Origin of the sequence: Yersinia sp. KBS0713, assembly GCF_005937895.2 — a bacterium.
GTDB classification, from domain to species: Bacteria; Pseudomonadota; Gammaproteobacteria; order Enterobacterales; family Enterobacteriaceae; genus Yersinia; species Yersinia bercovieri.
Window position 1 is genome coordinate 3276910 of the sequence record NZ_CP042173.1, and the last position, 112298, is coordinate 3389207.

The window sequence follows — 112298 nt, forward strand, 5'->3', positions numbered from 1 at the left end:
CAGTTGTGCATTTAGCATCACCTGCTCGGTCAATAACTCTTGCTGTTGGCTTGGGCGCAGAATGTCTTGATTTGGCGATAATCCATTGAGTTGATTGCGAATTTGCATTAAACGCATCGACGCGTTATACATCGCACTCTGCACCCGTTCCGGCTGTGTTTGCAGAGAGATAAGTTGGCTGTTATAGGCCGAGAGGTCTTCCTGCGCGGTTTGCAGATCATCCAAGGTTTCATTCAGGCGCGACTCTAACTGGCGCAATGAGTAGTTAGCCAGTGACTCACGGGTCAAGGTATCTGCTGAGCTATCTTTCAGCGAATCCAGTGCTTCAGTTGCCTGGCGTAGCTTCGTCGGCGCCTGCGCCAATTGCTGCTTAAGCTGATTAGCTTCCTGCTTGGTACGCTCAATCGTATCAAGGTATTCCAATGTTTTAGTCAGGTCTTGCTGTGCGAGTTTTTCCGCAGGTGACAATATTTTTTGTTTTGATAAGGCATCTAGCTGGCTCATCACCTCACTGCGGGTTGGTACATCAATGTTGATACTTGATGCCAGAGTGAGTGGCGATAACAGCAATGAAATTATAAGCAGAATAATCATTGTCTGGAGGCGCAAGAGAAATACAGCTGATGCCATCATGGGTAACGAGAGTGGTATGGAATATTGCTTGCGAAATCTGCTGTTCATATTTGAACTTCATTCAACAGAGAGGCTGAAATCCTATCACGTTCAGTCTCGGGTCATAATAAGAAAAGTCTTTCAGCCCGTGAATAGCTGCAATTATGCGGGCAGTTACGCATTTGTTATTGATTAGGATGTAACCGCCAGCAATGTACATTGATGAGCAGGACGTAATCCTCCTGTCATTTAGAATGTCAGCACTTTCTCGGCAGCCAAAGTCCACTGCGCCAGCTCTATCAAGGTACCAATTTCCACACCATCGACCAGTGTTAATCCACTGACACCACGGGCATCTGCGCAGGTTTTGCATAATTTAACCGGGACATTTTGTGCCGTGAGAATTTCCAGCATCTGCTGCAAATTATAACCTTCACGAGGCTGTTGCCCGTGAATACCGACAATAACTGCATCCGACATCAAGAATAGGCGTAAATCGAGATCGGTTTGTTGCTCTTTCAACGTGATGGATAAGCGCAGTGCATTAAATAATGACTCATGGCCATAAGCGGCACCATTGGCAATCACAACCAGTGAACTCATAACGCACTCCTCATATAAGCCGCTCCAGATAATCCTATACCTTGCTATTAGTCTCTTTACGCAATGAAAGGCTGTGGGCTAGCATATCTAAATAGGCATCGATTAATATCGGCGCCTCTTGTTTTATATCAAAACTTTCTGGCATAAAGAGCCAGTTTTCCATCAAACCTGTAATATAAGCTCTCATGATAATCGCAGCGCGACAAGTATCTAGATTGGCGGGCAATTGATGCGCATCAATACAACCTTGCAAAACGGCCTCAATTCGCTCATAACTAGCTAAATCAAGAACTTTACGTGCATCATGGAGTGAGGACATCTCACCGACAAACTCACATTTATGGAAGACAATTTCCATCAATGCGCGGCGTCGACAATCCTCACGAGTGGAAACAAGAACATAGATAAGTATTTCTCGTAAGATTCGGAGTGGATTATCAGGATATTTTATCTGATACTCTGATTCGAGCTGATCAATTTTAGACTCTGATAACTCCCAAATTTCGTTAAACAGGTCTACCTTATTCTTGAAGTGCCAGTAAATTGCGCCACGGGTGACACCTGCGGCGGCAGCAATATCTGTAAGCGAGGTGCCGGAAACGCCATGCGCAGAAAACTCCCGCACTGCGGCATCTAGAATTTGTTGCCGGGTCTCTTCGGCTTGCTGTTTGGTTTTTCGTGCCATAGCGTTGTTTTTTCGAGGGGGTGCGATTTACATACATTCACGAATGTATGTACCATAGCACGCACATATAATTTACGCAGCAATGGGTTTTAAAGCTTGTGATCCATTGAATTAAATTAAAAATCGGACACTTGAGGTTTATCTATGAGCAAAAACAGAGGGGTAATGCCTCTGGCTGCAATTCTGGTTCTTTCAGGCAGCTTAGTACTTATAGGATGTAATGATAAAGATGCGGCGCAAGCCCATGCTCAGCAGGCACCTGAAGTCGGCATTGTGACATTGAAAGCGGCACCACTGAATATCACAACCGAACTACCGGGCCGCACGTCCGCATTCCGTGTTGCAGAAGTTCGCCCGCAAGTTAGCGGGATTATTCTAAAACGTAACTATGTTGAAGGCAGTGACGTCACCGCCGGAACATCACTTTATCAAATTGACCCAGCCACTTATCAGGCCGCGTATGACAGCGCAAAAGGTGATTTAGCCAAAGCACAAGCTGCCGCTGAAATTGCACGCCTGACGGTGAATCGTTACAAACCATTACTGGGTACTAACTACATCAGTAAGCAAGAGTATGACCAGGCGGTATCTAGCGCTATGCAAGCTAATGCGACGGTTCTTGCCGCAAAAGCCGCGGTAGAAACTGCGCGTATTAATCTGGCATATACTCAAGTGACCTCGCCAATCAGTGGTCGTACCGGTAAATCTTCAGTGACTGAAGGTGCGCTAGTGACTAGTGGTCAGGCAACAGCACTGACCACGGTTCAGCAGCTTGATCCTATGTATGTCGATGTAACCCAATCAAGCGATGAGTTTTTGCGTCTGAAAAAAGAGCTGGCTGATGGCACGCTCAAGCAGGAAGATGGTAAAGCCAAGGTTCGTTTGTTACTGGAAAACGGTAGTGAGTACGCTGAAACCGGTACGCTGGAGTTCTCCGGTGTCACCGTGGATGAGACCACAGGTTCGATTACAATTCGTGCCATCTTCCCGAACCCGAATGAAGCCTTGCTGCCGGGGATGTTTGTCCGCGCCCGTTTGGATGAAGGTGTTAGACCTGATGCACTGTTAGTGCCTCAACAGGGTGTGACACGTAATCCGCGTGGCGAAGCAACAGCGATGGTCGTCGGTGCTGATGACAAAGTTGAATTGCGTACACTGGTTGCTAACCAGGCCATTGGTGATAAGTGGTTGGTTACTGAAGGGTTGAAAGCAGGTGATCGTCTTATTGTTTCCGGCTTGCAGAAAATCAGACCGGGCGTACAGGTAAAAGTGCAGGAAGTCACCACTCCAGCACCAAAAGCAGCCCCAGCTGATACAGCGAAGAAGTCTTAAAAGGAGCCGGTAATTCATGGCTAAGTTCTTTATAGATCGCCCTATTTTCGCCTGGGTTATCGCCATCATTCTGATGTTGGCCGGTGCACTTGCGATAATGAAATTACCTGTTGCGCAATATCCGACCATTGCGCCTCCGGCAATTACAATCTCCGCCAACTATCCTGGCGCCGATGCGACTACTGTTCAGAATACAGTGACGCAGGTTATCGAACAGAACATGAACGGTATCGACAACCTGCTATATATGTCTTCCAGCAGTGACTCCTCCGGTAACGTTCAGTTGACGTTGACCTTTAACTCAGGCACTGACCCGGATATCGCTCAGGTTCAGGTCCAGAACAAACTGCAATTAGCCATGCCATTACTGCCGCAAGAAGTGCAGCAGCAAGGTGTGAGCGTTGAAAAGTCCAGTAGTAGCTTCCTGATGGTTGCCGGCTTTATTTCTGAAGACGGCACCATGCAACAGGAAGATATTGCTGACTATGTGGGTTCTAACGTTAAAGATCCAATCAGCCGTACCGCCGGTGTGGGTGATGTTCAGCTATTTGGTTCCCAATACGCGATGCGTATCTGGATGGACCCGCACAAACTGAATAACTATAACCTGACACCGGTTGATGTTATCAACGCGATCAAAGTACAAAACAATCAGGTTGCAGCCGGCCAGTTGGGTGGGACTCCTCCCGTACCTGGTCAAGAACTGAACTCATCAATCATTGCGCAGACTCGTTTGACCAATGCTGAAGAGTTCAGCCAGATCTTGCTGAAAGTGAATACCGATGGTTCGCAGGTGCGCTTAAAAGATGTGGCTATCGTCCAACTCGGCGCTGAAAGCTATAACATCATTGCCCGTTATAACGGCAAACCAGCGGCGGGTATCGGTATCAAGCTGGCGACAGGGGCTAACGCCCTAGATACTTCTGCTGCGGTAAAAGCTGAGCTGGCAAAATTGCAGCCGTTCTTCCCGGCCGGATTGAAAGTCGTTTATCCGTATGACACCACCCCGTTTGTTAAAATCTCTATTAACGAAGTGGTTAAAACACTGGTAGAAGCCATTATTCTGGTGTTCCTGGTTATGTATCTGTTCCTGCAAAACTTCCGTGCAACGTTGATCCCAACGATTGCAGTACCGGTGGTATTGCTGGGTACATTTGCCATTCTCTCCGCCTTTGGCTATTCGATAAACACCCTAACGATGTTCGGGATGGTGTTGGCGATAGGGCTATTGGTGGATGACGCCATCGTGGTCGTCGAGAACGTCGAACGAGTGATGCAAGAGGAGGGGCTACCGCCGAAAGAGGCCACCAAAAAATCCATGGAGCAAATCCAGGGTGCATTGGTGGGGATCGCGATGGTTCTGTCGGCGGTATTTATCCCGATGGCCTTCTTCGGCGGGGCAACGGGTGCAATCTATCGTCAGTTCTCCATCACTATCGTTTCAGCAATGGTGCTCTCGGTGTTGGTGGCATTGATTCTGACGCCAGCATTGTGCGCAACGATGCTAAAACCTATCGCCAAAGGCGAGCATGGGCCAAAAACCGGTTTCTTCGGTTGGTTTAACCGCATGTTCGAGAAAAGCACCCACCACTATACCGACAGCGTTGCCAATATCTTACGCAGCACTGGCCGTTATCTGGTGATCTATCTGGTGATTGTGATTGGGATGGGCGTGCTGTTCCTGCGCTTACCTACATCATTCTTGCCAGAAGAGGATCAGGGCGTGTTCCTGACCATGGTGCAGATGCCTGCCGGTGCGACGCAAGAACGTACTCAGAAAGTGTTAAATCAGGTCACTGACTACTACCTGGACAAAGAAAAAGACGTCGTTAACTCAGTATTTACCGTTAACGGCTTCGGTTTCAGTGGTCAGGGTCAGAACACCGGTTTGGCATTCGTTAGTCTGAAAAACTGGGATGAGCGCCCGGGCGAGCAAAATAAAGTGCCAGCAATTGTGGCCCGTGCATCTGCCGCTTTCTCACAAATTAAAGACGGTTTGGTATTCGCCTTTAACTTGCCAGCGATTGTGGAGCTGGGTACAGCAACCGGCTTCGACTTCCAGTTGATTGACCAGGGTAACGTGGGGCATCAGAAATTAACTGAAGCCCGTAACGAACTGCTCGGCATGGCGGCGCAACATCCGGATATGCTGGTCGGTATGCGCCCTAACGGCCTGGAAGATACACCTCAGTTCAAAGTGGAAGTTGATCAGGAAAAAGCACAGGCCCTTGGCGTAGCGATTTCTGATATCAATACCACCCTTGGCTCCGCTATGGGCGGCAGCTATGTAAACGACTTTATCGACCGTGGTCGCGTGAAGAAAGTTTACGTACAGGCTGACGCACCATTCCGTATGTTACCGGGTGATATTGATAAGTGGTATGTCCGCAACAGCGCCGGTCAAATGGTCTCATTTGCCACCTTCTCTAGCGCGAAATGGGAATATGGCTCACCACGGCTTGAACGTTACAACGGCTTACCCTCTATGGAAATTTTGGGTCAGGCAGCTCCGGGTAAGAGTACCGGTGAAGCGATGGACCTGATGCAGGAACTGGCGGGTAAATTACCCAGCGGCATTGGTTATGACTGGACGGGGATGTCCTATCAGGAACGTTTGTCGGGTAACCAAGCTCCAGCACTGTACGCCATCTCACTGATTGTGGTCTTCTTGTGTCTGGCGGCGTTGTATGAAAGCTGGTCAATTCCATTCTCAGTAATGTTGGTGGTGCCACTGGGTGTGGTTGGTGCGTTACTGGCAGCCTCACTGCGCGGCCTGAATAACGACGTTTACTTCCAGGTCGGCTTGTTGACCACCATTGGGCTATCGGCCAAGAACGCCATCTTGATTGTTGAGTTCGCCAAGGACTTGATGGACAAAGAGGGTAAAGGCTTGGTGGAGTCAACGTTGGAAGCCGTGCGTATGCGTCTGCGCCCAATTTTGATGACCTCGCTGGCCTTTATCCTTGGGGTTCTGCCACTGGTTATCAGTAGTGGTGCCGGTTCTGGTGCACAGAATGCGGTAGGTACGGGTGTTATGGGTGGGATGATCACCGCCACCGTACTGGCTATCTTCTTCGTTCCGGTATTCTTCGTGGTGGTGCGCCGCCGCTTTAGCCGGAAAAGTGAAGATATAGAGCACGCACATGCCGTTGAGCATAAGGCGAAGTAAACCTTATAGCAGCAGATGATGTGATATTTAAAGGCCGTACTCAGCGGCCTTTTTCTTTGTCGCCCGCCCGCCCCCTCTCTTAGAGAGCCAGCAGAAAACAGCGCTTTATTACCAAGGTAAAGCCATCGATTCGGCCAATATGATTATATTGTGATCAATATACCAAATAGCCCACTGCGCATTTGCAGCGCAACAATAAGTTACTATTATATAAATATTCATAAAAATGAAGATAAGTAAAAAATCGGATAGTGATAAATGGAAACGAGATTAAAAATTCTTTATGACGCACAGGTTATTGATTCATCGGTTTATATTGGGATGATCAAGGTTCTAGAACGTCTGGAGCAACATTGGAAATTATCTCTACGTCACCCTCAGGGAGAGATGCTAATCACTCACATGGCAAATGCCTTGATGCGGGCGAGTCAGGGAGAAGTGATCCCGGCTATCGCCGATGAAATATTAAAAGAAGTTGAAGCAACTGCTGTTTCTGCCGATATTAGGATAATTAACAACGATTTACTTTCTCTGTTTGCTTTCGAGGTCCCTGATCACGAAATAGGCTATTTATTAGCGAACCTATATGGTCTGTATCTTGCTCAACAAACGGAATATTGATCGCATTTATATAAGTTAAATATTCAAAAAAATGAAAATTATGTAGTGATTTAAGGATCTAAAATGCTACTAAAAGCGTTACAAAAACAGAATCCAGCATTGATGGAAGCCGCTCTTTTACTGTGGCAGCAAGGGGCGATAAGACCTGACAGCTACGTTATTGATGTTGATCAGGTCAGAAAAAATGCAGGTTTATTACTGGAAACTGCCGCTCGCCATGGCATGACACTTTATCTCATGAGCAAACAGTTTGGTCGCAACCCGATGCTATGCAAGTTGCTGCTAGAGTGCGGCTATCAAGGCATTGTGGCGGTGGATTTCAAAGAAGCGCGCCAGCTCTATCAGCATAATCTACCGGTCGCCCACGTGGGTCATCTGGTGCAAATCCCCAGTGGGATGGTGGAAGAGGTGGTCTCTCACCGACCAGAGGTCATCACGGTTTACAGCATCGCCAAGGCCCGCGAAATTGCCAAAGCCGCCGTGCGTCAGGGCACAGAACAGGCATTGCTGCTGAAGGTTTGGCACCCCAATGATCTTATCTACCCAGGGCAAGAAGCCGGATTCGCACTGGATGAACTGCCCGCAGTGATCAATGAAATAAAAACCTTGGGCGGTGTCCGTTTAGTGGGCGTGACACACTTCCCTTGCATGCTTTTTGATAGTGAGAAAGGAGAGACACTGCCTAGCCCGAACCTGAAAACGTTGATTGAAGCAAAGGGCATCCTTGAGCGAGAAGGCATTCACGTGGAGCAGATCAATGGCCCTTCCGCAACCTGTGTTGAAAGCATCCCGCTACTGGCTCGCTATGGCGTAACCCATGCAGAACCGGGGCACTCATTGACCGGCACTATGCCATCCAATCAACAGGGTGAGCAACCTGAACATGTCGCCATGCTCTATCTGACTGAGATCTCCCATAACCATCAAGGCAGAAGCTATTGCTACGGTGGCGGATACTATCGGCGCGGCCATTTGAGTCACGCGCTAGTGCATGATCAGCAGTGGCATTTGAGCAAGGTTCTGAACCCAGCAGCTGACAGCATCGACTACACCCTCAGTCTCACTGAACCCTTCGCCGTCGGCTGTCCGGTGGTGATGTGTTTTCGTACTCAAATTTTCGTCACCCGCAGTGATGTGGCGCTGGTCGCCGGGATTCATTCAGGCCAACCTAGATTGCTCGGAATTTATGATAGTCAGGGTAGTACCATTCCAAGGTCCACCGGACAGGAGGGGTTATGAGTAAGTTTATCGTACTGGTCATCGATAGCTTTGGCGTCGGTGCTATGCCTGATGTTGCTGAGGTTCGCCCACAGGATATCGCCGCTAATACCTGCGCCCATATTTTGCAAACCTACCCAGATATGCGTTTGCCACATCTGGAGAAGTTGGGATTGATTAATGCGCTGCATATCGGCTCGCCGGATTTCAACGAGAGCATAATGCAAGAGCGCGCGCAGGCCAGTTTTGGCGTCGCCCTATTACAGCATGAAGGCGGCGACACATTTATGGGCCATCAGGAGATCATGGGCACCCTGCCCCGCTCGCCATTATCCATGCCTTTTTCCACCGTAAAATCGCGTGTAGCTGATGCATTGCGCCAACAGGGCTATCAGGTTGAACAGCGCAGTGCGCCTGAGGATAGCGGCCACCTGCAACTCCTCTGGGTCAATAACGCGGTGGCCATTGGTGATAATCTTGAAGCAGACTTAGGCCAAGTCTTTAATATTTGTGCTAATTTAAGTGCCGTCGATTTTGAGTTGGTTGAGAAAATTGGCCGGATAGTTCGCAGTTGTGTCGCCGTGAACCGCGTGATTGCTTATGGCGGGCAATTAGTGGATAGCCATAAAATCATCAGCGCGGCTGAAGTCAAGCAACAGCAATACATTGGGATTAATAGCCCAAAATCAGGCGTTTACGACAGTGGTTTCCAGGTTATTCATCTGGGCTATGGTGTCGATGCAGCAGTGCAGGTTCCTCACCAGCTTGAGCAAGTTAATGTCCCAACAGTATTAGTCGGCAAAGTCGCCGATATCGTGGCTAACCCCACAGGGCGAAACTATCAGCAATTAGTTGATTCTCAAACCATTTTGGATATCACACTGGCAGAAGTACAACGCGCAGGCAGTGCTTTTATCTGCACCAATATTCAGGAAACTGACCTCGCGGGCCACGGGCAAGATGTAGAACGCTATGCTGAACGCCTGGAATTGGTCGATAACATGTTAGGCAAAATTATGGCGGCCATGGCAACAGGTGATTGCCTGGTCATCATGGCTGACCACGGTAATGATCCGACGATCGGCCACAGTAAACACACGCGGGAACAGGTGCCCCTGCTGGTTTACCACGCAGGGATGACAGATACGCAGCCGCAAGCCGTCCATCTTGGTATCCGCGAAACGATGTCTGATGTCGGCGCTACGGTTTGTGAATTCTTTGCTGCCCCTGCACCACAAAACGGCCACTCCTTCTGGCAGCAACTCATCAATGCCAGTAAATAATGGAATATATTCTGGCCATGCAAAAACATTAAAAATGGAAAAACAGAGATTGCTTAAAATAGCGATTGGCAGGTTTTTTTCATTCGGATCTTGAAACAGGAAAATGAAAAGCGCATAATTATTGTTATAGTATAACATAACAATTGGAGCTTCTATGAAACCTGCCATTCATCCCAACTATCGGACCGTGGTTTTCCACGATACCAGTGCAGATACCTATTTTACTGTAGGTTCAACCATTGCCACCGCACGCACAATTGAACGTGATGGTCAGACCTACCCTTATGTCACGTTGGATATCTCTTCAGCTTCACATCCGTACTACACCGGTAAACAGAAAGAGTTCTCCAAAGAGGGGAGCACCGCCCGTTTCCAACAGCGCTTTGGCCGTTTCTTGACCAAAAAAGCCAGCTAATTCTGAGAGTTAATCATGCAAGTATTGAGTTCATTACGTTCAGCGAAAAATCGTCATCCGGATTGCAAAATCGTCCGGCGCCGTGGTCGGGTATATGTGATTTGTAAAAGTAATCCGCGTTTTAAAGCGGTTCAAGGTGGAACCCATAAGAAGCGCTAAGGATGAGAGTTCGGCGTCACCTGTAGTAAAAGCCCTGTTGCTGCCCAACGGGGCTTTTTTTTTGCTGACGATCAACCTGTCATAAAGGGATTACTGGCTCAACCCCCGCTAACAATCGGAGGTTGAGCGCTTTTTACGACACCTATTTCATACTGCCCACCAGGGTATCAACATTGTGTTTGAAAGCTTCAGCATAGGTCGCGGCCGGGCCGCCAGCGGGAGACAATGCTTCAGGGTAGAGCTCTCCCCCCGCTTTAGCACCACTGGCTGCGGCAATCTGTTTGACCAAACGCGGGTCCGTCTGATTCTCAATAAAATAGGTTTTTATTTTCTCTTGCTTGATTTGATTAATCAACGCCGCCACACCGCTGGCACTGGCTTCAGACTCGGTTGAAAAACCCACTGGCGACAAGAAGTTAACCCCATACTCCTGGCTAAAATAGCCGAAAGCATCATGACTGGTCAGAACTTTGCGCTGATCTGCGGGGATCGCGGCAAACTGCGCTTTTGCATCGGCATCCAGTTTTTCCAATTGCTGGATATACTCCCCGCCGCGCTTGCGGAAATAATCTGCATCTTCCGGGTCTGCGACAATCAATGCATTCATTACGTTATTAGCATATTTAATGCCATTCGCCATACTGTTCCATGCATGGGGATCAGTCACCCTCTTACCCTCGTCATCCATTTTACGGCTATCAACTCCGGTAGAGGCAATGACCACCTGCCCTTTATAACCAGAGGCGCTAATTAGCCGCTCCAACCACCCTTCCAGCCCTAATCCACTGACAAACACCACATCCGCCTTGGACAACTGTTTGCTATTTTTCGGCGTGGGTTCGAAACCATGGGGATCACCATTCGGCCCAACTAAGGTAATCACATTGACATGCTCACCGCCCACCTGCTGAACGATGTCACCTAAAATAGAAAAACTGGCAACAGCTTCAATAGTTTTTGCCATTGCTAATGGGCTTGACAGTAGGGCAGCCACCGCCAAACTAATCGATAAACGCTTCATATAACTCTCCTTTATTAACAGTTACTGCTTAACGGCGCACGGTAACCAAAACCCCACCGCGCGTTCCAAATAAGATAGATAAAAAGAAAATCAGGCTGGCGCTAAGTACAATTGCCGGGCCGGCAGGTAACGAGGCGTAATAGGACCACAGCAAGCCAACGAGGCTGGCAACCATACCGATCACCATGGCGATACCCAGGGTATGGGGTAAGTTTTTGGCCCAAAAACGGGCACTGGCGGCTGGTAACATCATCAGTCCGACCGACATCAGTGTGCCGAGGATCTGAAAACCCGCCACCAGATTGAGCACCACTAACGACAAAAATAGCGCGTGAACCACCATCAACCAGCGGCCCATGCTGACCCGCAGAAAGAGAGGATCGAAAGACTCAACCACTAGTGCGCGGTAAATAGCCGCTAACGCCAACATCGAGCATGTGGTGATAACACCCACCATGGTCATGGCGTTGGTATCAACTGCCAAAATAGAGCCGAATAACACATGGAGCAGGTCCATACTAGAACCTCGCAGTGAGACTAATGTCACCCCTAGCGCCAGCGAGCCTAGATAGAAACCGGCAAAACTGGCATCCTCTTTTAATAGTGTTCGACGGCTGACCCAGCCCGACATCACAGCAACGGCCAATCCGGCAATAAAACCCCCCACCCCCATCGCAACCAGTGACATCCCCGAAATCAAATAGCCTATCGCCGCCCCCGGCAATACCGCGTGAGACAGTGCATCACCCACTAAACTCATTCGCCGTAATAATAAAAAAACGCCTAAAGGGGCTGAACTGAGCGAGAGCGCCAGACAAGCCACCAGTGCACGCCGCATAAAGCCAAAATCGACAAAAGGATCAATCAGTAAATGGATCAAGGTCATAGGTTGATCATCCTCAGCAGTTCGGGCTGTTGCGGCGCGCAGGAGAGTGCGCAAGAAGCACTGTGTGAGCGATGCAATTCGGCTAAAACCTGCTCCGAATGCTGCCAGCAATACCCTTGGGAGGTTAACCACAATGCATCGGGGAAGTGCTCAGCCACCATCGACATATCGTGCAAAACCGCAATAATGGTTCGGCCCTGATGATGTAACTGATGGAGAACATCGAGGAGCAACTGCACTGTTTGGTTGTCGATGCCGGTAAAAGGCTCATCAAGCAAAATCAGCGGTGCTTGCTGCACCCAAAGGCGAGCAAACAATACTCTTTGTAACTGACCACCGGAAAGCTCCCCCACCGGCTGGTGCGCCATACCCTGCATACCGACTATATTAAGTGCCTGTTTTATTCGTTGGCGTGATTGATTATTCATCCCACCAAGTAACCCACTTTGCGGCCAGCATCCCATCGCGACCACATCCTGAACCGCGATCGGAAACTGTTTATCTAACTCGGTTTGTTGGGGAAGATAGGCCATTTGCGGCGCTCGCCCACCGACGAAGGTTAATTGCCCAGTAACAACCGGCTGCAAACCCGCCAGTGTTTTAAGCAACGTGGATTTTCCTGCCCCATTTGCGCCAATAATGGCAGTGAGGGAGCCGGCGGAAAAACAGCCGTCAATGGGCGGTGTCAGTGGATTTCGGTCATATCCGATTTCAATTTTTCTCAAATTTATCATGGCAGTACATTCGCCCAATAAATCGCGCACCACAACAATAGGCAGAGTAAGGCGACGGCGCCGATGCGCTGTAATGAGGAGAGTGAGAACAGCGACCAGACGGGAAAAGGATTCAGCCGGGCAAGGAAAGAGTGTTTATTCATATCAGAGAAAGACAGATGATTTTATGTTATATTATAACATCACATATCATCAGTGAATTCAAGAAAACATCGCTGGCTTATCAGTATCAAAAGTAACAACTGTTAACCCCATGATCCAAATAGCATAGGCCAGCCGACGGAATTGGCCCTCTACTGATAGAAAAACAGGCGGTATCTGCATCATTAGTTACAGTAAATTAAACTTTCCTTACTGATACCTGACTGGTGAACGTGGGCTGGGATTTGGTACTCTGGTAGCAGAATAGGTCGTTAGCACTCTCAACACGATAAATAACACAATAGAACAAAAGTAATGTAGCGACCCTCCTCTTGATCAAACCCGTAGAACACTCTAGATTAATAGAGTGTTGCTAACTTAATCGTGCTTAATAAGCCTAAATATGAGAAATCCTCGTCAGGGTGGTTATTTTATTGCAAAATTGCGTTATTGAAACTTTATGGCCTAAATAACCTCACGAGGTGTTAACTAACCCTATTGGTTGAAAAATCGCATTAGATGCGAATTTTTTCATTCAAATCATGGAAATAGTTGCAGAAATACAGTACATCGCATTTTTTGCGACAATGATCATACAATAATGAATTAATGTTACCACCATAAGCGGACAATTAATGAACAATGAAATAGCTGGCGACTTCACTTCAGGCTGTTACCCGATTTCATTGCTGAAGCGGGTTATCAACAATAATATTCGTGAAATTGAAGGAAGTTTAGTTTCCGGCTTAATGTATTATTCGGAAAATGCCAGATACACAGCTGGTTCATTAGAAATTCTTGATATTTCTCATTTGCAAGACAACCATTATTCAATGAGTTACTGCTACCAGTGGCATATTTTTAACCCTTGTTTGGACATCCATACTGAAGAGTCCCTAACAAATGCTGTAACATTTATTGTACATCCGGAAAAAATCATTTTTGATATCATTAACAATGATCGGCCGTCCACCGCTGACGAATTGTAAGATTAAGTAATAAAGTTGCGCGGTGAACGAAGAAATGATTTATATTCATAGCAAGGCAAGCTTATTTAGGTTAACGATAAGCGTCTGCGCTTATATGATTATCAATCTACTCACATTGTGTTATCAACACCGAATTAAGACTTTACGGAGGGGATGATATGGATGAGTACTCGCCTAAGCGGCATGATATTGCCCAGTTGAAGTTTCTCTGTGAGAGTTTGTATGATGAAGGCATTGCTACGCTTGGTGATAGCCACCATGGGTGGGTCAATGACCCCACAGCAGCTGTAAATCTACAACTTAATGATTTGATCGAGCATATAGCTTCATTTGTGATGAGTTTTAAAATAAAATACCCGGATGACGGCGACCTGTCAGAGTTAGTGGAAGAATATTTAGACGATACATATACTCTGTTTAGTAGTTACGGGATCAATGATCCTGAATTGCGTCGCTGGCAAAAAACCAAAGAGCGGTTATTCAGACTTTTCTCAGGAGAATACATCTGTACCCTGATGAAAACTTAAGGGATAGTTTCCCTATATTAATTTGTATATCGAGAAGAAAAATCACCATGACAAAAACTGACTACCTGATGCGTTTAAGAAAGTGTACGACTATTGATACGCTAGAACGTGTAATTGAAAAGAATAAGTACGAACTTTCCGACGATGAGTTGGAATTATTTTACTCAGCGGCTGATCATCGTCTGGCGGAACTCACAATGAATAAGCTTTATGATAAAATTCCACCTACAGTTTGGCAGCATGTGAAATAGTCCGCTTAACGCTGGTTAAGACACAACAACGTTGAGCCGATAAACACTATCGGCTTCAATGGGCTAGGCGATTTTTACGTTTGTTAATTTGAGATAAATTTCTTAGATAAAACGACGGTATTGAAGGTTAACTTTAATCCCGCGCTATTGCGTACCCGCGCTTAGGTGAAATCCTGTGACTTATCAGGATGCTGTAAAAATATTTAAGTAAAAATGATTCAGCGCTCTATTTATTAAAATTTTGTCTGACCGCTAATAGTTTCAAGACATTATTAATCATATGTCATATTGAATGCATAAATAGAAAGTTCAAACCAATGGGGAATGAGAAGAATCTTATTCTTCTGTTCAATACTCAGCCTGTTCTGCAATGTCTGACGAATAGGATGGGAAGATTTAAAGTAGATAGCTATCAGGGGGGAAGAGACTTCAGATAAGCAGACAAACTCAACAAGATAAAACATCTATACATCAGAAGTGGTGGAGGCCCTGCCAGCTACATCCCGGCACACACCTCGCCTGCTACGGCTGCTTCCTTCCGGATCTGACCGAGTTCACAAGTTAGTGTTGCGGGAGAACCAACAGGACCTCCATTGACGTTAACGGCCCCTTGTACTCTGGAGCGGTGGGCATTATCGACCATGCCCAGCCAAATAGCAAGGTAACACCAGCTAACCGGTGGTTTATTGCGCACTCACACTCAGGTAAGTGCTTAATCTATTCTCTTCAAGCAAAAAAATAGTCGACGATATTATTTATATCGTGCGACGCTATCCTCTATCCAAATAATAGAGCCGCAAGAGGATGCAGTGACATCATCAGAAACCTCCCCCAAAAATCAGGATAAATCTACGACGGCGGAATATCAGGATGAGCATGATAGCCCACCGATAATGGACAGTTTTCGTCAGCGGGTATTCCAGGTTGTGGCCGCCATCCCCTACGGGCAGGTCACCACTTATGGTGATATTGCGCGGTTAATTGGTTCCCCACGGGCGGCACGGCAAGTTGGTGGTGTTCTAAAGCGTTTACCGCAGGGGTCTGCATTGCCTTGGCATCGGGTTATTAATCGCCACGGTGAAATATCATTAATTGGTGATAATTATCTGAGGCAGAAAAAGGCATTATTGGCCGAGGGCATTCAAATTGATATCACGGGCAGAATTGATTTACAGCAATATCGTTGGCAGTACCGTTAATCTCAGCGCCACAGCATAGTGGTTATACTGCGGCGCTTCGATGGCTACGGTGTGGTCGTAGCGCCTGATATTGTTGCAGCGCCTGAGGTTGTCGCCGGTGCAGTTTCTATGGCAACGGAGGTTACAGGTACTAGCAGCAAATTAGCCTGAGTCCCGGCTCCACGGTTTATCACCTCCTGAATGGTATCAGTGATAAACATTAACTGACCATTATGGGTGATCGCCGCACTCACAATGATGCGCGCGTTTGGCTGGATATCTGATGGGTTAAACGGCAGGGTAAAGGTAAATGGTGCCTGTTTGCCCTCAGTGCGAACCGCTTTCTGAGCAATGACTCGTGATGGTGCATCAGCCAGTGAGGCATCCGACAGCGTTACCGTAACCACGGAATCGGGTGGTAATGCAATGCGCTCGCGGATGTTAACTGTCCCTTGTACCGCAGGCTGCGCAATAGGTGCTGCTGCGGTTGTCACCCCTGCAGGGGCAGGAACTGGCACATCAGCGCCTTGGTGAGCACACCCAGCCAGACTGACCACTAACGCTGCCCCACCCGCTACCCGCCAAAATTTCATTGATTGCCAAGGTTTCATAGGTCGCACTCCTTCTTATTATTAAGATGCTGACTATTCATAGAATAGGCACGTGTTTAATAAGTGGCTTCAACCACCTAGCACGCTAATTATAGCACAATCTGCTGAGCCTTTCCGTTTGCCCTAAGATTCAGCCATTTATCAGACTATTCCTTAAAAGATGATCATTAGCACAACCGGGATCACAGCAATATATTGACGCCCCCCCAACAGATTCAGCACACTGTAACTGAACTCAACCATCAAGGGCCACAACATGAGCCAGCCATTAGCAAAACTGCTCGATCTACTCCATCTGGAAAAAATTGAAGAAGGGATCTTTCGTGGCCAAAGTGAAGATCTGGGCTTGCGCCAGGTGTTTGGCGGGCAGGTCGTCGGTCAGGCTATCTATGCTGCAAAACAAACCGTCCCCATGGATCGGATTGTCCACTCATTCCACAGCTATTTTTTGCGCCCGGGGGATAGCAGTAAGCCGATTATCTATGATGTCGAAACACTACGTGATGGCACCAGTTTCAGTGCCCGCCGGATCAGTGCTATTCAGAATGGTAAACCTATCTTCTACATGACGGCGTCGTTTCAGAGTCAGGAGGAGGGGTTTGAGCACCAAAACAGCATGCCGGAGGTCCCCTCGCCGGATGGTTTGATGTCAGAGAGTGACATTGCCCGTCAGTTTGCACATTTGATCCCCGAAAAAGTGCGGGAAAAGTTTATTGGCAACCAGCCAATTGAGATGCGCCCGGTGAAATTCCACAACCCGCTGCAAGGTTCGGTCGAAGAGCCAAATCGTTATGTCTGGTTCCGCGCCAATGGCGAAATGCCGGATGACTTGCGGGTTCACCAATATTTGCTGGGTTATGCTTCTGACTTCAATTTCCTGCCAACCGCCTTGCAGCCGCACGGAATTGGCTTCCTTGAGCCGGGAGTGCAGATTGCCACAATAGACCATTCAATGTGGTTCCACCGGCCATTCCGTCTGGATGACTGGTTGCTGTATGCCGTAGAAAGCACCTCAGCTTCCGGAGCGCGGGGTTTTGTTCGCGGGCAGATCTACAACCAACAGGGCGTGCTGGTTGCCTCTACCGTGCAGGAAGGTGTGATCCGTTTGCATCGCTGATACCGCCGCAAAGCGACTTCGATACCCAAAATAAAACAGGGGCGATAGTGAAATCGCCCCTGCTGCTTATCATCATTATTATTAGTTTTCTAACATCTCAGCCTATTTTGAGCCACTGAACTTCTTGCTAAGCTAACTTATTGGTTGTAAGCATTTTCGCCGTGACTGTTAACATCCAGACCTTCGCGTTCTTGCTCTTCTGGTACCCGCAGACCGACAACCAGGTCAGCAATTTTGAAGGCAACGAAGGCAACAACACCAGACCAGACCAAACACACACCGACACTAAACAGCTGTACGCCAACCTGATGGCCCATGGTGACGCCAGCCGCGTAACCGGTGCCCCCCAGTGAAGCAGAGGTGAAGACGCCCGTCAGGATACAACCGATAATCCCGCACACACCGTGAACGCCGAACACGTCGCAAGTATCATCCACTCGCAGCCATTTCTTCAGCAGTACCACCCCCCACAGACCAGCAACGCCGCCCACCAGACCGATAATCAATGCGCCCCCCACCCCTACAGTACCTGCCGCTGGTGTGATCGCAACCAGACCGGCGATACAACCGGAGCATGCACCCAGTAAGGAGGGTTTGCCGCGTAAAATCCACTCAGCAAAGACCCAAGAGAGAATGGCACCTGCTGTTGCGACGACGGTGTTCAAGAAGGCAAGTGCGGCAATTTCGTTAGCGGCACTGGCTGAACCCGCGTTGAAACCAAACCAGCCGATATAGAGAATTGCAGTACCGGTAAACACCATCGGTAAGTTGTGTGGTTTGAAAGCTTCTTTGCCAAAGCCAGCACGTTTACCCAGTAAGTAAGCACCTACTAAGCCGGCGATAGCGGCGTTAATGTGCACCACTGTACCACCGGCAAAGTCCAGCGCACCGTCCATTGCCAGGAAGCCGCCGCCCCATACCATATGTGCCATTGGCAGGTAGGAGAAGGTGAACCACAGCACAGCGAAGATTAATACCGCAGAGAAACGAATACGTTCGGCGAATGAACCCACCACCAGTGCGACCGTGATACAGGCGAATGAAGCCTGGAACACCACATGGATGTATTGGTAGAAGGTGCCGCTCAAGCTGGTCAGGCCGATACCTTTCAGCATCGCCATATCGAAGCTGCCGAAGAAGGCATTGCCGGTACTGAAAGCCAGGCTATAACCGTAGAGGATCCAGAGTACGCAGATCAGCGCGAAGGTCACGGTGACCTGGGTCATCATTGATAATACGTTTTTGGAACGCAGCAGGCCGCCGTAGAACAGGGCAATACCGGGCACAGTCATAAACAGCACCAAGGCGGTGCAAATCATCATAAAAGCATTATCAGCTTTGTCAGCTACAGCTGGTACAGCAGCCATTGCCAAAGAGGGCAGCATCGCTACCGAACTTAGGCCCAACACGGATAAAAGTTTTTTCATCATCAACCCATCCCTATTCACTAAATTTGAGCCTGCAAATTACAGTGCTGCTTCGTCGGTTTCGCCGGTACGGATGCGAATAACACGTTGCAATTCAGCAACGAAAATTTTGCCATCACCAATTTTGCCGGTATAGGCGGCCTTACTGATCACATCAATCACTTCATCTAATTGATCATCGGCAATCGCGATATCAATTTTCACTTTAGGTAAGAAATTGACGCTATATTCAGCTCCACGATAGAGTTCGGCGTGTCCTTTCTGGCGACCAAATCCTTTTACTTCGGTTACGGTCAGCCCCTGAATACCCACAGAGGACAAGGCTTCACGCACATCCTCCAGCTTAAATGGTTTGATCACCACGGTAACCAGCTTCATATTTGCCCCTTCTCGAACTAAGTCGAATTTAAGTCTCCACGAGACACCTGTCTGCCACAAAAGAAACAAAGCAAAGGCTATGCCATAAATAAAGATAGCTGAAAATTAGTGTGAAAATGACCAACAGAGGGTCGTTGAGAGAATCAAGCCCCTGCTGACAGGGCTACACCGCGAGTATTGAGTATTTTTTGTGCACCAAATTAGTGCGATGCGCGTCACAAAAGTGCACCATCGCATTGATGGGCTATTGCGTTGCAAGATTATGGTGCGGGATGTCCGCTCTCTTGCAAACTGTCGCGGTACTGAGGGGGTATATTTGGTGGGTGATGGGGCTAGGAAGCGGCACAGGGCGTGATGCGAGGCCGCCAGGCCCCGCAGATTATCCCTTAATTAACCGCAGTTTCTACCTGGTCAATAGCCGCTAAATCTTCGCTGACCAGTTGCAACTGGTACATTTGATAATAGCGCCCATGGGCCGCAAGCAGCTCTTGATGCTTACCTTGTTCAACTGCCACACCACGGTGCAGCACCAAAATGGTATCAGCATCGACAATGGTTGAGAGGCGGTGAGCAATCACGACCAAAGTGGTATTTTTGCGGATAAGCTGCAATGCCCGCTGAATCGACTGCTCAGTGCCAGAGTCAATATTGGCGGTCGCTTCATCCAAAATCAGAATTTGCGGCGCTTGTACCAATACCCGCGCCATCGCCAGCAGCTGTTTCTGCCCGACTGACAAGGTATTGCCCTGCTCCCCGAGCATACTGTGCAGCCCATCAGGCAGCCCATGGACTAATGGCGCAAGTTGCACCGTCTCCAGCGCTTGCCAAACTTGCTGCTCACTAATATCACGGCCTAAGGTCACATTGGCGAAGAAAGAGTCGGCCAACACCACCGGATCTTGTTGCACCATGGCAACCCCCTGGCGCAAGGTCTGGTGAGATAACCCAGAGAGTGGTCGGCCATCAAGCAGAATCTCCCCTTGCTGCACCGGGTAGTAACCCATCAACAGATTAGCCAGCGTACTCTTGCCACTGCCGGTATGCCCGACCAAAGCAATAAATCCACGCGACGGCACATCAAGAGAGATATTTTGCAGTACCATTTTATCGTGACGATAAGCAAAGCTGACATTCCTCACCTGAATATGGCCACTGGTCAGCGGACGGTCATCGGTGCCATAGCCCTGCTGAGCGCGATCCATCAGATCGAAAATACGCTCCCCAGCCACCACCGCTTGTTGCAGGATAGATTGCTGAGATGTCAGCTCAATCAACGGCTCATTTAAGCGCCCCAGATAGTTAATAAATGCATACAGCACCCCCACCCCGACGGAACCTTCTGGGCTGAAACCGAACAGCAACAACAAACCGCATAGCACCATGGCAGAGAACAGACTCAGCAGCGGGCGTAAAAGAAACCCCTCCAGGCGCAAAGTTTGCATCCGCGCCATATAATGCGCGCGACTGGCTGACTCCATCCGCTCGCCGAAGCGCGCTTGCTGGCGAAACTGCTGAATAACACCCATGCCATTAATCACTTCATTAAAGCCGTCGTTGATGTCAGCCAGATAGGCCCGAACCCGCCGCACCACGGGGGTGCTATAGCGCTGATAAATCGCCATCACTACCAATACCGCAGGGAAAATGCAGATTGAAATCAGCGCCATGCGCCAATCCAGACTGAACATCGCCACCAGCATTGCGCCGATTAACGCGGCACTTTTTAGCACTGTAGAGACCACCATCACATATAAATCTTTGATAACTTCAGTGTCATTAGTTACGCGGGAAATCAATTGCCCCACCGGCTGGGTATCAAAAGCACTGAGCGGTTGGCGCAAAGCCGCATCCATCACTTCAATGCGCAACCGCTGAACCACGCCGACTGCAGCACGATTAAACAGCAGCGCCTGAAAATAGTGCAAGGTCGCAGCCAGCAGTTGCAGCAACAGATATGCCAATGCCAGCCCACTCACCAAACCGAGCGGCAAGGTGCCTTTCGCCACCACGTGGTCAATAAAATAGCTGATCAACAGTGGGCCACTGACTTCAGCGGCAGCGGCAACCCAGAGCATCAAGACCGCCAGCCCTAATGGTTTTCGATACGGCGAACCATAGGAGAGCAGCCGTTTTAGTGTTGGCCAAAGTTGCTGAGGTTTACTCATCGGTTTTGGCCTCCGGCTCACCATCATCTAATGCCGCTTCCAGTTGTTGATAGCGGTACATCTCGCGATACCAACCCGATTGATTGACCAATAAATTATGTGTACCACGCTGCATCACACCGCCATGTTGCATCACCAGAATTTCACTGGCCTCCGTCAAAGCGGAGAGCCGATGGGCGCTAATAATCACGGTGCGATGTTCGCCCCAAAGGCGCAGATTTTTTAAGATTTCATGTTCGGTCTGACCATCAACCGCAGAGAGTGCATCATCAAGAATCAGAATTTCAGTCTCCAGAAGCAGCGCTCGGGCAATGGAAATGCGCTGTTTCTGCCCGCCTGATAACATCACGCCGCGCTCGCCCACTTCAGTGTCATACCCTTGAGGAAGGCGCAAAATATCCTCATGGACACTGGCTAAACGCGCGGCCCGCTCAATTTGTTCTTGAGTGGCATCAGGTTTACCTAACGCAATATTGCCCGCCACGGTGTCAGAGAAGAGGAATGGCGTCTGACTGACTACGGATAAGCGCCCGCGCCAGTCATGCAAACGAATATCCGACAGCGCATGTCCCTGATAACTAATAGCGCCATCATCAATATCAAATTGCCGCTGAATTAATGCCAGCAAGGTGCTTTTACCGGACCCCGTCGGCCCACATAGCCCCAACATCTGCCCCGGAGCCAACTTCAGCGCGACATCATGTAATGCGGGCTGTTCAGCCCCCGGATAATAGAAATGCCGAATGTTTACCGCTAATGTGCCACGCCCGTTAGATAATTCGATCTCACCATCTTTTACCACCGGCGCCTCTTCCAACAAACTACGGATACGGCTATAGGCCGCGCTGCCGCGTTCGACAATATTGAACATCCACGCCAACGCCAACATCGGCCAGATCATTAACCCCAGATACATCACAAAACTGGTCAACTGCCCTAAGGTAATGCTGTGGTTAACCACCATCCAGCTACCACCGCCGATGGCTAATAAATTAGCGATGCCGATAGCAATATAAATGGTCGGATCAAAACGGGCATCAATGCGCGCAACATACATGTTCTTCGCGCCCGCTTCGGCGGCAACCTGCGCAAATTGCTGTGATTGATTATCTTCCAGACCAAAAGCTTTAATCATGCGGATGCTGGTCAAACTCTCTTGCGCCTGATTATTGAGGCTAGAAAATGCGCCCTGCGCCGATTTAAAGCGCTGGTGCAGTTGGTCGCCATAATATTTGATCACTATCGCCATCACCGGCATGGGTAGCAGCGACAACAATGTCAATTGCCAGCTGATTTGGGTGCTCATCACAATCAATACCACACAGCCCATCACCAGCGAATCCACCAGCGTCAACACCCCCTCACCGGCGGCAAAAACCACGCGATCGACATCATTCGTGGCGCGTGCCATTAAGTCGCCGGTGCGGTGACGTAAATAGAAGCCGGGGGCCTGGCGGCTGAGTTGGCGATAGAAGTTCGATCGTAACTCCACCGCCAATTGGTAGGATGCGCCGAAGAGTAGCACGCGCCAGACATAGCGCAGTAGATAGACCACGATTGCCGTCACCAGCATCACCCCGATCCACATCAGTAGCCTGTCGGTCGACATCTGTTTGGTACTGATGCCATCCACAATTACCCCAACCAGCTTTGGTGGCAACAATTGCAAGATAGCAATAATGATCAGCAGCAACACCGCGCCTACATAGCGACGCCACTCTCGGCGGAAATACCAGCCTAATTGTGCAAACAATCTCACGCAGTCTTATTCCATGGTCTGACACCGAATAGCATCGGTATTCTTCTTGCTATACGCAATCAATGAGGGAGTAGGATACCATCGTTAAAATGACTTTTTATTCAAAAATTTTTTACTCAGGGATCGGCAACATAGTGGTGTATTTGATCTTTTCCATCGCAAAACTCGATGTCACATCAATCAGTCCCGGCACGCCATTCACCATGCGTTTGTAAAAATTGTCGTAACTTTTCATATCGGCAACCTCTACTTGCATCAGATAGTCATATTCACCCGCCATCCGATAGAACGCCAGCACCTCAGGCATTTTCTGGATGAACTCGACGAATGCCTGATACCAATCGCTATTATGCTGCTGCGTCTTAATCAGCACAAATGCCGTCAGCCCTAAGCCCAACTTTTCACTGTCCAGCAACGCCACTCGCCCACGGATAAAACCCTCATCCTCGAGGCGCTTTAGGCGTTTCCAACATGGCGTGGAGGTCAAATTGACGGCCTCAGCCAAGACTTGCAGTGATTGAGTGCAATCTTTTTGCAACATACAGAGCAGCTTGCGGTCTGTTTTATCTAGCATAGCCATTATCCATGGAATAGTTTTCTATCATTTGGCGATAAAGAAGGAAAAATGGCAACGTTTTTTTCTTTGATAACCGATAATATAACAATCATTAAATTGCTATTTATATCGCAGGCTGCCAAATGACCAACACTTGGGTAAAAAATGCTATCAGTGAAATAGAAGCTGATTTTCAACGCTCCGCTGATACTCACCTGATCCGCCTAAATCTACCTGCTTTTCCCGGCATTTATCTCTATTTGAAAGATGAGAGCACCCATCCTACCGGTAGCTTAAAGCACCGCCTGGCCCGCTCATTGTTCCTCTATGGCCTATGTAATGGCTGGATCACCGAAGGCACCACGATAATTGAGGCCTCTTCCGGCAGCACGGCGGTATCTGAAGCCTATTTTGCTCGCCTGATTGGCTTGCCATTTATTGCCGTCATGCCAAGTTGCACCGCTCGACGAAAAGTTGAGCAAATTGCCTTCTACGGTGGTCGCTGTCATTTTGTCGACCACGCAGGGCAAATCTATGCTGCATCGGAGCAGTTGGCCCGTGAGTTGAATGGCCACTATATGGATCAGTTCACTTTTGCGGAGCGAGCAACCGACTGGCGCGGCAATAATAACATTGCCGACAGTATCTTCCGCCAGATGGCCCGCGAACCCTTCCCTGTCCCGGACTACATTGTGATGAGCGCCGGCACCGGCGGCACTTCCGCCACGTTAGGCCGCTATATCCGCTATCAAGGGCATGATACCCAACTAATGGTTGTCGATCCGGAAAACTCGGTATTTTATGACTGCTTCTGCAACCGTGATCGCACAGTCACCGGCAGTTGTGGTAGCCGCATTGAAGGGATAGGCCGCCCACGGGCTGAACCTTCATTTATTCCTGAGGTAATTGACAGCATGTTGCGTGTACCGGATGCCGCCAGTGTGGCAACCATCCATTGGCTGGAGGGCATTCTGGGGCGCAAAGTGGGGGCATCAACGGGGACTAACGTCTGGGGAGCATTACAATTAGCCAAACAGATGCGCGAGCAGGGAAAAACCGGCGCGATTGTGACGTTACTCTGTGACAGCGGTGAGCGCTATCTTGATACCTACTACGACACCCAGTGGGTGAGCACTAACATTGGTGATTTAACCCCATTTCGCAATGAGCTAAATAATCTGTAGTTTGCCGATCAAGGGGGCTTGCAACAGCCCCCTTTGAGAAGAAAAAAACCGGATGGTTATCCGGCTGGCTAATAGCCATACCCAAAGTCATTGATGTTGTAGCATCAGAACTCGGGGTATAAACCTCAGAATTCGGGGGAATAGGTGAGGTGTGGTGAACTTAGCCAATGGTGCAAATAGTGCGCGACGCCTTGCTGCTCGCAGCGACCAATAATCTGTAAATGGGGTAATTCTTGCTTCAATTGCGGTAGTGCATTTCCCATCACCAAGCCGCGCCCCACCCGTGACAGCATCTCTTTATCATTCATTGCATCACCAAATGCCATACAATCTGCCAGGGTCAAATCAAGATGATGGCTTAATCGTTCCAACGCCGCCCCTTTATTACAGCCACGAGGGAGCACTTCAAGACATTCGGCGGCGGAGAAACAGAAGTCAGCTTTGCCGCCCATCTGTTGTTCTAGCTGAGTTTTAAGCTCGGTTAACTCTTGGTGTGAGGCAATAAAACAGATCTTGTGATTACCGGTCAGCGGCAATGCATCCAACGCCGTGAGTTGGAACTGGAATCCACTGGTTTTATGGGCGGTTAATAGCGCGGCGTCATTGCAATCGGTAAACCAACCCTCATCGCGGAATAAGTGGATACTGGCATTTGTCTGCCAAGGGGTGCGCAGCACAAACTCCACCAGCTCAGCAGGTAAATCCATGCCATATAACGGGGCTCCATCCAGATCCGCTACCCGCGTACCATTACCGGTAATCAAGTAACCGTTAATTCCTGAATGAGAAAGAATCCCTTTCATATCAATATAGTGTCGCCCGGTAGCGAAGGTCAGAATCACCCCACTCTCGACTAACTGATGCAAGGCATTCAATGTCGCACCACCAATATTATGGTCGCGCATCAGTAAGGTTCCATCCATATCAAAAGCGGCTAAACGGTACATTCAAAACCTCACTGAGAATAAAACTGGTGGTATGGATAAAATTATGGCGTATTATTTACTGAACTAATAGTGAACAAATAATTTAAACTATTCCGGATTTAATTGTGCGCATAATTCACCGGCTCACCCAATATCAACGGTTGTATCAAAAATTTGGCGATCAAGCCGCTGCCACTACAGTTGGTGAACTGGCAGGCTTGCTATTTTGCAGCGAACGACATGCCCGCACTCTGATCCAGCAGCTACAGTCGAATGAGTGGCTCAGTTGGCATTCACAGGTTGGCCGAGGAAAACGTGCGCAGCTGCAATGTCTGAAAAGCCCCGATGCACTGCGGGCAACCTACCTGAAAATGTTCCTTGAGCAAGGTGATCATCAGGCCGCCCTTGCCTTGGCCCAGCTTGAACCGGAACGTCTACAAACTTTACTAAACCCTCATATGGGGGGGCAGTGGCAAGCAGATAGCCCAATCCTGCGTATTCCTTATTACCGTGAGCTTGAACCCCTAAATCCGATGATCGTCACTGGTCGGGCAGAGCAACATCTGGTTTATACTTTGCACGCAGGACTGACCCGCTTTAACACTGGTGACCCGCAGCCAAAACCGGATCTGGCCCATCACTGGCAAGTCAGTGATGACGGCTTAACCTGGCAATTTTTCTTACGCAGCCAATTGCGTTGGCATAATGGCGAGCACATTCGCGGAGAACAATTATTGCAAACACTGGCGCTGCTGCGGAACAATCGACGTAGCCAAGCCAGTTTTACCAATATTTCAGCGATCACCCTCCCCCATGCTTTATGCTTAAAATTCACCCTTTCCAAACCTGATTATTGGCTGGCACATCGGTTAGCAGATTTACCCTGCCGACTGTTTCATCCAGACGATCCATTGTTGGGGGCTGGCCCATTTAAGTTGGCGACTTTCGACCAGCATCTGGTGCGGCTGGAGCAACATGAGTTTTATCATTTGCAACACCCTTATCTGGAGATCATCGAATACTGGATAACGCCAAGTCTGGTGGGGCAATCGACTGAAGGTGGTTGCCAGCATCCAGTACGTATCACCATCGGTCAGGAAGAGGATTTTCCGTTGGCCCGCCCAGTCCAGCGCAGCATGAGTCTCGGTTTTTGTTATCTGGCGATCAACCGACACCTCAGTAACATAACACCGCAGCAAACAGCCAAATTACTGATGCTCGTGCAAACTTCCGGTATTTTAGAAGAGCTGTCAGTGCGTCGCGGAGTGATAACCCCCAGCCATGAAATGCTGCCAGGTTGGCCGATTCCGCAGTTTACGTCTGATGATAATCCACCACTACCCACACATCTGATACTGACTTACCAACCACCGATGGAACTTAAGAGTGTCGCCGAACAGTTAAAAACAGTATTGGCGGCACAGGGTTGCACATTAGAGATCCGAGCCAGCCACGATAAGCGGTGGCAAGGCACTCACCAAATTGAAAGCGCAGATCTATTATTAGCTGATCATCTGGTTGGTGAATCTCCCGAAGCCACAATGGAGAGCTGGCTCAGACTTGATCCACTGTGGCGCGGTATTCTCTCTCCTGAGCAATTAATTCAGCAGCAAGAAACACTGACAGATATTCAGCAAATTGAACTAGCACCAGAACGCTTTCGCCAATTACAGGCATATTACAATGATCTGATGCTGTCCGGACTGATTCTGCCGTTATTCAACTACCAATATCAGGTCAATGCCCCACCACGAATTAATGGTGTGACATTGACTGCTTATGGCTGGTTCGACTTCAGCCAGGCATGGTTGCCCCCTGCGACAAATTGATCACTAACTACAATCTGGTCACTAACTACAATCTGATCACTAATTACAATCAGATCACCAACTACAGTCTATAGCGCCAACTATAGACTGACCACCAAACACGGGTTGCTACCTTTTAGTGCGCGAACTGAGTACCATACGGCCAGTTCTTAATTCTTGCTGTGGGTTTGCTCTTTCAAAACCACAGCCGTACGAGGTCAGAGTATGAGACGTGCCGTAGTTGTTTTTAGTGGTGGACAAGACTCCACGACCTGCTTAATTCAAGCATTACAGCAATATGATGAAGTCCACTGTATTACGTTCGATTATGGGCAACGCCACCGCGCAGAGATAGAGGTTGCTCACGAGCTTGCCACGCAACTTGGTGCTAAGGCACATAAAGTATTGGATGTTGGTATGCTCAACGAATTAGCCGTCAGCAGCCTGACCCGAGACAGCATCCCTGTGCCGACTTATAATGAAGAAGATACTGATGCAGTTCCCAGCACCTTTGTTCCTGGCCGTAATATTCTCTTCCTAACACTGGCCGCTATCTATGCTTATCAAGTGCAAGCACAGGCGGTGATCACCGGTGTCTGCGAGACCGACTTCTCCGGCTACCCTGATTGTCGTGATGAGTTCGTTAAGGCACTTAATCACGCTATCGATTTAGGTATTGGCCGAGATATCGCTTTCATCACCCCGCTGATGTGGCTGGATAAAGCCGAAACATGGGCATTGGCGGATTATTATCAGCAACTCGATCGTGTCCGTAACGATACCCTCACCTGTTATAACGGAATTCAGGGCGATGGCTGCGGCGAGTGTGCCGCCTGCCACTTGCGCGCTAAAGGACTGGCGTTCTATCTAGCCAATAAGCCCAATGTGTTATTGAGCCTGAAACAAAAAACCGGGCTGGTTTGACTATCTCATCGTCCTGCAACTACTTGCACTGATCACTACCGCGCCCTAAGTTATAGCCTCGCTCTATGGGAGCGAGGAGTCTATCTCTATCAGCAGTAGTTCAATCTCCCACTCATAGACCTCGGTTGACAAATTCTTGCAACTTTTCACGCAATTCCCCCTCAATCGGCAACGCCTTCTGGCTACGCAGGTCAATACAGACAAAGGTCAATTCAGCATCCGCGACAGGAATAGAGTCTGGCTCCAGCGAAACCACCTGTTTCATCACACCGCTTTTACCGTTTAGTCTTAACAGTTGGCTATCAATCCGCAACAGATCACCCAATACTGCTGGCCGACGGTAGCTGATATTGATATTAACCACGATAAAAGCAATTTGGTGCTCTGCCATCCATTGAGCTGCCGGCTCTCCATCCAGCCATTCCCAGCGCGCTTCTTCGAGAAACTCTAAATAGCGGGCATTATTAACGTGTTGAAAAACATCAATATGGAAACCCCTGACTTTAATATGTGTATGCATGACGGCGAGCTTCTCCAAACAGTGATAAAAGTTATAGGGTAACTAACACAACTGGTATGACCTCAATGCAAGATTAGCAGAGGAAAATAAACTTATAGCGTGCTTACAATATAATCTGGACCAACATCACAGTTTTCCCTGACAGCTGCGGCTTACATTATGAGAAGTTGGCAGCTATTTGTGCAGCGAAAGGGTCAGGCAAATACTCACCAGCACTTACCCGCCCCCTGAGTCTACTCGCTACAAACTCAGTTATTCGCTACAACTTCGTTTACTCGCGACAAGCCAAGTCTACATTTTAAGTTTGCGGCTGTTGCGCTCCAAGAACGAGGGGCCAATACCGGGAACTTCAAGCAGTTGCTCCGTATCAGTGAAAGGACCAAACTGCTCACGATAAGCAATAATGGCTTCCGCCTTCTTCTTACCAATTCCGCTTAGCTGCTGTGCCAGTTGCTCCGCATTAGCACTATTAATATTGACCTGGCCCGGTAGGTTATCCGATGGATTGCCCGCAGATACTGTGGTACTAGCCTGCCCGCTCCTCTTCTCAGCCGCTTTGGTCAGCGTATTGTTCGCTTTTACCGGACTATGCTTCGCGGCATCACCAGACTGATTGAGCGCCTTATCCTGAGGGGCGCTGGTGGAGCTAGCCGGTGCGGCGTAAGCTATCTGTGGGATATTAATACCGACCAACAATGCCGCTATAACGAACAATTTTCCTATAAATTTCATGCTGTATCCTCCTTGTGTTTGACAGCATGGCTACCTTGCCGCAACCGCTTGTTAATCGCAAAGGGCAGATTTCAGATATGCGAAAGGTCGCCAAAGCGACCTTTCGTTGTTACATCGAGTTGCAAATGAATGCGAGAACTATTGCAGTTATTACTGCGGCTGCTGTTGCTCCGCAGGCCCCATCTTGATGGTGGCCTGTTTGTGTAGGTTCGCCATCAATGCATCAAAGGTCACACCGCTAGACCCTTCCTGCATTTTAGCAATGAAGGTTTTCATTTCGCCTTCCGGTAATTTACCCGCAGTCACCGACAACAGTTCAATCAGTACGATATTGTCCTGACGATCCTGAGACAAGCCATAGACTGGCTGATCTTTTTGCGGATGAGGCAATGTAAAGATCGTCTGCACTAATTGGTCATCATCTGGCGCTCGTGACAAGGTTTTCTTCTCGCCAAAGCTGATACCAGCGGCTTTCATGGCCTCTTCGCCTTTGCCTTGTTTCAGCGCAGTGAGGATCTTCTCACCATCAACACGTGCCAGCTGTTCTGCTTTCTGACGTTTCACTAGTTCAGCGACCTGATCACGAACTTGCTCGAATGGTTCAATGCCTTCAGGTTTATGGCCATCGATACGGATAACGAAAGCACGGTCACCATCAACAGTGATGACATCTGAGTTACTACCCGGTGCGCCATTCTCACCTATCAAGCCACCGTCAAAGATAGCCTGCGCCACTGGTTTGAAATTCACTTCGGCAGGTATTGAATCACGGGTAAACCAATCTGTGTGCTTAGCTTTAGCGCCAGCGGCCTCTTCAGCTGAAGCCAGAGATTCGTTATCGCTGGTTGCTGCTTCACTCACTTTTTGCTGCAACGCGTAATAGGCATCAACAGCTTTTTCCTGCTTAACCTGTTTCGCCAGCGCGTCATGCACTTCTGACAGCGGCTTAACCTGTTCTGGCTTAATGTCGTTTAAGCGAACAATCAGATAACCAACAGAGGATTTAACCACGTCAGATAACTGACCTTTTTCGCTCAACTTCGCTTGTTTCAGCTCATCAGCCGTTGTCTCTGGTTCCAACCATCCCAGATCTCCCCCATTTTTGCGGGAGATGATATCGGTAGATTTCTCTTTTGCCATCGCGGCAAAATCAGCACCTTTTTTCAACTCCTCCAGTGCTGCTTTGGCTTCAGCTTCATTCTTAAATTGAATAACACTGTAGTTACGGCGTTCTGGTTGGGTATAGCTGCTTTTATGCTGATCGTAATACGCGGCGATATCTTCTTCAGTGACAGTAATTTTGTCCTGCATCGCTGCGGCATCCATCGCAATGAAACTGATTTTCATCTGTTCCGGTGCAATGAAGCTATTTTTGTTCTGGTCGTAATAGGCTTTCAGCTCTTCATCAGTGACTTTCTGCTGCGCCTGAAGTGCTTTGAGATCAATCGTTGCCAGACGAACTTCACGTTGCTGCAAAATCAGCTCTGACATTGCCTGTGCTTCGATAGGCAGTACAAAGCCAGTATCCCCAAAGGCTTGTAGCAACTGTTGATTGATGAGTTGCTGACGCTGTAATTGCGCGAATTGATCGGGGGTGTAGCCCATCCGGTTAACCAGTTCGAGATATTTATTATTATCGAACTTATTATCGGTCTGGAAATAAGGTGCCTGACGAATGGCATCTTTGACTTGTTCATCGCTGGCAGTCAGGCCCAGTTTTTGGGCGTATTGGTCAAGTAACATGTTGTTGACCAACTGACCGAGAACCTGCTGGCGCAGTTGCTGCATGTAGCCTTCGTTCGCGGCCAGCGCGGAGAACTGTTCACCTAGTTGCTGCTGCAAGCGGCCACGCTCACTCTGTACAGCCTGTTCTAACTGAGCACGACTAATCTCTTGGCCATTAACTTTGGCTGCAAAGTCGTTGGAACCACCAATCAGATAGCTGCCAACCCCGGTCAGGATAAAGGACAACATGATCAGGGCCAGAAGGATTTTGAGCACGACGTTATTAGCAGCCGCGCGTAAATTGTCCATCATAATGTGACAATACTCCGCTGTAATATGGATTAAAACTGTTGCGCAGGTCTAAATAAACCCAGCATTCCTTGCGACAGCCATTCGTGCTGCTGCGCGTTAAAACTGCTACCTAAACGAAAAAAAGCGCATCAGTAACGATGCGCCTTGTATCTTACCTTACCATCTCAACTGCGTCAGGTTATTGTTTAACACAAACAATATACACCCGTCATATTTGCAGCAGCAGAGATGCTAGCAGCCACTCCAAATGCTTTGGGTAAATACACAGGTGAGAGTTGACGCGGCAATTAGTTTACAGCGTCTTTCAGACCTTTACCGGCGCGGAAGCCTGGTACTTTAGCCGCTGGAATACTGATTTCTTTGCCTGTCTGAGGGTTACGGCCAGTACGTGCAGAACGCTCACGGACTGCAAAAGTACCAAAACCAACCAGAGCTACGTCATCACCTTCTTTCAAAGATTCAGTAACAGAAGCAATAATTGCATCTAATGCGCGCCCAGCGGCCGCTTTAGAAATATCAGCACCAGCGGCAATTTTGTCGATCAGTTGTGACTTATTCACTCTTTCATCCCCTTTAGAATTCTATCGTCGCGCCGAAAATCCCTACGGACAACACGACAGCGCAGCTGTTATATCAATCCTGCCCGACCTTAGCAAGCAACCCAAAGGCTCAAACTTTTACCGGACAGCCGAACTAACTTAGCGGCACAAAAAATAGCTGGCAAGTAGCATTTCACTTACCAGCATCAGTTTTATCAATACTTCTTGCGATACGTCACTATTTTGACGCTACCGGCTGTGCCCCGAAGGCAGGATTTTGCAAAGCAATGGCTAAAACATCATCAATTCGTTTAACCGGATGAATTTCCAGATCAGCAATTACGTTGTCAGGAATCTCTTCCAAATCACGTTTGTTCTCTTCTGGAATTAGCACCACTTTGATCCCACCACGGTGAGCGGCCAGTAATTTCTCTTTCAAACCACCGATTGGCAAGACTAAGCCACGTAAAGTGATTTCACCGGTCATTGCCACATCGGCACGTACCGGGTTGCCGGTCAGGCAAGAGACCAGTGCGGTACACATTGCAATACCTGCGCTCGGACCATCTTTCGGCGTCGCGCCTTCAGGCACATGTACGTGGATATCACGTTTTTCGTAGAAATCAGGATTGATACCTAATTTATCCGCACGTGCGCGCACCACAGTCAATGCCGCCTGAATCGACTCTTGCATCACTTCACCCAGAGAACCGGTGTAAGTCAGCTTACCTTTACCTGGAACGCATGCGGTTTCAATGGTTAGCAAATCGCCGCCAACTTCAGTCCACGCGAGGCCAGTCACTTGGCCAACACGGTTTTCAGTATCAGCACGACCATAATCGACTTTCTGCACACCAAGGAAATCTTTCAGATTGTCGCCAGTGATCTCAATATGCTTAACCGTTTTATCCATAAGCAGATTTTTTACTGCTTTGCGGCACAGTTTGGAGATTTCGCGCTCCAGACTACGTACCCCAGCTTCGCGGGTGTAATAACGGATAATGCTCATGATGGCGCTGTCATCGATGGTCAACTCGCCCTTCTTAATGGCGTTGCGCTCAAATTGTTTCGGCAACAGATGCTGCTTGGCAATATTGAGTTTCTCATCTTCGGTATAACCGGACAGGCGAATCACCTCCATACGATCCAGCAAAGGTGCTGGGATATTCATGGAGTTAGAGGTCGCAACAAACATGACATCTGACAGATCGTAATCCACTTCCAGGTAGTGATCGTTAAATGCCACGTTCTGTTCTGGATCTAACACTTCCAGCAGTGCGGAGGCCGGATCGCCGCGCATATCGGAGGCCATCTTATCGATCTCATCCAACAGGAAGAGTGGGTTTTTCACTCCAACTTTTGCCATCTTCTGGATCAATTTACCCGGCATAGAGCCAATATAGGTACGGCGGTGACCACGGATTTCAGCTTCATCACGTACCCCACCCAATGCCATACGCACATACTGACGACCTGTCGCACGGGCAATAGATTGCCCCAGAGAGGTTTTACCCACCCCAGGAGGCCCTACCAGACAGAGGATTGGCCCCTTAATTTTGCTGACTCGGCTCTGTACTGCGAGGTATTCCAAAATACGATCTTTAACTCGTTCCAGGCCGTAGTGATCGGTATCCAGAACTTCCTGCGCTTTGACCAAATCTTTTTTAACTTTGCTGCGGCTGTTCCACGGAACCTGCAACATCCAATCGATGTAACCACGAACCACAGTAGCTTCCGCCGACATCGGCGACATCATTTTCAGTTTTTGCAGCTCGGCTTCGGTTTTTTCGCGCGCATCTTTCGGCATTTTGGCCGCTTCAATTTTACGCTTTAGCGCTTCATGCTCGTCAGGCGTATCGTCCATCTCGCCCAGCTCTTTCTGAATGGCTTTCATTTGCTCGTTCAGATAGTACTCGCGCTGGCTCTTTTCCATCTGCCGTTTGACGCGGTTACGAATCCGCTTTTCGACCTGTAACAGATCGATTTCTGATTCCATCATCGCCATCAGATATTCCAGACGTTCGGTCACATCGAACATTTCCAGAACCGCTTGCTTATCATTTAATTTCAACGGCATATGTGCCGCGATAGTATCAGCAAGACGTGCCGCATCATCAATACTGTGCAACGAGGCCAGTACTTCCGGTGGGATTTTTTTGTTCAGTTTGATATAGCCTTCAAACTGATTAATGGCTGTGCGAACTAATACTTCTTGTTCACGATCATCCATCACAGGTGATTCAAGGTATTCCGCCTGGGCAGCAAAATGCTCACCACTATCTGAAAGCGTTGTGATACGCGCACGCTGTAACCCTTCGACCAGCACTTTAACCGTGCCATCAGGCAATTTCAGCATTTGCAAAATCGAAGCTACGGTGCCGACTGAAAACAGATCATTGATACCAGGCTCATCCGTCGAGGCTTCTTTCTGCGCAACCAGCATGATTTTCTTATCATGGTCCATTGCAGCTTCCAGGCACCGAATCGACTTTTCCCGGCCAACAAACAGTGGGATCACCATATGCGGATAAACCACCACATCGCGCAGAGGCAATACAGGGATTTCTATGCGTTCGGAACGCTCAGGGTTCATAGAGCTCTCTCTTAGTTTAGCTTCCGCCAGATTACTGGAAATCTCGTGAAACACGAACCATCACGAGTTTCATTAAATAGGTAATTGAGTATATGGGGACGAATGTCTTACATTCAACGATAACAATGCGAGGAAAAAGAAATGGGGGATAAAATCCCCCATTGTCATACTAACCATCTGGATTATTTGGCTAATTATTCGCCAGAAGCTTGTGCTTCCGGTTGACCGTAAATCAGCATTGGAGCAGATTGGCCAGCGATAACTGACTCATCTACCACCACTTTCTCCACACTGTCCATTGACGGTAAATCGTACATCGTATCCAGCAAAGCGCCTTCTACGATAGAACGCAGGCCACGAGCACCTGTTTTACGTGCCATCGCTTTCTTGGCAATCGCAGTTAACGCCTCATCACGGAACTCAAGCTCCACACCTTCCAGATTGAACAACGCCTGATACTGTTTAGTCAGCGCGTTTTTAGGTTCTTTCAAGATTTGAATCAGTGCGTCTTCGCTCAATTCGCTCAGGGTAGCAACCACTGGCAGACGGCCGATAAATTCAGGGATTAAACCGAATTTAATCAAGTCTTCTGGCTCAGCCTGGCTTAATAACTCACCTTCTGTTGCCTTCTCTGACTTGCCTTTTACCGTCGCGCCGAAACCAATGCCAGTTCCTGTGTTAATACGCTGCCCAATCACTTTGTCCAAACCGGCAAAAGCACCGCCACAGATAAACAGAATTTTAGAGGTATCAACCTGCAAAAACTCCTGTTGTGGGTGCTTGCGACCACCTTGTGGCGGCACGGCTGCAATTGTCCCTTCAATCAATTTCAACAGGGCCTGTTGCACACCTTCGCCCGAAACATCACGGGTGATCGACGGGTTATCAGACTTACGTGAAATTTTATCAATTTCATCGATATAGACGATCCCACGTTGCGCTTTTTGAACGTCGTAATCACATTTCTGCAATAGCTTCTGAATGATGTTTTCTACATCTTCGCCCACATAACCCGCTTCAGTCAGCGTGGTCGCATCGGCCATGGTAAATGGCACATCCAGGAAGCGAGCCAATGTCTCCGCCAGCAGGGTCTTACCGCTACCCGTCGGGCCGATCAGCAAAATATTACTTTTACCCAGCTCGATGCCATTACTGGTATCGCCGTTGCGTAAACGCTTGTAGTGGTTATACACCGCAACAGCCAGCACTTTTTTCGCCGGTTCCTGCCCGATGACATAATCATCAAGGTGACGACGAATCTCGTGAGGAGTGGGCAGCGAACTGCGCTCCCGGTGCGGGGCAACTTCTTTGATCTCTTCGCGAATAATGTCGTTACACAAATCGACACATTCATCGCAGATATACACTGACGGCCCGGCTATTAGCTTACGCACTTCATGCTGGCTTTTGCCGCAGAAAGAGCAATACAGCAACTTTCCAGAACCGTCTTTGCGCTTATCTGTCATCAGTAAACCTCTTTTTCAGTATCTGCCACCCCCTAAATCACGGTGGCAGGGAGACTATTCTCGCTATTTCTGGACACCACGTTAGCCTGCAACGGGTAGCCGATATAATGGGTAGTGTACAAACAATACGCAACTGAACGGGTTCGACGCCACAATTGGCTCTATTGCATACACTACTTGTTCTATTTACATACAATTATAGTATATCGGCTCACAGAAATAAGTCGTTAGTCACGACGGGTGAACACGGAATCAACTAATCCATATCCTACAGCCTCTTCAGCTGACAAGAAACGGTCGCGCTCAGTGTCTCTCTCTATTTCTTCAAGAGATTTTCCCGTGTGAAGCGCCATCAGTTCATTCATGCGCGATTTCACTTTTAAAATCTCTCTTGCATGAATTTCAATATCTGTGGCCTGGCCCTGGAAACCGCCCAACGGTTGGTGAATCATTACCCGTGAATTCGGCAAGCAGAAACGTTTACCTTTAGCGCCCGCCGTCAACAGGAATGCACCCATTGAACACGCCTGGCCCATACAGATAGTGCTGACATCAGGCTTAATGAATTGCATGGTGTCATAAATTGACATCCCGGCCGTAATGACCCCACCTGGTGAGTTGATGTACAGGAAGATGTCTTTTTCTGGATTCTCTGCTTCCAGAAACAGCATCTGTGCCGTAATCAGGTTGGCCATATGGTCTTCAACCTGGCCGGTCAGGAAAATAATGCGCTCTTTTAGCAGACGGGAGAAGATATCGTAAGAACGCTCTCCACGTGAAGTCTGCTCAACCACCATTGGCACCAGAGCCATGTTAGGTGCAAATTGATCTCGTTCGCCACTGTATGACATTACCGTCTCCTAATAGAATTTACTTTGGCGCCATTCATAACCGATTCTACTTGAGATAAGTAATGATGACTATGTTCATGCATCAAGGTGCGTGCAAACAGTCTGGTTATCCAGACACATTCGACAGCGGTAATCAGCCAGTGTTTCATCAACATCTTATGAACGTTTGCTAAGTAAATTGGGGGACTAATCTTCTTTTTCAAGCCCCCTCTCACATTTTTTAGCCTAACAACCGCTCGCTATCCCTGCCAAAATCCCGGCGCCTAATTGATTTTAAGTACATATTTCACTTTTCAAATATAGCGCAGATTACAGAGAAAGATGCCAGATTAATCATACTATTGAGTGATTGTTGTTACCAAAAGAAAAAGCCCGTGGCCATGGGCTACGGGCTTTTTCAATCAAAATACTGGATATGCCCTTTCCAATCTCTTGGAAAATGGGTTATATCCAGTTTGATGCGCTAAAAAACATTACGCAGTCGTGGTCTGATTCATCAGTTCACTAAAGGTAGTTGGTTTTTCAGTTACTTTGGCTTTAGCCAGCAGAGTTTCTACCGCTTGTTCTTCCAGAGCAACGCTACGCATATTGTTCATCAGCTCTTTATTTTTGCTGTAGAACTCAATAACTTCTTGTGGATCTTCGTACGCAGAAGCCATCTCTTCGATCAATTCTTTAACGCGGCTTTCATCAGCTTTCAGCTCGTGCTGGCTGATAACTTCGCCCAGCAGCAAACCAACAACGACGCGACGCTTAGCTTGCTCTTCGAACAGTTCACGTGGCAATTCAGCAGCTTGCTTCTCGTTGCCACCGAAACGCTGTGCCGCCTGACGGCGCAGAACATCAATTTCGCCTTCAACCAGTGCAGCAGGAACGTCGATTTCGTTAGCGCTAACCAGACCGTCGATGGCCTGCGTTTTAACACGGTTACGTACTGCGCCTTTCAGCTCACGTTCCATGTTTTTACGCACTTCAGCACGCAGACCGGCAACTGAACCATCAGCAACGCCGAAACGTTTGATGAACTCTTCAGTCAATTCTGGCAGCTCACGCACTTCAACTTTCTTCAACACGATGTCAAATTTAGCTGATTTACCTTTCAGGTTTTCTGCGTGGTAATCTTCTGGGAAGTTTACGTCGATGGTGAACTCTTCACCGGCTTTATGGCCGATAACACCCTCTTCGAAGCCTGGGATCATGCGGCCCTGCCCCATTGCCAGTACGAAATCAGACGCTTTTCCGCCTTCAAACTCTTCACCGTCGATAGAACCGGTGAAATCCAGAGTTGCGCGATCTTCAGCAGTTGCTGCAGCGTCAGTTTCTTTCCAGGTTGCTTGTTGCTTACGCAGAGTTTCCAGCATGGTATCAACGTCAGCGTCGTTTACTTCAACAACTGGCTTTTCTACTTCAATGCTTTCCAGATCTTTCAGCTCAACTTCTGGGTACACTTCAAACTCAACAGAATAAGTAAAATCTTCACCCTGCTTGTATTCACCCGGCACATAGTTTGGTGCGCCAGCTGGGTTGATTTTTTCTTTAATGATCGCGTCAACGAAATTGCGTTGCATCAGGTCGCCCAGAACATCCTGGCGAACAGATGCGCCGTAGCGTTGTTCAACGATGTTCATCGGCACATGGCCTTTACGGAAACCGTCGATACGAACACTTTTAGCGGCTTTCACTAATTCACTTTTTACTGCTTTCTCAATGCTGTCAGCAGCAACAGTAATTGTTACACGGCGGCCAAGGCCTTGAGTGGTTTCAACAGAAACTTGCATCTTGTTACCTCAAAAAAATCACAGTGCTCGGTCAACTCCAGAAGCTGCAAACGAAGCAGCACCATTTACCCTTTCAGGAATGATGCGAACTCTGAAAACACCCTCTAAGAACCGGGACGGCCGCATTAAACAGAACCGAGTATCCCAGATGTCAGAAGCGTCCCGAAACCATTCCGGAAAAATAAGACGCGACATTATAGCGGCGCACAGGGTATGAGTCGAGGAAAGCAAGCGAATGTTGTCGCGGTAAAATTCACGCGTGAATCGTTCCCTCGGCTAAAACTCCTGCGGCGCACTAGTAAAACGATGGTGTCGCCTATACAGAAAAACAAGCGGCCCAGAGGCCGCTTGCGAAATTCTCATCTACTAATACCCTAAATCAGGCCAGAATTACTACTGTTATCCAGCCTGTTTTTGATTAGAGCCGCAGTTTACGCTAATGTCCCAGCTCCGCGACAAGATGGTGAATCCGGTACAGTGTCTTGTAATCCAGCCCACTCTTTTAATGTATAAGTGTGCAAAGCCAGCGCATGAACGCTGCCCGCCAGCTCATCAGCCAACGCACCATAAATCGCACGATGGCGGCTCAGAAAGCGCTGATCTTGAAATTTATTGCTGACGATCACAATTTTAAAGTGACTTTCAGAACCGGCTGGAACATTGTGGCGGTAACTTTCATTTATTACCTCCAGATGATCCGGTTCGAATGCCATTTTTAGTTTTTCTTCAATTTGTTCTCGAATCAAAATCATCATATTCTCCTTACTGCAAGGGCAGAAAACTGCCGACTCTCTTATGCAATCTTAGTTGATTTTCGCTGTTTTATAACATTTCAGATACAAAATAGCCCGCAGATCTCCCTTTAATTGGCTCAAGGTATGGGGCGAATCTGATAGTCCGGTAACAAGGTGACTTGTAAGGTCTTTATGTAAACTTGCGGGTCATTTGGGGAAAAATCGTCTTTTTTGATGAAAATCTCTACATCGGGATCTTCCACCCGTCAATCCCGGTGCTATGATGTCGCGACTGCAAACTCGCAAAATAACATGGCTGCTACCCCGCTCTGATTATTAAAGAATTCCATAACTATTGAGATAAAGTGAACATGCTAAAGAAAATTCTTTTCCCGCTGTTGGCTATTTTTATCCTGGCAGGTTGTGCTGCCAGCAACAACACCTTGAATGTCACGCCAAAAGTGGTATTGCCACCACAAGATCCTACCCTGATGGGGATTACTATCAGCATTAATGGTGCTGATCAGCGCCAAGATGCGGCACTGGCTAAAGTCAATCGCGATGGCCAATTGGTCGTGTTGACCCCATCCCGTGACCTGCGTTTCTTGTTACAAGAAGTGCTGGAAAAACAGATGACAGCTCGCGGTTATATGATTGGTACTGGTGCCCCAGTGGACTTACAAATCGTTGTAAACCAACTATTTGCTGATGTTCAGGAGGGTAATCTGCGCTATAACATCACCACCAAAGCGGATATTTCTATCACTGCAACCGCGAAAAATGGCAATAAGCAGGTTAAAAACTACCGTGCCAGTTACAACGTTCAGGGCGCATTTACTGCGACTAACGAAAAAATCACTGATGCCGTTAATACCGTGTTAAGCGATGTGATTGCAGATATGGCGCAAGACACCAGTGTCAGTAGCTTTATCAAACAAAATGCTCGCTAATCTTCCGTTTGCTTAACATCATTATTACTGCTTAACAGAATGCTCCGCCCTGAACATCGGGGGGAGCATGTAGGTCTCACATGTCCAATCGCTATTCAAACCTTTTTACCCAACGTAATTCGCTTATTCTTCTGTTGTTGGGGTTTGCTTCGGGCCTCCCTTTAGCCCTTACTGGTGGTACTCTGCAAGCATGGATGACGGTTGAAAACGTCGATCTGAAAACCATTGGTATTTTCTCCCTGGTTGGCCAGGCTTACGTCTTTAAGTTCCTCTGGTCCCCATTAATGGACCGCTATACCCCTTCATTTCTTGGCCGCCGACGTGGCTGGTTGTTAATTAGCCAACTATTACTCATCGTTGCTATTATCGCCATGGGCTTTATGGAGCCGGCTAAGCATTTATGGTGGCTGGCGGCTATCGCGGTATTGGTCGCATTCTGTTCTGCATCGCAAGATATTGTTTTTGATGCTTATAAGACCGACTTACTCACAGCCGAAGAGCGCGGTACCGGGGCGGCAGTCTCAGTGCTGGGCTACCGTCTGGCGATGTTGGTCTCTGGCGGGCTGGCACTGTGGATAGCCGATCGCTACCTTGGCTGGCAATCCACTTATTGGTTAATGGCTGGATTGATGTTAATTGGGGTATTCGCCACCCTATTTGCCCCAGAGCCTGACATCCGCATTGCACCACCGAAAACATTGGAAGAGGCGATTGTTGCCCCATTACGTGATTTTTTTGGCCGCAACAATGCGTGGCTGATTCTGTTACTGATCGTGTTATACAAAATGGGTGATGCTTTTGCCGCTAGCCTGAGCACCACCTTCTTAATCCGTGGCGTCGGGTTCGACGCTGGTGAAGTGGGGCTGGTCAATAAAACATTAGGATTGATTGCCACCATTATTGGTGCGCTCTATGGCGGCATTTTGATGCAGCGGTTGAGTTTATTCCGGGCATTGATGATTTTCGGTATTTTACAAGCGATTTCCAATGTGGGTTACTGGCTGTTATCCATTACTGACAAGAATATATTCTCCATGGGCAGCGCTATATTTCTGGAGAATCTCTGCGGGGGTATGGGTACTGCGGCGTTTGTCGCACTGTTAATGACCCTCTGTAACAAGTCTTTCTCCGCCACGCAATTTGCCTTGTTATCTGCACTATCCGCAGTCGGTCGCGTTTATGTCGGCCCGATTGCGGGTTGGTTTGTCGAAACACACGGTTGGCCGTTGTTCTACCTATTTTCCATTGCTGCAGCCATTCCCGGCTTATTACTGCTTTATATCTGCCGTCACACGCTGGAACATACCCAGAAAACCGATGAATTTATGCCCCGAACCGCATTTAAAACCGCTTACCGTTGGGCATTACGCTTCTTAACTATTGGCTGTGTTTTGTTAGCCGCATGGCTGATCTTGCTGATAAGCAACTCACTAAACTGGACCGCAGCACCACAAATAGCCGATACCTTGCTACTGCGCGGCATCCAACTCAGCGTGGTCGGTATGGTTCTGGGGGGGTTATTGGATTATCTGGCACTCAGGCGGGAAAAACTAGCGTAATCATCTGAGTTAACACTCAAAGGCCGGCACTAATGCCGGCCTTTTTGTATTTATTAGCTAAAGAAATTATTCCGCCCCATAAACAATTTTGAAACCACCCCGCAAAATTAGTGAATCAAGTCACATATATCAGTAACAGTTGCAAAATATTTTTCCAAAAGCGAGATCTACATCACCCTGCGGGCTTTATCCTTTTGTGCGGTAAGACTATGATGTGCGCACTTTTTGTTAAGGACTGTGTCCTTTTGTTTCTCCTGACATCTTTCAACTACACAGAGGCATTTATGCGTAAAACTCTTATCGGCGCTATCGCGCTGGCCACGGTCACTTTGGCTCCCGCCGCACAAGCTGAATACCAGTGGGGCTTCGGTAACATCAGCATGAACTATCTTGACTGGACCCGAAGTACTACGCATAAATCAGGTAACTCCTCGCATAAAGACGACTTTGCTTATATCGAGTTGGAAGGTGGTGCAGGTTATAGCTGGGGCGAGATCTACGGCTTCTTCGATTTAGAAAATCCGTTCAATTCCAAAACGGCGCAACCGGGTGACAACCAACGTTACACTTTCAAAACCACCGGTCGCTACTATCTGGGTGACACCGGCTTCAATCTGTATGGTCACATTTATGGCACCTACTCGCTGCCAAGCGCTGAAGGCAACGATTACAGTAACTTCCACGAAGTGAACACGCTGTATGGTATCGGCTATAACGCAACAGTGGCTGGCGTGTGGATGAAACCTTTCGTGGCACTGCACTATGTTGACCAGACCTATTACTCAGGTAATAACGGTTATGTTGTGGGCTGGGTTGCAGGTTATGACTTTACCGCGTTTGATGAGAAATTTAGCATCACCAACTGGAACGAACTGGAATTCAACCGTGCAGAGCGCTATGCCGCAGGCAACGGTGGCCGTAATGGGGTTAACGGTGCCATCGCACTTTGGTGGACACCGATTAAACAATTTACCACCGGTATTCAGTACCGTTACGCGTATAACAAGTTGGGTGAAGACTTTTTACAAGACGGTATTATTTACTCAATTAAATATAATTTCTAACTAAATGATTCCGGGGTGCCTATTTATGTCACCTCGGAATATAATTTAATTTACTTTTACATCACATATTTTTCACACAAAATAAGCTTACATACGAATTAAAAATCAGTACTTCCCTTGAATAAAGCCCTAATTACCGTTGTTTTTCCTTAACATCCTGGCCTTGCTACTAAGCCATCTCGCCAACATATTGTTGCCATTAGTAAATTGTCACGCCAGTCAACATCTGTGACCCCCTTAACATAAAGTGTCAACAAGCCGCTGACACAATCTTAAGCATGTTTACAGTCCTGCAACCTTCCCGTAAAATGCCCGCACACATGAAACGACAATAGAGCCCTTTTGTAATTGAGGTCGTTAGATGAGACTTAAGAAATACATTAAAAATATGGGTATGTTGTCTTTATTTGCAGCCACGGTAATGCTTAGTGGTTGCGATATGGTATTGATGAATCCCAAAGGCGCAATCGGAGTCGAACAAAAAACACTGATACTTACTGCTATCGGTTTAATGTTGATCGTCGTGGTTCCGGTTATTTTTATGGCGTTCGCTTTTGCATGGAAGTATCGCGCATCCAACAAAAGTGCGACCTACACCCCAAACTGGTCCCATTCCAACAAAATTGAGCTTGTTGTATGGGCTGTTCCAATCATTATCATCGCTATTTTGGCGACGATAACCTGGAAAACCTCTCACGAACTTGACCCGTTCAAACCGCTTGAAGTGGCAGGCAAAGAGCCTATTACCATTGAAGTGGTTTCCCTTGACTGGAAATGGCTGTTTATCTATCCAGAACAAGGTATTGCTACAGTAAATGAACTAGCTTTCCCTACTGATGTTCCGGTGAACTTTAAAATCACCTCTAACTCAGTAATGAACTCGTTCTTTATCCCTCAGTTAGGCGGGCAGATCTATGCGATGGCCGGGATGCAAACCAAGCTGCATCTGATTGCCAACGAAGCCGGTAAATACAATGGTATTTCCAGCAGCTTCAGCGGTAAGGGCTTCTCTGGTATGAAATTCACTGCGATTGCAACACCAACGCAGGAAGAGTTCAACCAGTGGGTCGCACAGGTGAAAAAATCGCCGAACACCCTAAATACCACTGACGATTTCAATAAACTGGCTGAACCGAGTGAAAATAATCCGGTTGAGTATTTCTCCAGTGTTAAACCGGAGCTGTTTAAAGGGATTATTGGCAAATTTATGGGCGATATGAACATGCACCAGAAAGGCGATGATACCCATAAAGGTATGGATATGAGCCAGGGCATGGATATGGGCGAACACGCCGCTCACGCCGGAGCCGAGGAATAAAACGATGTTGGGAAAATTAACACTTGATGCGGTTCCGCTACACGAACCAATCATTATGGTTACCGTTGCTGCAATCGTTCTAGGCGGACTGGCACTTGTCGCCCTCCTGACCTATTTCGGCAAATGGAAGTGGTTATGGAGCGAATGGCTGACCTCTGTTGACCATAAAAAAATCGGTATCATGTACATTTTGGTCGCCATGGTCATGCTTTTGCGTGGTTTTGCCGACGCCATCATGATGCGTAGCCAGCAAGCACTCGCTTCTGCTGGCGAGGCTGGGTTCCTACCGCCTCACCACTATGATCAAATCTTCACCGCTCATGGCGTCATCATGATTTTCTTCATGGCGATGCCTTTTGTGGTGGGCTTAATGAACGTGGTTGTACCGCTACAAATCGGTGCTCGTGACGTTGCCTTCCCGTTCCTGAACTCACTGAGCTTCTGGTTCTTCGTCGTCGGGGTGGTGTTAATCAACATCTCTCTGGGGGTCGGTGAATTCGCGCAAACTGGCTGGCTGGCCTATCCGCCGCTGTCCGGTAAAGAGTACAACCCAGGTGTCGGGGTCGATTACTGGATCTGGAGTCTACAGATTTCCGGTTTGGGCACCTTGCTGACCGGTGTTAACTTCTTCGCCACTATCTTGAAGATGCGCGCACCTGGCATGTCAATGATGAAGATGCCGGTCTTCACATGGGCGGCACTTTGTACCAACATTTTAATTATCGTCTCTTTCCCGATTCTGACAGTCACCGTCGCGTTACTGACCCTGGATCGTTACCTTGGCACCCATTTCTTTACCAATGATATGGGTGGCAACATGATGATGTACATCAACCTGATCTGGGCCTGGGGCCATCCGGAAGTGTACATTCTGGTCCTGCCAGTATTCGGCGTGTTCTCCGAAGTGACTGCGACCTTCTCAAGAAAACGGCTGTTTGGTTACACCTCACTCGTTTGGGCAACCATCGCGATTACCGTCCTGTCGTTTATCGTTTGGCTACACCACTTCTTTACCATGGGGTCCGGTGCCAACGTTAACGCCTTCTTCGGTATTGCCACGATGATCATTTCCATCCCGACAGGGGTGAAGATATTCAACTGGTTGTTCACCATGTACCAAGGCCGAATTCAGCTTAACTCCGCAATGCTGTGGACTGTTGGTTTCATTATCACCTTCTCTATCGGTGGCATGACCGGTGTTCTGCTGGCCGTTCCGGGGGCAAACTTTGTTCTGCATAACAGCCTGTTCCTGATTGCACACTTCCACAACGTGATTATTGGTGGTGTGGTATTCGGTTGCTTCGCTGGCCTGACCTACTGGTGGCCTAAGTCCTTCGGCTTTACGCTGAATGAGAAATGGGGCATCCGTGCATTCTGGTTCTGGATCATCGGCTTCTTCGTTGCCTTTATGCCGCTGTACGTACTGGGCTTTATGGGTATGACCCGCCGTTTGAGCCAAGATATCAATCCAGAATTCCACCCGATGTTAATGGTGGCCGCTGGCGGTGCAGCACTGATTGCATGCGGTATCTTGTGTCAGGTTATTCAGGTCTTCGTCAGTATCCGTGATCGCGAACAGAATCGTGATCTGACTGGTGACCCATGGGGTGGCCGTACGCTGGAGTGGTCTACCTCCTCTCCACCGCCGTTCTATAACTTCGCTGTTGTGCCTGTCGTGACTGATCGTGACGAATTCTGGGACATGAAAGAGAAAGGTGAAGCTTATAAACGCCCGGCGAAATACGAAGAGATCCACATGCCGAGAAACACCGGTGCAGGTGTGATTATTGCTGGCTTCAGCTTGATCTTCGGCTTTGCCATGATCTGGTATATCTGGTGGCTGGCCATTGTTGGCTTCGTCGGCATGATTGTGACCTGGATTGTGAAAAGCTTCGACGAGGATGTTGATTACTATGTGCCGGTTGCAGAAGTTGAGCGCATTGAAGATCTTCATCATGAACAAATCAGCAAAGCAGGCGTGAATCATGTCAACTGAAACTCTGACTAACCATAACGTCGCCCATGTAGAGCATGGGCATCACGATGCAGGAGCCACCAAAGTATTCGGCTTCTGGATCTACCTGATGAGCGACTGTATTTTGTTTGCGACTCTGTTCGCAACCTATGCAGTGTTGGTAAACGGGACCGCTGGCGGTCCTTCAGGCAAGGATATCTTCGACTTGAACTTTGTTCTGGTCGAAACCTTCCTGTTGCTGTTCAGTAGCATTACTTACGGCGTCGCTATGCTGGGCATGAATAAAGGCAATAAAAACCAGGTGAATACCTGGTTGGGTCTGACATTCCTGTTCGGTCTGGGCTTTGTGGCAATGGAAATCTATGAATTCCATCACCTGATTGCTGAAGGCTACGGCCCGGATCGCAGTGCGTTCCTGTCCAGCTTCTTCGCGCTGGTTGCCACCCACGGTATTCACGTTACCGCTGGCTTGGTTTGGATCATCATTATGATGATTCAAGTAGCAAAACGCGGCCTGAATGAAATGAACCGAACCCGCCTGATGTGTCTGAGCTTGTTCTGGCACTTCCTGGATGTGGTTTGGATCTGCGTATTCACCGTTGTCTATCTGTTAGGAGCCATGTAATGAGTCATCCAACATCGAGTCACCCAACAACGACTCACGGTGGAGCCAGCCACGGTAGCTTGAAGTCATACCTTATTGGCTTCATTCTGTCGGTCATTCTGACAGTGATTCCATTTGCGATGGTGATGAGCGGTACTGCCTCTCATACCACTATTCTGGCCACAGTGGTCGGTTTAGCCGTTGTGCAGATTATCGTACATTTAGTGTACTTCCTGCACATGAATGGATCGTCCGAAGAGCGTTGGAATCTGGTGGCGTTCCTGTTCACCGCTATGATTATTGCAATCGTTGTTGTGGGCTCACTCTGGATTATGTACAACCTCAACATCAATATGATGGTTGACTGAAGAGCTGCATGTGATGATTAAGCAATACCTGCAAGTAACTAAACCAGGAATTATCTTCGGCAATTTAATTTCTGTCGTTGGGGGATTTCTCCTCGCTTCCAAAGGCGTGATTGATTACCCCCTTTTTCTCGCCACCTTGTTCGGTGTCTCGCTAGTTGTTGCCTCCGGGTGCGTGTTTAACAACTATATCGACCGTGATATCGACCGTATCATGGAGAGAACGAAGAATCGTGTCCTGGTAAAAGGGCTTATCGATCCGAAAGTGAGCCTGATTTATGCTTCAGTGCTGGGTATTGCTGGCATGCTGTTGCTCTATGTCGCCGCCAATCTATTGGCGATGCTGCTGGCAGTCATTGGTTTCGTTATCTATGTGGGGGTTTATAGCCTCTACATGAAGCGCAAATCAGTCTACGGCACCTTGATTGGCAGTTTGTCAGGTGCTGCACCACCGGTGATTGGTTACTGTGCCGTGACTGGGCAGTTCGATATGGGGGCATTAATACTGCTGCTGATCTTCAGCTTGTGGCAAATGCCTCACTCTTATGCCATCGCGATTTTCCGCTTTAAGGATTATCAGGCTGCCAACATTCCAGTACTGCCGGTCATAAAAGGAATATCGGTCACCAAAAACCATATTACCCTTTATATTCTGGCATTTATGGTAGCGACCCTGATGCTGACACTGAGTGGTTACGCCGGTTATAAATACCTGGTTGTCGCTGCGGCGGTGAGTGTCTGGTGGTTGGGCATGGCCTTGCGCGGTTACAAAGCGACCAATGACATCGTATGGGCGAGAAAACTATTTGTCTTCTCCATCATTGCCATTACGTCATTGAGCGTCATGATGTCGGTTGATTTCAATGTTCCCTCCTCGGCAGGGTTACTGACTTACGTCGGGTAACATCAAGCCGATGCTGATATAGAGAGTGGCTGGCGGGCAAATACCCGTCGGCCACTTTTTTCTGCCCTGCCCTGCTTTCCTTCACTTCACTTTTGGTCTCACGCGCGCTTATAACAGTTAGAGCTATTTATTTCATAGACTGTTCTTATTCGAGTCATTCAGCCGCGAGTTTTGCCTAAAATATAGCCTGTAATACATTCTAAGCATCAATAGATTTACCCACCGGCCCTAACATCATTACAATGGCGCAGAATATTTTTTTGAGGTGGTAATGAACGATAATAAAATGACCCCACTAGAGCTGCGGGCTACCTGGGGGTTGGGGACAGTATTCTCACTGCGCATGCTAGGCATGTTTATGGTTTTGCCGGTACTCACCACCTACGGCATGGCACTTTCTGGTGCCAGTGAAGCACTAATTGGCATTGCGATTGGTATTTACGGTTTGGCTCAAGCCATTTTTCAGATCCCGTTCGGGCTGGTTTCCGATCGTATTGGTCGTAAACCACTCATCGTCGGTGGCTTGCTAATATTTGCCTTAGGCAGTGTCATTGCCGCACTAAGTGATTCTATTTGGGGCATTATTCTTGGTCGCGCATTACAGGGTTCCGGGGCAATTGCGGCGGCAGTGATGGCATTGCTATCAGATCTGACCCGTGAGCAAAATCGCACAAAAGCCATGGCGTTTATCGGTGTCAGTTTTGGTGTCACCTTTGCTATCGCGATGGTACTCGGCCCCATCGTCACCCACGCTTTTGGCCTGCAAGCCCTGTTCTGGGCAATTGCCATACTGGCGCTGTTAGGCATTGTCATTACCTTAGCCGTAGTACCGGACCCCGATAGCCATGTGCTTAATCGTGAATCCAGCATCGTAAAAGGCAGCGTGAGCAAAGTGCTCAACAATAGTCGGCTGCTTAAACTTAATTTTGGCATCATGTGCCTGCATATTTTGTTGATGTCGAGCTTTGTGGCATTACCGCAGATTATGGCTAGTGCAGGATTAGCGCCAGCTCAGCACTGGATTGTCTATCTGGTCACCATGTTGGTTTCATTCGCCGCCGTGGTTCCGTTCATTATTTATGCTGAAGTCAAACGCCGGATGAAGCAGGTCTTTATGGGCTGTGTGGCAGTGTTGTTTGCCGCAGAAGTAGTGCTGTGGTCAGCTGGGCAACAGTTGTGGATGATCATTGCTGGCGTGCAGTTATTTTTCATTGCTTTCAATGTGATGGAGGCAATACTGCCATCATTAATCAGCAAAGAGTCTCCCGCCGGTTATAAAGGTACAGCAATGGGGATTTACTCCACCAGCCAATTTATTGGCGTCGCCATCGGCGGTAGTTTGGGTGGTGTGATATTTGGTATGGGAGGGGCAAGTATGGTGTTTGCCGCGGGTGCAGTTATCGCACTACTATGGTTTGCGGTCAGCGCCACCATGCAAGAACCACCTTATGTCAGTAGCCTGCGAATCACATTGTCAGAGTTGGCGGTGAAAGAGTCGGCATTGGAAGAGCGCATCAAGGCTCAGCCCGGCGTAACCGAAGCTGTAGTGGTGACAGCGGAGCGCAGCGCCTACGTCAAAGTGGATACCAAAAAAACCAATCGCAGTCAGCTTGAGCAGTTAGTCAACGCAATATAAGCCTAAATCAGGTACAAAACTTTTGTACCTGATTTGATTAATAACAGATCCCGCGAGATATCAGTCGCGGAAGTTATTGAACTGAAATGGTTGGCCCAGATCAGCGCCGCGAATCAGTGCCATTACACCCTGTAAATCATCACGCGCTTTGCCGGTTACCCGAACTTGCTCGCCCTGAATCTGTGCCTGAACCTTCAGCTTGCTATCTTTAATCAGCTTAACCAGCTTCTTGGCCTGCACACTTTCAATCCCTTGTTTCAGCTTGGCTTCCACACTGTAGGTTTTACCACTGCGATCCATCTCTTCCGGGATCTCCAGTGCCGCACCTTCAATCCCACGCTTGGTCAGTTGAGCACGTAAAATATCCAGCAGTTGTTCAACCTGAAAATCAGATTCGCTGACCACTTTGATGCTTTCGTTCTTCTCATTTAACTCAAAACTCGCCGGAACATTACGAAAATCCCAACGGTTTGCCAGATCACGGGTGGCGTTTTCAACGGCGTTACGCACTTCCTGCATATCGATTTCAGATACAATGTCGAAAGATGGCATATCCCCTCCTCCTGATAGATGAATGGTGAGCATAATAACCGCTTTATCCCCCACAGACAAAGCCAAGCCGCTGACAATTGCTCAACTAACCCGCAGTTATCGCCAACCCTGCGTTTAATGGCTAAAAAGTCTATAATCAAAGCATAACATGCAGAAAGAAGAAGTAAGTTTTCCGCTCAGACCAAGGAGGCCTCAATGAAAATTACTGTGCTTGGTTGCGGAGCTTTAGGGCAATTATGGCTATCAGCGCTCTACCAGCAAGGCCATGATGTACAAGGCTGGCTTCGTGTGCCGCAGCCCTTTTGTTCGGTCAATGTCATCATGCTAAACGGCGAGGCATTCAACCAAAACCTGCCGACTAACGATCCCGAGCATTTGTCGAAAAGTGAACTGCTGCTAGTCTGCTTAAAGGCGTGGCAGGTCTCCAGTGCAGTGACCGCGTTGCTATCTAAGCTTAACCCTAAATGCCATATTTTACTGTTACATAACGGCATGGGAACACAGGAGGAGCTACCTCGGGATGAGCATATTTTCCTGCACGGTGTGACCACCCATGCTGCGCGTCGGGACGGCAACACGATTGTCCATGTCGCCAGCGGCATTACCCATATCGGCCCGCTGTCGCCAGTGACGATGGAGATAACTCATCTGGCCGATCTCCTGCATCAGGCACTGCCGGATGTCGCCTGGCATAACGATATTTCATCTGCCTGTTGGCAAAAACTGGCGGTAAATTGCGTGATTAATCCGCTGACCGGCCTATATAACTGCCGCAATGGTGATTTGCAGCGCTACCCTGAGCTTATCGAACGTTTGTGCGCCGAGGTTGCCAGCGTGATGGAGATGGAGGGCTATCATACTTCAACAGATAGCCTGCTCAGTTATGTTAACAATGTCATCCAAAGCACGGCTGATAACACCTCTTCGCTGTTGCAGGATTTACGCTGCCAGCGACACACCGAGATAGATTACATCACCGGCTATTTACTGCGCCGTGCGCGTAGTCATGGCATGACACTGCCAGAAAATACCCGGCTATATGACTTAATTAAACGTAAGGAAAATGAGTATGAGCGTATCGGCTCTGGTTTGCCTGGCTCCTGGTAGCGAAGAGACCGAGGCAGTCACCACGATTGATGTTCTGGTGCGCGCAGGTATTGAGGTCACGACAGCGAGTGTTGCCAGTGATGGCGCATTAGAGATAGTCTGTTCGCGCGGCGTGCGGTTACTGGCCGATACGCGCTTAGTGGATGTGGCCGATCAGAAGTTTGATGTAGTGGTGCTCCCCGGTGGTATCAAAGGTGCCGAGTGCTTTCGCGATAGTCCGCTGCTAGTCGCCACTGTGCGCCAAACCCACAATGAGGGCCGCCTGGTCGCGGCAATTTGCGCCGCCCCCGCACTGGTTCTTGAGCATCATAATTTGTTTCCCGTCGGCAATATGACCGGATACCCGGCGCTGAAAGATAAAATCAGTGCCACCAAATGGATGGATCAGCGCGTGGTCTATGATCGGCGAGTGAACTTAGTTACCAGCCAAGGGCCAGGAACCGCCATCGATTTCGCGTTGAAAATTGTATTCCTACTACTAGGGCGAGAAAAAGCCGCAGAGATTGCCTGGCAGTTGATTCTACCGCCGGGGATTTATAATTATCGGGAATAGCATTAGATGGGTAAGTTGGAGAGTGAAGGGTTGACGGCGGCTACTGCGCAAGCCCAGAGTGGCAAAGCGCAGTAGCCATTAAAAATAATAATCTAAGGACGGTACACTTTCACATTGGTATACCCCTGCTCACACAGATAAAGTGCCTGCAAACGGCTCATCACTCCGCGATCACAATACAGCAGGTAAGTCTTGCTCTGATCCAGATCGGCGAACTGCGAGCTTAACTTATAGAATGGCAGCGATTTTACCGTCACCTGATCCAGTTTAAGCGGCTTCTCTTCCTGCTCATCCGGCGCGCGGATATCCAGCAGCACATCACTCTCCGCCAGCTCGGCAACGGTTTCAACTTCCACCAGTTGCTCACGGCTCTGCTCTGCAATTTCACGGATATCGACGTTTTTAGCTTCACTAACCACCCGATCCAGGATGGAGAAATCAAAGTGAGACTCCTCCTCCTCAATCTTCGCCTTAACCGCTTTCACCGTCGGGCTTTTTGAGATCACACCACAATATTCCGGCATGGTTTTAGCGAAATCTTCAGTGCCGATTTTCCGCGCCAGATTGATGATGTGCTCTTTATCATGAGAGATCAGTGGGCGCAAAATCAGGGTATCCGAGGCATTATCAATTAAGCGCAAGTTGGTGAGTGTCTGGCTGGAGACCTGCCCCAGCGCTTCACCGGTAACCAGGGCCTGAACGCCATAACGTTCTGCAACCTGCGACGCCGCTCGCACCATCATGCGTTTTAGCACCACGCCCATCTGACCATCTTCAACTTTTTCGAGAATTTCGCCCACGACCGGTTCAAAATCAATGGCGACAAAACGTACCCGATGGGAGCTACCGAAACGGTTCCACAGGTAATGCGCCACTTGCTTAACCCCAATTTCGTGGGCTGAACCGCCGAGATTAAAGAAGCAGTAGTGCACGCGGCAACCACGGCGCATCAGCATGTAGCTGGAGACACCTGAGTCAAAACCGCCTGAAATTAAAGATAAAACATCTTCCTGCGTGCCAATCGGGAAACCACCCAGACCTTCGTGACGCGCCTTGATCAACGTCAGTTTGTCCTGATCAACTTCCAGATGCACGGTGACCTGTGGGTTCGTCAGTTTGACTTTGGCACTGTCAATATGCTGATTTAGGCCACCACCAACATATCGCTCAACATCGCCAGAGGTAAATTCATGCTTACCACGACGTTTTACCCGCACACAGAATGTTTTTCCGACCAGCGTCTCACGATAAGCCGCCAGCGTCTGCTCGAAAATATTGTGCATATCGGTGTAGCTGCGATCTTCTACTTCGAGGATATGGTGAATCCCCGGTACGCGAGTCAGCGCATCACAAATCTGCGGGCCAAGGTTGTCATCTTTGGTGCGGATTTCAATATGATCCCAATGACGGACAACCGCAAGGCTGTCATCCTCAAGGTTTTTCAGTACGTTGCGGATGTTAGTGGTGAGAATTTTGATGAAGCGCAATCGCACCGATTGACTCTTGATGGTGATTTCTGGGAATAATTTAATGATAAACTTCATGGCGGTTTTTAGTTGTCTGGTTATGGAGTGATGGCGTTGCTATTGGCAGCAACAGTCAATAGACGTTAGCAAAAACATGCAAGCCGTGGAGTATATCACTATATGATGGCCCGCTGCGTACTAAAAACCAGACTTAAACGCCACGATTTCCCCCGCATTATCCGCTAGAATAGCCGGTAATAAGTTTTTCACCTGAAAGTGGTTCTCAGCAAGCAGGAAACGTGACGGGCCATCAAGGTTACGTTTCATAAAAATAGTGAGTCGAATAACAACTATGCCGAAAAAAGCCGCATCACCCGAAACCAAAGCAGCCAGTTTTGAAACATCGCTCAGCGAACTGGAACAGATTGTGACTCGCCTGGAGTCCGGTGAACTCCCGCTAGAAGAGGCGCTAAATGAGTTTGAGCGGGGCGTGCAGTTGGCGCGTCTTGGGCAGCAGACCTTATTACAAGCCGAGCAGCGCGTGCAGGTTCTTCTGAGCGACGATGTTGATGCGCCATTAGTCCCTTTCACGCCAGATGCTGAGTAAGTCTAATGTCTAACGCCCACTCATCCACCGATTTTAGCCAGCAACTTGCCGCACACCAGCAACGAGTGAATCAGGCGCTACTGGACTTTATCGCCCCTCTGCCCTTTGGTAAGAGCGATTTGGTCGAAGCTATGCGTTATGGTGCCGTGTTAGGCGGCAAGCGGCTGCGCCCCTATTTGGTGTATGCCACAGGTCAAATGTTTGGCCTGTCGCTGACCGCTTTAGATGCCCCTGCGGCAGCAATTGAATGTATCCATGCTTATTCATTGATTCACGATGATTTACCGGCGATGGATAACGATGATTTACGCCGTGGGCAGCCCACTTGCCATATTAAATTCGGTGAAGCTAACGCCATTCTGGCAGGTGATGCGCTGCAAACGCTGGCCTTCGCCATTTTGGCCGAAGCAGAGATGCCTGATGTGGCAGATAAAGATCGTCTGGCAATGGTGGCTGAATTAGCCCATGCCAGCGGTGTTGCAGGGATGTGTGGTGGTCAGGCGCTGGATCTGGAAGCCGAAGCCCGCCAGATCTCACTGGCCGAGCTGGAACAGATTCATCGTCATAAAACCGGGGCATTGATCCGCGCGGCAGTGCGCCTCGGAGCATTGGCAGCCGGTGCTCGTGGGCGTGCAGCATTGCCGTTACTTGATCGTTACGCCGAGGCGATCGGCCTGGCCTTCCAGGTGCAGGACGATATTTTAGACGTTATTGGTGATACAGCTACAATTGGTAAACGTCAGGGATCAGATCAGCAACTTGGGAAAAGCACCTATCCCGCACTTCTGGGGTTAGATTGCGCTAAAGCTAAAGCTATGGATCTGTATCAGGAAGCGCTCAGCGCCCTGAATGCCCTTTCAGCACAATCCTATAACATAGCGCCCTTGCAAGCATTAGCCTGCTTTATTATTGAGCGCGATAACTAGAATTATATTGGTCGTTAATAGACGCCTGATATGCCCAAAGCAGTTAGAGTTGCAGGTAGATAGCCAGCAAATAACCCTGCAACTTCAAGGGCCAAGGGTATATAACCACTTTTGATATGAGCATCGAATGAGCCTTGATATAGCCAAATACCCGACATTGGCACTTGCGGAGAATCCTGAAGAGCTGCGCATGTTGCCAAAAGATAGCCTGCCGAAGTTATGTGATGAGCTACGGCAGTATTTGCTCGCGTCTGTTAGCCGCTCCAGTGGGCATTTTGCTTCTGGATTGGGCGTGGTTGAGCTAACTGTCGCGTTACATTACGTCTACAACACACCTTTTGATCACCTGGTGTGGGACGTCGGCCATCAGGCTTATCCACATAAAATATTGACCGGCCGCCGTGAACAAATTGGTACTATTCGCCAGAAAGATGGTTTACATCCATTCCCTTGGCGCGGCGAGAGTGAATATGATGTACTTTCTGTCGGCCACTCCTCCACCTCAATCAGCGCGGGTTTGGGGATGGCAGTTGCCGCTGAGCGGGAAGGTAAAGGGCGTCGCACCGTGTGTGTCATTGGTGATGGGGCGATTACTGCCGGTATGGCTTTCGAAGCCATGAACCATGCTGGTGATATTCACTCAGATATGCTGGTTATCCTTAACGATAATGAAATGTCTATCTCCGAAAATGTGGGTGGACTAAATAATCATTTAGCTCAGCTATTATCGGGGAAACTCTATGCCAGCCTGCGCGAAGGCGGCAAAAAGGCGTTTTCTGGTTTACCGCCAATTAAAGATCTGCTGAAACGTACCGAAGAGCACCTGAAGGGCATGGTGGTACCGAGTACCCTATTTGAAGAGTTAGGTTTTAATTATATTGGCCCAGTCGATGGTCACGATGTGCAGGCACTGACGCAGACGCTAAAAAATATGCGCGATCTGAAAGGCCCGCAACTCCTTCATATCATGACCAAAAAAGGCAAAGGCTACGCACCGGCGGAGAAAGACCCTATCGGCTGGCACGCGGTGCCAAAATTTGATCCCGCCTCAGGTACTTTACCGAAGAGTCAGGGCGTACTACCGACCTATTCCAAAATATTTGGTGAGTGGTTATGTGAAACCGCCGCCAAAGATAGCCAACTGATGGCGGTGACCCCGGCAATGCGCGAAGGCTCAGGGATGGTGCGCTTCTCCCGCGAATATCCGCAGCAATATTTTGATGTGGCCATAGCCGAGCAACACGCTGTTACCTTTGCAGCAGGTCTGGCAATTGGTGGCTATAAACCGATCGTTGCCATCTATTCGACTTTCCTGCAACGGGCCTATGATCAATTAATTCATGATGTTGCCATCCAGAATCTGCCGGTTCTGTTTGCGATTGACCGTGGCGGCCTGGTGGGTGCAGATGGTCAAACCCATCAAGGTGCGTTTGATCTCTCATTCATGCGTTGCATTCCAAATATGGTCATCATGACCCCAAGTGATGAGAACCAGTGCCGTCAAATGCTGCACACCGGCTATCACCATAATGGGCCTGCGGCAGTGCGCTACCCACGAGGTAATGGGACAGGTGCACTACTCGAGCCATTAGAGATCATGCCTATTGGTAAAGGGATAGTGCGCCGCGAAGGTGAAAAAGTTGCCATTCTGTGCTTCGGCACTTTACTGGCACAGGCGCAACAAGTGGCCGATAAGCTGAATGCCACACTGGTTGACATGCGTTTCGTGAAGCCATTGGATGAAGAATTGGTACGAGAGATGGCAGCCAGCCATGAGTTCTTGGTCACCGTGGAAGAGAACGCCATCATGGGTGGAGCTGGTAGTGGCGTTAATGAACTGTTGATGGCGAAACGGCAGTTAGTACCGGTGCTGAATATCGGCTTACCCGATTATTTCGTTCCACAAGGTGAGCAAGATGAGATGCGGGCTGAATTTGGTTTAGATGCCGCAGGTATACAGCGCCAGATTGAAGCCTGGCTGGCGTAATAATATATCAGGCATAACCACTCGGTTATGCCTGAACACTAATAGCGATTTAATAGAATAGATCTATTGGCCAGTAATGGCCGATGACAAAGATAATCGCGGCGGCAATCACCCCAGCAATAATGTCATCAATCATTATCCCCATCCCGCCGTGAACATTACGATCAAACCAGCGAATAGGCCAGGGCTTCCAAATATCAAAAATGCGGAAAACGACAAAACCGGCGACGACCCATTGCCAATCATTTACTGGCAACGCCATCAAGGTAATCCACATTCCGACAAACTCATCCCAGACAATGCTGCCGTGGTCATGAACTTTCATATCTTTCGCGGTGCGATGGCAAATATAAACGCCAATGCAGATACTGAACATCACCACCAAGGAGTAAAGCTGCCAGGGTAGCTGAATCAATAACAGCCAGAATGGGATAGCCGCAATAGAACCCATGGTGCCCGGTGCCCACGGCGATAAGCCACTACCAAAACCGGTGGCCAATAAGTGCCAGGGATTAGCTAACCGCAAGCGCCCTTTGGCTTCATCCATGGGATTTACCCGTTGAGAAGTGATCAAAACCATGGAAATCCAGATCAACCACTTTTCCTTCGCGGAAGAATTTAACCCCCTCCGTCTGTGGCCCAATCTGACCAATGCAAGTATAGCTTGCGCCGGTATTACTGAGGGCAACATCCAATGCACCACGGTTTATTTCTGGCACCGTAAAGCACAGCTCATAATCCTCGCCACCACTCAATGCCCAGCGCAGCGCCTGCTCGGCATCAACTTGATTTTTCAGCGCATCAGAATATGGCAAGTGATCCAATTCAATGCGCGCACCGCAATGACTGGCTTTTAGGATATGTTGCAGATCAGAGATCAATCCATCAGAAATATCGATAGCGGAGCTGGCAAGTGAGCGCAGCGCCTGGCCCTGCAACACGCGAGGTTGTGGCCGTAAATGGCGGTGGATTAATGCCGCTCGGTCAGCTTCATCATCAACACGCAGCTCATTTTGTAAAATAGCCAAACCCGCAGCACTGTCACCCAAAGTGCCGGTAACATAAATCCAGTCGCCGATCCGCGCGCCAGCACGGGTCAATGCCCGCCCTTCTGGTATCAGACCTTGGATAGTTAGCGTCAGACTCAATGGCCCACGGGTGGTATCACCACCAATCAATTGCATACCGTAATAATTAAGCTGATCAAATAAGCTGTCACTGAAGGATTGCAACCAATCTTCATTGACATTAGGTAGGGTCAAAGCAAGAGATAGCCAAGCAGGATCGGCCCCCATAGCCGCTAAATCGCTCAGGTTTACCGCTAAAGATTTGTAACCCAGATCGGCGGGATCGATATCCGCCAGGAAGTGAACGCCAGACACCAGTGTATCTGTACTGATGGCTAACAGCTGTTTCTCTGCCACTGTAAGAAGTGCGCAGTCGTCTCCAATACCCAGCTCTACATCCCGGCGATTACTTCTGAACCGGTCAAAGTAGCGGGCAATGAGGTCAAATTCGCCACATGCCATAATACAATTCCAGAAATGTTAACCGATATATGATTAAGGCCAGTAGCCGGCCTTAATCACACCGGTAGATTATTTTTTCTTACGTACTGTCGGAGCTAGCTTATCCAGCACTCCGTTGACAAACTTATGGCTATCTTCCGCGCCGAAAGTTTTGGCGAGTTCAATAGCTTCATTGATCGCTACTTTATAAGGGACATCTTCACGTTTGCTCAATTCAAACAGCGCAATACGCAGAACCGCTCTTTCAACCTGACCTAATTCTTCGAGCTGGCGAGAAAGCACGGGTGCCATTAACGCATCCAGAGATGCGGCGTTAACAGCAACCCCGGAGAGCAATTCACGAAAATAGGCGATGTCGACATCTTTGACATCCTGCTCCGACAGGAACTGTAATTCAACATCAGCGATGTCGTTTTTAGACAACTGCCAAGAGTAAAGCGCTTGAACAGCGCACTCACGAGCGCGGCGACGAGCAGCAGGTTTCACGGAATTCCCCTTAACTTAACTAAATTCAGCCTTTAATAGCTTTGATTACATTAATCATTTCAAGCGCGGTCAGGGCAGCTTCTGCACCTTTATTACCTGCTTTAGTACCCGCACGCTCAATGGCTTGCTCAATACTCTCTGTGGTCAGCACACCGAAAGCCACTGGAATATCACTGTTCATGGCGACATTCGCTAAGCCAGAACTCGCTTCACCAGCAACATACTCAAAGTGCGCCGTGCCCCCACGGATCACGGTACCCAGTCCAATTACCGCATCGTAACGATTGGTTTTTGCTAGTACATTAGCGACCAACGGCAGCTCATAAGCCCCTGGCACCCAAACAACAGTAATATTGTCATCGGATACCTGACCAACCCGCTTCAGGGCATCGATTGCACCTTCCAGCAAGCTGTTGTTGATAAAGTTGTTAAAACGCGCAATTGCAATCGCCACGCGGGCATTAGGAGTAGCAACAACACCTTCGATAACGTTCATAGCTTTCCTCAATATGGGTTCATACCCCGCAGGGGGGCGGATTCTATCATATTCTTTCACGCCCCGCCCCTGCGCATTTGCAAAACGCGGGCAAGTCGGTGATTAGCAGAGGGAATCACTGCCAGATAAATTAATTAATACTTCGGTTTCAAGCGCAAGCGGAGATCTGGCCCCACCGGTCGTACATCACTGAATACAAACTCGGGCGCTTGCAACAAACTTGTTAATCCAGCCAGTTCGCATAATCCACGGGCATCACTGCCTAATAGTTTTGGCGCGATATACAAAATTAACTCATCAACTACGCCGGCCTGTAGCAGTGCGCCTGCCAGCTGTGGCCCCGCCTCAACCCAAACTGAGTTAATCTGCCGCTTGCCCAGTTGCATCATCAACAACACTAAATCCACACCATTGCCATGACGAGGTAGCAAGAGTTGCTCTACATTCGCCGGCCACAGCTGCTCATCAGCCTCAACACGGGCCAACCAGCATGGGCCATCTTGCTGTATCACTTTATGTTGTGGCGTCACGCGGTTATGGCTATCAAGTATAATTCGGATCGGCTGGCGCAACCTGGCTTGCGGATACCAGCCCTGAGTTTCGCTATCTAACTCATCCCAGCGCACAGTGAGTGAAGGATCATCCGCCAAGACAGTGGCACTGGTACTTAGAATCGCCGCACTTTCAGCCCGAAAACGCTGCACATCTTGCCGCGCCTGCGGCGAGGTAATCCACTGACTTTCCCCCGACGCCATCGCGGTTCGCCCATCCAGGGATGCGGCCATTTTTAATTGCAGATAGGGGAACCCCGTGCGCATTCGTTTTAGGAAACCAAGATTAACCGCCTCAGCCTCCGCCAACATTAAGCCATGATCGACGGCGATACCCGCTTGCTTCAATTTATATAACCCGCGCCCAGCAACCTGCGGATTGGGGTCTTGCATGGCCGCGACAACTCGAATGACCCCCGCAGCAATCAAGGCATCAGCACAGGGCGGTGTACGTCCATGGTGGCTACATGGCTCGAGGGTGACATAGGCGGTGGCACCGCGCGCTTTCTCACCGGCCATGCGCAAAGCATGCACTTCAGCATGTGGCTCTCCGGCTCGCAAGTGATAGCCCTCACCGACAATCTCACCATCGCGAACCAGCACACAGCCGACATTAGGGTTAGGTGGCGTGGTAAAGCGCCCCATTCGCGCCAATTCGAAGGCGCGCGCCATATATAATTCATCGGGCTGCATGGCTTTCCTTATTGTTGATGTAGGGCAGCTTTAGCTTACTGTGAATACGCTGCAATGAAAGAGAGGGGTAACGCGCTGATTAATCCTGCAAACGGGCAATTTCTTCGCCGAACTCGCGGATATCTTCAAAGCTGCGATAGACCGAGGCAAAGCGGATATAAGCCACTTTATCCAGGCGTTTCAGCGCCTCCATCACCAGATTACCGACCATTTTGGTGGGTACTTCACGTTCACCCGTGGCGCGTAACTGGGATTTGATATGACTTATCGCGGTTTCAACGTCATCAGAGCTAACCGGCCGCTTTTCTAATGCTTTCAGCATACCACGGCGCAATTTATCTTCATTAAAGGGTTCACGTACATCATCACTTTTAATCACGCGCGGCAGTACCAACTCCGCGACTTCAAACGTGGTAAAACGCTCATTACAATCTAAACACTGGCGGCGACGGCGCACTTGCGAACCATCGCTCACCAGACGGGAGTCAATGACTTTAGTATCCACAGCGGCACAAAACGGGCAATGCATAGCGCTTCCTGATAAGTGAACTTAAACTTAGCAGCAGTTTACCGCGAACTGCCGCGACAACAAAGGCCAGAAGCGGCAGTTTATCTTGATCAACTATGACGAAAGCTTCGGTTCATCGGATTTAGACTCAAAGGGCTTCAACCATTCTTTTTGCAGTTCTAACCAAACTTTACGATCTGGAGATAACACATTGAGAGGGTCAAAAGGATATTGGGCTGGAGTGCCCTTAATTAATATCTGAGTAACTAATCCGTAGAGCCACTTTGCTGTCATCAGATCTTCATAGCCTGGTTTATGACTTAAATCAGTTATTAGCTCCTTCAAATTTATTATGCTTCCCACGAATTGCATTTTTTCACTTTCTCTTTTTTTAAATAAGTCAGGAAATAGAAAAGAAGCAATAACATTAACAACCCGAGTCCAGATATTGTTTTCTTTATAGGATAAGTTTTCTAGCATAGCGCTTATCATTTTCGCTGCATCACGAACACCCTCGCTTTTAATAGATTCTAAATCATTATGGAATTTTGGCAGTTCTTCCATATTCAAATACATATCTTTGATATAACGTTCCTTCAGTTTTTTCAACTGTACAACATGCTCATTAAGCTCAGTTAAACAACTCGAGTTTATATCTTTATTCTTCAAAAAATCATGTTCCATTTTTATTTTATCTGAACCTGAGAATATTTTACGTTCAAATACTACACTACTAACTTCGACTAAACCGCGGGATATACTATATCGATGTTCTAACTCTCTTAAATTGTTATTGATACATTCTATTTCTTCTTTTACTTCTTTCTTTTCTTGTAACTCTTTATTTATCTTTCCATCATGATCCTTTCTATCATTCTGTTTTTTTATTTGACTATCTTTGCATCTAACTTCTTCATTAACTTTATATAAAGGTGTAATTTCCACGACATCTTTTTGGTCAACGAATTGATACCGTCCCTTGTCATTATTTTCCAATATATAATTTTTATTAAGTTGCGAATCTTGTTCTTTTTTTATATTTGAAATGAACATATTACATCTGTTTGTACCTTTACTTTTCTCTAGATACTCATTTAAATTATTTATAACATCTTTCAGTGCCGTTGCATTTGTATTTATTTTTATTAGATTACTTATTTTTGAATTTGCATCATATTTTATCCCAGCGAAAGCTGTCACTATGTCTAGCTTTATTTTTTCCAGCGTAATGTCATAGCTATCAACATTATCATTTTGTTCACCATTAACAATTACAACTTGAGTATTACTCATAAGATTTGAAATAGATACCATTACTACCCCCTTAAACTTCAATGTAAATATTAATATATAAAACACTCATATTACCCCCTAAACAATCGGTTAAAATTGAGTGATTAGATATTAAATAAAGGGATATTCTCATAAAAAAAACAACTTAATAACTTACTATCCTTATTACTTTCATATGGTAAATTAAAATAAAAAATACATTCACACAGAAAATAATTAAAAAATCTATTTTAATAAAAATAATAAAAGGAAATTATGTAAGATAATGGATAATCATTTTTACTGCGGGGAAATGACAGAAAAATCGCTAATACACAAAAAAAAACCTGACACCGATGTTACCAGTATCAGGGTTTTAGTCTTGTATTCTACCGCTTACAAGCTATTACGGCAGGATTGAAGGCTGATCAGCACCCTCTTTCTCAACTTTTTGCTGCAACATATGCTCACGTTTCATACCTAGTTTCAACGCCAGCGCGGACGCAACGTAGATGGATGAAACTGTACCGATGGACACACCGATCAGCATCGTCAGTGAGAAGCCTTGCAGCATCGCACCACCGAAGATAAACAGCATCAATACCACCATCAGCGTAGTCCCAGAAGTCATAAGGGTACGGCTTAGGGTTTGGGTCAAAGACACGTTCATGATTTCGTAAGGTGTGCCGCGACGAATTTTGCGGAAGTTTTCACGAATACGGTCAGAGACCACAATGCTGTCGTTAAGTGAGTAACCAATAACTGACATCAATGAAGCGACGATAGTTAGGTCAATCTCGATATGGAATAACGACAAGATCCCCATGGTAATAATCACGTCATGGGCCAGAGCGATAACCGCCCCTAGCGCCAAACGCCATTCAAAACGGAAACCGACATAAACCAGAATACACAGCAACGCCACTAATAACGCCATACCACCGGCCTGGGCTAAATCACTCCCCACACTTGGGCCGACGAATTCGATACGTTTTACCGATGCATTCTTATCAACTGACTCATTGATAACGGATATGACTTTGTTACCCAGCTCCTGCCCGGCAGTCCCGGTTGCAGGTGGCATACGTACCATCACATCACGAGTGCTACCAAAGTTTTGCAGAATTGGCGACTCAAAACCCGCCTTTTCTAGTGTGTCGCGCAGTTGGTCCAGATCAGCAGGTTTTTCCAGGTTAATTTCAATCACCGTACCACCAGTGAAATCAAGACCCCAGTTGAACCCTTTGGTGGACATCACCGCAATCGATGCAACCAACAGCAGCAACGAGATGCCGAAAGCAACGTTATCCCAGCGCATAAAGTCATAGACTCTACGGCCATAGTTCAGTTGTTCAACAGTATAATCCTGTGCCACAACGTACTCCTCAAATAGACAGCTTGTTAATGCGCTTGCCGCCGTAAAGCAGGTTGACGATGGCACGAGTACCGACTATTGCGGTGAACATTGACGTGATAACACCAATGGCCGTTGTAATAGCAAAGCCTTTAATCGAACCAGTACCTACAGCGTAAAGAATAATTGCTGTGATAAGCGTCGTTACGTTCGCATCAACGATACTTGAGAAGGCACCTTTGTACCCTTCATGAATCGCTTGCTGGATCGTCCGCCCGTTTCGGTACTCTTCTTTTATTCGCTCGTTAATCAGTACGTTAGCATCAACTGCTACCGCCAGCGTCAATACGATCCCGGCAATACCCGGCATGGTTAATGTCGCCCCCGGCAGCAGGGACATCACACCCACGATCAACACCAAGTTAGCCAACAGTGCCGTACTGGCAATCACACCAAATTTACGGTAGTAGATCACCATAAATAGAATAGAGACCGCCAAGCCCCACAAGCAGGCTTCCAGACCTTGGGTGATGTTTTGTGAACCCAACGTTGGCCCGATAGTCCGCTCTTCCACGATTTGGATTGGGGCAATCAACGCACCCGCACGCAGTAATAGGGAGAGCTGACGAGCTTCAGCCGGATTATCAATGCCAGTAATGCGGAAACTGTTACCTAGGCGCGATTGAATGGTCGCAACGTTGATAACTTCTTCCTGCTTAACCAGAATCGCGCGGCCATTAGCATCTTTTTTACCGCTGTCTTTATATTCTACGAATAAAGTCGCCATCGGCTTGCCGATATTGTCTTTGGTAAAATTAGACATCAAAGAACCACCGGCACTGTCGAGCGAAATATTAACCTGAGCCTGGTTATATTCGTCGGTGCTGGAGGTTGAATCGGTAATATGGTCACCGGTCAGGATCACGCGTTTGTACAAGACAACCGGGCGGCCTTCACGGGTATTTTTGACCTCTGAATCGCCCGGCACACGGCCGGTGGCGGCCACAGAGGCATCAACATTGCTGTTTACCAGACGGAATTCCAGCGTTGCCGTCGCACCAAGAATCTCTTTGGCACGTGCAGTGTCTTGGATACCCGGTAACTCAACCACAATACGATCTGAACCCTGGCGCTGAACCAACGGCTCGGCTACACCTAGTTGGTTAACCCGGTTACGCAGGATCGTAATGTTTTGCTGAACCGCATATTCGCGCGCTTCTCGCAGACGGTCATCGGTCATCACAGCTTTTAACGTATTGCTGCCATTAGAACCAATCACCAGATCTCGGTGGCGAGAAGAGAGGTAGCTGATAGCGTCATCGCGGGTTTTATCGTCGCGAAAACGCACTTCAACACCATAGTTATCGAGTTTACGCACTGTCGCATACGGGATATTTTTCTCACGCAGATCAGTGCGCAGGGTATCCATCGTTTGCTCTTGCAGTTTGCCAAGCGCAGTGTCCATGTCCACTTCCATCAGGAAGTGCACACCACCACGCAGGTCAAGACCCAGCTTCATCGGCTCAGCACCCAGCCTGGCAAGCCAGGAAGGCGTTGCCGGCGCCAGGTTTAGCGCGATAACGTATTTATCCCCCATCGCAGCAACAAGCGCCTCACGGGCACGCAGCTGGACGTCAGGATCTTTAAAGCGAGCCAGGATTGTACCATTTTCCAGTGCAATAGACTTGCTCGCTATGTTCTCTTTTTCTAAAACGTCACGGACTTGGACCAGCGTTGTTTCACTGGCGGCGATTCCTCGCGCACCAGTGATTTGAACAGCCGGATCCTCACCATAAAGGTTGGGAAGTGCATATAGCAGACCGACGAAGATCACGACGATCAGCATCAGATACTTCCACAAAGGATAACGGTTTAACACGGCAATTCCCTTCGGGAAAATCAAAAATTACAGAGCCTTCATTGTACCTTTCGGTAAAACGGCAGCAACGAAGTCACGTTTGATCATCACTTCAGTGGTGTCGTTCAGTGCGATGACAATATAACCTGTTTCCGCAACCTTAGTCACACGACCGAGTAAACCACCAGTGGTCAATACTTCATCACCCTTGCCGATAGAATCCATCAGTTTTTTGTGTTCTTTGGCACGTTTTTGCTGTGGACGCAGGATCATGAAGTAAAAAATCAGACCAAATACCACCAGCATAATCACCAGGGAGTACGGGCTGCTCTGAGCCGGAGCCCCAGCGGATGCGACAGCATCGGAAATGAAAAGACTCATTAAAATTCCCTCATTGTTATCAATATCAGTAGTGTGAAATCAGTGCGATAAAATCAGTAACGGTTAATCGTAACTGTTCAATCTATAAAATACCCGCCATCTTTCAAACCGCAGATGTTTTAGCTACTTTCGTTTGCTACCTTCCTGCGCTCGAACTCTTTTGGGTATGTAAAGATGGTAATTTTAGAATCAAACGTTTAATGGTGGAACAGGTTTCCCTATCCGACCATAGAAATCTTCGACGAAGCTCTCTAATTTACCCTCTTCAATAGCCTGACGTAAACCCGCCATTAAGCGCTGGTAATAACGTAGGTTATGAATCGTGTTCAGGCGCGCACCCAGTATTTCGTTGCAACGGTCAAGATGATGCAAGTAGGCGCGGCTATAATTGCGACAAGTGTAGCAATCACAGTGTTCATCTAGCGTTGCAGTATCACTCTTATGCTTGGCGTTACGGATTTTTACCACACCGTCAGTCACGAACAGATGACCATTACGCGCATTACGCGTTGGCATCACACAGTCAAACATGTCGATACCGCGACGTACGCCTTCAACCAGATCCTCTGGTTTCCCCACGCCCATCAGGTAACGTGGTTTATCCGCAGGGATCTGCGGGCAGACATGCTCTAAAATGCGATGCATATCCTCTTTTGGCTCACCTACCGCCAAGCCGCCCACAGCGTAACCATCAAAACCGATATCTACCAGCCCTTTTACCGACACATCACGTAAATCTTCGTAAACACCCCCCTGAATAATACCAAACAGTGCATTTTTATTGTTCAGTTCATCAAAGCGTTGGCGACTACGAGCAGCCCAACGTAAGGACATCTCCATTGAGCGCTTGGCATAATCCCAGTCCGCGGGATAGGGAGTACACTCGTCGAAAATCATCACGATATCGGAGCCGAGATCGTTCTGAATTTCCATCGATTTTTCTGGGCTGAGGAACACTTTATCGCCGTTGATTGGGTTTTGGAACGTCACCCCTTCTTCTTTGATTTTGCGCATCGCGCCAAGGCTGAACACCTGAAAACCACCTGAGTCGGTTAGAATCGGGCCGTGCCACTGCATGAAATCATGTAAATCGCCATGCAGTTTCATGATTTCCTGACCCGGGCGCAGCCAGAGGTGGAAAGTGTTACCCAGTAAGATCTGCGCACCACTCTCTTTGACCTCTTCCGGTGTCATCCCTTTTACTGTGCCATAGGTGCCAACTGGCATAAATGCAGGAGTCTCTACTACACCGCGTTCAAATATTAGGCGACCACGACGTGCGCGACCGTCAGTTTTCTGTAATTCGTACTTCACATAACCTCCAGCATCAGAGATACAGTCTGATGCGTGATTAAAAGGAGCGCATCATAACAACTGTCTAGCCCGCTACACAAGCCAGCCAGCTTAAGTAGCACTTATCGTTATATGCGTTATTTTGCAATTTTGTGTCATGTCTTTGGCACAAATCTGACACACCCACTTCCACATCCCATCTCTATCCAGCAATTATATACTTCTATCTCACCAAAGATGATCAACTGCCGCTCAGGTGCTAAACTCCACACCATTAAAAATTACGGATCTTTATGAATTCTATGGGAACGCCACTCTGCATTGATCTTGATGGCACATTAGTTAGAACTGATACGCTCGTTGAGTCATTCTTTCTACTGATTAAGAAAAATCCATTCTATGCATTCCTGTGCGTGTTGTGGCTGCTTCGTGGCAAAGCTTCGCTTAAAAACGAGATAGCTAAGCGTGTAACAATGAATGCATCATCACTGCCTTATAACGAAAGTTTACTCGCTATGCTTCATAATGAGCATAGAAATGGCAGGGAAATATGGCTGTGTACTGCTGCAAATGAGAAGATTGCGCAATCAGTATCAGACCATCTTGGTATCTTCTCGAAAGTAATTGCGAGTAATGACACTAAAAATGTCTCATCTTCAGTTAAAGCAGATGAAATTTTATCTCATACCGATTCGTTTGATTATGCTGGTAACTCATCTGACGATATTAAGGTGTGGGATAAGTCAATTGGCGCTATTGTTGTTGACCTGCCAAAGAAATTAATGAATAAAGTATCAGTTCCAATTTTGTATCAATTTGATAGTGATAAAAAAACTATAAAAGCATGGCTAAAGGAAATAAGAATTCATCAGTGGGCAAAAAACATACTGATTTTTATTCCAATATTGGCTGCGCATGAGATAAGTAAAACATCACTACTATTAGATGCAATGCTTGCTTTCATTGCATTTGGGTTCTGTGCATCAAGCGTTTATCTACTTAATGACCTCGTAGACTTAGAAGCAGATAGAGAGCATAAAACAAAGAGAAACAGACCACTGGCGTCAGGGGCAATACCATTAATACATGGAATTATTGCTGCTGTTATATTGTTCATATTAGCCATAATAATCACATTATATCTCCCAATCCAGTTCGCCTTTGCATTGGCTTCATATTACGTTATCACTCTGGCATACTCTTTTTCCCTTAAAAGCAAGGTTGTCATTGATGTCGCAACATTGGCAATTTTGTACTCAATGCGCCTTGTCGCAGGGGCGGCAGCAACGGGAATTATGTTGTCAAACTGGCTTATTTCTTTTTCAATGTTTATTTTCTTCAGCTTGGCTATCGTGAAAAGAGTTGTCGAACTTAAATCATCTGAGTCTAATGCTAAGATAAAAGGTCGTGGATATTATCCAGCCGACATGCCTCTATTATTAGCGTCGGGGATATCTTCAGGGTACATCTCAATCCTTGTCTTTGTTCTATATATAGATAGCTCAGCAGGCTTGCAGAACTACAACAACCCTGATGTTTTATATTTCATAGCGCCAATTCTTTTCGTTTGGCTTACCCGCGTGTGGTTGCTTACGTGGCGCGGTGACATGCATGATGATCCTGTAGCATTTGCAATAAAAGACAGGACTAGTCAATTAATGGGGTTCGTAATGGCAGTATTAATGATTTTAGCTGCGGGGGTTTAATGATTCAGTTTGGATATGTTTGCCTATTCTTCAGTGCGTTGTGTAGCGCCATCGCCAGCATTCTGCTGAAGTATCCAGATAGGCTTGGGATATTGGCTATTTCTACAAACCCCATACTGATAAAACTACCCGCCATAATTTTTTATGGCGCTGGATTTGTTCTTTACAGTCTTGGATTGAAAGATATCGATGTTTCAAAGGCATATCCTGTGATGGTTTCATTTGCCATTTTACAGGTATTAGCGTTTGGTTTGTTTTTCGGTGAATCAATAACGATAAAAATGATTATTGGCACCGCATTTGTGATTGTTGGAATACTATTAATAAGTGCTAAATAGGATGGCGTACATGATTAGGTCAATTGGTTTGAAAATATTATTCTTTGTTGCATCATTTTTCGCTTTATATCACGTTGCAACAGATCCAACTCCACCAATTCGGGGTGATGGCAGAGAATATATTTTGATGAGCCAGTCACTACTAAATCACGGCACATCAAACCTAGAGCAGCAAGATGCTAGAGATGTTGTAGATTCATTCAAGTCAAAATCACAGTCATTTAATGACCCGGTATTGAACTGTGATGCGCACAATGATTGTGGTGTTTCTATCTTTATCGAACGCGCCTACTTTCCAAATAATAACGGTAAATTATTTTCATACCACTTCTCATTCTATCCTCTAGTAAATGTCCCAGCGCTAATTATTACTAAGTTAATTTCAGAATCACCAACAACTGCGTTTTATTTAACAAACACTTTATTCTTTATAATAGCCATTTATTTTGTACTCTTTTTCATTAAAGAGAGGTTGCTATATAAAACTATTATAATCTTCCTTTTTGCATCTCAGACAACAATATCTTATCTAAAATGGCCGCATCCAGAAGCAATAACCATTTCAATGATTGTGATTGCATTGTGTGTGTTTAAGAGGAAAATGTTTTATGCGTCTTCTCTTATCTTTGCATTTGCCTCGCTTCAATATCAGCCGCTTGGGATAATAGCTGCATTACTATTTTTGTATGCCTTTATATCAGGACTCAAACAGCTAGATATTCGCTCAATTAAAGGGCTTATAGAAAACAAAAAATTCGCAGTTAAAACTGTAATTTATGCCTTAATTTCTGGATTTGTCGTTTTAACTCCATCTCTATTCTATTTGTATAATTTCTCATCGCCAAACCTCATAGCATCTATCGGTGGAGCGAGATCTGAACTAGTGTCATTTTCAAGATTTATTTCAATGTATTATGATTTAAATCAGGGGGCCATACTTCTCTATCCTATAGTATTAATTTTTTCACCAATCATCCTTATAATATCAATAATAAAAATAAAAGAAGAACATTCAAGAAATATCATTATTTTTACGCTTATTTCAGTAATTTCTGCAATACCTTGTTTGACAACAGTAAATTGGAATTCAGGCGCTGAAAACGTGATGAGGTATGCGTTTTGGGTTTCATCCCCTCTGATATTTTCTTTCACAGAATTTGTCTTCAACATAAAAAGTAAGATCACAAAATCTGTAGTATTGATAATTACGTTCGCGAGTCAGATTACGTTCATTACGATGCAAAATAACGGTAAGTTTTTTTCCATAAATCACGTCTCTCCGTCCTATGTTGGTCTTGCATTCTATAATCATTATCCTTCACTGTATAACCCAGAAGCTGAGATATACGTTGAAAGATCGCTGAATACAGAGCTTTCACTTGTTGGTGTGCTGAATGGTAATAGCTATCCGGGATATGTAAAAAGAGGCAATCTGAGAAAATTAATAGCGCCAGCGAATATGGATCTGGCTCTATTAAATCCATGCCCCTCCGTGACACCTTCAATTACTGACACATCTGATGGCTATGTTTACTATAACTACCCATTAGGATGCAAAGTGGCAGATGAGACAAAGACTGCCGTAGTAATGTTCTCACCTAAATAATTAAACAGGAGCCATAACAGGAGATAGTTGACGCCATGTCACACCGCCTAAAGCGCCTTCACACATAAGGGTGATTGAACTTGAACCCGGCATGGATAGGCTGGCTGCCGTTAATCTCAGATTACCGCTATTAGATAGTGTTATTGCCACATTGGTAGTTAACGTCACCCTGTGTCCATGGTATGTTCCATTAATATTAGATATGGTTGCTGTACCAGTGATAAAGAATGCTTCTTGGCTGGGGCTAATTGTTATTGTGGGAGCTGCGGCTACAGAGAAACGTGGATTTGTCTCCGCAACGTTAACCGAGCAGGCGTTGAAAGAGTTCTTACCTATAACATGTAAAGAGCCATTAGCTTGTATGCCATTTAATACATTAGTAATAGTGCAGTCATCAATAATAACTTGACCTGAGGTAGCTACAGTACGGATACCATTGATAGTAACGGTTGGCCCTCTACCTGTAACGGTGGTTGATATAACAGTGCCACTCCCTACTACAAACGCTACGCCGTTAAGAGTGCAGTCTCGAGCACCAAAGTTAACTAGATGCACTTTATCGTTGTTATTAGCTAAGTTGATATAACATCCGTGCTCGAAGTGAACCGCATGATTTGAATCCATCAGTATGTCATTACAGGATTGAATATCATAACCAGTAGTGCCTAATACATAAGGTGCATCTGCTTGGCTCAACCCCTCTATACTGTTACCTACGACTGTTGCTGTAGGAACCAATTCCAGTCGCATACCGCCAGAAAAGCCAAAACTAAAGTTATTAGTTAACTTAGGCCATGAACTATTCTTAATGAGATATGCAGCACCGGCCCTATAATTCTGATTGGTGGCATCAAACGCTGTTACAGGATTTAACGAGTTAATTGTACCAAAGGGCCAACCATGGCAATTACTAATACGTGAAATGTCAAAACTATTAACTATCTCAATACCTGCAATACCATCAAACTTGACATTATCAATGGTATGCCGGCCCACGCCGAAGCTAGTAAGAATCTTGGCAAATCCTACAATCAACATGTCCTTAACTGTAATATCATCACGAAGAACTGTGATGGCTGTCCCGGCATACGAAGCAGCGTTAGGCTCTGGCCCTACCATAGTAGAACGGTGGATGATTAGGTTTTGTAATAAGCTGCCACCCTCCATTTTGATTGTAGCTGCAGGTGAAAGCTTAATGCGACTACCGCTAGTAATGAAATTACTCACCACTGTTCCTACTACAGGAGGAGCACCGTTAATCTGTCCAACCAGCCCTACGCCTGCCGGTAGAGTTACATCACCTGCAATCAATAGCGCCGAATTACTAGGGATAAGAAGATTGCCGCCTTTAGTGATGGGAGATCTAGCAGCTAAGGAATTAAGAGCCGCCTGTAAACCTGCTGTGTCATCTGTAACTCCATCACCAACACAGAAATCTAATACGCTAATAACTTCTTGATTCTTATTATGCTGGGTTCTTGAGATAGACCCCGTTAAAGGCTGTTTAACGCCGACAAGCTCATCACCCTTCCCATCCTCATAACTACCCAACATATCTACCGTCACAGCCCCACCCTGAGAGTCAAGGTATTGTCGGAACTGATCTGGGTCGTACTTCAAAACATTAGGGAAATAGAATTGCTGAACATTAAGCGCGTCGTAAACGGCCAGTGAATGGCCCTGAACAGTCACAAACTTAGCTATTTGACCATTGTATACAGGGAAGCCACCGGCGTTTATAAGAAGGGGTTGTTCTACAGGAACAAGGCTTCCGTCTTCATTTTCAAGATAAACTTGAATCTGGTTTGATGGGATAGTTGGATCGGTGTCGATAAGCCCGATATAAATTCGACCGCCAAATACTGCGGCAAATTTGCGCGGCATGGTGAACAACTGAGATGGCATTGAGACGACAACATTAGGTATGATGTCAGGCATTTGGTTTACTCCAGGCGTGCGTAATCCCCACAGTGGTTAAACTGCGTGGCTCGGATTTCAGGTAATAAAAAACCCGCCGAAGCGGGTGTGTCTATTCGTTTATACCGCTAAGAGTTGCCACAATTCCAGCCCTTAACATTCTCTCAAATTCAGTATTTCCAACAGCTTCTTTTATTGCTTTAACGGCTACCTTATTGCTTAAAAAACGCTTTTCGGCTGCTTGTAATGCCGCTTGCGAACCGCCCTGCTTTACCGCTATTGCAGCTTGTTGTATTGCTTTTTCAATCGCAAACCTTCCGCTTCGTGACGTCGCCAGTTTTTCTATTGCCCCCTTAGCCACTGAACCAGCAATGGCACCCACTGCGCCGCCCACAAAGCCACCTCCAGTTGCACCAACAATGGCCCCTGACGTTGAGTTACCTATTGAATTAAGTACGACCTGTGCCGCTTTTGGTAGGCCACGGTCAAGTTGTTCAAGAACGTTTTTAGTTCTCCCGGTATGCTCTACAAATGCTTGTGGTGCTGATGCCGCCTTTGCTAGGTCACCATACGCTTTGGCAATTCTGGAAAGGTCAGGCGAGTATCGACCAATTGCTTTCAAGTTTTGGCCTGATAGCAGGTTGGCAATGTTCTTCATCCCTGCGGCATCTGATTTTCCACCTCTAACCCCGTGAGAAATAGCATCGTCGAGTATCGATGCTACGGCGTTTACTCTCTCGCTAGACGGCAGAGAACCAATCATCTTATGGAAGTCACCAACCCCTGCTTTGCTGGAGTTTTGAAGCGATACGCTCGCCTTCTGGATTAGTGAGTCGCTGGCTAAATCACGCCCGAATACACCCTCAGCCTCTTTCTGTGCGGTGATCCTGGCTTTTGATAGGTCATTAGCTTTAGTCCAGTCGTCAAGAAAGCCACCTTTCTGCGACATAGCTTTCATATCGTCAGTGATTGCGCTCCTTATTTGCCCGGCAACCCTTGCGGCGTTGGCTTCACCACCCCTTATTGCTTTCTGCTCAATATCAGCAAATTTACCTCTCCATGATTTCATCCCATCAAAGGTAACTCCTCGGCCTGAATCTATACCGATAAGCTTCTTCATGTCTGATGTTATATTTGCGCCGCCAGCGCGAATCTCAGATTGAATTGTTGCCCTTGCGTTCGCCATTCGTCCGAATGTATCCGGCATAGTTGAACGAACCTCATCCCAAGCGCTCCTTTCTGCGACCCGCATATCTTCAAGGTTATCTATGATGCGCCGCTTAATTGATGAGCTTTTTTCTGATGCGGTTCCAGCCTCCGCGCCGAAATCAGCCATGCTTTTATTGAAGCGGTCTTTTATCGTGTCGAAAGCTTTCTGGTGGGCAATCTGTACATCACCCGGCGTTGAGGCAAGAGAACCTTCTGCCTGGGTGATCCCTTGGCTTCCTGACCGCATACCGGGAGTCAGGGCATTAATATCAACTCCAGTTACTTTGGCGGCATCTGCTACATCACCAGTGATATTGGATGCCTGCCGCGCTATTTCATCTCTTCCCAATTTGCTTTTGGCTAGCTGTGACACCTCTTCGCTGTTGGTTATCGGCTTTAATATTGCATCTTTAACGGTACCCGCGCCGCCGTTGATTAACTTACCTGCACTAGATAAAACACCATGTAACCCCAAGTTTAACGCTGCATTTTTAGCTGCGTTCTCTGCAAAGTCACCTTTCTGGTTTGCGGTTTCTGCCAGAGAGCCAATTGCCATATTGCCAGCAACTCCAGCGCCGGGAACCAAATAACCTCCGATAGTCTCGCCTATCTGTGCATACTCATCAGTTGGCCTATCAACCGGCCTGTAAACTGGGTCGAGAACATCACCAATCCCGATCGCGCTAGCCCCTGCGTTAATCAGGTTGGCACCGCCTTGTAGGATATCGAATGGAATATTTGCAAGGCCGCGCCCAGCTTGCTCCACGTTATCCATGAATGACGGTGACTGCTGCTGTGCTGATTGTTGCTGAGGCTGGGCGATGTTTCTAGGATATGCAGTATAGAACGCTTGCTTTACCTGCTCCGCTTGTTCTCCCGCTTGAGGGGCGACAACCTCGTTAAAGTATTGCTCCTGCGCGGCGGCCTGCTGATCTGGCGGTAGCTGCTGGTATTGCGGAGATGCGATTACATCTTTCCATGGTTTTGCCATTACTCACCCCATAAAGTGGAGAAGCCACCACCTTGTTGCTCAGGGGTGGGTACGGATTGAGCTTGCTGCATTGGAACGCCAAACGTTTTCTGAGCGTTAGCCAGTTTCCCGCGTAATTGGCCCTCAATTCTATCCAGAGATTTGCTGAACTCTTTTTCACTCATCTTCGGATCAAGTGCACCGACCGCATCAGTCAGCTTTTTCCCTTCAGCATCGGATAAAGCTCCCATGCCTTTCATTGACTGAACCATTGGCAAGAATGTTTGCGCTTTGAAGGTATCCAGTTTTGCCTCAAAGTTTGCGGCGTCACCGCCTGGTCGTGTTGGTAGCATTGATGACATACCAACGGCGCTTTTAAGTCCGGGAGCCTCTTTCAGCTCTTTGATGGTATCCAGTGCTGTATTAAAGGTGTCGTAGGTTTGCTGAGCGGTTTGTTGCTTAGCTAGCTTCGCATCCTCTACTTTTTGTTGATTCGCCACTTGCTGCTGTCGTAAGCCATCAAGTTTCACCTGATTAGTTTCCCGCGAAATCTGGCGATCGAGCGCTTTATCTTGAAGCTCTGCGTGCTTTATGTCTCGGTCGAGAGATGAGTTTTGCGCACTAATATTCTGCCCGCGCAATGTGATGTCCTGCCCACGAGACTGTAACCCCTCGCTAGCCTGATTACTGCGAACTGTTTCCGTCAGCTTATCTCTGTCAATCTGCCGCCCGGCAGCCTTGTCTTGAAGGTCGAAATACTTTTCTGGCCCAAGAGCTGATAGGCCAAGGTGATCGGCGAATTCACCAAACCCTTGCGGATTCTGCTGATACATAGTTGCAACATCGCCTGGATTAATTCCCACACGCGCTAAATCACCTGCGCTAGACTTCAACCACTCGCCCATAGCTTCGGGGCTTTGTGCGGCTAGTCTGGCAGTAGATGCAAGATTTCCTATCGTGTTGCGCTGGTCCTCGTCGATAAAACCCATACCATTACGCACAGCTTCAAATTGATCAGGATATTGAGCTGCTATATTCCTCATTGCCCCTCTGTCACCAGAAGCGTAAGCGCCCGCATAAGCCTGCTGGAATTCTTTCTGACGCTCCTGCTGTTGGCCTTGTTGGTACTGCTGCTTTAAACTAGCTAGACCTTGTAACGACTGGAGTCCAATATTGTTCCCTCCAGAGCGAGTAAATTCGTTATTATCGCGAATCAAAGAAAGCGCGGCGTTAACGTCACTACCTTGGGGGGCATTAGAATTATTTGTACCGATACCAGCAAGCAACCCACCAGAATTACCCTGGTCCCATGTAGCCATTAGAATAACCCCCCAAGTAAACCTAATCCCCCGCCAATTGCTGCCCCCCACGGGCCGCCAATAGCCATGCCTGCCGAAGCACCACCAAGAGCGCCTGTTAACCCAGTCTGCATACTTGACGGCTTGTTAGCATTTGCAGCGGATAGCGATGCCTGTTGCTGATAAATGGAACCCATGTTATTAGCATAGGATTGCCCAGCATTAGCCTGACCCTGCAAAGCTCCAAGCCCAATATTTGCTAAGTTCTGGGCATTATTCATCTGACCACCAAGCCAGTTTTGCCCCAGTTGCGGAGCGATAGTCGCTAGACCATTACTTGTTGCAGTAGACCCAAGTCCACCAGTCGCTTCAGCACCTGCTAGCTGTTGATATCGTGCTTGATCTGCCAGTCCTTTGTATTGGCCTGAGTTGTAATAGCCTTGCAGCGCTGAGTTCTGACCTTCAAGTGTTGAAAGCCCCTGAAGCTGATTAACGTATTGCTGTGCCATTGGCGTAAATGGGGCAAGGTTATTCATCACAGTTTGCCATTGCTGGCGCTGTAAATCAGTTTGCCTATTTATAGCATCAGCCTGTGCTCCAGCTCCGTTATCGCCACCACCACCTTTGCAGTAAACGGCGCGGTCACGAACCTTGCTCATTAGTTGAAAAATTAACATTGAAGAAAATCCTCATATTGGGTTCGCTTAAGCTGGTATAGCGTCACGCCAACCGGCTTGCCGTTACTAATGTATGCATCGTCCAGATGACCGATACGCTCAGCCCCGAGCAGTCTGATAAGCGCTCGTCCATATTTCGTTGAGTCGGGAACCATCGTTACTGAGTTTGTGAAGGGGGAGTTTTCAAGTAACCAGCGGCAAAATAACCTGTGGCCATCAAGGGCGTATTTCCCCCGAAATCCGGGGTCATATATTGCGTGGCACTCAACGACGCTATGCCAGAAAGTTCTAACCTCATGCACGCCTACCAGAAGAAGCCCCTCATATATTCCGAGATACAAAGCATCTGGCTTAATGAGGTATTCACTGCCGTGATCGACAATGTTTCCTGTGATATCTGGGTTATTTAGGAATGCACGAAGCCGCCCCAAGTCGGGGATTGTTCGTAATTCCATGAGGGGTTCTCTAAATTAGTTGATTTGACCGTGAGTGCGCATCGCATCTTCAAGCGCTTTAATGCGCTGTCTAGCGGCAATTAATCCATTAGCCAGCGCTGTAATTTCAGCTTGTGAGTATGTAGTGCCAGTGGGGAATGCAAGGTTGGCGTTGAATGCAGATTTAAGAGCGGTACCGGTAGATGCCATCCATCCGGTTTCACGCGGCCCAATAACTTTAAGCCCCGCCACTTTGTAGGAAACCAATGCATTCACTGAATCGGACGATTGTATTTTGTCAGTCGTTGGAGTGGCTATCGTTCCAACAATTAGCGAACCACCACCGGACTGAATTACTTGATTAACTGCTGCTGACTTAGATAGATAATCACCCTCGATCGTAGTAACTCTTGCATCCAGAGCTGTTACCGCTCCCTCCACAGTCGTTACGCGGGTAGTTAAAGTAGCGACATTCACTTGGATTGACGTTATTGCCGCCTCAGCATCAATCACCCTTACCGTCAGACCGAAAATAGCTAGCGCATTAGCGGTGATCCTTGTTTCGTGGTTTTCCAGTGTGACATTCTGCTGGTCATTCTGCTGCTGTGCATCATAAGCCCCCTGACTTGCCTCATTCGCTTTTCCAGCCACATTACTTAAGTCAGTATTCTGCTGTATGACGTAGAGGAAATATGCCTGAGAAAAGTTTGAAGGAAGGATAGAGGCATCAATGCGGGTGTTAGATATGGTGACCGGGGTGTTTAAGTCTGAGTCTGCCATTATTCTATCCTTACACTACAGTCTGATAGCGTCACTGGAGAGCTTGTTATCACTCTTATCTTGAAACCAATGTTCTTGCGAATTCTACCTACTCGCCGCCACAGGACGCGCTTATCATATTTAAATGGAGCGTTAGCAGATATCAATTGCTCTCGCCCGTAGTTTGACCCGTCTGTTGTTGCTGAGATAAACAACCGCTCTGCAAACTGAGATACACCTGTAGCCGACTCAAGCTCAAAATCGAACACTCTGGCGTTGTCGGCTTTGAACATTGGAGTGTAGAGAAGGTGTTCTGACTGCGCGTTATATTGGCTGGATAGATCAAACTTCAACGACCCTGTAACTGGTTCCAACTTATCACCGACAGTTATCTGATTACCTTCAAATATGAAATCAATACCTCGGTAAACATCATCAGAAAACCCTGTTTTCAGGATGCACCACTGAGGGCCATTCTTGCTTGCTGATGCGTCGTAACACAATACATGGCGCGGAAGATGAACTATTAATAACTCATGAGCATCAAAACGGAGCGCCTCCATAACACCAGTCGATAATTCATCAGCGGTATATTCGCGAAGTATTTTCTCAACCGATGCCGAGGCAATGGCAACCGCCTGACCTGAACTCACCATATAGATTGATGGGGCACCAGTTGCCTGATGACTAACAAATGCTAGGGTATCTGCAAATATTGCTTTGCAATACGTTCCGGCAATCCCCTTTTGAACCATTAGTGACGGTTGAGCAACGTAGATAGCAGACGATGAATCAGTTGATCCGGTAAGTGAAAAATATTCAATCGTTGACGTGCCAAGCATCACTACAAAATCACGCCATACCGCACAGCCTTGGATGCCGTCAGGCTGGGACTCAGCAGCATAGAAAGGACGGAATCGGTCAGGATGTGATTCATCTTCTAAATCTGTGACACCAAAAGTTCCAGTACCATCTTTTACCCAAATATACCGACCTCTCAACCGGCAAATATCACGAACACTCCCAATGTCATATTGGGCAAAGTCCCCGTCAGGCCAGTTGCTGAGTGTTTTGACTGTCTCATCATAACGATAGAGCGTCATCGCACCGTTGGCGGCTACCGCCTGACTTGTTGCACTGAATGCCATACTGACCCGCCCAGAACCAGAGACATTCCCAATTGAAGTATTGCCGCGGTAAATATTATCGCCTAAAACGCGATAGGCGGCGTTTTGTGATGCATTAAATTGAGCATTACGCGATACACCAGCAACATCAGAACGTTTGTCTATGCCGGGGAATGAGCGCAGATAACCAGCAGCATTCAATACTTCTTTTGACGTCGCCAGCATGTTCACCGGCAGTAAGTCAACGTAGTCAGCATTGCGGAAGTCTTTGCCCAGCCCTTTAGCTAGAGGGAGTTGTGTCGTCGGCATTATCTTCTTCCTTGTTATGGAAAAAATGGACGCCTATCCAGTTTGGGTACCGGTTGCCAGAACCAATAGGAACGCGGTTTCGATAGCGTAGTTTTGATGTGCGTTGCTTGAACATCGATTTGATTAATGTTTCCTTGCCAAAGCGCGCCTTTGTTACAAGAGATGGTGAGCCTTCGATCGCGTAGTCAGGAAGGATACGCAGAGCAAGATTTAGGATGACTGCATTCAGCGCGTAGGCAGGCAACCCATGAGGATCTTCCGGTGCAACTTCCACCCCGTCATCACTGAAGATATACCCAACATCGATACCTAGATCAGTAGTGATTAACCACTCTGCCATCATCATCTCTAAGTCAAGCAACCCATCAGCTACGGATTGTGGCTCCACATCAGTTAGCGTTGCATCAGAAGCAATCGTTCCTTTTCGCAACGCGTTATTTACCAGATCACCTTTAGTCGTTAGGTTCATCAGTTGCCGCCTTTTTGCGGGTTTTCTTTGGGGTATCAGGCTCAGGCTCAGGCTCAGGCTCAGGCTCAGCAGATGATTTTAACAACTCATCCGGGTGTGCAACCCATCCAGCATCTAGATACTCACCAACTTCATCAGCGCTGATGATCTCAAAGTCATAACCAATGCCTTTCCATTTTTTAGTGTCGCCATGGCGAAATACCATCTGTGTCATGTTCTACTCCAAATAAAAAAGGGGCCGAAGCCCCTATTTGTTATGCCTGATTAGCCAGGCCAACGCCGATTGCTTCAGGTCGTACAGCACATGCTGCATACCACAGAGCAATACGACACTTACCGGTTAACGTGCTGATATCACCCTGGTAAGCAACAACCCCATTCAAGCCAACGCTCGGGACACTGAAGCTCTGGGTTTTCATGCCGGAGAACAACTCATGGTTGATTGGAATAGGCTGGGATACTAGGCGGATAGAGTCATCGGCCCAGAACACGTTAGTCGCCGTGGTGGTGGTGTTCAGAATGTTCACCGTCATTGCGTTGGCAAGCGTGGTGTTCACGTTTGCATAAGCTTTCTGCTCTGGGGTCAGAGTCACATCACTCAATGCGATAGGCTTAGGTGAAATGGTCACGTTCGCACCATTCACAGCAACAACGGTAAACGTTGCATCGTGAGTCAGTACGTTTTTTGCCATCTGCGCCAAGAACTTAACGCCAGTGAATGAAATCTTATCGCCACGTTTCAGACCAGTGCCAGCGCTTAGCACAACAACAGCAGTACGGTTATCCACGTTCTCACGGTTACCGTCTGCGTCAGCTGTCCATGCCAGCGGTTTGAATGACTGAGCACCGGAAACTGTCAGGCCGGTAGCTGTGGAAGCGGTTAGGGTTGGCAGCTTTGGTGAACGAAGAACATCATTGAAGCCAGCGACCTGTTTCTGAATAGTGCCTGATTTATAGGCATCTTCAGGGATGCGACCAAAGAAGTCTTTGCTCGCCAGATCATGGCCTGCACCTTTGTAATCTTTCGGGTTGAAGAAGTAGCTCAGTCCAGCGCTACGGTTCAGCTCTCGAGAGAATACCAATTCTTCAGCATCTGCAACAAAGTCCCAGCCAGTGGTGCCGGTGCCAATTGCGTCAGAACTGGTAACAACCAGAGAACCCATATCAACAGCTTGCTGGGCAATTGCTGTCTCTACGTTATTCGCTAATTTCTTACCTGATGCCTGAATACGACGGCGCAGGGATCGCTCATCACGCAGATCATCAGCACGAAGCGAGAAGAAGTCGTTATCTGGCACGCCAAGGTTACACTTAACAGACAGTTCCAGAATACCTGTCGCCTGCCCTGTCAAATCCCAACCGGTCTGAGTGGGTGCTTCTTGTTCCAGCGGCATCCATACAGTGTTTTGAGAGCGCTGCATGTCATTGCCTGGTGGTTGATATTTCTCAACGCGCTGAGCCATCGGCGTGAGGTTTTCCACGGTTTCGATAATTTCATCAACCATGTACGTGATTACTTGACCTTCATTAAGAGCCATTATTTGATTCCTTTAAGCTGTGATTTTAGCTTGCGGTAAAGTTCCGTATTGCCCGCTGATGCGGCCTTATCGATTTGCTTTTGCAATGCATCGACGTTAGCCGCCGTGACTGATCCTTTTATTCCGGTATCAGCCTCTGGAGCGTCGGAGCGTTGTTTACCGCGTGGCTTGAGAGTTAAACGTTCTGATAGTCGAGTGAGCTCAATCAGCGCTTGCTGCCCGTTCATTGCCAAAAGTTGGCGCACTTTCTCTGGGTTAGCACCCAGGTGATAAGCCATGGCAGCGGATTTCTCAGGGAATAGCACCATGATGTCAGCCGCCACTTGAGGTGGGACCAAGCTCATGAACGCGTCTTCTTTATCCTGATAATCAGGAAGGTTTAGTTTCTCCGCTGTGTCGTAGTGCTTACGGGCAGCCTCGGCGTATTGCGCTGATTGCTGGGTGTACTCCTGAATCTTGCGGCCTTGCTCAGCTACGCCATTACTGCGAGCATCCATAGCCTTAACTTGCCAATCACTATTGGCGGCGCTGAATGCTGCAAGTGCGCGAGACTGGTCATAGTCGTACTTCGCCAGCGCTTCATCTGACAGGAAGTCATTAACGTCTGGCTGTTTTGGTAGATCAGGAGTAACCCGCAGGTTCTCCGGCACCTCGCCGCGCTTAACGGCTTCCATCTGCTGCTCAAGCTCGCGTTGACGCTTGCGCTCTAGGCGTTTAGCTGCAAATTGCGCGTTAGTTGCCGGGTCTTGTTTTGGTTTCTCATCGTCTTTCAGGACAATCTCGAAGCCATCTTCTTGCCCTTCGCCATCGATGGCATTATCGATTGGCAAGCCTTCAGCGGATGCCGCCGCTTTAACGCCGGGCAGGAGTTGTTCTTCAGAAGCCTGAATTTCGTTGGTATCGTACATGTTTAGCTCTCTCTTATTGAGGAATCTCGGCTGCTCTGCCGGAAGGTTGATTTGCTTGCTGCATGATCTTGGTTAAATCCATGCGGCGGGTGTGTGTTTGGCTTGCTCCCTTAAGAAGCAACTCAACATCAGCTCTGGCGTTATCAGTCTGCTTCTGTTGGAATTGGCCTAATAGCTCCAGCATTGATCTAACCTCCTTCTGCTTATCGAGATCTACCGATGCAAGTATCTCGGCAATCTTGGCATTGGAGAGTTGAATGTCTGCTTGCGCTTTCATTGCATCAACTTGAATGCGTTGCTCGTCATTCATAGCTTTCTGCAGGTCTGCTTGGCCAGTTAACAATGCGCCCTGGGCGAGCTTATCTTCCGGACTTGGTTCTTTCGGTTGCTGCTGAGCCTCTGCAACCATCTGCTCCTCTTCAGGGGTTTCAGGTTTCTTGAGTCCCATCATTACGAGTTTCTTGTTAGCGTACTCGCGCATCATCTCAACACCTTTGCCATCCAGCAGAGTGAAGTATTGAAGCAGCAACATTTGATACTCTGGAGTACCTGGCTGAACCTTGCCCATCAGGTCAAGAATTTCTGCCCGGTTCTGACTCTTCATGCTTTGGAATGACGGGCCAGTGTCGGTGTAAGTTTCGTAGCGCCCACGAACATCATTAAGCGTCACCACTTGCCCTGTTTGATAATCGACAACCTGATTGAGGACTTCGACATCCTTCTCGGTGCCATCTGGCATGGTCATCATAACCTGGCGTGGAACGTCATAGATGTCGTTGACCATTGAGGCGTAAATCTCACCGTCACGTCTCATCGCTGTTGATAAGTTGTCAAGGAAGACATAAGTCTCCATGTCTGAGCGTGCGTTGAGTTGATTGATTGTGTCGAATGCCACTTGGCTACCAGCGGCCTCGGTATCCACACCAAGACTGGCCACCTCTTTGACTGCTGCGGTAGCGGCCTCAAGCATGTAGGCGTTAGCCTGTGGTACTTCTGGGTTATCTATGTAGCCAATTGGTTGAACTGGCAAATCCCCGCTACTCTCATCAGTGCGGTTCATCAGGTAATACGGATACTCATCTTCTGAGTTGTACATGTGCTCATAGCCAGCGATCTGCTCAGCCCAGAATATTGGTTTCTTGCGTGGGGATCGGGCAACTATGTCAGCGTTGAAGCTCATAATCATGTTGCGTAAGCGTTGACCATCTTTAGCTAGGCGCACAACACCCTCATAAACTTCTTTATCACCGACAAATGACCATTCGCCGAATACCGGAACAACAGGAAGGTGCTGACCGGCGATATCAATCGGGCCTTTCAGCATTGCTGAGTTAGTAACCAGATACTTATACACTCGGCGACGCGTTATCTTCTTCTCGCCAACCTTGATGTAACCAGCTTCTGCTAGGTCATCAATAACGTCTTTGATGTCGCGCTTGTAATAGCTGACCATCTGCCCGGTAACAGGCTGCTCATAGATGAACACCCGTTCTTTCTCTTCCTTTACTTCGTAGTGCTCACCGACATAAACGACATCTTTGTTTGTCCAGGTGAACACCCAATCAGTGTCGGGGTTTTGAAAGTCTGGGTAGTTTTCCGGGTCAATCCCTTCCTCTTCAGCGAATGCCTCCCACCCCTCAATGCTCATTGCGTTAATTAGCGTAACGTGGTGGGCGTCGGACTTGTCCATCATCTTGCTGTTGCAGTCCCATATCACATGGGTACATGCCTCATGAATCGGAACGCGGCGGATCACCTGGTTATTACTGGTCGGGTCTTGATCTTCGTAGTCGGTAACCAGCCGCCACGCTGCGACACCACACTCAAGCTGCTCACGTACTGCTACGTTAACGGCAATCTTTGCTGAGTTGTGACGCATGTCAGTACGATACATGCCCATGAGAATGTCAGCGGCATCAGGGTCGGCTCCATCCTTTGGCTTATACATCACTTCAATTGGGTTCTGGCGCATCTCTGCAACCAGCTTACGAACCACCGGGCGAACAATGTCGAACTGTCCGCGATACTGTAGGGTTGTGTAATTAGATAACCAGTCATCCCATTGCGATACACGACTAAAGAATAAATCGTTAGCCGCTTCAGTCCGCGCCTCATCGCTTGCCGTCCAATCCCGATCAAATGAGGTCAGGATCGCCAGCAATTTATTATCATCGGCCATCATCTGCCTCTTCGTTGAATTGGTTTAATCGGTGCGGGGAGTTTTTTCTCTTTAGGTTTTTTAATGTCGCGCATCATCTTGGCGAAACGGCGCATCATGTATCCGTAGCGGACAGCAGAAAGAATGTCGTCATTCAGCTTAACTATCTTCCCGTTATCGTCTCGGTGATAAAGTCGGAACTCTTCGAAGAATGGCTCACATGTATTGAACACTTTGAATCTTCCTTCAAGCATCATGTCCCTTATTTCAACTATGCCTGGCTCAACAGCATTGCCGCCATCGGGCCATGTCGCATGGTCTTTCAGCATCATGAATCCAGCGTCGGCATACTGTTCTTTTAACTGTTCGCCGCCGCCCTTCTCATGTTGATTGCCGTCATGAGGCCATGCTGTGGGGATCTTCTGGTTCCATGCTTTAACTGCGCTCCATGCTTCAGTCGCCGTCTTCTCTTTCTGCTTCCAAGTTCTGGAAACGTAAATGACATCCTCGTCTTTATCCCACCACAGTTGCACCTGTGCTTGTGGGTGATCCCACCCAAAGTCACAGGCATTGATAACATAGAAGTGGTCAGGGCATTCGAACGGCTGGCACTTGATAGTTTCTTCAGGTATCTGGAAGATGCGCCCACTACCCATTGTTGGGATACCGCGAGATCGAGCGTCGCGCTCATGCTCTGGGTAAGAGGCAATGATTTGCTCTTTCTGACTATCAGTGTAGTGGTCGGCATCGTAGATTGTCATTGTGACAACCTTTTGTGCCTTGCTTGGGTTTTTAAGAAACTTGGTTACAACGTCAGACATACCCATTAAAGGGGTGAACGTCAGTAGTGAGAACTGCCCATATTTATTGGTACGAGTTAACCCTTCACTATAAATACTGTACGGAGGTTCCTCATCGAACCAGACGCCATGAATGGTATCACCCTGCCAACGAGCACGGCCTTGCGAGTATGGTTTGAAGTAGCAGATAGAAACGCCATCAACCACGCCATCAGCTGTGTGATGCTGAATCAGAAGGTGATCAACAAGGTTCGGAAAGAATGGTGATTTCTTCCAGCTAATGATGTCTTCTTTAGGGATTGACCCGTAACCTGGCTCGTCGTTTTCTTCAATACGGCCACAAAGAATACGCTGTGTAGTTTTGGTTACGGTTTCGTTAGTCTCACCACCAACCCAGAACACAACTGGCTCGTTGAATCGCTTACCTTCCCACTTGCCACCATAAGCACCATCATCAGGGTATCCAGTTGTGCCTGGATAACGCCCAGTTAGATGGAATGCCACCTCAGCGCCGCCAGTGTATGACTTGCCAAGCTGGTTACCTGCCATGAAGCAGCGCTCTGGATACTCGCCGCCAGAATCAATGAATTCGCGTTGTTTTCCATATGGTTTGAAGTCGTAAAGTTGATGGGTATTGCGGTAGTGGTTCTCTTCCTCAAGAAGCTCAAGCAATTCTATTTGCTCGTCTTCTGTCAACTCATCAAGAATCGTATCCATTTCCACGGTTGAATAACTCCTTGATGCGAGAGCGGCGCTTATCGCGATCTCCCTTATCAGGTGTCACGTCTTCAACTTGCGACTGCTCTTTGAGGCCCAAGTCACGGGCGATGATGTTTGCGTTAAGAAGGTCGGCTGCTGCCCCGGAGAACTTCTGGTCGTAGATGACTTTCTCGGCTCGCGTAGTGATCACCGATAAATCTTCACGAACCCGGAATGTCTGCCATGTGCTATCGGCGATATCGAGGAACAAGCAAAGCCCCGTTAAGGTCATGGCTCGCATTTTTGCAATCGGCTCTTGCGTTACTGCTCCCTGATAGGCGAATGCTTTCATCTCCCATAATGGGTTAGCTTCCACCCATTCGAAATATTCACAACAGGCCGCCCAGAGAGCATCAGCCGATTCAAACTTCGGGTTGCGCCCATGACTACTGCGGGCCTCCCAGAATCGGTTACCCTTTGGTGCTGCCATCTCTCTATCCTCGTTAACTCATTATCCAGCCCACTCAGTGAATAGGCTGTGTAATTGGTTATGCAGTAACACCGGAAGCCTTCACAGCAGCCAGCAATGCGTTGTACTTAGCCGATAACGTGGCGAAGTCGTTCTTGATGGCAGTGATAGCTGCGTTAGTAGATGTCAGTGATGCGGCCGTGGCGTCAGTTGTTGCCGCGGTAGCGGCCGGAACTGCTGCTACAGTGTTACCGCCTGATGTGCCACCAGATGAGTCAGTGATGGCAACAATAGCTGTTTGCTGCAGTACGCCACCGCGATCGGTTGATGTCGGTACCTTGTTACCGGCCATTGCTGTAGTTACGGTTGTGCCAATCACTGGTGCAAACGTAGAAGGCTTTCCGGTGATGTCTGCCCAGGCCGCCCCGGTGCCATTTTTGGTGTACACTGCTTCAAACGCTGACTTGCTCATGTAGAACATCGGGCCACCGGTACGACTCACTAGGTAACCTGTAGCCACCGGCCGGTATTGCTGCATGAAATCGTCGGTAACAGTCACTACCGGGAAGCTGTTCGTTGGTTTGATTTCACCGTAACCGGTATCCAACTGCTTAACCGAGGTGATATCAATGGCATTAACAATCTCATTGTTGCCCGTATAAGCTGGCCAGTTGTTATTCATGATTACCTCAATTGAATTTAGTCGAATAGTGATAGCGCCTCTTGGCACTCTTTGATTGCTTTCTCTGTTCTGGATACAAGACCAGATTCATTCGCAGCGAGTGCGTATTGGTCTTTAAATAACTCTTGTTTAAGCGGATCATCTTTAATGAAGTCGATAGCTTTCTGGGCCGCCGCGGTGTCTTTCATTACCAGCCGGAGAATTTCTAATCGACTGGCTTGTATTGGTGTAAGTCCGGTTATTTGTTCAGACATAATTGTCTCCGTTGGTTGGCATTATCACAGGCACTCGTAAATGCCTGCTGTAATGTCAGCGACAGCTAGATCTTGGTATGAACGTGTGTTGATGAATGCTACTTAAACCTCTCACCAGCGCTGATTTGTAATGCCAAGTGCTAACCGTTGCTCCGCATTCATTCATTACATAAGCCGTGTCATGGCTATCTGATGTTTCGCCTTCATTCAAAGTGAGTTTGTCGCTCTCACCTTTCTGGTCAGTGAAATAGATTGTGTTCTCGTTGCGCTTGAACTCTGGATCTGCAATCTCTTTCAGAATTTCATTGCCGGTATGACTCACTATTTTCAATGTCAGCATTCTTCTATTCCTTCTTCTGGTTTAGTTTTTGTTCGCAGCTTTGCCACGTCTTCACAGAGTTGCTACACCACTTACGGCTTACCCGTCAGCAAGATAGGCCCAGTGAAACAGGCGATCACCTCCATCGAGAGAAGCTATCTATTCCTTGTCGGGGGAATTCTACTTAGCCAGGCACACGTTATTGATATACGCCTGCAAGCCGTTTATTTGGCTGGTTGCAATTCCGATGCGCTCTCTGAGACTGATATAATCCCGCTCAGCGGACTCAGTAAGTCTGGCGCTGGCATCATCAGGGACGCTGGCGGGGCCGGTGGTTTTGGACACTGGCTTTGTGCAAATGGCGTTGAGCTGCAACCGCTTAGTGCCAGAAGCGATATCAGCACGAAGGCGCTCGTTTTCAGATTTGGCATCTGCTAGTTCCTTGGTGTATTTGATATCAATAGCGGCTACTGCTTGTCGCTGGGCTTCGATTAGCTGAATGTCTTTTTTCTGCTGATTGGCTACTGCGGTTATTTCTGCCACATCACGCTGAAGGACGGTTACTTTCCCCTGGTAATAGGTCACACCGAATAGCAGTGCCACAACCACAGCAATGAGTATTGCCGTTACCCGATTCATGCCGGATAGTCTTTAGATGGCAGTTGGAAGTGAGGCCCGTCTTTCAGTGTCTTCCAGTTACCGCCCCACTCGATAGGAACGCCAACCTCTTTCGCAGCCTGTTTGAATGCCCCTGCTATCTGCTCGTAGTATTTCCACTCCCACGATCCACTCGCTGTTGGGTATGCAAACACGTCGATAGCGTGACCGGTAATATGGCGGCTATTCATGGTCTGGCTGGCACCCTTGGCTACCAGCTCTTTTTGTCGCTCTACAGTTCGAAGCCCCTCAGTTACGCCGAAATCAACAGGCGATAACTCCAGCGCACGGCGAACGACTTTCACCAATGCCGGGTTAACGCCTTTTAAGTTATTTTCACTGCGCTGGCTAAATTTATTGGTTTGCATTGCCTGCCCCTGTCTTGTTGCCAACGATGCGCTTAAGCACCGAACCGATATAGTCAGTGCCGAGGTAACCGATAAATACGCTCGATACCATTGCCCAACCTTGGTCGATACTGAGCAGCACAAAGATGTCTTTTAGGAACCAAGCAATGATTGAGCACATCGCAGCATCAAGCATTCGTTGTGTCCGCCCGCCGCCCGCATACCAGCCGCGCAGCAAAGCCATAATCGCAGCAACCAAGGCACTCAGTAATTCACCTCTGTGCTCTGCTACCCACGTCACTATCAGCGTCCATACATCTGGGGAGTTGTGCATTTTCATATCCTGCCTCCCCATTGGGGAAATTAATCCCGGCGTATGTCGGGTTCGTATGCTGTTGTGTAGGGAATAGCCCTGCCGCCGTGATCCATTCAGACACGGAGTTTGCTTGAGGGTGATTGGCGCTGACGGCGGGCTAAATAAAAAAGGCCACCAAATTGGCAGCCTTAAAAGTTGGTATGTGGAACTGAGGGTATTAGCCTCGTACGTTTCGTCCTGTAACTTTTCAGAGTTCCACATTCGGCTGGATGCTGCCCAGAGGCACCTCCGTTTAAATTGCACGCGTCTAACGTGACACGACAGCACCCATGCGAATGTAGAAAGCAAAAAGCCCCGGCGATTAACCGAGGCTTCTTTGTTTTGGTGACTTAACTACATCACCGCTCTTCGCCTTTGACGTCCGAGCTTAACCGAAATACTACACGTTGATTGCCCATCCACCTTAGCAATTAGTGCTATTTTTCTATTTAATGGCAATTAATTAGAAATTCATTCTCCATTTCACGTTTAAATGCATAAAACATTTCTACTTCCAGTATTTCTTCGCACCACTCAACGCGGTTTCTGGCCTCCTTGTCACTGCACCCAGTAAGGCGAACTAACTCACGCTTCAATATTTGCGGGTACTTGCGATCACAATATCGTTTAATAGCGTATGCCCTCATTGGACTGGCTTTATTCAGTGCTTTACACATGACCTTTTCAACAAAAGCGGCATCATCTGATTCTTTGGCGAGAGCGATGATGTTGCTTGCTGAGGTTTCAGGTAGTGCTAATTCCCGCGAACGACGATAAAGCTCATCACCTCGTAAGCCATCTTCATGCAGCATTTTCACAATCCTGATTATTTGATCTGACCTATCAGCGCTCCATGCGGTTCTAACCATTAGCCGTCCAATTACGTTTTGACCGCCATCCAGTTCGTGTGAGTCATCCCCACCTAAATGTCGCCCCCAAAGCATCAAAAGGTATTTTGTCCAAACTTGCTGCCCTGGCGTGATAACTCTTCTGGATATCTTCCATGTTCTGAGTAATTGGGTTTTGTCTTTGTACTGAGGGAGCGTGTGGAATGGGTCTGTGTATTTCATGCTTTACTCCAGTTCAGTAATGGATATTGATAAACGTCCACCCTTTTCAATCGGCTGCCGCCTAACTCTGAAATCATCTATCTGCTCGTCGTCCCGCATAAATTCCGCATGCACCAGCGAATCAAAGACGGCCTTTTGCCGGTTGTCTAAGTCACGGCGGCGGCGGTCTGGTACGTGTGCTGATATTGATATTTTGAGTCGTGCGGAGGTGTTGATGTCGAGGTTGAGCTGTTTGATGGTATCGATTACTGCTTGCCGGTATTTGGTGCCTTTCTCGCTGATGTAGTGCCTTCCCCTTGAGTGTCGCCAGTAGGTGTTAACACTGGGCGGCCAGGGTAGGTCTATGTGATATTCGGTCATATCTTCACCTTATTCTCCGACAGTAGAATTGCCTGTGTTCTTACCATTCCCTCCAGGTGAGCCAGGTGCGCACTCTCTATGTCCATGATGTGCGTACGCCGGTCTATTTCGTCATGGCACGCAGAACAGCACCATGCGCCGAAAAGGTCAGGCGGTTTGATTCCGGTACCGCATATCCCCGACAGCCGGTAGTGGGCCAGCACTACGGTTTCGTTATTCCCGTTACAGATGCCCGGCAACCTAACTTGGCACTCGCGGCCTCTAGCCTCTTTGCGTAAATTAGCCACGGATAATCCTCCACCAGATGTATGAGAGTAGGCCTGCCGGAATAAGGGAAACCCCCAGCGCAGTAACTGCAATAATTTCAATCACCATCATCTTCCTCCAGCATTTCTATTGAAGCGTTTTCCTGATCACACTTATCACACGAATAAACTTCATCGGGCTTTAGCGTTGCGCGGCAGAACGCGCAGACGGATCGCTGTAGTTCAAGCATTCTTTCTACTCCTGAGTCTTAGCCAGCGTTTAGCTAATAACGGATAGATGGCGTCATATGTGGGTATTTCGCTGGCAGGGATTTGTTTGGTTGGCTTGGTTCGGTGGGATACTTTGAATTTGAGATTATCTAGTGCGATTTGCGTGCTGCTTCTTTGCGCCATTAGACTTCTCCACATGGAGTGAGCTTGCGGCCTGACTATCCATTGGCCTCCACAGATACATTCCGCACCTTGGGCAGAGATAGTGAATTCCATTATGCCGATGGCTTACGTGCTGGAAGTTATGCCCAGTAAAAATGCAGCGAATAGTTGTGAGAATTGAAAATTGGTTTCTCATGCTGCCACCCTCCCCTTGTCACCGAACTCAATGACCAGCATCTCAGTGATATTCGCCGCTAACTCATCAAATCCCACGGCGCTGACCGGTTCTTTTGTGATTCCACCGTTAGCCAGTAGTTCTATCGTTCTCTCAAACATTGGCTTTGTTTCACTTTTTGGCAAAGAGAAGTAAAACGATTGTCCGGGGCGAACTTTCTCTGCAACTAAGTGACCTTCAGAAGCTAACTTCCTGATGCGAAGCATTGACTGGGAGCTACCCAACCCCAATTTAAGAACGTTTTCTCGATAAGCGGTGCATATTTGCGTCGCATAACGCTGCGACCACTCATCTGTACTACCCAGCCCACGCCGATTCCCGAAATAGTTATTTGTCGCGAAGTATGGAAGTTTCTTTGCTGTCTCATGGAATATGCTTGTTAGGATTTCTTGGTCTGTAATTTTCATGTCCGACCTTAGAAGTAGCTATAAAGTTGGTTGATAATGTTCTGGTCAGTCGTGCGCCCGAACAGGTGTTTTATTGCGGCGTTAACCATTGCGTTGTAACAGCGTTCGAACTCGTCAGGCTCCATGTTCGCGTAAGCCAAGCTCTTTGCCCTCACCTTCGTTTCGCCTTTGATGGTTGTCACGACGTCAAAAAATCCAGCCAGAATAGTCAGGTTATTCCTGAATTCTTTTTTCTGGGTATATTCGTCTGTGAATTCATAACCGGCGCTCTCTGCTGCCCAGTGAGCAAAGCAGAAGTTGAAGAAGGCGAACATCTTTCGATGGAATGCGGGGTTTCGAGTTAGCTTAATGTCGGCGGTGTACATCTCGCCGTTTTTGAACTTGGTTAACCTGGGTAAGTCATGATCGAACGCTGGAACAAAAACGCCACCGGCATTCTTGACCATATCGATTTGCATTGGTCACTTCCGAAACATCATGATGGTTAAACCGTTTTTGGTTGCTACCTTCATCGTGTCATTCTCAGTTAATTCACCCAGATTGAAGGCGTCGTACAGCTCGTTAATGGCCTTCTGCTTTCGCTCTTCTTTCTTGCGCTTATCCCATTGCTTCCAGATGATTCTTGCTAGCCACTCGCCTGTTTTAAACATGATGAACAGGTAACCCGCAAAGGCTAAACCAACATTTAGGTAATCGGTCATAATGGCTTCTCCGTCGAGAGCAGGTTAATCCTCTTTGAAATCCTCATCATGTCGCTCATCACTCGGTGATTATCTCGGCAAGAATAAACGTTGTTTCTGTAGCAAGCGGACAGAATATCCTCTGTCGCACCATATTTTTTGATTGCGGAAGTGAATGTCCACCTCCCCCTCAAGTACCACCAGATTGTGCTCATAGTGGCTGCTCCGGTGCGGCGGGTAGTGGCATCCAGTGGGTAGCATATTCGTCTTGGAATCTTCCATCATGGAATATTGTGACGTCCACGCCAGCGTTAGAATGAGTTAGATAATATTCATCATCTTGTCTAGGAATCTGGTCACTGCACTTAATCCAACCTTCCGGTATCTCCGGAGAGTTCAACTGTGGGGTGGAAGATAGTGCCTTTCGCAAATCTTTTACCGGGACTGAATTACGATTAATAGGAACCAATTGTTCGGGGTAATTGTCGAGAACAGATAAAAACTCATTCACCGCATCAGCTAATTCATTAGGCTCAGCCCTCTTTGCAGCTAACGCGATTCGGGCTAGCTCCATTTGCTCGCTTCGAGTTAGTCCGTTCTCTAGTGGCTGACGAATAAATTCTTCAAGTCTCTCTACAGTGAAACTATTTAATTCTTTCATTGTTTATCTCCCAGCGCGCGCTCTATCGCTGCGACCCATTCATCGTCAGTAATACAAGAATTTCCCATCCATTTAGTTATTCCCCCATGGAAATACGGAGAACCACGAAGAATTAATTGCTTATGATTACTGTAACTTCTCAGCCCTTCGATTCTGACCATGCAATCACTACCTCTTCTCGGCCCTCTAATTCTTATTGCACAATCAGAATTTCTGGAGTCGACCAGAATCACATGACCGTGAGGGGCAGGAATAATCCAGGAGTCGGAACCGAAAACTACAAAGTGCTTTGTCTTACGCCGACCTTTAAATATTCGCTGAGGGATGATGCTGCCTTTTTTAAAGAACTCCGCGCGCGCTTTAAGATCTGAAATTGTCAAGTTACTCATTCACTCTCTCCCTTGATTCGAATACCGGCAGTGCGGAGGACAGCGGAACAGTCATCAATTGCGGCGTTATATCCGGCATTTTGATAATAATCTTCTGCTTGATATTCCGGCAGTTCTAACAAAATACTCTCACGACTGGCTTGCCAAGCTAGCCAAAATACTGTGTGATAATCATCAACATAGTTTTCACCGCATCGTTCTAAGCGACCAGTAATAGATATGGATGGAAGTCTATTTGCCCACGTCTCAAAATCTTCCCGCGATTTAGTTATGTCCATCATGATTTCCTTCCATCAGCATCAGATAAATAATCATCGCAGCACGAAGAGGTTTTCTATCAGTGATGCTCATGCCATTTTCGTGGTACGCCATCCATTGGGTTTTTCCATGAGGGATGATTGCGATTCGGTATTTGTTAATTAAGCGGAAAGAGTCTTCTGGGCGCTGAACTGGCATGTGACATGAATAGTTATAAGGCATATTTTTGAATTCAATGGCTGCCGCCGTTTCGTTTCTAGGGTGAGGAATAACTGTCTCTTTCGGGAGAGCGTAAGCTGTCACCAAAAGATTTAATTCCATGTCGCTGAGTTTTTTTGTAATCCATCATGATTTCCTCGAATTGATTTACAGCAGCACTTCTGCGTCACTGTCACGCTCATGTGATGCTAAATAGATATCCCACTCGCTGTAGTAAATTCCGTTGTATGTCACACCACACGAAAACTCATCTTGAATAAAATCGTCATAGATGGCTTGGAAGGTGTTTTCAGGTAACTTGCTTAGGAATTTAATGCGGAGGGCTTGCTCGTGGCGCTCTTGCTGCTCTATCTGATGTTTTATGAATTGACCTAAGGCGTTCATGCAGCCCTCTTCGATTCGTATGTGGCATACCACCAACCGTCATTTCCGTTTGTTAATGGCATGACTTTTTTTCCGCCAATCCCATCTAAAATTTCCTGATAGGCCGCCTTTGGGATTGAGAAGCTAGTCCCATCTCTCAGCTTTTTAGATAACCCTTCACCAACCCTTAACCTAAACGTTTTTGACTCGAAGCATATTTCAGCCTCAACAGAATCAAATTCACCTGCGACAGCACGGTTTACTTGGCACATACCTGTATCACGGACGGTCAGTTTAGGCTCGGCTAGCGGCCTTGATATTTCAGCCATAGATACAAAAGCCATTATGCAGCCCCTTTCAGTTCAAGCAGCGGCACGCCGCGACGTATCAGCTTGCATTGTTCAATATTGCCAATCAGAAACGGCTTTGGCTTTTTCTGGAATCCAGCCACCATGTTTTGAGCGTCATCCATCCCGATAAGCACCGGTAGATATTCGCTGGGGCCAATAAGCAATGCTGACCGGTACCGCTTTTCAAACTCTTTGGCACGGAACGGCGCTTCGTCTTCAAGCATCCCAGCAAAATCTATCCATCCGCCCATTTCGGTAATCACCGAGTGAATAAGCGGATCATCGAACACAACGCTGTCTCTGCGCCCATAACTGCAAACAGCTTTGTAGGCTTTCGACCACGCCAGTAGCGCCCTTCCGTCTTTACTGCCCTCGATATGCCGGATCAGGTCCGCTGGTTTCGGGAAGAATTGCCCGTTATCAGTGTCCCGTGTATGCCCCTGAAATGCCTTTTGAACTTCTGCATTTTCATAAATCTTCAGAGCATTCCAGTAAATCCCAACCATCACTTCGGAAATCTCACGCCCGTAAATCTCGCCAATCGCCGCCATGGACTGCGCAAACTTAGGCTTTTCTGTATCGTTCATCAGAATGGTGCTCCTGCGTCCTCGCTGCTTCCCACCCAGTTCTGTAGGTTCTGGATGTTTCTGGCAGTGACTGCTGAGTATTTGCCATCGGCGATAGCCTTGGCGTGTTCATTGCCTGACAAGTCACGAAGTCTCTCCACCTGAGCAGCGTCACGCAGGATAGTTTCGATTCCGTCATATCGTTTGTTTCCGGGGTTCTTGCCCATCAACCAAGAGTCATTCAGAGCGCCAGATATGGCTAAGAGCAAATCATCAACTGGGTAGCCTTCTGCCAGTCGAGCGCCAATCCGCTTTCTGCGTTTGTCATCCAGCTTGGAGGTTGGGTGGTTGTGGGTTTCTTTCCAGAACTCAAAAACGGTTTTAACACTATCGTCCCCCTTGGGGGATTTAGGGGGTTTAAGATCTTTATGTTTATTTGTCTTTGGAAGAATGTCTTTGGTGTTCCCTGTTTTCGGGGATACCTCTCCCTGAATTTGGGGATGGTTATCCCTGTTTTCAGGGATGGTTTGAATGGCCTTTTTGCTATCCCCGTTTTCAGGGATGGTTACCGTGATTGTTACTGCTTCAACCTCTCCACTCGGTTCGAATGCCAAAATGCATTTAGGACAATTTGGCTTCGTGTAAGCCCACTGGTTGAGATTGGTGTTAATACCCATGTAACGGGTCTGACCTATACGTCTAAGGCTTATGATGCGTCGGTTAGCGATTGATAGAACCGCCTCGGATACATGCTTTACTGTCAGATTAGTTTTGTCCGCTATCAGGCTGTTAGTTATCCGATCCTCTTTTTTCGACCATCCGTATGTAAGCCGGATGATTGCATTAAGAACGCGGAACTCACGACCAGATAACTCGACCTGACAAACAGCATCCTGTATCTGATTAGCCAAGCGCAGATAACCATTTTCGAGGTCTGCCACATGACCTCCCGATTGATCTGTTTGGATTTGCTTGCGTTGGAAGTCAACGCGCCTAACGACATTACTCATTTGGCCTCCATGCGCTCAAACTCAATTACCCATACCCATGGGTTAGCCTGCCAGCTCTCACCCTCTTTCTGTCCGTAGATTGAGTCCCAAAGTTCTGCAAATGCTTCACCCGCACTTTCATAGCCTTCATCGTCACCGCCAACAAAGAAAAATCTGTCTGCAGTGATTTCTACGTGACCACCACCCTCGTAACGGGTTTCAATAATTACTTCTTTGGCGGTGATTCCTTCAGCCATAGCATCCTGCTCACTGATATCCTGCAACCGCTCAACACGAACGCCAGTGATCATGAGGTTGATACGTGATGCCCAGCGCGGCATGTGGATGGATGGCGTCCATTTGATGGTTTCGCCCCAACCCTCTTCCAAGTCTTCCGTCTTGTGAGTTGCTCGGTAAGCTAACGTTGATTCAGTGCATAGCCCGGCAGCGAATGTCTCGCGCACCCATAACCGATCGCCGGGCTTACCGAGTGGGCATGAAACATCTATAAATCCAGCCTGAAATGCTGCGTTAACCTGCTGGCTAAGGTTAAATCCATCTTGCCAAGCACCAAGCTCTCGCAATCTCCGCTCGGTAACTTGAGGCTGAACCTTCATAATCCGGCGCGTCTGTGTCTTGCGACCACTGAGAATGGCGTTGACCATTTCGGAATTGAAAAGTATTGGCTTCTCGTTCATAATTACTCCTGTGAATTGATCCAGTTAAAAGTTCATAGTGAATTGCTCTGAAGCCTCTGTTCGCGCAGGGGCTTTTTGCTTTTGCGGGTTAATCAATAACCGCATCATTCGAAGTGTCGTTGCTATCTCCCTTGCTTCATTCCCTGCTATTGCCAGGATGTTTTCAGGCTTCTCAATCTCAGCAAACTCCAGCAGCCGGCAGAACTTGCTTAACATGCTGTCCTTGCCTGATATCCAGCGGCTTATCTGGCACCGGTCAACACCTACGTGCTTAGCGGCTTCCAGTTGGCCCTTGCTGCTGATGCCATTCATAACCTGTACTTCCAATTCAATTGCGTTAGTGCGTTTCTGTGCACGTTCCATTGCGTACTCTTCCCTTGTTAGATGTTGTTACGTGACAAAGCTGTGAGCTTGTCACTTTGGTAGTGTTATTTTTGCGCACCATTGACAGTCAACCTTGACCACGCCGGGCACCCGACCGTATACCGGGTCGTTCGGTTACTCAGTTGTTTGTTAAGCTGCCTTGGTTGCAGCTTGCATGTATCTTTGCGGGTAAAGAATTTGCATCTCAGTAATCATTCCGTCGTAAAAACGAGATAATTTTTCAGCCATCTCCAGAGAGGTAACTTGGGTGCCACGCTCAATTCGACTGAGATTTCCAACATCACACTGAACAGCCAGGGCTACTTCTGCGATTGTCAGTTTTTTCTCTACACGCATTTTCCTAAGAGGTGTATGCATATTACGCTCCTTTTAATTGCGCTATACGCATATTACTACGCAAATTTGATTTGCGCAATGCGCTTTGCGTGACGCGCTAATTGGTGAAAGAATTAGGTTATGGAAAACGATAAAAAACCCAAAGTCGACCCTACGGTTGGTCGTAACATTCGACACTTGCGGCTTAAAGCAGGTATGAACCTTTCCGAATTGGCTACTGAAATAGGTAGTGACGTCGGCAATATCTCTCGCCTTGAAAGAGGCTTGCAGGGATATAGCGACGAGATGATTAGAAAGATCGCCGATTTCCTAAAGCATCCAGTTTCTGATTTATTCAATCCTGATTTACCGTTCAAAAATGTTTCTGTTAACTCAGAAATTCAACCTGCCAGACTAAAAACGGTGGTGTGGGAGGATAGCGATCAGGATTCGGAGGAATTCGTGGAAATACCGCTACTAGACATTGATTTTTCAGCCGGTGATGGCTGTTATGAAATAGTAGAAAAAGAAGAGTTCGCTTTGGTTTTCCGCAGATATTACCTGCATAAGCTTGGAATTTCAGCAGCAGCCGCCAGACTGGTAAGGGTTTCTGGGAATAGCATGGAACCTAAATTATCAGATGGGGATGTGGTTGGTATTAATACTGACGACACCAGAATCAGAGATGGAAAGGCTTATGGAATAAGGCATGGGGATTTATTAAGAGTTAAATACCTAATTGACCAGCCGGATGGCGGCGTCGTGATTCGCTCGATGAATAGAGATGAATTCAAGGATGAGATTCTGACGAGAGAAGAAAAAAACCAACAGTTAACTATTTTAGGTAGGGTTTTCTGGTCGTCTTCCACCTGGTAATAAACACCACATCATCATAAACCGGCCTTGAGCCGGTTTTTTTGTGTCAAAAATCCATCATTTCCCCCTTCACGCATAAATTATAAAAAAATAATTATCCTTTAAAGTCATTAATTTGCGCAATTTGCGTGATTTATTAGTTATTATGCGCTTGACGCATTTGCGTAATGCGCATAAATTAAGTCCATCAACACGGCAGGACGCCAACTAAGCAACACGCACCGAAGTGAGCGATGTAATCACTTCCGGCCCCGAGAGGGATCGACCGCTAAGTGTTCTTTAAAGGAGAAGTGAATTTATACCCTGTCGCTGTCAGTTCGAGGCGGCAGTAATAAGTTCTCTAAACGAGAGGTGAGTATGAAGAATGAAATTCGCTGTCCGGTGTGTGGGTTGAACTTCAATCCAAGGATACCGCTTATGCACATCGAGAAGCACCACAAGGGCGCGAAAGATTGCGACCTAGCAAAGATAAGGGATGCTCGTCGAAAATGTTTCACGGAGCCTACAGCAAAGAAGTCTGGCGGTAAGACCTGCTTACCACAGGTAGCTAAGTTTGCAGCAGGCTTCCGTAAGTCAGAATCACTAACAGCGAGGTAGGTATGAAATTTCGCGTTTGGCATATCCCACAAGTACCAATGAAGCCGTTTCAGGTTGAAGTGGCAAGTGTCGAAGAGGGCGTACGTATGATGAATGCGCTGGCTGACTACGACCTTTTTCAATACGAGAACAACATCAAGCCGGACTACTGCAACATGAACGGCCTGCAAATGTGGGATGAAAGCCTTACTGAAGAAGACATGGCTGGCATGGAACTTACAGACAAGTGGGTTGACTGGTACAGCGATGAATATGAAGACCCTCGCGAGTATGTCGAGTCTCAGAATCGTACTGATAATTTAGAAGCCCACCACATAGTTAAGGGGTAAGAGAATGAGTCGACGGCTTGAAATATTGAAAGGGTCGCTGATAAAGAAAGAGACGCTGTTCGATGAAAAGCTTCAGCATCACTTCGATACTGTTGCCCAAGCCAACGGGCAGCCCCTCAATGACAAGCGCAATGGTCGGTCAACACTTGCTAAGTGGGATAAGCAAAGCGACTCGCTGAGAACGTTAGACAGCAGCATCAAAAAGACCAAAGAGGCCATCGAGCGCGAAGAGATAAAAATTGCGGTGGTTGAATCTGTAAAGCTTCCGAGCTACATCGAATCCGCTATCAACGATGGTTTGATAACTCAGTGGCGAAAGTTCCCGCGCTTCTTCTTCGTAACCGGCGTCTCTGGCGGTCGAATAGTTTTAGATGAAGAGACCGGCATGATTTCTCATCGATATTTAAACAGGGTAACAAAAGAAGAATATCCGATTTTTAGGGATGTTTTTAACAAACTAAACAGGCTGTCAAAAAGCTAAATCAGGTCACTTAGGTGGCCTTTTTTATTGGCTGGCAAATGAGGAATGAATGATGGTGGAAAAGTTAAAGCGGGATGGAAATGTGGCAGTTTTATATTCGCCGGGCTTTGGTGCTGGCTGGTCAACATGGAATGAGAATAATGATGAAGCGTTAATATTTTCTGTTGAATTGGTGAAAGCAGTTCTTGGCGAGATTGATAAAACACCTATTCAGGTGGCTAACGAACTTTTCCCTGAGGCTTATGACGGTGGAGTTGAACAGTTAAAAGTTGAATGGATACCTGAAGGATTAATGTTTGAAATTGAAGAGTACGACGGCTCAGAAAGCATTAACTATAAAGACCGTGGGGGCTGGGTAATAGCTTAGCTAAACCATCAAACCCCAGTGACCTTACCCCTGCCACTTAACCGGTGGCAGCAATAAGACCACTAGATGAGGTGATGCATGGAAATCGAGATTACTGTAACGCAGCGTGAGCTTGATAATTATTTTGACGGAGAAGTTAACGACCTTAAGCAGCGTGTTGTTGATGATTTAGATGAGGCCCGAGATTACCCCGGCTTCAATGTCACTGTTAATTTAATTCCTGAAGCAATGATTAAGGCGAGAGGGTGAGATATGAAGCACTACTACATGGTTTTGGATTCGAGAGCGCAAGTTGATAGCGATAGCGCTGTTGTTCTTGAGTGCCTTGGTAATCATCGTCCATCAATGAAAAGCTTGAGTAAAGACTGGGGGCAGCAAGGCGCTGTGCTCGTGAAATATAACCAATCTGGCAATGAGTTAACGAACGAAGAAATAGTCGCCGTTATACCTTAACCCTCCCCACCCCCACCAATCCCCAGAGGATATGCCAATGGAGACTGTAAGCGCGGTTGAATTCAGTATGTTCATCGCAGAATATAAAAGGCCAATAAATATTGATTGCTGCCAGATGGGGGCAACACCAATATTTAATTATCATGACAAAACACTAGGAAGATTGTCATATAACCAGCGCATCGCTTCGATGAAAAAAATTTATGACCATAAATATCAAGATACTGGTGAATTTGAATATCGTATCAATACGGAAGTAAAAGCTCTTTACTCTAAAACTGGATCACCAGTAAAGATTAAAACCGTTGAAATTATAGCCATGAATGGCTCGTTAATTTTAATGAAAAGAGTATCAGGAAAACTTGAAGCAAGAAAAGTAGCAGCAGAATACAACGCCAAAACTTACAACTTCTAAGAAAACCAAATAATCAATCCCCAGAGTAAATAACTGACAACTGTCGGTGTTTTGCTGTGGGACAAACACAAGGAAATGAGCATGAGTGATGAAAAAAAGGAACTGGCGCTCGTCACCTTGCCAGCCGAAAAAGTAGATTTGGAAGTTGCATTACTGAATGACAAGTTCATCGATGAGTTGATTGATAACGTTCGTAAGACTGCGGGTTCAGTGGTTGGTGACCTGAAGACAACAAAAGGTCGCGGCGTTTACATCACGATGGCTGACCAGGTACGCAAATCGAAAACAGCATTTGAGGTTCGCGCTAAAGAGTTGGTTGCTGAACTAAAAGCGCGCCCTGCCCTGATAGACGCCAATCGCAAAAAGTTTCGTGATGAGATGGATAAAATTGCAGTTGAAATAAGAAAACCAGTCACTGAATACGAGGCTGAACAGGAACGGCTAAAACAGGTAGAAGAAGCCAAGAAGAAAGCTGAGCAGTTGGCGGCAGAAATTGAAGTGGCCCATGAGATGGCCCTGCTGATGAATGACGCTTTCGACCGTGATGCCAAAGCGAAAGCTGATGAAGTTGAACGCTTACAGAAAGAGCGTGACGACCGGATTGCAGCAGAGGCTGCCGCCAAGGTTAAGCGGGATGCTGACCTAGCGGCACAACAAGAGCGTGAGGCATCAGCGCGGCGCGAGGCTGAGTTGAAGTTTCAGGCAGAACAAGCAGAGCGTGACCGCATTGCATTGGTTCTTAAGGCTGAGCAAGACAAGAAAGATGCAATCGCCAAGGCTGAGCGCGAGAAGCAGGAAGCTATCGCAGCCGAGCAACTTAAAGCACAGGAAACCGCTGACCGTATCCAACGTGAAGCCAAGCAGAAAGAAGATGCTCGGTTAGCTGAAGAGAAGCGTGTTGCTGATGAAGCGGCAAGAAAAGCGGCAGACAAAGCCCACCAAGCCGAAGTTAACAATGCAGCCATTGCCGTACTAACCAAAGCCGGAATTGACACTGAGTGCGCCAAGGCGTGCGTTATCGCCATCATCAAGAATCAAGTTGCCCAATCGTTTTTAAACCAGCAACCACCTATCCAAATTAACTACTAATCAAAAGGTATCCCTATGCAATACGCCATTGCAGGGTATCCCGCATCGGGATGCTCTGAGACTTTGCTCGACCGTATATTCCGCAACGCTAAGAACGCAGCTAAGCGGCTTATTGAGATATTAAACCAGAGAGGTGAGCCATGAGTTACTCGATAAGACTTCTTCAGGCGCTAGCTCGCGAATCTGTTCGTTTGCACGATACCCAATTGTGGGATGTGGCTTGCGGACTCGCAAACGCAGAGAGGGCATCGCAATGACAGAGGGTCAATTCAAAGAGCTGATCATAACAAGACGTGAGTCGTTGAAGAGTATGGATACTCTGGCCTTTGTTAAAAATGAATTGGAGTGCGGTCGTGTGTCGGCTGAGCAACTGGCAATCATTGCACTGGACGCAATGGGGATTAAAGGCGAATTGGTTGAGCAAGTAAGGGAATCGGCAGCCAAAAAGCGTAAATCATTTATGGAGGTGATTTGTGGGTACCGCAACATTAATCCTTGGTGAATCTGGTACAGGGAAGTCTACCAGCTTGCGCAATCTAAACCCTGATGATTGCCTGCTTATTCAAGTCGTAAGGAAGCGGCTACCGTTCAAATCAACCAACTGGCAGCCATGGGATGGCGTGAAAAAAACAGGGAGTGTTGTTGCGACGCATGATTGGTCGCTGATTAAGGCTGTCATTAATGGCGCGACAAAATACGGGAAGAAAATAGTCATCATTGATGACTTCCAGTATGTGATGTGCACCGAGTTCATGGAGACAGTGAACGACAAGGGATTTGATAAGTTCGCAAAAATGGGACTTCACATGTGGGAAATAATCAAAGCGGCACAGGACGCGCCGGATGACCTGAGAATTTACTTCATGGCCCACACCGAGGAAACAAACCTTGGTCGAGTAAAAATGAAAACCATCGGCAAGATGCTGGATGAAAAAGTAACGGTCGAGGGAATGTTTACCATCGTTCTGAGAACCACTGTTCACGATGGGCAATACTTTTTCACCACTCAAAACAACGGTTACGACACCGTTAAGTCACCGATGGGCCTCTTCGAAACCAACGAAATTGAAAATGACCTTCTGACTGTAGATCGGGATATTTGCGATTACTACGGCATCAATAATGTTCACCAAATTAAAGGAAACGCAGCATGAGCAATGTAACTTTCGTCTATGACCAGGATTCAGGTTTATCAGCAGGATTAAGCGGTTTCATCAATGAGTCTGGGGCTTATATCTTCACCATCTCAGAAGCTAAATATGTGATCAGTTCTGGCGGTGCTAAATCAATTGAGTTCTCCGTGGAAACTGATGATGGGCGCAAGGCCAACTATCTGAATGTTTACACCGTCAAGAAAGACGGAAGCCCCAATACGCATGGCGTAAACATGATAAATGCCATGATGGGCTGCTCTGGCGTTAAGCAACTCACCATCATTAAAAATGAGGCTGGTGTTGATGTGGCCCCTGAGTTTGTAGGCCGCAAGTTGGGTCTGGTACTGCAAAAAACTCTGAAAACAAAAGACGATGGCCGTGAGACTTATAACTTTGATATTCGCATCCCATTTCTGGCACAAAGCCAAAGAACGCTGCAAGAGCATGTAACTAACGCCCCTGCCGAAACAATAGCGAAGATGCTCACCACCCTGAAGGACAAGGATGAGCGTAAGCAAGCAAGCGGTACTCCAACTCACTCAGGAAATTATCAGGGTGATGATCAATTCTTTGCCGAAGACCCGCGCTTCTAACTGATAATCAGGTAACCACCATGCAGCCAGAACAAATACTGGCCTGCCTCCGCTCCCATCCAGATGCATATATAACCTCATTCCACCGGTCAATTGGCAGCGTGGGGCATGGTCGCTTGTCTGGTGGCGCAACTGGCGGGTGTACGTTGAATTATAAAGACTCATTCTACAAAGGCTTGGGTGAGGGGTTCGAGACGGTATCAATACACATCGGCCTAACGTATGTGAGAAACATGCGCCACCTGCTCACGGAAGAGCAATGGGAAGTTAAAGGGATATCAGCAAAAGGGACGATATACCGGCTCAAGCCAGAGTTTATGCCAGCCAACCCTACCCCGCTCTGCTCAACTCAGGAAGAGTTGTTAGCGCGGCGGCAAGAATGCCTGCGGCTGCTTTCGGCAGCCTAATCCCCCACCCCATTACCGGCAGTCAATCTGCTGAGGAAATAGTTATGTCTGAAAATACTGATTATGAAGCGTTAAAAGCTGAGCGCGATTCAGCACTCAATACTTGTTCACTGATTACTGAAGCTCTGGGTATTACCGGCGCGGTAGCAGGTGAAACTATTGCCAGGGTGCAACAGTTGGTTGGCGAGAATGCGGCGCTTACCGATAAAGCCGCCAGTGAGTTATCCAACGCTTGGTTGTTGCATCGCACCGTGATGGGTACGCAAGCGGCTCTTTTCTGCATTACTCAAGGCAATTTAAGTCAAGCAAGGGAATGGCTTGAGGGTACTACTGACGAGGCTCAGTTGGAAATTCCAGACGGAATGGAGGTGAATGGCTTGCAAGGCTGGTTTGATGAAAACATGGCTGGTCATATAACTCACGCCCAAGCATTAGAAATAATCAAAGCTGAAATGAGCGCCACCACTCAGGCTCTTAACGAGACAAAGGCTCAGGGTGTTGATGAATTGGCGGAAGCATTTAAATCGTGGGCAGATGACAGTGATGGTGATTACGAGGCCGAACGGCATTGGGCTGTAGCTAGCAAAGAAGCATTGAGTTTCGCCGCCAGCCTGAGGGGTGAACAGAATGCCTGATAAAATCCAATATATCTGCCGAACTGAGGGGTGGGTATTCCCTGATAATGCAGAAGATATTGACCCAGCATATAGCAGTGATGGTGGTTACGAGTTTTTAGCCGGGATCGCCGCCGAAGATTTCTGGGAGCGCTTCGATGGCTGGGAATCAAACTGGCCACTCAGCTTTGAGATTTTCATTGATGGGGTTAGCGTTGGGCATTTCTCTGTAGATATGGAACAACAACCTACATTTTCAGCGACAAAAATTGCAGGAGTAGCAGTTGATGAATAAAACCATCCTCGACATGTGCTGCGGCTCCCGTATGTTCTGGTTTGACCGTGCCGATCCGCGCGCTGTATTCGTCGATATTCGTGTCGAGAGCCACATCCTATGTGATGGACGGAAACTGGAGATAGCACCAGACCTGGTTGCTGATTTTCGCCAGTTGCCATTTGCGGATAATACTTTCCAGATCGTCGTATTCGACCCGCCTCACCTTACCCATTGTGGGCCAGAGGGTTGGCAGGGTAAGAAATACGGCATCCTCAGTAAGTCATGGAAAGACGACCTGAACAAAGGCTTTGCTGAGGCGTTCCGCGTACTTCGGGCCGGTGGGGTGCTGATATTCAAATGGAATGAAGTACACATCCCTACCCGAGACATTATCAAGCTGTCGCCAGTACCGCCCATATTTGGGCACCCATCAGGTAAACGGGCCAATACCAACTGGGTATGCTTTCAAAAACCAGGTGAAGATTTGATAGCTCAACTGGCAGCAGCAGAAGCACAGATAAAAGATATGAAAGAGGTTCTGTACGGGATTCATAACACAGCTATCGACCCCTGCGGTTCACGAGCTGGAATAGCAATTGCTGCAAAGCGAGCAGTACAGGGAGATGCGTATGCCGAGTAAAAATAAGCGGGAATATCCAACGGAGATAACTGACGAGCAACTCCGGTACCTGATTACCGCCTTCGAAAATAATATGGCGGAGTTTTACCCGGTTGGTCGCGAGGCAGAGATAGCACGACAACTGCTATCACTGCGTGAGCAACTTGCAGAGTTGAAAGCGTTGCCGCCTGTGGCGTGGCGGCACGATACGGATGTTGTTTCCAACAGATTGATAACGGTTAGCGAGGTGAACATGCAGTCATGGATTGATAAGGGCTATGACGTAACGCCGCTATTCACAGCATCCAAGCCAGCGGAGGATAAATGCTAATCGGCTTTGTTCTTCTCGTCAGCTCCTGCGGCTTTGATGCCTGTGATGCCCTACCCGTTACCGAAGATATCTACCCTACCCAATCTGAATGCCAAGCCGTATCAACGCTGATTAAAGAGCGCAGGCCCGACGCAGTGCTCATGTGCAGCGAAGTGTATCGCTAACTCGTTTTAACCCCACCACGGAACGACAGAAACGGATTTCACTATCTGGAGTGTCCCTATGGCTATTTCAATGCTCCCAGTCGAGCGTAAGTTCCCGCTGCCCGCTGAATTGACGGGCCGAATCAATGACCTCATTCAAGAATATAACGGTGAAATAGGCGTCAGCGAGGTGCTTGGCGTGCTGGAAATCGTCAAGTTTGGATTGCTGAACCAGCAAACAAATGAGGTGGCGTAATGTGCGATGAAATTGACAAGGCCCAAGAGCTTGAATCTCTGAATGTAGAAATCGGTATCGCTAACCGCAAGCCAACAATGACATTTACCGGCCGGTGCCACTTCTCAGAATGTCGCCAGCCGATTGCCCGCGGCTTGTTCTGTGATGCTGGGTGCCGCGATGACTATGAGATTGATGAGTGCAGGAAGAGGAGTGCGGCATGAGTGAACAAAAATCAAATGTAGATGCCGATCTGGATGAACTGGAGAAGCTACTCGGCAGTCAGGCGCTGGCATGTGCCGTCATTAACGCCGGATTCAGAAAGGTTCGTACTGGCCCGGTAGTGTTGCTGCCTGCTTACATCGCCCAAGCCACACCCTACTCCTACTCCCAAGGCTGGGGCGATGCGCTCGACGAGGTGATTCTGGCTATCCGCGACGCAGGACTTCCAGAGGCGATTATAGGAAGGGCAACATGAGTGATTATGGTGGTAGCCACACGCCGGACAACCTGAAAGATTTATGGATGACCCCGCTAGATATCTTCACGGCGCTGGATTTAGAGTTTGGTTTTTACCTTGATGCCTCCGCCAGTCACCAAAGTGCGTTATGCGCTCGCTATCTGACCGAACGGGATGATGCCCTCAATAGTGAATGGATAAGCTGCGGGGCTATCTGGTGTAACCCTCCGTACTCAGACATAACGCCATGGGTAATAAAGGCAGCGGCGCAATGCGTCGCGCAGCGGCAATCGGTAGTGATGCTTGTTCCTGCCGACTCATCTGTCGGTTGGTTTAGCCAGGCACTGCAATCGGTCGATGAAGTGCGATTCATTACTGATGGCCGGATATCGTTTCTACGCTCTGACACTAGCAAGCCAATTAACGGCAATAACAAAGGTTCACTGTTATTTATTTGGCGGCCATTCATTAAACCTCGCTGCATGTTCACCACGGTTAAGCGGGATGAGCTAAAAGCGATCGGACAGGAAATATTAACCGGGAGTAAAGCAGCATGAAGAGAAAAATATCAGACGGTACCTGGTTCTGGATATATCTCATCGGGTACACAGTAGCAGCAACGCTCTATATCGTTAGTAATGCGGGGTGACTTGTGACCCCTGAAGAGAGACAGAACGCCCTCCAGTCGGCTGAAAGAAACTGTAACAACGAAATTAAAACCACCCTCGCCGCTCTGCCGGCTAACACAAACAAAGACTCCATCACCCGCCCTATCATCCTGCGCCATTACGAAAAGCTAAAGCCACTTGGCTACAAGCTGGCTTGGCTTCTTTTCGCCATCGGCGTGCTGAATGGTCAGTTTAAGTGGAATCGGTGATGGGGTTACCAAGGAGGCTCCAATGCAAGAGGTAGAGACTTTCCTTAAAGTGAAGGAGTACGCCGCGATCATAAGGGTTTCTGCTGGGACAATTTACAGGAATCCTGTCAAATTTCACATGTTCAAAGTTGGTGGTCGCTGGAGGGCTGATGCTGACAGCCTTAATAAATTTAAATTTGAACAACAGGCCGCAAATGACAACAATGTCTATCGGCTGGCTGTTGTAGGCGGTAAGGAGAAGAAGAGATGCCGATCTACAAAAGAGGTAAAACGTACTGGCTCGATGTCTCAGCGCCAGACGGCACGAGAATTAGACGCTCTGCTGGTACCGATGAAAAAACAAAAGCTCAACAGCTCCATGACAAAATAAAGCATGAATTGTGGGCTGTAGAAAATCTGGATAAAAGACCAGAGAGATTATTTGAGGATCTTGTGCTGATTGCTTTGCGCGATGCTGAAGGGCAGTCCAGCTTCACCAATAAGCAGATATATGCCCGTTACTGGCTTAATATCTTTGGCGGCAGGATCATCTCGTCAATTACAGGTGAGGAGATAACGGACAATCTCCCCACTCACAACTTGCCAACCAGGAAGCGCCTCGCTAACGCAACGAAAAATCGATATAGGTCATTTATCATGCGAGGTTTTTCACTGGCAGATAAAAGTGGATGGCTGAATCGGCGACCTTACTCTCAATCATTAAGAGAGCCAAAGGTGCGTATACGCTGGATTGAAAAGAGCGAGGCTAAGTCGCTGATCGACAATCTTCGTTATGATTGGATGAAGCATGTCTGTTCATTCGCGTTACTGACTGGGGCAAGACTGGGGGAAATTCTTTCATTGAAATGGAAGGATGTGGATCTAGGTCGGCGGGTGGCGATTATCACAGCGGATAACGCAAAGTCAGGTAGGGCCAGACCATTGCCGCTTAATGATGATGCCGTTTCTATCATGAGGAAAATACCTTGCGACAATGAGTTCGTGTTTTCTTCTGACGGCGATCGGGAGGGATATATCAACAGGACCGATTTTGATCGGGCGATGTCACTGTCTGGTATTGAAGATTTCAGATTTCATGACCTGCGGCACACATGGGCAAGTTGGCACGTTCAGAGCGGAACGCCGATTATGGTATTGAAGGAATTAGGCGGTTGGGAGACGCTTGAAATGGTAAATAAGTATGCCCACTTGAGTGGTGAGCATTTGAGCAAATTTAGTGGCATTGTCACATTTCTGGCACACGACGCCGGAATTGATAATAACACCACCAGAATTTCTCTTGTAAGTTGATGTAGTAAAAGGAAATTGTAGCGCACCCTCTATTTACTAATCAGTCATAGCATCAGAGATACAGTCTGATGTTGTTTTAGCCTGATCACGCACTATATATCTGAAAACATATAGCTATGTGACCTGAAATTTACGGGTGAACCGTCTCTTGCGGTGCCCGTGGATTACGGCTGATGAACATTGCATCGCCATAACTGAAAAAGCGGTATTGCTCTGCCACCGCCTGCTGATAAGCATTCATGGTATTTTTATAACCTGCGAAGGCAGAAACCAGCATTATCAATGTTGATTCAGGTAGATGGAAATTGGTAACTAAAGCATCCACAACCTGGTATTCATATCCCGGATAAATAAAGATACGAGTATCACCAAAGAAGGGAGCAATCAGGCCGTTCTCCGTCGCTTTGGCGGCACTTTCCAATGAACGTACTGAGGTAGTGCCGACAGCGACCACGCGCTTGCCACGGGCTTTACAGGCCAGAACAGCATCGACTACCTGTTGGGGTACTTCTGCATATTCGGAATGCATAATATGCTCTTCGATGGTGTCAACCCGTACTGGTTGGAAGGTCCCAGCGCCGACATGCAAGGTCACGAAGGCCATCTCAATGCCTTTTTCCCGCAATGCCGCCAGCATCGGCTCATCAAAATGTAGCCCGGCGGTTGGAGCAGCAACCGCCCCTGGACGCTCGCTGTATACCGTTTGGTACAGTTCGCGATCAGCATCTTCATCAGGGCGATCAATATAAGGGGGTAAAGGCATATGGCCGACTGCATTCAGGATGGTGAAAACATCTCGTTCATCGTCAAACCGCAACTCAAACAGCGTGTCATGCCTTGCCAGCATGGTGGCTCGGATACTCTCATCATCACCTAATAGCAGCTCAGTACCGGGTTTAGGTGATTTTGATGCTTTAACATGGGCCAGAACGCGATGATCATCCAAAACACGTTCGACCAGCACTTCAAGCTTACCGCCACTGGCTTTACGGCCAAATAGGCGAGCCGGAATAACCCGGGTATTGTTGAATACCAGCAGATCACCTGGCTCTAATTTATCCAGCAAATCAGTGAAAATGCCGTGAGTTAAGGTTCCCGTCGGGCCATCCAGTGACAATAAGCGGCAACCGCTACGCTGGGACTGGGGGTAATGGGCAATCAGAGATTCCGGTAGCTCAAAAGAAAAATCGGCAACACGCATGGCTTTCCACTTCATATCAGGACAGACCCGAACCAACAGAGATGATGGGCAGGTATACAAAAACAGGCCGCTAGTCTAGAGCCCTCAGGAGCAGGCTGCAAGAAATAAGGATAATTGGCGACCATTTGAATTATACTCAGGACATGAACTTCCTCGCCCATCTTCATCTCGCCACGCTGGCTGACAGCTCTTTACTCGGCAATCTGCTGGCAGATTTTGTCCGTGGTAATCCACAGGGTGAATATGCCCCTGATATTGTAGCGGGCATCATGATGCATCGTCGCGTTGATGTGATGACGGATACCTTGTCATTAGTTAAAGAAGCGCGAACCTATTTCAGTGCCGATTATCGTCGGGTTGCCCCTATTACTCTAGATGTGCTGTGGGACCACTTTCTCGCCCGTCATTGGGATAAACTGGTACCTGACTGCCCGCTGCCTGATTTTATCCAACATGCGCAAAACCAGATTTTGCCCCATTTGCAGCAGACTCCCGTGCGCTTTCAGAACCTGAACGCCTATTTGTGGCCAGAGCGTTGGCTGGAACGTTATGCTGAACTACCCTTTATTGCTGATGTGTTACAGGGTATGGCTAACCGGCGGCCCAAACTGGCAGCGCTTGCAGGCTCTTTTCACGATATAGAGCAACACTATCAGCCGCTGGAGCAGCTGTTTTTGGCATTTTATCCCGCCATGATGTTACAGGCGAAATGTCAGCAGATTTAGCCAAAAGCCCATTTTTTCTGCGTGGTTATTGACACTAAGCCACTTGCGCTTTTTGGTAAAATGGGTATCTTAGCAAGACTACGAAACTAAAATCGTTATAACGATAGGTAAAAACTATCACAGCGATTGGTATTTATCCCTTTATTCATTGCACTTAAATACCTATGCTGTGCCGATACTTTTAAGACAACTGGTTAATCCATCCCTATTAACAGGAGTAATTTATGGTTCTGGTAACTCGTCAAGCCCCTGATT

The 112298-nt window shown here is 47.7% G+C and carries 131 protein-coding genes and 1 other RNA gene (2 of these 132 only partly in view); 57 read left to right on the forward strand and 75 right to left on the reverse strand.

Annotated elements, in window-relative coordinates:
• The 3 genes from mscK to acrR form a co-directional block, all read right to left on the reverse strand.
• On the reverse strand, positions 1-681 hold the 5' portion of the coding sequence (mscK, locus tag FFE93_RS15640) for a mechanosensitive channel MscK (RefSeq protein WP_032897177.1). The gene continues 2769 nt to the left of window position 1, outside the view; the window shows 681 of its 3450 coding nt (coding positions 1-681); it begins with the start codon at positions 679-681; its stop codon lies off the left edge, out of view.
• A 180-nt stretch (positions 682-861) separates the two neighbouring features.
• The gene (locus tag FFE93_RS15645; RefSeq protein ID WP_005272688.1) at positions 862-1215 is read right to left on the reverse strand and encodes a DsrE/DsrF/TusD sulfur relay family protein; all 354 of its coding nucleotides are present in this window, start codon (positions 1213-1215) and stop codon (positions 862-864) included.
• 34 nt (positions 1216-1249) lie between these two features.
• The gene (gene acrR / locus FFE93_RS15650; protein WP_005272689.1) at positions 1250-1900 is read right to left on the reverse strand and encodes a multidrug efflux transporter transcriptional repressor AcrR; all 651 of its coding nucleotides are present in this window, start codon (positions 1898-1900) and stop codon (positions 1250-1252) included.
• 144 nt (positions 1901-2044) lie between these two features.
• Here acrR and acrA point away from each other — a divergent pair, with 144 nt between their 5' ends.
• The 7 genes from acrA to ykgO all read left to right on the forward strand — a co-directional run bounded on the left by acrA (position 2045) and on the right by ykgO (position 10097).
• Positions 2045-3232 (forward strand): efflux RND transporter adaptor subunit AcrA, encoded by a 1188-nt coding sequence (gene acrA / locus FFE93_RS15655; protein WP_032897179.1) that lies wholly within the window; start codon positions 2045-2047, stop codon positions 3230-3232.
• A gap of 16 nt (positions 3233-3248) precedes the next feature.
• Entirely contained in the window at positions 3249-6401 is a 3153-nt protein-coding gene (gene acrB, locus FFE93_RS15660; RefSeq protein WP_005272693.1) for an efflux RND transporter permease AcrB, read from the forward strand.
• 258 nt (positions 6402-6659) lie between these two features.
• Positions 6660-7022 (forward strand): PRD domain-containing protein, encoded by a 363-nt coding sequence (locus FFE93_RS15665; protein ID WP_057647463.1) that lies wholly within the window; start codon positions 6660-6662, stop codon positions 7020-7022.
• Between the two features lie 63 nt (positions 7023-7085).
• On the forward strand, positions 7086-8261 hold the full coding sequence (locus FFE93_RS15670; RefSeq protein ID WP_054872692.1) for a YhfX family PLP-dependent enzyme: 1176 nt from the start codon (positions 7086-7088) through the stop codon (positions 8259-8261).
• On the forward strand, positions 8258-9523 hold the full coding sequence (locus FFE93_RS15675; protein ID WP_057647458.1) for a phosphopentomutase: 1266 nt from the start codon (positions 8258-8260) through the stop codon (positions 9521-9523). Before FFE93_RS15670 ends, FFE93_RS15675 begins: the two co-directional genes overlap by 4 nt.
• A 154-nt stretch (positions 9524-9677) precedes the next feature.
• Positions 9678-9938: a type B 50S ribosomal protein L31 gene (locus FFE93_RS15680; RefSeq protein WP_049602348.1), complete on the forward strand. Its 261-nt coding sequence runs from the start codon at positions 9678-9680 to the stop codon at positions 9936-9938.
• 15 nt (positions 9939-9953) lie between these two features.
• The gene (gene ykgO, locus FFE93_RS15685) at positions 9954-10097 is read left to right on the forward strand and encodes a type B 50S ribosomal protein L36 (RefSeq protein WP_002208618.1); all 144 of its coding nucleotides are present in this window, start codon (positions 9954-9956) and stop codon (positions 10095-10097) included.
• A 142-nt stretch (positions 10098-10239) separates the two neighbouring features.
• Here the strand turns inward: ykgO and FFE93_RS15690 are convergent, their stop codons facing one another.
• From FFE93_RS15690 to FFE93_RS15700, 3 genes are read right to left on the reverse strand one after another with little or no spacing between them, the layout of a single operon-like run.
• Positions 10240-11118, reverse strand: coding sequence for a metal ABC transporter substrate-binding protein (locus FFE93_RS15690; RefSeq protein ID WP_049602347.1), 879 nt, complete (start codon positions 11116-11118; stop codon positions 10240-10242).
• 28 nt (positions 11119-11146) lie between these two features.
• Positions 11147-12004, reverse strand: a complete 858-nt coding sequence (locus tag FFE93_RS15695; RefSeq protein WP_032897187.1) for a metal ABC transporter permease — start codon at positions 12002-12004, stop codon at positions 11147-11149.
• Complete coding sequence (locus FFE93_RS15700; protein WP_049602345.1) at positions 12001-12738, reverse strand: metal ABC transporter ATP-binding protein; 738 nt, start codon at positions 12736-12738, stop codon at positions 12001-12003. Before FFE93_RS15700 ends, FFE93_RS15695 begins: the two co-directional genes overlap by 4 nt.
• A gap of 776 nt (positions 12739-13514) precedes the next feature.
• Between FFE93_RS15700 and FFE93_RS15705 the strand changes: the two genes are divergently transcribed.
• The 3 genes from FFE93_RS15705 (at position 13515) to ymoA (ending at position 14646) form a co-directional block, all read left to right on the forward strand.
• Positions 13515-13868 (forward strand): hypothetical protein, encoded by a 354-nt coding sequence (locus FFE93_RS15705; RefSeq protein WP_005272705.1) that lies wholly within the window; start codon positions 13515-13517, stop codon positions 13866-13868.
• Between the two features lie 158 nt (positions 13869-14026).
• A complete protein-coding gene (gene tomB / locus FFE93_RS15710) occupies positions 14027-14395 on the forward strand; it encodes an Hha toxicity modulator TomB (protein ID WP_005272706.1) in 369 nt (122 codons plus the stop codon).
• A 47-nt stretch (positions 14396-14442) separates the two neighbouring features.
• Entirely contained in the window at positions 14443-14646 is a 204-nt protein-coding gene (ymoA, locus tag FFE93_RS15715; protein WP_002208622.1) for an expression modulating protein YmoA, read from the forward strand.
• A 487-nt stretch (positions 14647-15133) separates the two neighbouring features.
• On the opposite strand, the gene ffs is transcribed toward ymoA, so the two are convergent.
• Positions 15134-15230, reverse strand: an RNA gene (gene ffs, locus FFE93_RS15720) — signal recognition particle sRNA small type.
• A gap of 309 nt (positions 15231-15539) precedes the next feature.
• Between ffs and FFE93_RS15725 the strand changes: the two genes are divergently transcribed.
• Complete coding sequence (locus tag FFE93_RS15725) at positions 15540-15845, forward strand: MGMT family protein (protein WP_186367721.1); 306 nt, start codon at positions 15540-15542, stop codon at positions 15843-15845.
• Between the two features lie 44 nt (positions 15846-15889).
• On the opposite strand, the gene FFE93_RS15730 is transcribed toward FFE93_RS15725, so the two are convergent.
• Positions 15890-16435, reverse strand: a complete 546-nt coding sequence (locus tag FFE93_RS15730; protein WP_138775476.1) for a YbaY family lipoprotein — start codon at positions 16433-16435, stop codon at positions 15890-15892.
• 256 nt (positions 16436-16691) lie between these two features.
• On the opposite strand from FFE93_RS15730, the gene tesB reads away from it, so the two are divergent.
• Entirely contained in the window at positions 16692-17552 is an 861-nt protein-coding gene (tesB, locus tag FFE93_RS15735; RefSeq protein ID WP_049602338.1) for an acyl-CoA thioesterase II, read from the forward strand.
• Between the two features lie 137 nt (positions 17553-17689).
• Here the strand turns inward: tesB and amtB are convergent, their stop codons facing one another.
• The 5 genes from amtB to FFE93_RS15760 form a co-directional block, all read right to left on the reverse strand.
• Positions 17690-18979 carry an ammonium transporter AmtB gene (gene amtB / locus FFE93_RS15740; RefSeq protein ID WP_032897241.1) on the reverse strand — a complete coding sequence of 430 codons (1290 nt, stop codon included), beginning with the start codon at positions 18977-18979 and terminating at the stop codon, positions 17690-17692.
• Positions 18980-19018: 39 nt separating this feature from the next.
• Positions 19019-19357: a P-II family nitrogen regulator gene (gene glnK / locus FFE93_RS15745; RefSeq protein WP_002208627.1), complete on the reverse strand. Its 339-nt coding sequence runs from the start codon at positions 19355-19357 to the stop codon at positions 19019-19021.
• 386 nt (positions 19358-19743) lie between these two features.
• A complete protein-coding gene (locus tag FFE93_RS15750; RefSeq protein ID WP_138775479.1) occupies positions 19744-21522 on the reverse strand; it encodes a SmdB family multidrug efflux ABC transporter permease/ATP-binding protein in 1779 nt (592 codons plus the stop codon).
• Positions 21515-23281 carry a SmdA family multidrug ABC transporter permease/ATP-binding protein gene (locus tag FFE93_RS15755; protein WP_049602333.1) on the reverse strand — a complete coding sequence of 589 codons (1767 nt, stop codon included), beginning with the start codon at positions 23279-23281 and terminating at the stop codon, positions 21515-21517. Before FFE93_RS15755 ends, FFE93_RS15750 begins: the two co-directional genes overlap by 8 nt.
• A 112-nt stretch (positions 23282-23393) precedes the next feature.
• Positions 23394-23855 (reverse strand): Lrp/AsnC family transcriptional regulator, encoded by a 462-nt coding sequence (locus FFE93_RS15760; protein ID WP_032897197.1) that lies wholly within the window; start codon positions 23853-23855, stop codon positions 23394-23396.
• A 125-nt stretch (positions 23856-23980) separates the two neighbouring features.
• Here FFE93_RS15760 and FFE93_RS15765 point away from each other — a divergent pair, with 125 nt between their 5' ends.
• Positions 23981-25021, forward strand: a complete 1041-nt coding sequence (locus FFE93_RS15765) for a PLP-dependent cysteine synthase family protein (protein ID WP_054872696.1) — start codon at positions 23981-23983, stop codon at positions 25019-25021.
• A gap of 125 nt (positions 25022-25146) precedes the next feature.
• Here FFE93_RS15765 and cof read toward each other — a convergent pair whose 3' ends face one another.
• Positions 25147-25968, reverse strand: a complete 822-nt coding sequence (cof, locus tag FFE93_RS15770) for an HMP-PP phosphatase (RefSeq protein WP_054872697.1) — start codon at positions 25966-25968, stop codon at positions 25147-25149.
• A gap of 104 nt (positions 25969-26072) precedes the next feature.
• On the opposite strand from cof, the gene FFE93_RS15775 reads away from it, so the two are divergent.
• Together FFE93_RS15775 and queC are read left to right on the forward strand one after the other, a co-directional pair.
• A complete protein-coding gene (locus tag FFE93_RS15775) occupies positions 26073-27776 on the forward strand; it encodes an SgrR family transcriptional regulator (protein ID WP_138775481.1) in 1704 nt (567 codons plus the stop codon).
• A 204-nt stretch (positions 27777-27980) separates the two neighbouring features.
• Complete coding sequence (gene queC, locus FFE93_RS15780; RefSeq protein WP_049602325.1) at positions 27981-28679, forward strand: 7-cyano-7-deazaguanine synthase QueC; 699 nt, start codon at positions 27981-27983, stop codon at positions 28677-28679.
• A gap of 112 nt (positions 28680-28791) precedes the next feature.
• On the opposite strand, the gene FFE93_RS15785 is transcribed toward queC, so the two are convergent.
• From FFE93_RS15785 to bolA, 9 genes are all read right to left on the reverse strand, one after another.
• Positions 28792-29199: an acyl-CoA thioesterase gene (locus tag FFE93_RS15785; protein WP_138775483.1), complete on the reverse strand. Its 408-nt coding sequence runs from the start codon at positions 29197-29199 to the stop codon at positions 28792-28794.
• 291 nt (positions 29200-29490) lie between these two features.
• The gene (locus tag FFE93_RS15790) at positions 29491-29931 is read right to left on the reverse strand and encodes a helix-hairpin-helix domain-containing protein (protein WP_138775485.1); all 441 of its coding nucleotides are present in this window, start codon (positions 29929-29931) and stop codon (positions 29491-29493) included.
• 150 nt (positions 29932-30081) lie between these two features.
• Entirely contained in the window at positions 30082-31968 is a 1887-nt protein-coding gene (gene ppiD, locus FFE93_RS15795; RefSeq protein WP_138775487.1) for a peptidylprolyl isomerase, read from the reverse strand.
• A gap of 287 nt (positions 31969-32255) precedes the next feature.
• Positions 32256-32528 carry a nucleoid-associated protein HU-beta gene (hupB, locus tag FFE93_RS15800; protein WP_004392663.1) on the reverse strand — a complete coding sequence of 91 codons (273 nt, stop codon included), beginning with the start codon at positions 32526-32528 and terminating at the stop codon, positions 32256-32258.
• Positions 32529-32745: 217 nt separating this feature from the next.
• Complete coding sequence (gene lon, locus FFE93_RS15805; RefSeq protein ID WP_005272730.1) at positions 32746-35100, reverse strand: endopeptidase La; 2355 nt, start codon at positions 35098-35100, stop codon at positions 32746-32748.
• 194 nt (positions 35101-35294) lie between these two features.
• Positions 35295-36566: an ATP-dependent protease ATP-binding subunit ClpX gene (gene clpX / locus FFE93_RS15810; protein WP_004714578.1), complete on the reverse strand. Its 1272-nt coding sequence runs from the start codon at positions 36564-36566 to the stop codon at positions 35295-35297.
• A 227-nt stretch (positions 36567-36793) separates the two neighbouring features.
• Positions 36794-37417 (reverse strand): ATP-dependent Clp endopeptidase proteolytic subunit ClpP, encoded by a 624-nt coding sequence (clpP, locus tag FFE93_RS15815; protein ID WP_005272733.1) that lies wholly within the window; start codon positions 37415-37417, stop codon positions 36794-36796.
• Between the two features lie 473 nt (positions 37418-37890).
• Positions 37891-39195, reverse strand: coding sequence for a trigger factor (tig, locus tag FFE93_RS15820; protein WP_005272735.1), 1305 nt, complete (start codon positions 39193-39195; stop codon positions 37891-37893).
• A gap of 431 nt (positions 39196-39626) precedes the next feature.
• Positions 39627-39947, reverse strand: a complete 321-nt coding sequence (gene bolA, locus FFE93_RS15830) for a transcriptional regulator BolA (protein WP_072083849.1) — start codon at positions 39945-39947, stop codon at positions 39627-39629.
• A gap of 353 nt (positions 39948-40300) precedes the next feature.
• Here bolA and FFE93_RS15835 point away from each other — a divergent pair, with 353 nt between their 5' ends.
• The 9 genes from FFE93_RS15835 to FFE93_RS15875 all read left to right on the forward strand — a co-directional run bounded on the left by FFE93_RS15835 (position 40301) and on the right by FFE93_RS15875 (position 50304).
• The gene (locus FFE93_RS15835) at positions 40301-40879 is read left to right on the forward strand and encodes a lipoprotein (RefSeq protein ID WP_032897209.1); all 579 of its coding nucleotides are present in this window, start codon (positions 40301-40303) and stop codon (positions 40877-40879) included.
• 80 nt (positions 40880-40959) lie between these two features.
• The gene (gene ampG / locus FFE93_RS15840) at positions 40960-42438 is read left to right on the forward strand and encodes a muropeptide MFS transporter AmpG (protein WP_138775489.1); all 1479 of its coding nucleotides are present in this window, start codon (positions 40960-40962) and stop codon (positions 42436-42438) included.
• Between the two features lie 284 nt (positions 42439-42722).
• Positions 42723-43502 carry an outer membrane protein OmpK gene (locus FFE93_RS15845; protein WP_005272741.1) on the forward strand — a complete coding sequence of 260 codons (780 nt, stop codon included), beginning with the start codon at positions 42723-42725 and terminating at the stop codon, positions 43500-43502.
• A 361-nt stretch (positions 43503-43863) separates the two neighbouring features.
• Positions 43864-44820, forward strand: a complete 957-nt coding sequence (gene cyoA, locus FFE93_RS15850; RefSeq protein ID WP_005272742.1) for a cytochrome o ubiquinol oxidase subunit II — start codon at positions 43864-43866, stop codon at positions 44818-44820.
• Positions 44821-44824: 4 nt separating this feature from the next.
• Positions 44825-46816 (forward strand): cytochrome o ubiquinol oxidase subunit I, encoded by a 1992-nt coding sequence (gene cyoB, locus FFE93_RS15855; protein WP_004873454.1) that lies wholly within the window; start codon positions 44825-44827, stop codon positions 46814-46816.
• The gene (locus FFE93_RS15860) at positions 46806-47420 is read left to right on the forward strand and encodes a cytochrome o ubiquinol oxidase subunit III (RefSeq protein ID WP_032897215.1); all 615 of its coding nucleotides are present in this window, start codon (positions 46806-46808) and stop codon (positions 47418-47420) included. The genes cyoB and FFE93_RS15860 overlap by 11 nt, the downstream gene beginning before the upstream one ends.
• Positions 47420-47767 carry a cytochrome o ubiquinol oxidase subunit IV gene (locus tag FFE93_RS15865; RefSeq protein ID WP_032812973.1) on the forward strand — a complete coding sequence of 116 codons (348 nt, stop codon included), beginning with the start codon at positions 47420-47422 and terminating at the stop codon, positions 47765-47767. The genes FFE93_RS15860 and FFE93_RS15865 overlap by 1 nt, the downstream gene beginning before the upstream one ends.
• A 13-nt stretch (positions 47768-47780) precedes the next feature.
• A complete protein-coding gene (cyoE, locus tag FFE93_RS15870; RefSeq protein WP_004873457.1) occupies positions 47781-48668 on the forward strand; it encodes a heme o synthase in 888 nt (295 codons plus the stop codon).
• 271 nt (positions 48669-48939) lie between these two features.
• Positions 48940-50304: an MFS transporter gene (locus FFE93_RS15875; protein WP_186367663.1), complete on the forward strand. Its 1365-nt coding sequence runs from the start codon at positions 48940-48942 to the stop codon at positions 50302-50304.
• 60 nt (positions 50305-50364) lie between these two features.
• On the opposite strand, the gene FFE93_RS15880 is transcribed toward FFE93_RS15875, so the two are convergent.
• The gene (locus tag FFE93_RS15880; RefSeq protein WP_032897217.1) at positions 50365-50856 is read right to left on the reverse strand and encodes a YajQ family cyclic di-GMP-binding protein; all 492 of its coding nucleotides are present in this window, start codon (positions 50854-50856) and stop codon (positions 50365-50367) included.
• A gap of 195 nt (positions 50857-51051) precedes the next feature.
• Here FFE93_RS15880 and panE point away from each other — a divergent pair, with 195 nt between their 5' ends.
• Entirely contained in the window at positions 51052-51963 is a 912-nt protein-coding gene (panE, locus tag FFE93_RS15885) for a 2-dehydropantoate 2-reductase (RefSeq protein WP_138775492.1), read from the forward strand.
• Positions 51926-52516: a protein deglycase YajL gene (yajL, locus tag FFE93_RS15890; protein WP_138775494.1), complete on the forward strand. Its 591-nt coding sequence runs from the start codon at positions 51926-51928 to the stop codon at positions 52514-52516. The genes panE and yajL overlap by 38 nt, the downstream gene beginning before the upstream one ends.
• Before the next feature lie 92 nt (positions 52517-52608).
• Here the strand turns inward: yajL and thiI are convergent, their stop codons facing one another.
• Positions 52609-54060, reverse strand: a complete 1452-nt coding sequence (gene thiI, locus FFE93_RS15895) for a tRNA uracil 4-sulfurtransferase ThiI (RefSeq protein WP_138775495.1) — start codon at positions 54058-54060, stop codon at positions 52609-52611.
• A gap of 120 nt (positions 54061-54180) precedes the next feature.
• Complete coding sequence (locus FFE93_RS21790) at positions 54181-54309, reverse strand: hypothetical protein (RefSeq protein WP_005272753.1); 129 nt, start codon at positions 54307-54309, stop codon at positions 54181-54183.
• 25 nt (positions 54310-54334) lie between these two features.
• Here FFE93_RS21790 and xseB point away from each other — a divergent pair, with 25 nt between their 5' ends.
• The 3 genes from xseB to dxs all read left to right on the forward strand — a co-directional run bounded on the left by xseB (position 54335) and on the right by dxs (position 57502).
• On the forward strand, positions 54335-54589 hold the full coding sequence (gene xseB, locus FFE93_RS15900; protein WP_005272755.1) for an exodeoxyribonuclease VII small subunit: 255 nt from the start codon (positions 54335-54337) through the stop codon (positions 54587-54589).
• A 5-nt stretch (positions 54590-54594) separates the two neighbouring features.
• A complete protein-coding gene (gene ispA / locus FFE93_RS15905; RefSeq protein ID WP_054872702.1) occupies positions 54595-55515 on the forward strand; it encodes a (2E,6E)-farnesyl diphosphate synthase in 921 nt (306 codons plus the stop codon).
• Between the two features lie 127 nt (positions 55516-55642).
• Positions 55643-57502, forward strand: coding sequence for a 1-deoxy-D-xylulose-5-phosphate synthase (gene dxs / locus FFE93_RS15910; protein WP_049602300.1), 1860 nt, complete (start codon positions 55643-55645; stop codon positions 57500-57502).
• Positions 57503-57551: 49 nt separating this feature from the next.
• Here the strand turns inward: dxs and pgpA are convergent, their stop codons facing one another.
• The 11 genes from pgpA to tgt form a co-directional block, all read right to left on the reverse strand.
• Positions 57552-58049: a phosphatidylglycerophosphatase A gene (gene pgpA / locus FFE93_RS15915; RefSeq protein ID WP_049602297.1), complete on the reverse strand. Its 498-nt coding sequence runs from the start codon at positions 58047-58049 to the stop codon at positions 57552-57554.
• On the reverse strand, positions 58042-59031 hold the full coding sequence (gene thiL / locus FFE93_RS15920; RefSeq protein WP_032897224.1) for a thiamine-phosphate kinase: 990 nt from the start codon (positions 59029-59031) through the stop codon (positions 58042-58044). Before thiL ends, pgpA begins: the two co-directional genes overlap by 8 nt.
• A 69-nt stretch (positions 59032-59100) precedes the next feature.
• Positions 59101-59517 (reverse strand): transcription antitermination factor NusB, encoded by a 417-nt coding sequence (gene nusB, locus FFE93_RS15925; protein WP_005272763.1) that lies wholly within the window; start codon positions 59515-59517, stop codon positions 59101-59103.
• A gap of 25 nt (positions 59518-59542) precedes the next feature.
• A complete protein-coding gene (gene ribE / locus FFE93_RS15930; RefSeq protein ID WP_005272766.1) occupies positions 59543-60013 on the reverse strand; it encodes a 6,7-dimethyl-8-ribityllumazine synthase in 471 nt (156 codons plus the stop codon).
• Positions 60014-60147: 134 nt separating this feature from the next.
• Positions 60148-61257, reverse strand: coding sequence for a bifunctional diaminohydroxyphosphoribosylaminopyrimidine deaminase/5-amino-6-(5-phosphoribosylamino)uracil reductase RibD (ribD, locus tag FFE93_RS15935; protein ID WP_138775497.1), 1110 nt, complete (start codon positions 61255-61257; stop codon positions 60148-60150).
• A gap of 79 nt (positions 61258-61336) precedes the next feature.
• Entirely contained in the window at positions 61337-61786 is a 450-nt protein-coding gene (gene nrdR, locus FFE93_RS15940; protein WP_004707531.1) for a transcriptional regulator NrdR, read from the reverse strand.
• A 93-nt stretch (positions 61787-61879) separates the two neighbouring features.
• Positions 61880-63079, reverse strand: a complete 1200-nt coding sequence (locus FFE93_RS15945; protein WP_138775499.1) for a hypothetical protein — start codon at positions 63077-63079, stop codon at positions 61880-61882.
• 364 nt (positions 63080-63443) lie between these two features.
• Entirely contained in the window at positions 63444-64412 is a 969-nt protein-coding gene (gene secF / locus FFE93_RS15950; RefSeq protein ID WP_005272774.1) for a protein translocase subunit SecF, read from the reverse strand.
• Positions 64413-64422: 10 nt separating this feature from the next.
• A complete protein-coding gene (secD, locus tag FFE93_RS15955; protein ID WP_138775501.1) occupies positions 64423-66270 on the reverse strand; it encodes a protein translocase subunit SecD in 1848 nt (615 codons plus the stop codon).
• A gap of 27 nt (positions 66271-66297) precedes the next feature.
• Complete coding sequence (gene yajC / locus FFE93_RS15960) at positions 66298-66630, reverse strand: preprotein translocase subunit YajC (protein WP_005166605.1); 333 nt, start codon at positions 66628-66630, stop codon at positions 66298-66300.
• Between the two features lie 189 nt (positions 66631-66819).
• Entirely contained in the window at positions 66820-67944 is a 1125-nt protein-coding gene (gene tgt / locus FFE93_RS15965; protein WP_032897228.1) for a tRNA guanosine(34) transglycosylase Tgt, read from the reverse strand.
• A gap of 272 nt (positions 67945-68216) precedes the next feature.
• Here tgt and FFE93_RS15970 point away from each other — a divergent pair, with 272 nt between their 5' ends.
• Genes FFE93_RS15970 through FFE93_RS15980 form a run of 3 tightly spaced genes read left to right on the forward strand, consistent with a single transcriptional unit; the run spans position 68217 to position 71573 of the window.
• Positions 68217-69629 (forward strand): UbiA family prenyltransferase, encoded by a 1413-nt coding sequence (locus FFE93_RS15970; RefSeq protein ID WP_138775503.1) that lies wholly within the window; start codon positions 68217-68219, stop codon positions 69627-69629.
• Positions 69629-69967, forward strand: a complete 339-nt coding sequence (locus tag FFE93_RS15975; RefSeq protein ID WP_108087946.1) for a DMT family transporter — start codon at positions 69629-69631, stop codon at positions 69965-69967. The genes FFE93_RS15970 and FFE93_RS15975 overlap by 1 nt, the downstream gene beginning before the upstream one ends.
• 10 nt (positions 69968-69977) lie before the next feature.
• Positions 69978-71573 carry a hypothetical protein gene (locus tag FFE93_RS15980; RefSeq protein WP_138775505.1) on the forward strand — a complete coding sequence of 532 codons (1596 nt, stop codon included), beginning with the start codon at positions 69978-69980 and terminating at the stop codon, positions 71571-71573.
• On the opposite strand, the gene FFE93_RS15985 is transcribed toward FFE93_RS15980, so the two are convergent.
• From FFE93_RS15985 to FFE93_RS16170, 37 genes are all read right to left on the reverse strand, one after another.
• Positions 71574-73511, reverse strand: coding sequence for a phage head-binding domain-containing protein (locus FFE93_RS15985; RefSeq protein WP_138775507.1), 1938 nt, complete (start codon positions 73509-73511; stop codon positions 71574-71576).
• A gap of 91 nt (positions 73512-73602) precedes the next feature.
• A complete protein-coding gene (locus tag FFE93_RS15990) occupies positions 73603-75690 on the reverse strand; it encodes a DNA transfer protein (RefSeq protein WP_138775509.1) in 2088 nt (695 codons plus the stop codon).
• Positions 75690-76988: a phage DNA ejection protein gene (locus FFE93_RS15995; protein WP_138775511.1), complete on the reverse strand. Its 1299-nt coding sequence runs from the start codon at positions 76986-76988 to the stop codon at positions 75690-75692. Before FFE93_RS15995 ends, FFE93_RS15990 begins: the two co-directional genes overlap by 1 nt.
• On the reverse strand, positions 76988-77644 hold the full coding sequence (locus FFE93_RS16000; protein WP_138775513.1) for a DNA transfer protein: 657 nt from the start codon (positions 77642-77644) through the stop codon (positions 76988-76990). The genes FFE93_RS15995 and FFE93_RS16000 overlap by 1 nt, the downstream gene beginning before the upstream one ends.
• Positions 77638-78099 (reverse strand): DUF2824 family protein, encoded by a 462-nt coding sequence (locus FFE93_RS16005; RefSeq protein ID WP_138775515.1) that lies wholly within the window; start codon positions 78097-78099, stop codon positions 77638-77640. Before FFE93_RS16005 ends, FFE93_RS16000 begins: the two co-directional genes overlap by 7 nt.
• Positions 78100-78114: 15 nt before the next feature.
• Positions 78115-78858, reverse strand: coding sequence for a phage tail protein (locus FFE93_RS16010; protein WP_138775516.1), 744 nt, complete (start codon positions 78856-78858; stop codon positions 78115-78117).
• A complete protein-coding gene (locus FFE93_RS16015) occupies positions 78858-80273 on the reverse strand; it encodes a packaged DNA stabilization protein (RefSeq protein WP_138775518.1) in 1416 nt (471 codons plus the stop codon). Before FFE93_RS16015 ends, FFE93_RS16010 begins: the two co-directional genes overlap by 1 nt.
• Entirely contained in the window at positions 80245-80742 is a 498-nt protein-coding gene (locus tag FFE93_RS16020) for a packaged DNA stabilization gp4 family protein (RefSeq protein ID WP_138775520.1), read from the reverse strand. The genes FFE93_RS16015 and FFE93_RS16020 overlap by 29 nt, the downstream gene beginning before the upstream one ends.
• Entirely contained in the window at positions 80726-80956 is a 231-nt protein-coding gene (locus tag FFE93_RS16025; RefSeq protein WP_138775522.1) for a hypothetical protein, read from the reverse strand. Before FFE93_RS16025 ends, FFE93_RS16020 begins: the two co-directional genes overlap by 17 nt.
• 40 nt (positions 80957-80996) lie before the next feature.
• Complete coding sequence (locus FFE93_RS16030; RefSeq protein ID WP_138775524.1) at positions 80997-82280, reverse strand: P22 phage major capsid protein family protein; 1284 nt, start codon at positions 82278-82280, stop codon at positions 80997-80999.
• Positions 82280-83188, reverse strand: coding sequence for a scaffolding protein (locus FFE93_RS16035; RefSeq protein ID WP_138775526.1), 909 nt, complete (start codon positions 83186-83188; stop codon positions 82280-82282). Before FFE93_RS16035 ends, FFE93_RS16030 begins: the two co-directional genes overlap by 1 nt.
• 13 nt (positions 83189-83201) lie before the next feature.
• Positions 83202-85367, reverse strand: a complete 2166-nt coding sequence (locus FFE93_RS16040; protein WP_138775994.1) for a portal protein — start codon at positions 85365-85367, stop codon at positions 83202-83204.
• Complete coding sequence (locus tag FFE93_RS16045) at positions 85367-86869, reverse strand: terminase large subunit domain-containing protein (protein ID WP_138775528.1); 1503 nt, start codon at positions 86867-86869, stop codon at positions 85367-85369. The genes FFE93_RS16040 and FFE93_RS16045 overlap by 1 nt, the downstream gene beginning before the upstream one ends.
• Positions 86847-87335: a DNA-packaging protein gene (locus tag FFE93_RS16050; RefSeq protein WP_138775530.1), complete on the reverse strand. Its 489-nt coding sequence runs from the start codon at positions 87333-87335 to the stop codon at positions 86847-86849. The genes FFE93_RS16045 and FFE93_RS16050 overlap by 23 nt, the downstream gene beginning before the upstream one ends.
• 58 nt (positions 87336-87393) lie before the next feature.
• Entirely contained in the window at positions 87394-87996 is a 603-nt protein-coding gene (locus FFE93_RS16055; protein ID WP_049606326.1) for a hypothetical protein, read from the reverse strand.
• A 17-nt stretch (positions 87997-88013) separates the two neighbouring features.
• Positions 88014-88250, reverse strand: a complete 237-nt coding sequence (locus FFE93_RS16060; protein WP_050296289.1) for a DUF2560 family protein — start codon at positions 88248-88250, stop codon at positions 88014-88016.
• A 55-nt stretch (positions 88251-88305) separates the two neighbouring features.
• Positions 88306-88590, reverse strand: a complete 285-nt coding sequence (locus tag FFE93_RS16065) for a hypothetical protein (RefSeq protein ID WP_138775532.1) — start codon at positions 88588-88590, stop codon at positions 88306-88308.
• A gap of 159 nt (positions 88591-88749) precedes the next feature.
• Positions 88750-89208 (reverse strand): lysis protein, encoded by a 459-nt coding sequence (locus FFE93_RS16070; RefSeq protein ID WP_138775534.1) that lies wholly within the window; start codon positions 89206-89208, stop codon positions 88750-88752.
• Positions 89205-89594: a M15 family metallopeptidase gene (locus tag FFE93_RS16075; RefSeq protein WP_138775535.1), complete on the reverse strand. Its 390-nt coding sequence runs from the start codon at positions 89592-89594 to the stop codon at positions 89205-89207. The genes FFE93_RS16070 and FFE93_RS16075 overlap by 4 nt, the downstream gene beginning before the upstream one ends.
• Positions 89581-89907, reverse strand: coding sequence for a phage holin, lambda family (locus FFE93_RS16080; protein WP_229765319.1), 327 nt, complete (start codon positions 89905-89907; stop codon positions 89581-89583). Before FFE93_RS16080 ends, FFE93_RS16075 begins: the two co-directional genes overlap by 14 nt.
• A 470-nt stretch (positions 89908-90377) precedes the next feature.
• Complete coding sequence (locus FFE93_RS16085; RefSeq protein WP_138775536.1) at positions 90378-90998, reverse strand: hypothetical protein; 621 nt, start codon at positions 90996-90998, stop codon at positions 90378-90380.
• A 3-nt stretch (positions 90999-91001) separates the two neighbouring features.
• Positions 91002-91358 (reverse strand): RusA family crossover junction endodeoxyribonuclease, encoded by a 357-nt coding sequence (locus FFE93_RS16090; RefSeq protein ID WP_138775537.1) that lies wholly within the window; start codon positions 91356-91358, stop codon positions 91002-91004.
• Positions 91355-91645: a DUF1364 domain-containing protein gene (locus FFE93_RS16095; RefSeq protein WP_042562425.1), complete on the reverse strand. Its 291-nt coding sequence runs from the start codon at positions 91643-91645 to the stop codon at positions 91355-91357. The genes FFE93_RS16090 and FFE93_RS16095 overlap by 4 nt, the downstream gene beginning before the upstream one ends.
• A gap of 543 nt (positions 91646-92188) precedes the next feature.
• Positions 92189-92638 (reverse strand): hypothetical protein, encoded by a 450-nt coding sequence (locus FFE93_RS16105; protein WP_138775540.1) that lies wholly within the window; start codon positions 92636-92638, stop codon positions 92189-92191.
• Between the two features lie 8 nt (positions 92639-92646).
• The gene (locus FFE93_RS16110) at positions 92647-93096 is read right to left on the reverse strand and encodes a DUF1367 family protein (protein ID WP_038636037.1); all 450 of its coding nucleotides are present in this window, start codon (positions 93094-93096) and stop codon (positions 92647-92649) included.
• A 3-nt stretch (positions 93097-93099) separates the two neighbouring features.
• On the reverse strand, positions 93100-93339 hold the full coding sequence (locus FFE93_RS16115; RefSeq protein ID WP_138775542.1) for a DUF4752 family protein: 240 nt from the start codon (positions 93337-93339) through the stop codon (positions 93100-93102).
• 190 nt (positions 93340-93529) lie between these two features.
• Positions 93530-93979, reverse strand: a complete 450-nt coding sequence (locus FFE93_RS16120) for a DUF551 domain-containing protein (protein ID WP_138775544.1) — start codon at positions 93977-93979, stop codon at positions 93530-93532.
• Entirely contained in the window at positions 93976-94368 is a 393-nt protein-coding gene (locus FFE93_RS16125) for a hypothetical protein (protein WP_138775546.1), read from the reverse strand. The genes FFE93_RS16120 and FFE93_RS16125 overlap by 4 nt, the downstream gene beginning before the upstream one ends.
• Positions 94365-94649: a hypothetical protein gene (locus tag FFE93_RS16130; RefSeq protein ID WP_138775549.1), complete on the reverse strand. Its 285-nt coding sequence runs from the start codon at positions 94647-94649 to the stop codon at positions 94365-94367. Before FFE93_RS16130 ends, FFE93_RS16125 begins: the two co-directional genes overlap by 4 nt.
• Positions 94633-94947, reverse strand: a complete 315-nt coding sequence (locus tag FFE93_RS16135; protein ID WP_138775551.1) for a phage protein NinX family protein — start codon at positions 94945-94947, stop codon at positions 94633-94635. The genes FFE93_RS16130 and FFE93_RS16135 overlap by 17 nt, the downstream gene beginning before the upstream one ends.
• 45 nt (positions 94948-94992) lie before the next feature.
• Entirely contained in the window at positions 94993-95229 is a 237-nt protein-coding gene (locus tag FFE93_RS16140; RefSeq protein WP_138775553.1) for a hypothetical protein, read from the reverse strand.
• Positions 95226-95552: a hypothetical protein gene (locus FFE93_RS16145; protein WP_138775555.1), complete on the reverse strand. Its 327-nt coding sequence runs from the start codon at positions 95550-95552 to the stop codon at positions 95226-95228. Before FFE93_RS16145 ends, FFE93_RS16140 begins: the two co-directional genes overlap by 4 nt.
• On the reverse strand, positions 95552-96145 hold the full coding sequence (locus FFE93_RS16150; protein ID WP_046051406.1) for a DUF6475 domain-containing protein: 594 nt from the start codon (positions 96143-96145) through the stop codon (positions 95552-95554). The genes FFE93_RS16145 and FFE93_RS16150 overlap by 1 nt, the downstream gene beginning before the upstream one ends.
• Positions 96145-97134: a replication protein gene (locus tag FFE93_RS21975; protein WP_261369018.1), complete on the reverse strand. Its 990-nt coding sequence runs from the start codon at positions 97132-97134 to the stop codon at positions 96145-96147. The genes FFE93_RS16150 and FFE93_RS21975 overlap by 1 nt, the downstream gene beginning before the upstream one ends.
• On the reverse strand, positions 97131-97811 hold the full coding sequence (locus FFE93_RS16160) for a hypothetical protein (protein WP_138775557.1): 681 nt from the start codon (positions 97809-97811) through the stop codon (positions 97131-97133). The genes FFE93_RS21975 and FFE93_RS16160 overlap by 4 nt, the downstream gene beginning before the upstream one ends.
• A 24-nt stretch (positions 97812-97835) precedes the next feature.
• Complete coding sequence (locus FFE93_RS16165) at positions 97836-98174, reverse strand: CII family transcriptional regulator (RefSeq protein WP_138775559.1); 339 nt, start codon at positions 98172-98174, stop codon at positions 97836-97838.
• 150 nt (positions 98175-98324) lie between these two features.
• The gene (locus tag FFE93_RS16170; RefSeq protein WP_050130533.1) at positions 98325-98552 is read right to left on the reverse strand and encodes a helix-turn-helix domain-containing protein; all 228 of its coding nucleotides are present in this window, start codon (positions 98550-98552) and stop codon (positions 98325-98327) included.
• A gap of 99 nt (positions 98553-98651) precedes the next feature.
• Between FFE93_RS16170 and FFE93_RS16175 the strand changes: the two genes are divergently transcribed.
• From FFE93_RS16175 to FFE93_RS16265, 23 genes are all read left to right on the forward strand, one after another.
• Positions 98652-99386 (forward strand): XRE family transcriptional regulator, encoded by a 735-nt coding sequence (locus tag FFE93_RS16175; protein WP_050130532.1) that lies wholly within the window; start codon positions 98652-98654, stop codon positions 99384-99386.
• Positions 99387-99985: 599 nt separating this feature from the next.
• Complete coding sequence (locus tag FFE93_RS16180; protein WP_138775561.1) at positions 99986-100312, forward strand: superinfection exclusion protein; 327 nt, start codon at positions 99986-99988, stop codon at positions 100310-100312.
• 4 nt (positions 100313-100316) lie between these two features.
• Positions 100317-100793, forward strand: a complete 477-nt coding sequence (locus tag FFE93_RS16185; protein ID WP_138775563.1) for a hypothetical protein — start codon at positions 100317-100319, stop codon at positions 100791-100793.
• 49 nt (positions 100794-100842) lie between these two features.
• On the forward strand, positions 100843-101160 hold the full coding sequence (locus FFE93_RS16190; protein ID WP_138775565.1) for a hypothetical protein: 318 nt from the start codon (positions 100843-100845) through the stop codon (positions 101158-101160).
• 78 nt (positions 101161-101238) lie between these two features.
• The gene (locus FFE93_RS21575) at positions 101239-101409 is read left to right on the forward strand and encodes a hypothetical protein (RefSeq protein ID WP_155413448.1); all 171 of its coding nucleotides are present in this window, start codon (positions 101239-101241) and stop codon (positions 101407-101409) included.
• 3 nt (positions 101410-101412) lie between these two features.
• A complete protein-coding gene (locus FFE93_RS16195; RefSeq protein WP_049602130.1) occupies positions 101413-101613 on the forward strand; it encodes a hypothetical protein in 201 nt (66 codons plus the stop codon).
• 37 nt (positions 101614-101650) lie between these two features.
• A complete protein-coding gene (locus FFE93_RS16200; protein ID WP_049602126.1) occupies positions 101651-102028 on the forward strand; it encodes a hypothetical protein in 378 nt (125 codons plus the stop codon).
• A gap of 81 nt (positions 102029-102109) precedes the next feature.
• Entirely contained in the window at positions 102110-103117 is a 1008-nt protein-coding gene (locus FFE93_RS16205; RefSeq protein WP_138775567.1) for a hypothetical protein, read from the forward strand.
• 15 nt (positions 103118-103132) lie between these two features.
• Positions 103133-103261: a protease FtsH-inhibitory lysogeny factor CIII gene (locus FFE93_RS16210; RefSeq protein ID WP_138775569.1), complete on the forward strand. Its 129-nt coding sequence runs from the start codon at positions 103133-103135 to the stop codon at positions 103259-103261.
• Positions 103262-103370: 109 nt separating this feature from the next.
• A complete protein-coding gene (locus FFE93_RS16215) occupies positions 103371-103619 on the forward strand; it encodes a hypothetical protein (protein ID WP_138775571.1) in 249 nt (82 codons plus the stop codon).
• Complete coding sequence (locus FFE93_RS16220) at positions 103591-104271, forward strand: AAA family ATPase (protein ID WP_138775573.1); 681 nt, start codon at positions 103591-103593, stop codon at positions 104269-104271. The genes FFE93_RS16215 and FFE93_RS16220 overlap by 29 nt, the downstream gene beginning before the upstream one ends.
• Positions 104268-104864, forward strand: coding sequence for a DUF669 domain-containing protein (locus tag FFE93_RS16225; RefSeq protein ID WP_138775575.1), 597 nt, complete (start codon positions 104268-104270; stop codon positions 104862-104864). Before FFE93_RS16220 ends, FFE93_RS16225 begins: the two co-directional genes overlap by 4 nt.
• A 233-nt stretch (positions 104865-105097) precedes the next feature.
• Positions 105098-105271 (forward strand): hypothetical protein, encoded by a 174-nt coding sequence (locus tag FFE93_RS21580; protein WP_186367664.1) that lies wholly within the window; start codon positions 105098-105100, stop codon positions 105269-105271.
• 44 nt (positions 105272-105315) lie between these two features.
• Entirely contained in the window at positions 105316-105906 is a 591-nt protein-coding gene (locus FFE93_RS16230; protein WP_138775577.1) for a hypothetical protein, read from the forward strand.
• Complete coding sequence (locus FFE93_RS16235; RefSeq protein ID WP_138774961.1) at positions 105899-106180, forward strand: hypothetical protein; 282 nt, start codon at positions 105899-105901, stop codon at positions 106178-106180. Before FFE93_RS16230 ends, FFE93_RS16235 begins: the two co-directional genes overlap by 8 nt.
• A complete protein-coding gene (locus FFE93_RS16240) occupies positions 106173-106802 on the forward strand; it encodes a class I SAM-dependent methyltransferase (protein WP_138774960.1) in 630 nt (209 codons plus the stop codon). Before FFE93_RS16235 ends, FFE93_RS16240 begins: the two co-directional genes overlap by 8 nt.
• The gene (locus FFE93_RS21795; RefSeq protein WP_261369019.1) at positions 106792-107112 is read left to right on the forward strand and encodes a hypothetical protein; all 321 of its coding nucleotides are present in this window, start codon (positions 106792-106794) and stop codon (positions 107110-107112) included. Before FFE93_RS16240 ends, FFE93_RS21795 begins: the two co-directional genes overlap by 11 nt.
• Positions 107113-107334: 222 nt before the next feature.
• On the forward strand, positions 107335-107511 hold the full coding sequence (locus tag FFE93_RS21585; RefSeq protein WP_186367665.1) for a hypothetical protein: 177 nt from the start codon (positions 107335-107337) through the stop codon (positions 107509-107511).
• A gap of 199 nt (positions 107512-107710) precedes the next feature.
• Entirely contained in the window at positions 107711-107968 is a 258-nt protein-coding gene (locus FFE93_RS16250; protein ID WP_138775579.1) for a hypothetical protein, read from the forward strand.
• The gene (locus FFE93_RS16255; protein ID WP_138775581.1) at positions 107965-108507 is read left to right on the forward strand and encodes a phage N-6-adenine-methyltransferase; all 543 of its coding nucleotides are present in this window, start codon (positions 107965-107967) and stop codon (positions 108505-108507) included. The genes FFE93_RS16250 and FFE93_RS16255 overlap by 4 nt, the downstream gene beginning before the upstream one ends.
• A 95-nt stretch (positions 108508-108602) precedes the next feature.
• Positions 108603-108827 carry a hypothetical protein gene (locus FFE93_RS16260; protein ID WP_138775583.1) on the forward strand — a complete coding sequence of 75 codons (225 nt, stop codon included), beginning with the start codon at positions 108603-108605 and terminating at the stop codon, positions 108825-108827.
• Between the two features lie 22 nt (positions 108828-108849).
• A complete protein-coding gene (locus tag FFE93_RS21800; RefSeq protein WP_253276686.1) occupies positions 108850-109197 on the forward strand; it encodes a helix-turn-helix domain-containing protein in 348 nt (115 codons plus the stop codon).
• Complete coding sequence (locus FFE93_RS16265; RefSeq protein ID WP_253276689.1) at positions 109080-110117, forward strand: site-specific integrase; 1038 nt, start codon at positions 109080-109082, stop codon at positions 110115-110117. The genes FFE93_RS21800 and FFE93_RS16265 overlap by 118 nt, the downstream gene beginning before the upstream one ends.
• A gap of 130 nt (positions 110118-110247) precedes the next feature.
• On the opposite strand, the gene queA is transcribed toward FFE93_RS16265, so the two are convergent.
• Positions 110248-111318: a tRNA preQ1(34) S-adenosylmethionine ribosyltransferase-isomerase QueA gene (gene queA / locus FFE93_RS16270; RefSeq protein WP_032897232.1), complete on the reverse strand. Its 1071-nt coding sequence runs from the start codon at positions 111316-111318 to the stop codon at positions 110248-110250.
• 143 nt (positions 111319-111461) lie between these two features.
• On the opposite strand from queA, the gene FFE93_RS16275 reads away from it, so the two are divergent.
• Positions 111462-112043, forward strand: a complete 582-nt coding sequence (locus FFE93_RS16275; protein WP_005272780.1) for an ACP phosphodiesterase — start codon at positions 111462-111464, stop codon at positions 112041-112043.
• A gap of 224 nt (positions 112044-112267) precedes the next feature.
• On the forward strand, positions 112268-112298 hold the beginning of the coding sequence (locus FFE93_RS16280) for a peroxiredoxin C (protein WP_004873480.1). 572 nt of this gene lie beyond the right edge of the window; 31 of the gene's 603 nt are visible here — the first part of the coding sequence; its start codon is at positions 112268-112270; its stop codon lies off the right edge, out of view.

Bases quoted from the DNA above. Each gene is read 5' to 3' on its own strand.
- nrdR (WP_004707531.1), bottom strand. From the start codon at position 61,786: ATGCATTGCCCGTTTTGTGCCGCTGTGGATACTAAAGTCATTGACTCC.
- FFE93_RS15860 (WP_032897215.1), top strand. From the start codon at position 46,806: ATGTCAACTGAAACTCTGACTAACCATAACGTCGCCCATGTAGAGCAT.
- FFE93_RS16040 (WP_138775994.1), bottom strand. From the start codon at position 85,367: ATGGCCGATGATAATAAATTGCTGGCGATCCTGACCTCATTTGATCGG.
- ribD (WP_138775497.1), bottom strand. From the start codon at position 61,257: ATGCAGCCCGATGAATTATATATGGCGCGCGCCTTCGAATTGGCGCGA.
- FFE93_RS16135 (WP_138775551.1), bottom strand. From the start codon at position 94,947: ATGGAATTAAATCTTTTGGTGACAGCTTACGCTCTCCCGAAAGAGACA.
- FFE93_RS15995 (WP_138775511.1), bottom strand. From the start codon at position 76,988: ATGGCTACATGGGACCAGGGTAATTCTGGTGGGTTGCTTGCTGGTATC.
- FFE93_RS16215 (WP_138775571.1), top strand. From the start codon at position 103,371: ATGACAGAGGGTCAATTCAAAGAGCTGATCATAACAAGACGTGAGTCG.
- FFE93_RS16070 (WP_138775534.1), bottom strand. From the start codon at position 89,208: ATGAATCGGGTAACGGCAATACTCATTGCTGTGGTTGTGGCACTGCTA.
- FFE93_RS21790 (WP_005272753.1), bottom strand. From the start codon at position 54,309: ATGAAACGTAACCTTGATGGCCCGTCACGTTTCCTGCTTGCTGAGAAC.
- FFE93_RS16105 (WP_138775540.1), bottom strand. From the start codon at position 92,638: ATGAAAATTACAGACCAAGAAATCCTAACAAGCATATTCCATGAGACA.
- FFE93_RS16140 (WP_138775553.1), bottom strand. From the start codon at position 95,229: ATGAACGCCTTAGGTCAATTCATAAAACATCAGATAGAGCAGCAAGAG.
- FFE93_RS16240 (WP_138774960.1), top strand. From the start codon at position 106,173: ATGAATAAAACCATCCTCGACATGTGCTGCGGCTCCCGTATGTTCTGG.
- FFE93_RS15730 (WP_138775476.1), bottom strand. From the start codon at position 16,435: ATGAAACCTTGGCAATCAATGAAATTTTGGCGGGTAGCGGGTGGGGCA.
- FFE93_RS16125 (WP_138775546.1), bottom strand. From the start codon at position 94,368: ATGAGTAACTTGACAATTTCAGATCTTAAAGCGCGCGCGGAGTTCTTT.
- FFE93_RS15835 (WP_032897209.1), top strand. From the start codon at position 40,301: ATGCTAAAGAAAATTCTTTTCCCGCTGTTGGCTATTTTTATCCTGGCA.
- tesB (WP_049602338.1), top strand. From the start codon at position 16,692: ATGAGCCAGCCATTAGCAAAACTGCTCGATCTACTCCATCTGGAAAAA.
- FFE93_RS21975 (WP_261369018.1), bottom strand. From the start codon at position 97,134: ATGAGTAATGTCGTTAGGCGCGTTGACTTCCAACGCAAGCAAATCCAA.
- FFE93_RS16230 (WP_138775577.1), top strand. From the start codon at position 105,316: ATGTCTGAAAATACTGATTATGAAGCGTTAAAAGCTGAGCGCGATTCA.
- FFE93_RS16185 (WP_138775563.1), top strand. From the start codon at position 100,317: ATGAGTCGACGGCTTGAAATATTGAAAGGGTCGCTGATAAAGAAAGAG.
- FFE93_RS16005 (WP_138775515.1), bottom strand. From the start codon at position 78,099: ATGGAATTACGAACAATCCCCGACTTGGGGCGGCTTCGTGCATTCCTA.
- cyoE (WP_004873457.1), top strand. From the start codon at position 47,781: ATGATTAAGCAATACCTGCAAGTAACTAAACCAGGAATTATCTTCGGC.
- FFE93_RS16130 (WP_138775549.1), bottom strand. From the start codon at position 94,649: ATGATGGACATAACTAAATCGCGGGAAGATTTTGAGACGTGGGCAAAT.
- FFE93_RS15725 (WP_186367721.1), top strand. From the start codon at position 15,540: ATGGACAGTTTTCGTCAGCGGGTATTCCAGGTTGTGGCCGCCATCCCC.
- ppiD (WP_138775487.1), bottom strand. From the start codon at position 31,968: ATGATGGACAATTTACGCGCGGCTGCTAATAACGTCGTGCTCAAAATC.
- clpP (WP_005272733.1), bottom strand. From the start codon at position 37,417: ATGTCATACAGTGGCGAACGAGATCAATTTGCACCTAACATGGCTCTG.
- FFE93_RS16195 (WP_049602130.1), top strand. From the start codon at position 101,413: ATGAAGCACTACTACATGGTTTTGGATTCGAGAGCGCAAGTTGATAGC.
- FFE93_RS21800 (WP_253276686.1), top strand. From the start codon at position 108,850: ATGCAAGAGGTAGAGACTTTCCTTAAAGTGAAGGAGTACGCCGCGATC.
- FFE93_RS21575 (WP_155413448.1), top strand. From the start codon at position 101,239: ATGGAAATCGAGATTACTGTAACGCAGCGTGAGCTTGATAATTATTTT.
- FFE93_RS21795 (WP_261369019.1), top strand. From the start codon at position 106,792: ATGCCGAGTAAAAATAAGCGGGAATATCCAACGGAGATAACTGACGAG.
- FFE93_RS16080 (WP_229765319.1), bottom strand. From the start codon at position 89,907: ATGCACAACTCCCCAGATGTATGGACGCTGATAGTGACGTGGGTAGCA.
- FFE93_RS15865 (WP_032812973.1), top strand. From the start codon at position 47,420: ATGAGTCATCCAACATCGAGTCACCCAACAACGACTCACGGTGGAGCC.
- FFE93_RS15760 (WP_032897197.1), bottom strand. From the start codon at position 23,855: ATGCTAGATAAAACAGACCGCAAGCTGCTCTGTATGTTGCAAAAAGAT.
- FFE93_RS16165 (WP_138775559.1), bottom strand. From the start codon at position 98,174: ATGGAACGTGCACAGAAACGCACTAACGCAATTGAATTGGAAGTACAG.
- FFE93_RS16255 (WP_138775581.1), top strand. From the start codon at position 107,965: ATGAGTGATTATGGTGGTAGCCACACGCCGGACAACCTGAAAGATTTA.
- FFE93_RS16175 (WP_050130532.1), top strand. From the start codon at position 98,652: ATGGAAAACGATAAAAAACCCAAAGTCGACCCTACGGTTGGTCGTAAC.
- FFE93_RS15700 (WP_049602345.1), bottom strand. From the start codon at position 12,738: ATGATAAATTTGAGAAAAATTGAAATCGGATATGACCGAAATCCACTG.
- FFE93_RS16025 (WP_138775522.1), bottom strand. From the start codon at position 80,956: ATGACACAGATGGTATTTCGCCATGGCGACACTAAAAAATGGAAAGGC.
- acrR (WP_005272689.1), bottom strand. From the start codon at position 1,900: ATGGCACGAAAAACCAAACAGCAAGCCGAAGAGACCCGGCAACAAATT.
- FFE93_RS15670 (WP_054872692.1), top strand. From the start codon at position 7,086: ATGCTACTAAAAGCGTTACAAAAACAGAATCCAGCATTGATGGAAGCC.
- FFE93_RS15675 (WP_057647458.1), top strand. From the start codon at position 8,258: ATGAGTAAGTTTATCGTACTGGTCATCGATAGCTTTGGCGTCGGTGCT.
- ampG (WP_138775489.1), top strand. From the start codon at position 40,960: ATGTCCAATCGCTATTCAAACCTTTTTACCCAACGTAATTCGCTTATT.
- FFE93_RS16035 (WP_138775526.1), bottom strand. From the start codon at position 83,188: ATGTACGATACCAACGAAATTCAGGCTTCTGAAGAACAACTCCTGCCC.
- FFE93_RS16055 (WP_049606326.1), bottom strand. From the start codon at position 87,996: ATGAATAACAACTGGCCAGCTTATACGGGCAACAATGAGATTGTTAAT.
- FFE93_RS15785 (WP_138775483.1), bottom strand. From the start codon at position 29,199: ATGCATACACATATTAAAGTCAGGGGTTTCCATATTGATGTTTTTCAA.
- FFE93_RS15680 (WP_049602348.1), top strand. From the start codon at position 9,678: ATGAAACCTGCCATTCATCCCAACTATCGGACCGTGGTTTTCCACGAT.
- FFE93_RS16225 (WP_138775575.1), top strand. From the start codon at position 104,268: ATGAGCAATGTAACTTTCGTCTATGACCAGGATTCAGGTTTATCAGCA.
- cyoB (WP_004873454.1), top strand. From the start codon at position 44,825: ATGTTGGGAAAATTAACACTTGATGCGGTTCCGCTACACGAACCAATC.
- FFE93_RS15790 (WP_138775485.1), bottom strand. From the start codon at position 29,931: ATGAAATTTATAGGAAAATTGTTCGTTATAGCGGCATTGTTGGTCGGT.
- FFE93_RS16050 (WP_138775530.1), bottom strand. From the start codon at position 87,335: ATGGCAGCACCAAAGGGTAACCGATTCTGGGAGGCCCGCAGTAGTCAT.
- xseB (WP_005272755.1), top strand. From the start codon at position 54,335: ATGCCGAAAAAAGCCGCATCACCCGAAACCAAAGCAGCCAGTTTTGAA.
- FFE93_RS16085 (WP_138775536.1), bottom strand. From the start codon at position 90,998: ATGAAATACACAGACCCATTCCACACGCTCCCTCAGTACAAAGACAAA.
- cyoA (WP_005272742.1), top strand. From the start codon at position 43,864: ATGAGACTTAAGAAATACATTAAAAATATGGGTATGTTGTCTTTATTT.
- ispA (WP_054872702.1), top strand. From the start codon at position 54,595: ATGTCTAACGCCCACTCATCCACCGATTTTAGCCAGCAACTTGCCGCA.
- thiI (WP_138775495.1), bottom strand. From the start codon at position 54,060: ATGAAGTTTATCATTAAATTATTCCCAGAAATCACCATCAAGAGTCAA.
- FFE93_RS16275 (WP_005272780.1), top strand. From the start codon at position 111,462: ATGAACTTCCTCGCCCATCTTCATCTCGCCACGCTGGCTGACAGCTCT.
- FFE93_RS16000 (WP_138775513.1), bottom strand. From the start codon at position 77,644: ATGTTAATTTTTCAACTAATGAGCAAGGTTCGTGACCGCGCCGTTTAC.
- FFE93_RS15750 (WP_138775479.1), bottom strand. From the start codon at position 21,522: ATGAGTAAACCTCAGCAACTTTGGCCAACACTAAAACGGCTGCTCTCC.
- FFE93_RS15875 (WP_186367663.1), top strand. From the start codon at position 48,940: ATGAACGATAATAAAATGACCCCACTAGAGCTGCGGGCTACCTGGGGG.
- queA (WP_032897232.1), bottom strand. From the start codon at position 111,318: ATGCGTGTTGCCGATTTTTCTTTTGAGCTACCGGAATCTCTGATTGCC.
- FFE93_RS16170 (WP_050130533.1), bottom strand. From the start codon at position 98,552: ATGCATACACCTCTTAGGAAAATGCGTGTAGAGAAAAAACTGACAATC.
- queC (WP_049602325.1), top strand. From the start codon at position 27,981: ATGAGACGTGCCGTAGTTGTTTTTAGTGGTGGACAAGACTCCACGACC.
- FFE93_RS16020 (WP_138775520.1), bottom strand. From the start codon at position 80,742: ATGAACCTAACGACTAAAGGTGATCTGGTAAATAACGCGTTGCGAAAA.
- tomB (WP_005272706.1), top strand. From the start codon at position 14,027: ATGGATGAGTACTCGCCTAAGCGGCATGATATTGCCCAGTTGAAGTTT.
- ykgO (WP_002208618.1), top strand. From the start codon at position 9,954: ATGCAAGTATTGAGTTCATTACGTTCAGCGAAAAATCGTCATCCGGAT.
- FFE93_RS16235 (WP_138774961.1), top strand. From the start codon at position 105,899: ATGCCTGATAAAATCCAATATATCTGCCGAACTGAGGGGTGGGTATTC.
- FFE93_RS15765 (WP_054872696.1), top strand. From the start codon at position 23,981: ATGACCAACACTTGGGTAAAAAATGCTATCAGTGAAATAGAAGCTGAT.
- FFE93_RS15990 (WP_138775509.1), bottom strand. From the start codon at position 75,690: ATGGCAAAACCATGGAAAGATGTAATCGCATCTCCGCAATACCAGCAG.
- FFE93_RS15880 (WP_032897217.1), bottom strand. From the start codon at position 50,856: ATGCCATCTTTCGACATTGTATCTGAAATCGATATGCAGGAAGTGCGT.
- FFE93_RS16090 (WP_138775537.1), bottom strand. From the start codon at position 91,358: ATGACCGAATATCACATAGACCTACCCTGGCCGCCCAGTGTTAACACC.
- FFE93_RS16205 (WP_138775567.1), top strand. From the start codon at position 102,110: ATGAGTGATGAAAAAAAGGAACTGGCGCTCGTCACCTTGCCAGCCGAA.
- FFE93_RS16190 (WP_138775565.1), top strand. From the start codon at position 100,843: ATGATGGTGGAAAAGTTAAAGCGGGATGGAAATGTGGCAGTTTTATAT.
- FFE93_RS15975 (WP_108087946.1), top strand. From the start codon at position 69,629: ATGATTCAGTTTGGATATGTTTGCCTATTCTTCAGTGCGTTGTGTAGC.
- yajC (WP_005166605.1), bottom strand. From the start codon at position 66,630: ATGAGTCTTTTCATTTCCGATGCTGTCGCATCCGCTGGGGCTCCGGCT.
- FFE93_RS16010 (WP_138775516.1), bottom strand. From the start codon at position 78,858: ATGGCAGACTCAGACTTAAACACCCCGGTCACCATATCTAACACCCGC.
- FFE93_RS16030 (WP_138775524.1), bottom strand. From the start codon at position 82,280: ATGGCTCTTAATGAAGGTCAAGTAATCACGTACATGGTTGATGAAATT.
- FFE93_RS15845 (WP_005272741.1), top strand. From the start codon at position 42,723: ATGCGTAAAACTCTTATCGGCGCTATCGCGCTGGCCACGGTCACTTTG.
- dxs (WP_049602300.1), top strand. From the start codon at position 55,643: ATGAGCCTTGATATAGCCAAATACCCGACATTGGCACTTGCGGAGAAT.
- lon (WP_005272730.1), bottom strand. From the start codon at position 35,100: ATGAACCCTGAGCGTTCCGAACGCATAGAAATCCCTGTATTGCCTCTG.
- FFE93_RS21580 (WP_186367664.1), top strand. From the start codon at position 105,098: ATGCGCCACCTGCTCACGGAAGAGCAATGGGAAGTTAAAGGGATATCA.
- FFE93_RS16065 (WP_138775532.1), bottom strand. From the start codon at position 88,590: ATGCTGACATTGAAAATAGTGAGTCATACCGGCAATGAAATTCTGAAA.
- FFE93_RS15985 (WP_138775507.1), bottom strand. From the start codon at position 73,511: ATGCCTGACATCATACCTAATGTTGTCGTCTCAATGCCATCTCAGTTG.
- thiL (WP_032897224.1), bottom strand. From the start codon at position 59,031: ATGGCATGTGGCGAATTTGACCTCATTGCCCGCTACTTTGACCGGTTC.
- FFE93_RS21585 (WP_186367665.1), top strand. From the start codon at position 107,335: ATGGCTATTTCAATGCTCCCAGTCGAGCGTAAGTTCCCGCTGCCCGCT.
- cof (WP_054872697.1), bottom strand. From the start codon at position 25,968: ATGTACCGTTTAGCCGCTTTTGATATGGATGGAACCTTACTGATGCGC.
- FFE93_RS16145 (WP_138775555.1), bottom strand. From the start codon at position 95,552: ATGGCTTTTGTATCTATGGCTGAAATATCAAGGCCGCTAGCCGAGCCT.
- FFE93_RS16110 (WP_038636037.1), bottom strand. From the start codon at position 93,096: ATGCAAATCGATATGGTCAAGAATGCCGGTGGCGTTTTTGTTCCAGCG.
- ribE (WP_005272766.1), bottom strand. From the start codon at position 60,013: ATGAACGTTATCGAAGGTGTTGTTGCTACTCCTAATGCCCGCGTGGCG.
- FFE93_RS16060 (WP_050296289.1), bottom strand. From the start codon at position 88,250: ATGTCTGAACAAATAACCGGACTTACACCAATACAAGCCAGTCGATTA.
- FFE93_RS16015 (WP_138775518.1), bottom strand. From the start codon at position 80,273: ATGCCGACGACACAACTCCCTCTAGCTAAAGGGCTGGGCAAAGACTTC.
- amtB (WP_032897241.1), bottom strand. From the start codon at position 18,979: ATGAAAAAACTTTTATCCGTGTTGGGCCTAAGTTCGGTAGCGATGCTG.
- FFE93_RS16160 (WP_138775557.1), bottom strand. From the start codon at position 97,811: ATGAACGAGAAGCCAATACTTTTCAATTCCGAAATGGTCAACGCCATT.
- FFE93_RS16210 (WP_138775569.1), top strand. From the start codon at position 103,133: ATGCAATACGCCATTGCAGGGTATCCCGCATCGGGATGCTCTGAGACT.
- FFE93_RS16075 (WP_138775535.1), bottom strand. From the start codon at position 89,594: ATGCAAACCAATAAATTTAGCCAGCGCAGTGAAAATAACTTAAAAGGC.
- glnK (WP_002208627.1), bottom strand. From the start codon at position 19,357: ATGAAGCTGGTTACCGTGGTGATCAAACCATTTAAGCTGGAGGATGTG.
- FFE93_RS15945 (WP_138775499.1), bottom strand. From the start codon at position 63,079: ATGGTATCTATTTCAAATCTTATGAGTAATACTCAAGTTGTAATTGTT.
- FFE93_RS15665 (WP_057647463.1), top strand. From the start codon at position 6,660: ATGGAAACGAGATTAAAAATTCTTTATGACGCACAGGTTATTGATTCA.
- yajL (WP_138775494.1), top strand. From the start codon at position 51,926: ATGAGCGTATCGGCTCTGGTTTGCCTGGCTCCTGGTAGCGAAGAGACC.
- FFE93_RS15970 (WP_138775503.1), top strand. From the start codon at position 68,217: ATGAATTCTATGGGAACGCCACTCTGCATTGATCTTGATGGCACATTA.
- FFE93_RS15705 (WP_005272705.1), top strand. From the start codon at position 13,515: ATGAACAATGAAATAGCTGGCGACTTCACTTCAGGCTGTTACCCGATT.
- FFE93_RS15645 (WP_005272688.1), bottom strand. From the start codon at position 1,215: ATGAGTTCACTGGTTGTGATTGCCAATGGTGCCGCTTATGGCCATGAG.
- panE (WP_138775492.1), top strand. From the start codon at position 51,052: ATGAAAATTACTGTGCTTGGTTGCGGAGCTTTAGGGCAATTATGGCTA.
- acrB (WP_005272693.1), top strand. From the start codon at position 3,249: ATGGCTAAGTTCTTTATAGATCGCCCTATTTTCGCCTGGGTTATCGCC.
- ymoA (WP_002208622.1), top strand. From the start codon at position 14,443: ATGACAAAAACTGACTACCTGATGCGTTTAAGAAAGTGTACGACTATT.
- FFE93_RS15695 (WP_032897187.1), bottom strand. From the start codon at position 12,004: ATGACCTTGATCCATTTACTGATTGATCCTTTTGTCGATTTTGGCTTT.
- FFE93_RS15690 (WP_049602347.1), bottom strand. From the start codon at position 11,118: ATGAAGCGTTTATCGATTAGTTTGGCGGTGGCTGCCCTACTGTCAAGC.
- FFE93_RS15980 (WP_138775505.1), top strand. From the start codon at position 69,978: ATGATTAGGTCAATTGGTTTGAAAATATTATTCTTTGTTGCATCATTT.
- pgpA (WP_049602297.1), bottom strand. From the start codon at position 58,049: ATGGATGAAGCCAAAGGGCGCTTGCGGTTAGCTAATCCCTGGCACTTA.
- FFE93_RS16150 (WP_046051406.1), bottom strand. From the start codon at position 96,145: ATGAACGATACAGAAAAGCCTAAGTTTGCGCAGTCCATGGCGGCGATT.
- FFE93_RS16120 (WP_138775544.1), bottom strand. From the start codon at position 93,979: ATGAAAGAATTAAATAGTTTCACTGTAGAGAGACTTGAAGAATTTATT.
- FFE93_RS16115 (WP_138775542.1), bottom strand. From the start codon at position 93,339: ATGACCGATTACCTAAATGTTGGTTTAGCCTTTGCGGGTTACCTGTTC.
- FFE93_RS16200 (WP_049602126.1), top strand. From the start codon at position 101,651: ATGGAGACTGTAAGCGCGGTTGAATTCAGTATGTTCATCGCAGAATAT.
- clpX (WP_004714578.1), bottom strand. From the start codon at position 36,566: ATGACAGATAAGCGCAAAGACGGTTCTGGAAAGTTGCTGTATTGCTCT.
- acrA (WP_032897179.1), top strand. From the start codon at position 2,045: ATGAGCAAAAACAGAGGGGTAATGCCTCTGGCTGCAATTCTGGTTCTT.
- tig (WP_005272735.1), bottom strand. From the start codon at position 39,195: ATGCAAGTTTCTGTTGAAACCACTCAAGGCCTTGGCCGCCGTGTAACA.
- FFE93_RS16250 (WP_138775579.1), top strand. From the start codon at position 107,711: ATGAGTGAACAAAAATCAAATGTAGATGCCGATCTGGATGAACTGGAG.
- FFE93_RS16180 (WP_138775561.1), top strand. From the start codon at position 99,986: ATGAAATTTCGCGTTTGGCATATCCCACAAGTACCAATGAAGCCGTTT.
- bolA (WP_072083849.1), bottom strand. From the start codon at position 39,947: ATGATTTTGATTCGAGAACAAATTGAAGAAAAACTAAAAATGGCATTC.